The organism is Dyella caseinilytica (assembly GCF_016865235.1).
Classification (GTDB): Bacteria; Pseudomonadota; Gammaproteobacteria; order Xanthomonadales; family Rhodanobacteraceae; genus Dyella_B; species Dyella_B caseinilytica.
Map to the genome: position 1 here is coordinate 3,665,280 of NZ_CP064030.1, position 112,892 is coordinate 3,778,171.

A 112,892-nucleotide genomic window follows, 5' to 3' on the forward strand; every position below is an offset into this window, starting at 1 on the left:
ATCTCACCTATGCACAAGGCGCGTCGGCTGAACTGGTGGCGATGGCGCTGATCCAGGCGGCCGACATGTATCATTTGCCAGTCAGCACGACACACGTGCTCACCTCGGGTGTCGCCGGCACCATGGCCGCGAATGGCTCGGGCTTGCAGTGGTCCACGGTGCGCAATTTGCTGATGGCCTGGGTACTGACGCTACCCGCTTCGATTCTGCTGGCAGGCGTACTGTTTATTCTGCTGAAGCACGTCTTCTGAAATTCGCGCTTCGATCGCAGGCTGGAGTACATATGCTTCAGCCTGCGGCACGCCCCCGGGCGGTCATCCCTGACCGTACTACTTCCTGAGATGATCATTGGCCTGCAAGCGTCGTAAGACGAAGCGATGCACACGTCATGCGCATAGGGGCCGATGGCTGATTAATTAACCAGAATACGATGTCACGCTTGTGACGCGGCACGTGATTCTTTGCACAAGCCGGCGTGATGCGTGCACAGAAACATCCTTGAAACAAGCCGTTTTCAATACAGATACGTTCATGAACGAACGCAACCGCTCATAACGTTTTGCAACATTCCTTTCACATGCAACTTGTTGCCATGCACTCCGCGGATCGATTGTGATGCGCCTGCATGCGCCATGCCTTTCTCGCGCATGCAGTTCATATGCTCAAGGAGATCGCCATGCGCAACAAGTCCATTCTGTGCAAATCCATCATCGCCGGCAGCGTCATGATGGCTTTCGCCGCCGCACCCTTCTCTCTCATGGCACAGAGTGCATCCCCATCATCCAGCATGCAGCAGCAACAGCCTGCAAGCACGACGCCTTCGACGCCGTCGAGCAATGAAACGGTGCCGGGCAAGGTGGATGACACCTGGATTACGACCAAGGTCAAATCCAAGTTGGCGGCAGCCAAAGGGATCAAAGCGTCGGATATCTCCGTCAGCACCACCGACGGCGTGGTCACATTGACAGGCACCGCGACATCAACGAAGGAAAGGACTCGCGCCGAACATCTGGCTAAACAGGTGAAAGGCGTGAAGAGCGTGGATGGCAGCGGTTTGACGATCAGTGCAGCGAGCGACAGCAACAGTAGCAGCTCGACACCACCGACATCGGGTGGTTGATGCTGATGTTCTTTTCAACCAACCCGTGAGGTTGGTGTGCGGGCCGGGCCGGATGCGTCAGCGCGCATCCGGCTCGGCACGAGGCAGACAACCGCTTATTCGTTTTCCTGCGCGGCCAGCGAGTCCAGCGCTTGGCGCAAATAGGCCATGGCTGCATCGCGTGACGACTCGTCCACGTAATCGGGCGTATTGGCGATCGCCTCGCCCTCCACTTCCAGCACCAGCGAGAGCGGCAACACATGCAGCGTGGCAGCGTCACCGCCCAGCGTCTTCAGCTTTTTCTGTATCGCGCCGGCCGCCTTGGGATCACTGAATGACTTGGACAGCAAAAGCTCGTCACCGTCGGATGAGAATAGGCGGAAGCGAAAACTGCCATCCGTGTCCCGAAAACTGGCGAAGCGCGGCGACTTGACCGCCTTTGCGGTTGGCTTGGAACCGCCTGCCGGGACGCTCAGTGACGACATGGAACGCAAGCCAATGGCATCACGCAACTCTGCAACCTTCGGCCCGGCAATCGCGCGAGCTTTGCGTGCGCCTTCGCGCAGAATTTCCTCGATGGCGGCGGGGCGTGCAATCAGACTTTCGTAGCGCTCACGCATCGGCGCCACGTCGGCTTCGATGCGCTCGTACAGCACTTGCTTGGCCTCGCCCCAGCCAATGCCCTCTTCCAGCGCACGGCGGAATGCAACGCTTTCCGCGTCACTGGCAAAAGCATGGAAGATGGTAAACAGCGCGGAGCTGTCGGGATCTTTGGATTCACCTGGCGTGCGCGAGTCGGTGACGATGCGCATGATGGCTTCGCGCAGCTGCTTGCTGCCACCGGCAAACAACGGAATGGTGTTGTCGTAGCTCTTGGACATCTTGCGGCCATCCAGGCCCGGCAGCGTCGCCACCTGTTCCTCGATCAGCGCTTCGGGCAACACGAAGAACTCACGCCCATAGATGTGATTGAAGCGCTGCGCGATGTCGCGCGCCATCTCGATGTGCTGGATTTGGTCGCGCCCAACCGGCACATGCTGCGCATTGAACGCGAGGATGTCGGCAGCCATGAGCACCGGATACATGTAAAGACCGGCCGTGATACCCGCATCCGAATCCTCGCCAGCTTCGGTGTTCTTGTCGACAGACGCCTTGTAGGCATGCGCACGATTGAGCAGGCCTTTGGCGGTCACGCAGGTCAGGAACCAGGTGAGCTCGGGAATTTCCGGAATATCCGATTGCAGATAGAACGTGACCTTGTTCGGATCAAGTCCCGCGGCCAGCCACGTCGCCGCGATTTCCAGGCGCGAACGCTCGATGCGGGCCGGATCGTCGCTTTTGATCAGCGCGTGATAGTCGGCCATAAAGAAGAACGCATCGACATCGGCGCGACGGCTGGCGGCAATCGCTGGGCGGATCGCGCCAACGTAGTTGCCCAGATGCGGGGTGCCGGTCGTAGTAATGCCTGTAAGGACGCGTGTTCGCATGCGTGGCCGGCTCCTGCCGAATAAAGGTGGTGCGTCCGCGCAGCGTGGCGCGGAATGGATTCAAGCAGTTTACGGGTAAAACCCGCTTGTCGTGATCAAGCTAGCGCGACCTTCAACCCGGACCGCGCATCAGGGTCGATTTGCCGAACAGGGATTCAACCAGCTCTACCGCCAGCTTTGCCGTCTGGTTTCGTTTGTCGTAAGCGGGATTCAACTCGACGATATCCAGCGAACCAAGGCAGCCGGTGTCGGCAATCATCTCCATGCAAAGCTGTGCCTCGCGATAGGTGGGGCCACCACGCACGGTGGTGCCTACGCCCGGCGCAATCGAAGGGTCGAGGAAGTCAACATCGAAACTGACGTGCAGATGGGTATCCGCATCGAGTCCGTCCAGTGCCTCTTCCATCGTTCGCTTCATGCCCACTTCGTCGATGTGGCGCATGTCGTAGATATCCACGTTGGCTTCGCGCACCAGGCGCTTTTCCCCTTCATCAACCGAGCGGATACCAATCTGACGGAAGACGTCCGCGTTCGTCGCCGGAACGTGCTCGCCGATTTCCACCAGCTCGCGCGGCCCATTGCCACACAGGCAAGCCACCGGCATACCGTGGATATTGCCTGAGGGGGTGACCTGGGATGTGTTGAAATCCGCGTGGGCATCCAACCACAACACACGCAGCTTGCGTCCCTGTTCGCGACAGTGGCGAGCTACCGCGCTGATCGAACCGATCGCCAGGCAATGATCGCCTCCCAGCATGATCGGCAGGCGATTGGCCTGCAGTTCGTGGTGAATGGCCGCATGCACCGCGGTATTCCAGGCCACGACTTCGGGCAGATGGCGATAGCCGTTTTCCGGCGGCTGCCACGGGTTCATCGGACCATGCAGATTGCCGCGATCGACCACCTCCAGCCCACGACGACGCAACTTCTCGGCGAGCTGCGCCACGCGCAGGGCCTCCGGTCCCATCGACGCGCCACGGTGGCCGGCGCCGATATCGGTCGGTGCGCCGACCAGTGCAATCACCTGCTTACTCATACCGCTTTCTCGACATTTTCCTACGTAGGCAACGATTTTAACTGGTCGCAAGCACCGCAGGCGTGCCCCAAAAGGGCCAATCGACCCCGTTTTACCAGGGCCACAGGCAGCAAAAAGCCCGCGGTTAGCGGGCTTTCAGGGATAACTGGTGCCGACACCCGGATTCGAACTGGGGACCTACCGCTTACAAGGCGGTTGCTCTACCAACTGAGCTATGCCGGCTTAGCCGCTTAGTTTAAGCGATCTGGAAGCGTCTGTCCGCCCCCGAGGGCATCAGCGACGCCGCGGTGAGCCAATGCCTCTAAGGATCAGATCGATCCCGGCAAGAAAATCCATACGGTCGTCGTGAGCGCGCAACTGTCCGGCTACGCTGCGTGCGAACGGGTATTCATCCGGATCAAGCCGAGACCACTCAGTCGCCACCGCCTCCAGGAAATCGGATCTGTCGGTGCCTTGCGTCTGAGCGAGCTGGCCGTTGGCCGCGTTCTGCCCACCTACGCCAAGGATGTAGTTCAGCAGCGCGGATACCGTTGCCCATTGTTCTTCGTCCGGCACGCCAAGCGCGCGAACCTGCTGACCGATGCCTTCGAGAATGCGCACCATGGGCAACTGCCCCGGGGCCCGTGTGAGTGCCGAGCCAACCCACGGATGTGCGTCGATCGCATCGAACATACCCAAAGCGAGGGCGCGAATGGCTGCCTTCGGCCTCGCGTCGACCACGCGAGCCTCCATCGTGCGAGCGACGACGGCGTCGCAGGCGGCGGTCAGCAGATCGCTCTTGCTCGCGATGTGCCAATAAATAGCACCAGGACCGGTGGCGAGCCGCTCGGACAAGGTGCGGAATGTCAGACCACCCTCGCCGCTGCCGTCCAAGAGCTCGATCGACGCGTCAATGATGCTCTCCCGTGAGAGCGCTTCTTCACGCCGTTGGGTACTACGTGCTTTCTTGACCATGCCTCATCTTGACAGAAATGGAACGTCGTTCCAACATAATGGAACGACGTTCCATGCCCGTCACGCAATCCCCAGTCGTGGTCACCAACCACGAAGGAATCAGGATGAATACTCCCATCGCGATCATCGGCGCCGGGCTCGGCGGCCTGACACTTGCGCGCATCCTCCACGTCCACGGTATGGCAGCGACGGTCTACGAAGCGGAAGCCTCAGCGAATGCGCGCGCACAGGGTGGCATGCTCGATATCCACAAATACAACGGGCAACTTGCACTCAAGGCAGCAGGGCTCTTCGAAGAATTTCTTGAGATCATCCACGCTGGAGGTCAGGCAACGCGGATACTCGACAAGGAAGGCAACGTCCTGCTTGATGAGCCCGACAACGGCACAGGTGATCGACCTGAGGTCCCCCGAGGAGACCTTCGCCGGATTCTGCTTGACTCACTTCCCGCCAACGCGGTCCGCTGGGGACACAAAGTCACAGCGGTGTCTCCGCTCGGCGGTGGACGACACATGTTGACCTTTGCTGACGGCTCAACGGTGACTACCGATCTCCTCGTGGGTGCCGACGGCGCCTGGTCGAGAGTTCGTCCCCTTCTTTCCGGGGCGAAACCGGTGTATGTCGGCACATCATTCATCGAGACGTACTTGTATGACGCCGACACTCGTCACAAGGCGAGCGCGAAAGCGGTTGGTGACGGCGCAATGTTTGCGCTAGCACCGGGAAAAGGCATCGCTGCGCACCGTGAGCCCCATGGCGTGCTACACACGTACGTGCAGTTGAACAAGCCGAAAGACTGGATTGACAGCATCGACTTCTCCGACACGGTAACTGCCTTGGCGCGCGTCGCCAAAGAATTCGACGGCTGGGCTCCGGAGCTGACAGCGCTCATCACTGACGGTGAGACTGCACCTGTACCCCGTCCTATTCACGCGCTCCCGGTCGAGCACCGGTGGGATCGCGTGCCCGGGGTGACACTGCTCGGTGACGCAGCACACCTAATGTCCCCGTCTGGCGAAGGAGCCAATCTGGCCATGTTCGACGGCGCTGAACTCGGGAAGGCCATCGCCGCCAACCCCGGTGACATTGAAGCCGCGCTCATCGCGTATGAAAAGGACCTCTTTGCCCGCAGCGCGTCCGAAGCTGCGCAGGCGGAAGGGATACTCAAGTTATGTCTCGGCGACGACGCACCCCAGAGCTTGGTTGGCTTTTTCACCCGTAACCATCCCGTCAAGTAATTGCCCTGCACGCACAGCTGCTGTCGTATCCGCGTAGTAACGCTCATGTCGGCCAATAAGCGCTGCCAAGCTTTTCGCTCCTGTATTTAAGTCCAAATGACGTACATCCATGTTTTGGCACCAACGATACATTTATTTGAAGCCACCTGAGTGGTGAACTTCTCATTGGATGAATTCAAGCCCTAACTGCTGCTAAAAATTAAGCCGTTTCATCACGAAACGGCTTAGTCAAGCGAAAGCTAGTTCGGTCAGGGGAGAAGAACCAGCACAAGCGGAGATTTGAAAGCCCGACAACCCATTTATGCCACTTTCAAAAAGCGCAAACAATGAAATCTGACGTGCGAAAAATTAAATTTCTTTCATAATGTGAATAAATCGTCAAAGCAATCAGGCAATGAAAATTGCCACAACCTTATTATTTCGCGCTATTGCCGAGCCATATAAGGCGCGCTCAAAAACAGCCGGTGCTGTGCGAGCCAATGGCAGGATCATGGATGCGGCTGCGCCAGTCGAAGTGATTGCTGTCGACGGGAATCAGATCCAGCCAGTATTCCGGCACGGTTTCGGTACGCTCGCTCATCTGCGCGGGAAAACCCGCGGCGACGATTTCATCCCGCCGCTTGCGCGCGTTGGCCGGGTCCTTGAACAAACCTAGCGAAACGGTGTTCTCGTTATCGCCGGACCCGACCACGAAATAATCCTGGATGTTGTGCGCGCCGAGCTGACGCGCCTGGGCCAAAGCTGCTGTATGCGTGGCACTGGGCGGCAGGTGCACCCACCAGCCCTTGCTCTGCTGGGTCTGCTCCTGACGTGCCCGCATGCGCTGCACTTCCGAGCCGAGCGCACTGCGCGCGATGCGCAGATCTTCCTGCGTCGCAAACGGCCCCAGCGCCATGCAGGTGTAGCTGAGTGCGTTTGGCGAAGCGGGTTGCGGCGTGTTGGCGGATGCGGTTGTTGCAACCGGTGCCGCCACCGGCGATGCAGACGCTGGCGCGGCGATGGAAGCGGCGTGCGCCGTCGTCGTGGCGGGCGGCGGCAGCTCAGAGAGCAAGTGCAATTTCGGCACACCGGGATCGGTGGCGAAATGAGCGCGCGTATCGTTCTGGCCCAGCAGCAGCCATGCGCCAACAGCAATGTTGAGAGCAATCAGCAGCACGAACAGCAGGCGCAGGAACATCGGCCACAGTCACCGTTTTGGGTTGAGCGATTCTAGGACAACGCCTGCCCGGGATGTGCGTCCGCCCACACAAGCAGGCCACGCAACACGCTGTCGGCAGCCACTTCGGCAGGTACGTTGAGCAAGGGCAATAGCGCATCAGCATCACCGCCGTCCAACAACAGACGCTGCGCGCCGTTTAAGTGCTGGCTAGCGATGTTGTGTGCAAAGCGCTCGATCAATGCCGCCACGGCTTGCCAACAACCCGAAGCCACCGCATCGGCGGTGTTATCGGCCAGATCGCGAACAGTACCCGGACGTTCCGGCCTCACGCGTGCGGTCGCACCGAGCAACGATTGCTGCATCAGCAATGGACCGGGCGCGATCAAGCCACCCAGATGCCGGCCATCCGCAGCAAGCGCATCGAGGGTGAGTGCCGTCCCGATACCGGCCAGCATGCACGGCGCATGTCCGGCGGCCTGGGCAGCGACCATGGCAAGGAAGCGATCCACTCCCAAGCGCTGGGGATCTGCATAGGCATTACGCACACCACACGCTTCCGCCGGAGTACGCACCCATGCGATGTCGTGCGCAAAAACGTCCTTGATGACCTGTTCAAGCAAGGTCTCGCGCTGGGCATCCACCACCGAAGCACCGACCACGCGATGCGGACGTGGCTGTGGGGTCCAGGCTTGGCGAAGCACCGCGGCAACATCCTCGTCCCACGCCACCGCGCCGCGCGCAAACCAGCCACCGTCTGCAGCCACCGCCCATTTCAAGCGTGTATTGCCAAGATCCAGTAGCAGCTTCATGCGCGTCGCACCGTGACATCGGCGCTGTCGATGCTGTGCAGGCCGTTCTCTGTTCGCACCCGCAACGCACCGCGCTCGTCAATGCCCGCGCCAATGCCCTCGAATTCACCTGTCGCGCCGCTTATGCGCAGCGGAATATCGCGCAGTGCATCGTACTCGGCGTATTCATCGGCAAACGCTGCGAAACCTTCGCGTTCAAATTGATCCAGACCTTCGACCAGGCTGGCGATCAACGCTGCCGCCATGCGATTGCGGTCGGGCGGCGTGCCGCCAGCCAGGCTCGCAAGATCGCATATCGGCTGTCCTGCCTGTTCGCGCAAGGCCGACGTGAGACGCAAATTGAGTCCGATGCCGACTATCGCTGCACATGGCCCCTGATATTCGCCATTGAGCTCGACCAGAATGCCGGCAAGCTTGCCGCTCTCGGCGAGCACGTCATTCGGCCATTTGAGCCGCGCACCGGAGAGACCTGCCGCATGCAAGGCACGCAGCACGATCACGCCGGTTGCCAGCGACAAGCCCGACAGCGCGGCGAAACCTGCGTCGAAGCGCTTGAGGCAAGAGATATAGAGATTGAGCCCGGGTGGCGACAACCAACTGCGCCCGCGCCTGCCGCGACCCGCGGTCTGCGTTTCCGCCATCACGATGCTCAGATCCGGCGCGCTACCGCCGCGGCGCTGCAATTCGCTGGAAGTGGAGTCGATCTCCCAATAGAGATCCAGCGCACCGATTCGGCGCGCCAGGGCAGACGGCAGCGCCTCGCGGATCAGGGACTCATCCAGCATTTGAATCGGCCACGGCAAACGGTAGCCAGCGGCGCCTGCCGATTCGATCGGCACGCCGCGGTGACGCAAGGCCTCGATCTGCTTCCAGATCGCCGCGCGGGTCAAACCGGCTTCGGCGGCCAGGCGGGAGCCCGATAACGCCTCCCCATTGGCCAAGGCGGCCAGGATCTGTTGCGGCTGCATGATCTCAGTATTCCGGGAGACGCCCGCCCGGATGCGGAAAGGAATGGAAGCAGGGAGGTGTCATCCGGCGATTCTACCGGCTGAAGGCGCTTTCGCGGCGTTCCCGGACAGGGCACTGGCATCCGAACGGGGTTTCTGGGACCATCCGGTCGATAGGCGTAAAGCCTCGGGGGCTGATTGCCATGCGTGCCACTCCATTACTGCTCGGATGCTTGCTGGGTTTGGTCACCATCGCTGACGCGACGGCGGCTGGGACCACGGCTGCCAGTGGTGGTAGCGCATCATCTGGCTACAACTGCACCGACCATGCTGGCGATCGCAGCACGAGCCACGAAACCAGCGCGGCCAGCGGTGACGCTTTCAATATCCCGCGTGGCGCAAGCCATTCGACCGGATCGACCTCCCACGACCATGCTTCTTCGTCCAGTACGAGCACGGACGATGCGCCGATGCACATGGGTGGGGGGGACGCTGCCAGCGGCAGTTCCTCGCACAGCTCGGGGCTGAGCTGGCAATCCTTGCTTCCCGGCTCGATCCAGTAAGAGCCTGTCTACGTTCCCTGCGTCAGTTCGCGGGCAGCACCACGCTGAAACGCGCGCCACCAAATTCCGCCGAACGATCGACCGTCAGTTCGCCCTTATAAGCGCGCACGATGTCCTGTACGATCGACAGGCCGATACCGTGACCCTGCACGCGCTCATCACCGCGCACGCCTCGCTGTAGCACTTTTTCGATCTTGTCTTCGTCGATGCCGGGGCCGTCGTCCTCCACGCTCATCAGTAGACCAGGGCGCTGACGTGCACCTTGTGGCAGCGCCTTCACCACCAGCAACACGTGATGTCCGGCCCATTTGAAAGCGTTTTCCAACAGATTGCCCATCAATTCCAGCAAATCGCCCTGCTCGCCATAAAATGCCGCGCCGTCTTCGATATCGAATTCGCATAACACGTTCTTGGCGGCGTAGACCTTTTCGAGACTCTGCACGAGATCTTCCGCATGCCCTGCAATCGGCACCGCGCTCGCGAAGGTCTGCCCGCCGCTCGTTGCTGCACGCGCCAATTGATAAGCCACCAGCTCATCCATGCGGCGCACTTGATCGAGCACAGGCAGACGTGCCGTCACCGGAATATCGCCAGAGGATTCCAGCTGCGAACGGATCACTGCCAACGGCGTTTTCAGGCTGTGCGCCAGATCGGCCAGCGTATTGCGATAGCGCCCGCGCTGTTCTCGCTCGCTGTCGATAAAGGCGTTGATGCGTTCGGTCAGGCCGGTCAGCTCGACCGGATACTGGCTATCCAGATGATCGGTATCGCCGCGCTCGACGCGGCTCATGTCACTGGACACCTTGCGCAGCGGTGTCAGGCTCCAGTACAGCAGCATCAACTGCAGCACAATCAGCATGACGCCCAAGGTCGCCAGCCAACCGACCAGGCTGCGCCGGTACACGGCGTTGTTGCCTTCCAGTTCGTCCTCGGTCTGCGCCACCGTGAAGGTAAGGCGCACGGGCGCACGACCGGGCGAGTCCACGTCCAACGCGACGCCAAAGCTGTAGTAGTAGAGCCGCCCCAATTCGGTATCTACCGGACCGACAAACTGCGACTGCCCTGGCTCCAGCTGATGCAGAAAACTGAAATCGCGGCCCAATGCAGACGACGATTCCCATTGAAAATTGTCCCCCAGCACTACCGCATACAGGCCTGAGCCCGGACGCGAAAACATCGGGTCAGGCGGCGTGTCCGGCATCAACGGCTTGCCATCACGGCGCACGTCGGTGCCCGTGATGTAGGAGATCACATTGTCGTGCAGGTGATCCTGCAGCTTGTTGCGTTCGCTGGCGGCATAGGTGCGCGACAGCGTCCACCCGATAGCGCCCAGGAAGGCGGCCAGCACGAGGCCGGTCGTAAGCGCAGCACGCGCCGCCAGTGAGAACGGGCGGCGCTCGGCTGCATCATTCGTCTTCGCTGCGAGGGATGGCAAAGCGATACCCGCGTCCACGCACCGTTTCGATCGGCTTCATCGTGCCTTCCGCATCCAGCTTCCTGCGCAGGCGGCCAATGAACACCTCCAGCACGTTGGAATCGCGATCGAAATCCTGCTGATAAATGTGTTCGGTCAGATCAGCCTTCGAGACCAACTCGCCAGCGTGCAGCATAAGGTATTCAAGCACCTTGTACTCGTAGCTGGTGAGGTCCACCGACTTGCTTTCGACCGTCACGGTCTGCGCCGTGGTGTCGAGCTTGATCGGTCCGCAGGCCAGTACCGGCTTAGACCAGCCGCTGGCGCGGCGTACCAGCGCGTTGATGCGGGCGAGCAGCTCCTCAACGTGGAACGGCTTCACCAGGTAATCGTCGGCGCCGTGCTTGAGGCCCTCGACCTTGTCCTGCCAGCTGCCCCGCGCGGTAAGAATCAGGATCGGGTAGCGCTGACCGGCCTCACGCAAGGCCTTGACCAGATCCATGCCCGACAACTTGGGCAAGCCAAGGTCGATGATGGCCAGATCAAAGGGCACTTCGCGGCCCAGGTAAATACCCTCTTCGCCATCCTGTGCAGTGTCCACGGCAAACCCGTCGCGCTTGAGGCGGGCCGCCAATGTTTCGCGCAGCGGCGCTTCGTCTTCGACCAGGAGGATGCGCATTAGTGTTTCTCCTTCTTGCTTCCGCCATTAGGGGACTTCTTGGTGGATTGTGCCGCAGGCGGCGTGCGGGTGGCATCCGATGGAATCACGATGTTACGCACGTGACCCTCGGGTGTAAGTACCTTGATCCGATACTCCACCTTACGCCCTAGCTGGCGCGGCTCGGCCGACAGAATTTTCCCGCCGACCTGTTGTTGTACGCGCACGACTGCCTGATCCAGGGTCAGGCCGCCCTGCGGCGACGATTGGGCGGCAGCCATACCGGCTACCAGCAGAAAAACCGCCGCTATTGCCCATGTTAGACCGTGATGTAAGCCCATAGTCCCGTGAGTTGAGGGCCGGCCTATAGCCGGCTGACGCGCCATACTGCGCAACCGGGGCTGAATACTGACCTGACGGCTGCCAAGCGCTGGCCTTCCAAACACTTGCAAGGTCCGAGCTTCGGGCCATAGCACGGTATTTCCTGATCAGGCGGCGATCCGCAGCGACCCCATCGCCTGCTCAATCAGTGACCAGCCCGCGCCAGGCTGATGGGCGCCCTCGCTCAAGATGCGCCGAAACCCGCGCGCCCCCGGCTCGCCCTGGTACAGACCCAGTAGATGCCGCGTGATGTGCTTGAGGGCGGTACCGCGCGCCAACTCGGCCTCGATATACGGCCGCATATGCTGCAGCACACTTTCACGCGACGGCAGTGGCAGACCATGAAGCGCCGCCTCGACCCGGGCCAGCACATAGGGATCATGGTAGGCCGCACGTCCCAGCATTACGCCATCGACATGGACCAAATGCTCCTGCACCGCCTCCACCGTCGTGATGCCGCCGTTGATGATCACCAGCAACTGCGGAAACTCCCGCTTGAGGCGATAGACGCGGTCATAGTCGAGCGGCGGAATCTCGCGGTTTTCCTTCGGCGATAAACCCTGCAGCCACGCTTTGCGCGCATGCACCACCAGAATCTCTACGCCCGCCTCAAGCATGGTCTCGGTGAAGTGCTGCAAATCCGCGTACTCGTCCTGATCATCCACACCAATACGGCACTTCACCGTGACCGGCACCGACACCGCATCGCGCATCGCCTTCACACAATCACCCACCAGCGCCGGCTCGCGCATCAGGCACGCGCCAAAACGCCCCGATTGCACTCGATCGGAAGGACAGCCCACATTGAGGTTGATCTCGTCATAACCGGCCTCCGCGCCATAGCGCGCCGCCTCCGCCAACTCCTGCGGGTCACTACCCCCGAGCTGCAAGGCGACCGGGTGCTCCTGCTGGCTATGTTCCAGCAAACGCAACTGCTTGCCGCGCACCAGCGCGGCGCTCGTCACCATCTCGGTGTAAAGACAGGCGTGCGGGGATAGCAGGCGATGGAAATAACGGCAGTGACGGTCCGTCCAGTCCATCATAGGGGCCACGGATAGACGAAAGTCATTTCGATTGATGTTGTACATGGCCATATTTTACCTGCACAACGACGTGCCTAGGGCCTAGCGCCCCACTCGAACCTTTGCGACTACCTCATTGACATAACCGACAAGTACCGCGGGCTGGTCGTGTTGAATGAAATGACCAGAATCCTGGACCACAACACTTTTGCCGTCAGTCGACAACGAAGCAATCACATCGTGCGCGTGTTTCCATGCTGCATAGTAAAGCGCTTGTTCTTCGGCACTGAAGTCGCTCACCGGTGCAGGATGTCGCGCTGCGGTTAATACGATCACTGGCGTCGAGCCGAACTGGTTAGCTTCGAAGCTAGCTTCATGGTCGTTGACGTTTTCCCCAGACATCGCGCCGAAAGTGTTCACGAACTCGGAGACATTGGCTTCGTAATACTTGGGTTGCGCCTTTTGGCTGCTCAGAGCTGTATGAAGAACGACATCTGCTTTGTTTGTATTGTCCAGACATGCGAAGCCAGTGCTTTCCAGCTCGCGCAGCTGGCCGGCATTTGCTTTGACTAAACACGCGCGTGCGTCGGTGATATAGCGACTGTTTGCTCTAGCAAGCTCCGCAGCCTTGCTCGGCGGCAATCCATAGCGTTCGAAATGTTGCTGACCGGCGTAGCCTGGGTCGACCAGCACCATACCTGCGACTTCGCCGGGATACGTTCTTGCGTACAAACTCGCGTAGATACCTCCGTTCGAATGGCCTACCAGAACCACTGGAACAGGCAATTTGGCGCGCTCGATGAGCCGATGTAGATCATCCACGGCGTTAACAGCATCTGAGGGACGCGTTGCCGGATCGCTGAATCCATAACCTGCACGATCATAAGAACAAACCGTCGTCGTTTCCGCGATGCGGGTCTGCACGTCTTGCCAACTAGCTGTACCGCCTCCCGTTCCAGCATCGAGGATCACCACCGGCGAGCCATGCCCAAGGCAAAACAAGTTGAGCTTACGCGATCCGTCGACAGCAATGAGAAGGTGTGGATGAGTGTAGGCACTCGAGGGCACAGCTAAGTCGTTTCCACTTCCACGAACCGTTGCCAATGGCATCACTGAGGCAGCGATGAGCAACGCAATAAAATGTACATGGCGTGCTTGCATTGATAGGTTCTTCCACGTGCGGCGCAATGAAATCGAGAGGTGGCGAGCGAAGTAAATGAGAAGCTCACGGCGCCTTGAGCGAGTGTCAAACGTTAGCCCTTGGACCATTTCCAGAGCAAGCTGACTATCGGCATAGAAGACTGCCTCTTCGCACCGTGAGTTAGACACTGCATTCCCACCAGTGCGGGATGTCCGCAGTCGAAAGCGGGCGGGCCGAGCTTGCCCAGTGACAAAATACACTACAAGGCACAAATCGCATTTCAAGCAGGAGTAAGGTGCAACGAGAGTGCAACAGAGGTATACGGTGAAGCGGCGAAAACTAGCCGCGCCAGTACTTAGAAGGCCCCATCTATCCAATCCATCATCGGTGCTACGGATAACTGGAAATCGGAAAGGTTATAGCTTTGTATGGAGCACATTCCATCCGGCCCGCCCCTGCGTTGGCCGACTGGTATCAGCGAAAAATATCCGCCAAGCGCTGTTTAAAGAGCTGGTTCAACCCGCAGGCACTCATTTAACTGCCTCCGTCCCGCTTTCCACGCCTCACCTACACGAAGTATTAGGGGGCACCCGAGGACTTCTGAGTACCCCTTCGAAAATACGGCAGTGTTCAATCCAAGAATTTCCAGGTGTCCGCGCCATCGAAGCGCCTGACGACAACTAACTCCAGAAGCGCGGGTTCAAAATTCCGCAGGTTTACGCCGTGGCGAGCGCCGGGCGTAGAATCAATCGGCTCCCAATGGGTGACGATACCGCAGGTCCTGCACCGCACATTCCGCAAAGATCGATCGCCCCAAATATAGCTTTCCGTGTTCTCGGGGTGGCCTTCGATTGAGACTGAGCCGAGTTCGTAGTAGGCCCATATCCCTCCCGTGCGGCGACATAACGAGCAGTTGCAACTCGTCGCCATTTCGGGCGCCGCCGGAAGCGTAAGGCGCACTGAGCCGCAGTGGCAGGAACCGTGCAGCGATGGCGAGGCCCGTTCGTGGTTCACGGAATTCATCGTTGGTTGTCGCGCCGCCTGACTAGTGAATATACGGACAAGCCCGTTCGGTTATACATCCCCGATCGCGCAAAGAGATCCCTGTGCGACTCATTTGCTCTTGCCGCAGCTTATCTTTGCTACGCCCGGCCAACAACTGGGCGTATAACCGGACGGAGAGGTGTGATCCTGGAGCGTCCGCTTCGGGGCGAAAGCATACGCCTATAGATCGACTTACAAAAAGCCCTCTCAAATCTAGATCAATCGACATTCATTTCTTACCTGGACGCAACCAAAGGCCAAGGCCCACCACCGCAAGCACCAACACTAATATCCCCACAAATAACCCGCCCAATAAGGCCATTTGGTCGCGGGAGCGTTCGCCATGATCGAGGCGAAAAACATCATCATTGAAGTTCAGTGCCGACACTTCAGGATGATCAACTTCGTAGGCGATTGGGACCTGCTTGTTTGTACGCGCGTAAGTGATACGGGGGTCATTGGAGCGATCGCCGAGATCTGCGTAGCCATGTATGGGCTTCGATGCGCCGTTTGTTTCAGCTGACGGCGTAAACGCGTACTCGACAAAGAAGCTGCAAGATCTTCTTCCGCAGCCTCCATTATAGATGCGAATGACGTCCGCCATGGTCCGCAGGCCATTACGTTGAATCTTGGCCTCAGTGCGGGCTTCGTTGTGCATTGAGATCGCGAAACCGAAAAAAAAGACCGCAAAAATGAGCCCGAAGAATGTGGCACTATATGCAAATACGGACTTGCGGTCATCGGAATTGACCCCCGCACTCATGCGCCTCATTACACCTGCTAATGCCATCAGCGCGATAAAAATGAGTGCTACAAATTCGACGTTACTGTGCAAAAGAATGGCGGATGCTGACGACGGGTCAGCCAGCATAGGGATACCGAAAATAAGAAAGAGCGAAAAAAGAGTTCCGATGAGTATTCCGTGCTTGTTAAAAGTTGTCTCCTTCGGCTTACTCCGGTACGAAGCCCCCCCGTGCAGGCGGTTGCCTGACTCAGCGGAAGGGTTATCTGTGTAGATCACCAGCGGACTGGGCGATTCATGCGAGGTCTTCGCATACGCCTTGCCGCAAGATGGGCATTCCCAATCGGGCACCTGATCAGTCGGCTTTCTTTGATAACCACAAGCCTGACAAACTGTTTCCATGCCTAATCCCCGTATAGATTGATCTGATCGCGTAAATGATTTTGCTCGCGGGTCATAAATGTCTGCTTCGGGTCGGAAGCAGACGTTCTGAGGCTATAAAATGAGGATGACCCTTTTCTGCTCGCGTACCTATGCGATTAGTTTCCTATTGCTGCCTGCAGCCCTTTGACATCTGCTTCGGACAGATGACGTTTAAGTGGAAACGCAGGCTTTGGTGCATAGAAATATGCAGTAGCAGTGCCATCATTTGATACGAACAGGTCAAGAGAGCTCTGTTGTCCATTCGGTCCGCTCGTGGCGATTTCCATCGCTATTGGCGCGGGAGGCGTTTCCATCAACCCCTCCCAACCCTTGTCATGAGCTTTAAACCAATCTACAAGTTTCGTTAATTGCTGAGGTGTCAATAATCTGCTGGAAATGCCGCGGCCTTGCACAGTTGCGGTCGCAATATCGGGTATTGCGATAGTGTGATCCCAGACTCCGGCAAGAGTTGGAGTAACACAAAGCAGTCCAGCAACAATAAAACACCATCCACTAAAGCGCTTCATGACGTCTCCCAGTGAGTGAGCACTCTGACGGTCAGGCTAAGGCTCCCTTAGGGACACAACACCTGCCGGAAGTAACCAAACTTTGGCATGATTTCCATATGCCAACGATTTTGATTCTCGATAATAACCAGTTGAATATCCGTTTTGGGTTGCCGTCATGCCGAGCTTGCCGAGTAGCCAAGCAGGCCGTAAGGTCCAGGCAATAGGCATCAGCTAGCGACTTCCCGCGCAATGACCTCGACCAATTCAAAATGCAGCGTCACAAACTCGAAGCTGTCGTGCAAATCCAGATGCGGCAGGCAACGAATATGGCACTCACGGAATTCCTCCGCGCTGGAAAACGCTTCGCCGCGCCAGACTTCTTCTGGAATCTTGCCGAATTCGATCGTGTAGACCTTGGTTGCCCTGATAATGCAGCGAAGCCGATGCTTCAAATCGTAGACTTCAATGATGTCGCCAGGCTCATAACTTCCATCACCGTATTCGCCATACGGTTTGTAATAATCCGCGACCGTGTCGGCGGTGACAGTCTTGAGACCATCCATGACGGCGCGTGGAAGGCTGTCATCGTTCTCGTCAGCGCCCCAGAAGGTCAATCTCTTTCTGCCGCTCATCTCTTCTCTTTGTGCATTGATGCACCCTGAATCCAACATCGTAATCGTATCTACGGCCTGGAGGGCGATGACTTCTAATCTTTTCGGCACCGACTATTCGCCAGTATCCGCAGTCGAAAGCTGACATCAAATCAGTGGTCTACGGCTTGCCTAGCAGTAACTTCAGCTGCGGCCACCAAAACAACGCTCCAAACCAGAAGAAGACCCCCAACAACAGTGCTGGAAATACTGACCGCATTAGCACTGAGGCCCAAAACCACAATGGCTGATCTGATCGGGAGAACTCGTCTGGAGAGCTGGTTTTGTTACCGAGCCGTACCGAGCCTGTGCGAATGGCCTGCTGGGTCTCCTTGATTATCAAACCAAAACCAATGAGAGGAAAACCAGCGGAGCCCAAGAAAGCCAGCACTGCCAAAAGTTTTTGGTCCATCCATAAATTCTCGTAAGCCCCTACATTCCAATCTCTACTGTTCGGTGATATCGCACGAGACATCGCTAGTAGGAAAATATGAGTCTGAGATGTCTGCATGAGTGAAACCGCGGACAAGAGAAATCGCCGTGATACGTCCGTCCGGTGCCGTTTTGGTATAGATATGCCGGGCTACGCCCCAGTCACTGGTGTTACCGGGACCGTGGTCGTAAACGCCATAGACGATGTCCTTACCTCTTTTGCATAGCACGGTGTAATCGTGCGCCCAGGAACGCGGAATCGGTCGCCAACCGTCGGCCGCAAGCTGAGCATCAGTTTGCGCCTCACCATTCGCCGCGCCGATCATCCCGATAAGTACCAGCGCCAACCCCGCAATCTTTTTGACTTTCATACGCCCCCCGTGTGATCCGGACCGACTGCAGACCTTTTGACCATCCATTGAGAGTCTTTAGGCCGAGGGAGCACTTGTCAATTGGCGTTGCGATCAAGAGTGCAACAAGAGTGAAACAGACAAGATGCCGACCCCTATAAAGTCAGTCACGCCAGGACTCTGCAGGCTTTATCAATCCAGACCATCATGGGGACTACTGCAAATATCCCAGTACGAGACGTGAGGCTTCATCGACGAGCCTTCCAACCGCTTCGTCCGTAAGCATCTCGGAGTGGTGCAAAACGGCCGTATGGGTCAGCGCCTCTATCGAGGTCACGCAGATAAATGTGGCCAAATCCAGGTCGGCGACGCGAAGTTCATCGCGATGGCCTTCAAGATAGGCCCTGAATAGAGCATGGGCGTCGCGATTGTAGGCTTCTATGTTCTCAAGTTTTCCTGTCCGCGGTGTTTGCTCTGCAAGAACACGATGCAGCTTCGGGTCGACGCGATGCGCCTCGACCGCAGCCAAAACAAGTCTTGGAACCGCCTTCTCAATCGGTTGCGAGGCCACCTCGGCCAGCGTGGCATGCACGACCTGCATAAGCTCCTGATTGTGACGTTCGATAACCGCAACAACGAGCGATTCTTTGCAAGGAAAGTATTGATAAAGCGAGCCGATGCTTACACCTGCCTTTTCGGCAATCCGATTGGTACTGGCCTTGTCGAAGCCCTCTTTCACCAAAACGCGAGCGGTTGCAGCAATGAGCGCATCAACCGTCGCACGCGATCGCTCTTGAGAGGCGTATTTCCTGGGTTTGGTAAGCGGTTTACGTGCCATGCCCTGCACTCCGAATGCGAGTAGAAAATGAGAGCTATCGCTCGCATTCTATTCCCATGCGCTAACGAATGAACCAGCGCGATGAATCGCCGATCTGACGAGGCGAGCCGAATCCACACCCACGCAGGATGTAGTCATGAGCATGGGCAACATGTCACCCGTACAGCAGGTTCAAGAGAAAGCGAGAAACTCGCAGGAATTGCCATCGGCTGATGCCGAACCAAGTTGGCAGAGCCGTTGCCTCAATCGCCTGTTAAGACTTCTTCCCGCTAAAAAGCACTTGGCATCGGCTGTGGCCGTGCAAGAACAGGTGCGCAAATTAGCGCGACGGCCGGCCTCCTATAAACCAACGGGCATGGGCCGCGGCATCGAGGTGACATTGAAGCATGTGGCGGGATGGCCTGTTTACTCTACGGCGTCATCTGAAAGTCCCAACACCGGCAACTATGTATTTTTCTTGCATGGTGGCGGATTCATTAACGAGATCGTTGCTGACCATTGGCGCTTCATCGCTTATTTGACTCGCCATGCTCACGTCCGTTGCGTCGTTCCCATCTACCCGCTGGCTCCTCAAGCCACTGCAAAGGACCTTGTGCCGGCCACAGGCGATTTGTTGCGGAAACTTTTGGAGGATGCCGGACCCGCAAAAGTCACGGTGATAGGTAATTCGGCGGGCGCAGGCTTAGGAGTGGCAGCAGCGCAATGGTTGCGAGACGCCGGATATCGACAGCCAGATGGACTGGTGTTGATCTCTCCGGCGGTAAGCCTGTCGATAAGCCGTACGGAACAGATCGCGATTGCGGCGCGTGACCCGATGCAGGATATCCCTGGCATCATTGAACTCGGACGTCTCTATGCAGGTGACCTGGATGTCACGCACCCCTATGTCAGTCCGTTGTATGGCGATTTCCACGGGCTGGCGCCGATGATCGTATTCGCCGGCACGCATGATGTTCTCTATCCCGACAGCGTCGATCTGGCCGCAAAGGCGCGCGCGGCGGGTGTGCCGGTCGAGCTTCATCTGCGAGAGGGTCAGCCCCACAACTATGCGGGTATGCCAACGCCAGAAGGCCGACAAGCACGCGCCATCATCCTGCGCGCTGCCCAGGGGCTGACCTAACCGTTGTCCTAGCGAGTGGCAGCAGCCTTTTTGCTTTCAAACATCTAGCGACGTGACGCCATCAAGCCATCGTGTCGACAAACACACCGCGCAGACCGGAAACGCCACTTTCGCTGAGGTTGCGTGCCAGTGTTTGCAGGAACGTTGGCAAGCTGGGGATGGCGTCTCTCGAAACGTCCGTTGAGGTGCCAGATGACGAACCCAGTGACGCCCAAAGGTTCTGAAATACCGTTGCCAGACTGCCGGAATCGCCTGAGGTGGATGGCGTGCTGCTCGAAACAGAGCCCAATGCCTGAGCCAGGCTGGAGAATGTCGAAGCAATGTTTGTGTACTGCTGTATCTGCTGCGATCCCTTCAACTGTTGTGGCAGAGGCGCGAGCGGCGCGCTGCTCGTTACAGCAGCGTTATAGGTGCCGGCTGCCGCAGTGGCAGAGTCATTGGCGATAGACGCCGTTCTAGGCGTGGACACTAGCCCGAGTTGCGTCAGCGCTGCGGCAATAGCAGAAGCCAGCTGGCTATTGGCGGTCGAGGAACCCGCCGGGGTGGCTACAGCCGTCGCCGACGACGCATCAAGCGCGCTTTTGTGATGGGTGTGCTGGGTTGCAACGAGCCCGCTGACGGACGGCGACTGGGTACTGCTAATGCTTGAAATAGTCATTACAGGCAGCCCATTGCGGATAGTGCGCGTCGACCATATTACGCCAATCCTCCGCCACGCAGCGTCAGTTCACCGGTCGTGCCCGGATCGGCGCCGTTCGTCAGGCGCCGATCACCTGGTACCCCCTGGGCTATATCGGATGCCCGGTATCTACATGGCCGGCGATGGGGTGCCATCCGACCATTTCCCCGCCGGAATCATCAACACATTGACCGGCTCAGGCTCCCCGTGAAACTGCGGATTGAGCATCACCGGCGAACCGTTCTGGTCCGCACCCCAATTCACGTCCGTGGCGGTGTAAAACATAAGATGCGATATCCAGTGACCGAACTGGTCATCCAGATAGCCTTGCCGGGACATCATGTACGACATCGCCCCCGGCTCCAGCGGTGGAAGTTGCTTGCTGGCAAACGCCGCCTCGATGTCCTTCCTGATTTCCTCTTTGGACTGCCCGGTCAGCACCAACTCGGTTCGTTTGTAGGTGATGGGCAGGATCGATTTAGCTGCCTGTGGATTGAAGCAAATCGGGCCGCGCAGCTTGGGATTCCAGAACTGGGGCGAATCGAAGGGGGACATCCATGCCCGCTCGACGACACACACAAACCCATTCTTGCCTTCCACTGCAGTGACGTAGCCATGCGGTTTCAGCACCAGCACGGTGGCCTGGCTGGAGATCGATGCCGGCGCGGCGCTTCGGGCCAGTGCTATTTCCGCCTGGTCAGGCATCAGGTATTGGGAAAGCGGCGCCATGCTCGGGTAACTATGCGGTGGTTGCTGAGCGGCAGACGCCGCCGCAGCAAGCACCACGGCGAGCGTGCATACGACGATATGACAGCTGATCGAGACGGCATGGTTCTTCATCCGATGGCTCCCTTGTCTGTTTCGCTTCGGGGTGTTTTAGGTATGCACAAGCTGCCGGGCCTGACTGCACATCCAGCCCGTCAATGAATCGCGCTACTGAACGACGAGTGGACCGAGGGCAAATCGACATCCGTGCCTCCCCGTGACTGAACCCCACAAGGACCCTCACCACACCGCCCTTTACCTGGGGAGGCAAAGGGAAAAGCCCGGAATATCATGCTTCTACCCTCGGTGATCGGCGCCAGGCCAACGCTTGCCCACCATACCGGCGCCCCCATATGAGGAACTCCCCTAGCGCAGAAACGGGCCGAATCGCGTAATCTATGGCGCTTATCGCTGGGTTGACGCCCGGCGCTCGTACGGCAACGGCACCCCAGCCCCTCCCCGCGAGCAAGTCGCTGTGCGACACAGCGCATCCCCAACTGCACAATCCGAGACGAAAAACCATGGTGGCTTTGGCGACCGAACAAGTCATTGACGTACATCACTGGAACGACAGCCTTTTCAGCTTCCGCACCACGCGTGACCCGAGCTTCCGCTTTGACAGCGGGCAGTTTGTGATGATCGGCCTGGAAGTGGACGGCCGCCCGCTGATGCGCGCGTATTCGATCGCCAGCGCCGCGTGGGAAGAACATCTGGAGTTCTTCTCGATCAAGGTGCCGGACGGTCCGCTCACCTCGCGTCTACAACACCTCAAGCCCGGTGATCCGCTCACCGTGAGCCGCAAGCCAACCGGCACGTTGGTGCTGACCGACCTCAAGCCCGGCAAGCATTTGTATCTGCTTGGTACCGGTACGGGCCTGGCGCCGTTCATGAGCATCATCCGCGACCCGGAAACCTATGCACAGTACGACAAGATCGTGCTGGCTCACGGCGTGCGTCATATCAACGATCTGGCGTATTCGGACTATCTGCAGAACGAACTGCCGCAGCACGAATACCTCGGCGAACTGGTACGTGAGAAGTTGATCTACTACCCCACCGTCACGCGCGAGCCATTCCGCAACCGCGGTCGCATCACCGACAACATCGTCGATGGCGCCATGGCCAACACCATCGGCCTGCCGCAGCTCAACCCCGAAACCGATCGATTGATGCTGTGCGGCAGCCCCGCCATGCTGGACGACCTGTGCGCACTGCTCAACGCCCGCGGCTTCCAGGCATCGCCACGCACTCGCGAGCCGGGTGACTACGTGATCGAGCGCGCTTTCGTCGAGAAGTAAGTGGCGTCTGGCACGCTGATCTTGCGTGCTTGCCATCCTGTCACCCTCCCCTACGGCATGTCGTGGAGGGTGCAAATTCAGTCGCGCACGCGACCTTTGCCTTCGTTGTCCCAATAGCCGAATACACGCCGCGCAATCAGCTTGTACAGCCGTTTGCCAGTCGCACGCCACAGACGCGAATGCAGCGCCGGTGTTTTGAGCATGGCTTGCTGGCGTTGGCTGAGCGCGTGATCGCAATACGTGCGTTTGTGCTTGAGCAGATGGCGCAAGTCTTCGCGCGCCAGCAAACGGAACAACCTCCCGCGCCGACCGCGGGTCCAGGCGATCTGAAAATCCACCAAGCCCGGACGACCATCACTGCGCACCAGCCAGTTCGGTTCCTTCGCAAGGTCGTTGTGAACGATGCCACGCCGATGCAGTTGTGCAAGCAGGCGCAACGCCTCGCGGTAATAAGCAGGGTCACGCGGTTGCGCTTGCTGCATCGGCTGGCCGGCGATGTAGCCGCGCAGCAGTTCGCGGCCATTCCAGCCCAGCAACGCTGGCACACCGTCGATGCCGTCCAGCTTGGCCAGGGCCCGCGCTTCGCGTGCAGCGGCGCGGCGTGCGAAAGCTCGCGCCCACCAGCGCGCCGCGCGGATATCGCGCCGGATCATCCGCACACCGTCGCGTTGGATGATCTCGATGCGGCCGAGTTCGTCGGCCTTGAGCAGGATGGATTCGCTATGTGTCACGGGCCTACCGATTGACTAGTCGCGCGCAGCTTGCCCGCTGCGTGCTGGCAGTTGAGTATTGTGGCCGATTCGCGGCCATCCCGCCGCAGGACGATTACCGCCATGCTGGATGCTGCCGTCTACATACTCGCCATCGTCCTGATCCTGTTCGGCCTGATCGGCGCGGTACTGCCCAACCTGCCGGGCATACCGATGATCTTCGGCGGCATCTGGCTGGCCGCCGCGGTGGATGATTATCACCACATCAGCACCACTTGGCTGATCATTCTTGGCGTACTGGCAGCGTTCGGCATCGCCGTGGATTTCATCGCGGCGTCGCTGGGCGCCAAACGTGTCGGGGCCAGTTCGGCAGCCATCTGGGGCGCTTCGATAGGCACCATCATGGGCATGTTCTTGGGCATCCCCGGCCTCATCCTGGGCCCCTTCGTCGGCGCGCTAGCCGGCGAGCTGCTCTCCAGCCGCAGCGTGCTGCGCTCGGCGCATGTCGGCATCGGCACCTGGCTGGGCCTGCTGTTCGGCGCACTGGTGAAGCTGGTGCTGTCGATCATCATGGTCGCCGTCGCGGCCGGCGTCTGGCTGCTGCATCGATAGGCTTCAGGCCCCACTTTCGGGCCATGGCACTGGGCTCAAGCCGCCTAGTAAGCTCGGGCGACTGAATCCTGGGGATACCTTTCATGACCAAACGTCTCGCCCTCGCCGCGGCGATTGCGCTCGCTGCCGCTGGATCCACCCACGCCCAAACCACCCCCGCGCCGGCCTGGATCGCACGCAGCAATGCCGATGCACAGGTACTGCTCAATGCGCAGGCGCAGTTCAATCCCGAAAACGCGACGTCGTTGGGTCTGCCCGGCTATGACGACAAGGTGATCGACCTCAAGCCGAACGTGGAGGCACGCCAGAACGCTGCTGTCGGCGCAGCCAGAGCCAAGCTGCAAGGCATGCTGGCGACGGAAAAAGATTCTAACGTCCGCCAGGATCTGCAGATCATGATCCATGCTGCCGATCTGCAAATCGAAGGTACCGATCTCACCCGCAAATACATGCTGCCGTATATCGACATCGGCCAGCAGATCTTCAACGGCGAGTTCTACCTGCTCAAGGATCAGGTGGATGACAAGCATCGCGCCTCTGCACTGAAGCGCCTGCAATGCTACGTCGGCCAGGCGCCAGGCTGCACGCCGATCACCCAGCAGGCCGAAGCGCTGACCACCAGCCGCCTGTCGGAGAAAAACCTGCTCGGTCCGTATAAGGGCAGTGTGGATCAACAGCTTTCCAACACGCAGCAATACGTGGATGGCGTCCGCCAGCTGTTCACCAAATACAAGCTGGACGACGCACAGAGCAAGGCTGCGCTGGATGCGATGGAAGCGCAGCTCAAGCAATACGATGCATGGGTGCACAGCACCATCGTGCCGCGCCAGCGCGACGACTTCCGCCTGCCCGAACCGCTGTATGCGTTCAATCTGAAACAGGTCGGCATCGATATTCCGCCCGAAGACCTGATCAAGCAGGCACAACTGGAATTCGTGGAAGTGCGCTCTGCCATGCAGATGATGACCCCGGAAGTCGCCAGGGCGGAAGGGTTCCAGGCCACCGATTACCGCGATGTGATTAAGGCGCTGAAGAAGCAGCAGCTCGGCAAGGACGATGTGGTGCCGTGGTACCACGAAGTCATCGGCAAGATCGAAGACATCATCCGCAGTGAACACCTCGTCACGCTGCCCCAGCGCGAAATGCAGATGCGCCTGGCTTCCCAAGCCGAAACCGCCAACGTGCCGGCCCCACACATGGACCCACCGCCACTGATCAACAATCACGGCGAACGCGGTACGTTCGTGCTGACGATGGGTAACCCATCAAGCAACGGCGGCAACTCGGATACAGCCTACGATGACTTCACCTTCAAGGCCGCGGCATGGACACTCACCGCGCACGAAGGACGCCCGGGTCATGAACTGCAGTTCTCGGCCATGGTGGAACGCGGCGTATCGCTGGCGCGCAGCATCTTCGCGTTCAACAGCGTCAACGTCGAGGGCTGGGCCTTGTACTCGGAAGCGGAAATGCTGCCGTACGAACCGCCCGCTGGCCAGTTCACCACCTTGCAGTTCCGGCTGGTGCGTGCAGCCCGCGCCTTCCTCGACCCGATGCTCAATCTCGGCCTGATCAGCAAGGAACGCGCCCATGACGTGCTGCGTTACGACGTCGGCCTGTCCGAAGCCATGACCCGCGAAGAGCTGGACCGCTACACCTTCAACAGCCCGGGTCAGGCCACCGCGTATTTCTACGGTTATATGCGCCTGCAGCAGCTGCGTTTGCAGACGGAACTCGCGTTAGGCAAAGACTTCAATCACCAGGCTTTCAACGATTTCATCATTGGCCAGGGCCTGCTGCCGCCGGAGCAATTGGCCGAAGCGGTGCGTACGCAGTTCATTCCTTCGCAACAGAAGCACTGAAAGAGCGAAGGATGGTGGGTATACGGCGGCTGCGCTTGCGCAGCCGCTTTCTTTCCAGCTCATCGGCTACGGAAACAATGCAGCGTCACAGCGCGGTGTTCGGCACCACATAAAAAAACACCGCCAAAAATTGCAGCACGCTTCCAGCCAGCACAAAGACATGCCACACCGAGTGGTGATAAGGCAGCTTGCGCCATAGATAGAACGGCACGCCCAAGGTATAAGCGGCGCCGCCGGCCAGCAGCAACACCATCCCGCCAGTCTGCAGGTGCGCGAGCAGCGGCCGGAACGCGATGATGCCGACCCAGCCCATCGCCACATACAGCAACACCGCCAAACGGCGATAACGCTTGAGCAGGCCCAGTTCCAGTGCAGTGCCAAGCAAGGCCAGACTCCAGACGATGCCGAACAGGCTCCACCCCCACGTACCACGCAAGGCAATCAGCGTGAATGGCGTATAGGTGCCCGCAATCAGCAGAAAAATCGCAATGTGATCCAACGTGCGCAATACACGCCTGGCCGATTCTGTGCGGATCGAGTGATATAGCGTCGATGCTGTATAGAGCAAGATCAGCGAGATGCCATAGACCGCACTAGCCAGCACATCGCTGCCCGTACCGTGGCTGGCGGCATGCACGACGAGCGCCGCCAACCCTACGATGCTCAGCACGATGCCGATGCCGTGAATGACACTGCTGGCCAGCTCATCGCCGAAGCCGTAGCGCGGAAGCACCACCTGACCGGATGCGGACATGGATACGGCTCCTGGATGTTCAATTCATCTGAAAATTAAGCACTCACCATAACTGGCTAGTGGTGATTTGCCTACGGCTCTTCAGGCCAGGAGAGAAAGACCTAGCCTCAAACGTTTGATGCGTTTCCAGGGGTCTGAATCAGGGACAACGGTAAGGCCAGATTTTTCTCTGCATAGAACCATCAGTCACTACCAAAACCATCGCCTCCGACTTTCGTGAAAGCCTTCATCACAAGGGCTGCACGCCATCTCAAGCCACTCTTGTGCAAGATACTTGCCACGGATATCGCCTCCCCGATATCCGTTATCCTGCAACCCCGCAGCCCTTGCGGGGTTTTTTTTGCCTCCTATCGGGCCAGCCGGCAAGATGGCCGGCCAGGATCACGCCGCTGTCACGCCATTTGGACGGCTATTGCACATTTGCCCGCAACAGGCATAGGCTGAAGCCGCGCCCACCGCGATCCCCCTGTGTCCCCACACAGCGTGGCCAGGACGCATCAAAACTCACATCGTCGTCAGGAGGTCGCTTATGCCGTCCGCAAGCCTGGCTGTCGTTCGTCGTCCGCACCCGGATATGGTGCGTGTTGCCGCCTTGAGCGCGGCGATCACCCTCAACCTCGTTGCCCTGCTGTTTGCTTTGCGCCCACTGGCGCCGCAGATCGCCCAGGCCATCGACACGGTCCGTGTCGAGCCCATCCATATCATCGAACCGCCGCCGAAAGTGCCACCGCCGCCAGATATGGTGGTCAAACCGCTGACCAAACCCCTACCGGTCACGCCACCGCTGCACATTCCACTCGTCCATGTGCAGAAGGAAATGCCACCACCGACCATCACCACGCCCACCACCGAACCATCGCAGAACAGCAAACCCGTCGATGCAACACCGGCCACTATCGCGACACCACCTTCGATTGCGCCCGGCGTGACATCACTCGCCTATCGTTCGTCGCCGTTGCGCTTTCCGGCACAAGCGATACGCGCGCACATGGAAGGCACCGTGGTGTTGCTCGTGCTGGTGGATGAGAACGGCAAACCCGTCCAGGTGAAGATCGAGCAAAGCAGTGGCTATGGACTGCTGGATAAAAGCGCACGCGAACAAGTGATGTCAGGCTGGCAATTCGAGCCGGCCGTGATAGATGGCCATGCGGTGAAGGCATGGGCGCGCGTGCCGGTGAGTTTTGCGCTGCAGCAGCTGTAACGCCGGCGCATAAAGGACCGGAACCCGGTCAGCTTTCAGGCGCTGAACCGGGTTCCGTCCACGGGTAGCACGTTAGTGCGCTGCAGGTGTGGCCGAAGGATGTCGGCGCGCAGCATGCACGATCAACCAGATCAGGCCAAACAACAACAAGGCTGGCAAGAGCACCGGCAACAACGACAAAGCGATGATCGGCAGCACCAGTAGCATCACCAGCCCACCGATAAACAATCCGATGGCGCCAGCCAGCAGACTGAACACGCCGTGCACCAAGCCAAAGGCCACTTTCAGGATCAGGCCAACCACCGACCCAACCACCCACAGCCCTGCTACGACAACCCCAATCAGCATCAGTTCGATCATGTCCGTTCTCCGACATCTGCTGAACATTTCGATGCGCCTCGGCCGGAAAAGGTTTACCGCGGAGGCGTGATAAAAGCTTAGGCCGGTGCAATGCCGTTGCCATCCTTCGAAAGTCATGCTTGAAAGCATGCAATAGGCGACGAACTTACGAAAATCTCACGTACGCCGCGGTGTTCATTCAGCCCGTTGTAAACACCACGCCTTACGACCATTTAACGGCGACCATGCTCCACTGCGGATCGCCTCCGGTCCGCCCACGGAATTTATGCGCACATACCGACACAGCCTCAAGGCACTACGCGATGCTGCGCTCGCGCATACGCTGGAAAAGAATCCGGATCTCGCCTCACTGTCTCGCGAACTTGGCGGCATCATTCATCGCGATGCGCAAGCGCTTGCCGATGGATTGGCGGGTCTGCGCAAGCGCAGCCGTGGCTTCGAACGCTGGCTGCTGGGGCGCCGCGGGCGTCCCGGCGTAAGCGTGCTGGTGATGGCGTGGCCACCTGGATACAGCACGCCTTCGCACGATCATGCTGGTTTGTGGGGCATTGAATTGAGTTTGTACGGTGCGCTCGAAGTGGAATCGTGGTCGCGCGCCACGACTGCCGAACCGTGGCAGCTTCGCGGACGCAATTGGCTTGGCCCGGGCGACGCAACGTGGTTCGACGCAGACATTCCGTACATGCATCGCTGCCGTAATCTTTCGCGGCAGGAAACTGCGCTGACCCTGCACGTCTACGGTGGCGATCTCGAAGATTACGCCTCGTATGAGCAGGCCGAATCCGTAGCGCTCTGGCACAAACAACGTCAGCGTGCGCGGATTGCCGGTCCGCTTCGCGTCTGATATCTAAGGGCGGGTTGTCGGGACATGGTCGGCCGTGCATCAGGTGATGTCGCATACCTGAGCCGGCGCGGATGGATCCGGCACGGGGCAGTCCGGACTGGCACCAAGCACGACGCGTCGGGAAAGTACAGCCAAGCTGCTTCCCGATCTCAGATAAGAAACCACGTAACGAAGGAATGACATGTTTCGACGGGTCGCCATTGTTGGCGGCGGCGCCGCAGGGGCTACGTTGCTCAGCGAATTGCTGGAACGCCCTGTATCGCAGCCGCTTCATCTGGACTGGTACACCGGCACTGGCACCCCAGGCCGCGGCATTGCTTACGGCACCCGCTCGGAACGTCATCTGCTGAATGTACGTGCCGCATCGATGGGCATGTTCGCCAGCCGCCCTGGCGGCTTTCTGGAATACATGCAAAGACGCGATCCGAGTATCTCGGGCACCGATTTCCTGCCCCGCTGCTGGTATGGCGATTATCTGGAGGCTGAAACCGCCACCGCACTCGTCCGCGCCAAGGACAAGGGACATGACGTGCGCATCGTGCCGCACGACGTCGATGCCATCGTGCCGGAGAACGACGGTGTCACCCTGTTCCAGGGAGAAACCACCACACGTGTCGATGCCACCGTGCTCGCGCTCGGTGCGCTTGCGCCTCGCGCCTTGCCCGGCGTCGATGACGACGCGCTCGCCAGTGGCCGCTACGTAACCTTGCCATGGTCGTTGCTCGCCGACGCCAAGCCGGATACGCAGGCGCACAACGTGGTGGTGATCGGCCTTGGCCTCACCGCCGTCGATGTGATCGTCGAACTCTCGGCAAAATGGCCCAACGCACACTTCACTGCGATTTCCCGCCACGGCGTGCTGCCGGAAGTGCATCAGTCCAGCGCATCGCTGCCATTTGAGGACGGCGAGGAACTGGTCGAGGCGATGCGTGATGCGCCGGATATCCGCACCTGGGTGCACCTGCTGCGCGACGCCATCTCCCATACCGATGACTGGCGGCGAGTTGTCGACTGCTTGCGTCCGCACACGCCTACGCTATGGGGCCTGCTGTCGCACAACGACCGTGCCCGCTTCCTGCGCCACGCACGTTGGGCGTGGGAGCGCGCGCGTCATCGCCTGCCGCCGCAGGTCGCCAGAACTATTGCATCACTGGAAAAGCAAGGACGCCTGCAACGTCTGCGCGGCCACATGCACAAAGTGACGCTGACCAGCCAAGGCGTGCAGATGATCTTTGCACCCAAGGGCGAAGAGGCCGAACGCACGCTCGATGCCGACCTGATCGTGCAGAGCGTCGGCCTGGAAACCGATGTGCGCCGCACTCAGCATATTCTGTTGCAGCAGATGATGACCAACGGCCACATCCGCTCCGATCCTTTCGGGTTAGGCATCGACGCCAAACCCGACGGACGCGTGCTGCACGACGGCACCGTATGGCCACGACTGTTTGCAATGGGCAGCATGCTGCGCGGCACACTGTGGGAATCCACGGCGATGCCGGAGATCCGTCAACAGGCGCGGTATCTTGCCGATCAGTTGCTGGCTGATTAGGGATCGCCTGACGCAAAGCTCGTGCAAACGACGGTGTGCATGCGAGAATCGTGCGCACCATGAGCATTCCACAGCTTATTACTCTGCTGGCCATGCTGCTGCATGTGGCGGGCATCCTCGCCGCGATGCATGCGGTGATGAATACACGTACGCCGCAGGGCGCTTTTGCATGGGCGCTCGGACTGGCGCTGCTGCCCTACGTCACACTGATACCGTACCTCTATCTTGGTCGCAGCCGCTTCCATGGTTACGTCACGCTGCATCGCGCTCATCGGCAGCGGCTTTCGCAAGCCTCCTTGCGCAGCGAACTGTCTGGCGTGCCGGATGCCTGCATGCAATATGCCGCACTTACCCAGATGCTGGGCAACAGCTTCCACGCCGGTCAGCAATTGCGACTGCTGATCAATGGCGACGCCACCTTTGAAGCGATCTTCAGCGCCATCGCCCAGGCCGAGCGCTGCATCCTGATTCAGTTCTTCATCTTTCACGACGACGAACTCGGCCGCCGCATGCAGCAGGCCTTGCTGGAACGCGCCGCCGCCGGCGTCCAAGTGTTCGCACTGTTCGACGGCATCGGCAGTCATGCGCTGCCCAAGCATTATGTCGAAACCCTGCGGCAAGGCGGCGTGGCGATTTTTCCCTTTGCCACGCAACGCTACAGCAACCGTTTCCAGCTCAACTTCCGCAATCATCGCAAAGTCGTGGTGGTGGATGGATGGCTTGGCTTTGTCGGCGGCCTCAATGTCGGCAATGAATACCTGGGCCTGAAACCGCCGCTGGCGCCCTGGCGGGATACGCATCTGCAGATCGACGGACCGGCCGTGTTAGATCTGCAGCGCAGCTTCGCCGTGGACTGGCACTGGGTGACCGGCGAATTGCCGCCACTGCTTCCACCCCGCCCGGCGCAAGGTGATGCGTATACGCTGATCGCTGCCACCGGGCCCGCTGATCCGCAGGAAAGCTGCTCGCTTTACTTCACCACTGCGATCAACGCCGCATGCAAGCGGTTATGGCTGACCACACCTTATTTCGTGCCAGACCAGGCCGTCATGTCGGCATTGCGTCTGGCCGTGATGCGCGGGGTTGATGTGCGCATATTGATACCGGCACGGCCGGATCATCGCACGGTATTCCTGGCCTCCACGTTGCACGCCTACGACGCGATCAACGCCGGCATTCGCATCTACCGCTATCAGCCCGGCTTCATTCACCAGAAGGTGATCCTGGTTGACGACGACACCGCCAGCATCGGCAGCATGAACCTGGACAACCGATCATTCCGCCTCAACTTCGAGATCAGCGCGTTGAACGTGGACCGCCGTTTCGCAGAAGACGTGGAACGCATGCTGATGGATGATTTCGGGCGCGCGGTGGAAGTTACACGCGATGAGTACCGCCAGTCGCCTTACCTTCGACGGCTGGCGATGCATGTGGCGCGGTTGTTCGATCCGATTCTTTGAGGAACGGAATCGCCAACACCTTGCATCCGTCGCCCCGGCGCAGGCCGGGGCCCAGTGTCTTTGAGTCGTTGCAAGCGAAAGTCGGCAGGCCCCGGCCTGCGCCGGGGCGACGGCATCGATGGCGCACATGTGAAGCTGAAGTACTCAATCCTCGCCGCGCAACACCCGACGCCAATCACCACCCAGCATGATCCAGCCAATGCCAGCGCCCACCATCGCGCCAATCAGCTCGCAGAACACGCGCGTTCCGATATTGTCAGGATCGTGCACTTGCGCCAGCTTGGCCTTGAGCAACTGGACCGATTGCAGCTGGCCGTAGTTGAAATAGAAGAGGTCCCACATGTCGCCGCTGCCGGTCAGCAGCATGGCCAGCAGAAAGGCGATGGTGATCTTCCTAAGCGGACTCCAGCCCTGGTTGCGGCCGATGACGTGGAGGATCAGATACAGCACGATGGCCGCTACTGCGCTGATCGCGCCAGCTTCCAGGCCACCCACCATGCCGTATCCCATCCACGATTGGTCGTAATGCATGTGTTGACTGTCCCCAAGTGTGCTGAGTCGATGACTTGCATTATGCCGTCGATTGGCGGTGGAATCTTGCGACGATACACGAGCGCTCCCCATGCAAAAGCTTGCCGCCTTGATCCTTGTCGATGTACAGCCGGACTTCATGCCCGGCGGCGCCCTGGCCTGCCACGAAGGCGACGCGATCGTGCCAGGCATTGATCGCCTGTTGCGCCGCCGCGTGTTCGAGCACACGGTTGCCACCCAGGACTGGCATCCGCGCGGGCACATTTCCTTTGCCAGCACACATCCAGGCTCCAAACCGTTCCAATCGATTCCGCTGCATGGCCACCCGCAGACCCTGTGGCCAGATCATTGCGTGCAGGACACGCCGGGCGCCGCACTGCATCCGGCGATTGACTGGTCGCCAGCCGATCTGATCCTGCGCAAAGGCAGCAATCCGGATGTGGACTCCTACAGCGCCTTTCGCGAGAACCACGGGCCGGGCGATACGCGTCCGAGTACGGGGCTTGCCGGGTGGTTGCGGGAACGCGGTGTCAACGAGGTTTACGTGGCGGGGCTTGCGCGCGATGTTTGTGTGTTGTGGACGGTGCAGGATGCGCTGGCGCTGGGTTTCAAGGCGCACGTGCTGTGGGATCTGACGCGGCCGGTGACGCCGGATAGTGATGCGACGACGCGTGTGACGTTGAAAGCTGAGGGCGCTGCCGTGGTGGAAACTATCGAGCAGTTGTAACGCGCTTCGATTTACGTAAACGATCGCCAGGTTTGAGCAATACCGGAAAACTCATTCGTCGTCCCGGCGAAGGCCGGGACCCAGCGACTTTCACCTATAAAAGACACTAGGTCCCGGCCTTCGCCGGGACAACGGTGAGGTAATACAGAAGCTTGGGGCCAGATTGTGCCTCCCTCTGCTACAGAGGGGCACTGGATGGAACTACGCATCTTCACCCGTAGCACTCACATGCGCATGCTCATCCGCATCGATCCACACCTCGATGCTGATCGGCCGGCAACACACCTGACAGTCTTCGATATAGCGCTGGTCGCCCGCTGAAGCATCAACAACGATCTCAATCCGCTCGCCGCAATACGGACACTGGATAGCGCGGGCGGTGAGCATAGGATCCATCACGCGGCCCGCCCAGCCAGTTCCGCTATCGCTGCTGGAATGCCGGTGGGTGCATCGACGGTGAGCATGCGCGGCGCATCGGCCTCACTCAGGCCGTTTTCCATCTCGTGTTCCCAGGTGACGTGATAAGGCATGTGCACGCCCCAGCCACCAAGGCGGATCACCGGCTCGATATCCGAGCGCAGGGAGTTGCCCACCATCGCGAACTGTGCGGGCTCCAAGGCAAATTCGGCCAATACCCGGCGGTAGGTCGCCGCGTCTTTTTCCGACACGATTTCGATACGACGGAACAGATCGGCCATGCCCGACTGCGCCACTTTCTTTTCCTGATGAAACAGGTCGCCCTTGGTAATCAGCACCACTTCGTGATGTTCGGCGACCGCTGCCACCGCTTCGCGTACGCCCGGCAACAACTCCACCGGGTGTTGCAGCACGGTCTTGCCCACTTCCACCAACTGGTGGATATCGGCGGCGGAAATACGACCCTCGGTGATGGCAATGGCCGTTTCCACCATGGACAAGGTCATGCCCTTGGCGCCGTAACCGAACAGCTTGAGATTGCGCCGCTCGGTGGCCAGCATGCTGGCCTGCACGTGCGCATCGCCGACGTCGACATAACGTCCGATGATGGCGTTGAACTGCACGCTGGCCTCGCGGTAATAACCCTCGCTATGCCAGAGCGTGTCGTCGCCGTCGAAGCCGATGAGCTTGAGCATGAAACACTGCACCTGTTCTTTGGATGGACAAGCTTACGCCGCTTGCGGCCATGCTGCAGCGCCCGTTTCGGTGTCACGCACGGGCGCTACAATGCGCCCATAGCGCGAAAAACAAGGAGCCACCCGACATGGCCAGGAAATCCCCGCTCATTCGGCGCAAGCCACGCATTGTGCAAATTGGCGGCCGGCCGTTCGTCTCCGAAGGGCTGCCCGAGCGCATGTGGGACGACTTCTACCACCGCGCCCTCACCGTCAGCTGGCCGGTGTTCTTCGGCTTGGCCACCAGTGTATTCCTGACCTTCAACGCGATCTTCGCGATGATCTACCAGGTCGATCCGCACGGCATTGCCAACCAATTTCCCAAGGGGCTGGCCGGCGCGTTTTTCTTCAGTGTGGAAACCCTGGCCACCGTCGGCTACGGGGACATGCACCCGCAATCGATTTACACGCATGTCGTCGCCACCTCGGAAATCATTCTGGGCATGGGCAACATCGCGGTGGTCACCGGCCTGATCTTTGCGCGCTTCTCGCGTCCCCAGGCCAAGATCCTGTTCGGCAAGCACCCGATCGTGCGCACAATCGAAGGCAAGCAGACGCTGATGCTACGCGCTGCCAATATGCGTCTGAATCTGATCGCTCAGGCATCCGCGCAATTGCATCTGTTGCGGCGGTACCAAAGTCCCGAAGGCTTTCAGCTGCGCCGCATCGAAGACTTGAAGCTGGTGCGTGATCATCACCCGATCTTCGTGTTGAGCTGGAACGTCATGCACGTCATCGACGAGGACAGCCCGCTCTACGGCATCTCGCATGAAAGCCTGGAAGACTCCGAAGCGACACTGCTTCTGACCATCGAAGGCATCGACGAAACCACCTCGCAATCGATGATGGCGCGACACCAGTGGAGCATCAAGGAAGTGCGCTGGAATCACCGCTACCTCGACCTCGTGCGACGCGACGAAAACGGCTTGAACGTGATCGACTACACCATCTTCGATGACGTGCTACCCATTGATGAGGAAAGCCAGGACGCGGTGTAAAGCGCCACAACCGGCGAAACCTCTCCCCCTGCTTGGCAGGGGGAGTTAATCAAGCATCACGCCCCCACGCGCAGACGCTCCGCATCAATGTCGTGCACCGGCCGCACTTCAATGCAACCCGTCGCAGCCCACGGAAAGGTCTGCGCAATGCGCACGGCTTCGTGGATATCCGCGGCCTCGATCAGGTTGAAGCCGCCCAGGTATTCACGTGTTTCGGCAAACGGTCCGTCGACGATGGTGGTGCGGTTGTTGCGCACGCGGATCGTCTTGGTTTTCGACGGTGGCTGTAGTTGCATGGAATCGAGCAAATGGCCTTCGGCACGCAGTTCGTCGGCGTGCTTGAAACAACCGTTCATCATCGTGTCGAACTGACCAGGCGGCAAAGCGTCCAGCAGCGTGTCGTCGTTGTAGATCATGACCAGGAATTTCATAGCGTTCTCGTTTGATGGCGCAATAGCTTTCGATGGTGACAGAAGACTAGGCCAGGATCCCTGCCCGATTCCATAGACCCATGGCAGGGGACCGATTCAATGCTTCGCCGCTGTCAAGTCGTGAACCCTACCCACGCATGTCATAAAGTTCTCCCACTGATTTGCGATGCTGTCTTCAGAAACTTTCGAGTAACGCGAATGGGAATATTTAGCAATGGCTGGCTGGTATTTGGCCTGCTCGGCCAGATCATTTTTACCGCCCGCTTCCTGTTCCAGTGGCTGTATAGCGAGTACAAGCGGCACAGCGCCTTCCCGATGGCGTTCTGGTACGCCAGCGTGCTCGGCGGTCTGATTCTGCTTTGCTATGCCTGCCATAAGGAAGACCCGGTATTCATGGTCGGGCAGACCGGCGGCTTGCTGATCTACCTGCGCAACCTCCAGTTGCGTCTGCGTGAAAAGAAGGAGCATGCACGTGGCTCAGCGCCATCCGTCCCCTGACGCCCGTTGTTCGCAAGCTTCGCGTAAGCAAATGCGAAGGCTGTCCTGCCGAAGGGAAGCGTCATGTCGATAGACAGCCTTTGGATTGGCGCAGGCCTCGCAGGACAGGCGCTGTTCGGTGCCCGCTTCCTGGTGCAATGGCTGTATAGCGAGTCACGGGGTAAGAGCGTCATCCCCGGCGTGTTCTGGTATTTGAGCGTGGCGGGCGGGGTAGTCCTGCTCAGCTATGCCATCCATCGGCGCGAGCCGGTGTTCATCATCGGCGAATCGATCACGCTGCTGATCTTCCTGCGCAACCTGCAGATGCTGCACAAGCGGCCTGATCCGGGGCCTGATCCAGGCTAACGGCAAACACCCTCATCCTCTTTTGATTTCTGCTGTGGAACACCCATGTCGAACGACCGCATCCGAGAACCTTCATTGCGGCCCCAGCCTGTGCGCTCATCCCGCTGGCCCCTGTTTTGGCTGATTTGCCTCGGGCTGGTGCTGGGCTTTGCCTTTCAGGGCACCCGAGGCCTGTGGGGGCCGGATGAAGGGCGCTATGTCGATGCGGCTTTGCAGATGCTCGACACCGGCGACTACCTCACCCCGGGCTACAGCCCCGACGAGGTGAATTTCTCCAAGCCGCCGACCACCTATTGGGTGATCGCTGCAGCCGTCAAACTGGGAGGATTCAACAGCTGGGCTGCACGTGCACCTTATGCACTGGCCTTCTTGCTGACCTTGCTGACGTTGTACGGCATGGGACGGCGGCTGATTCCGGACAAGCCTTGGCTGCCGGGATTGGTTTATGCGCTGTGCGCCTTTCCATTTGTCACCAGCAATATCATCAGCACGGATGTGCTGCTCACCTTGTGCGAAGCCGTGGCGATGCTGGGTTTTGTGCACGCCGCCTTCAGCGATGACGCCCGTCCGCCCAAACGTTATGTGCTGCTGATGTGGCTGGGCTGGGGGCTGGCCTTTCTTACGAAGGGACCACCAGGCCTGCTGCCGCTGTTACCCATCATCGCTTTTATTGCCGGCCGCGACGGTTGGCGACGACTGGCACGATATCTCCCTCTCAGCGGGCTGATCCTGTTCCTGGCGATTGGCCTGTCCTGGTACGTGATTGTGATGCTGCGCAATCCCGGGCTGCTGCATTATTTCCTGCACCAGGAGGTCTATAACCGTTTGTTTACGGGTGCACAGCGCCGGCATGCCGGGCTGTTGGGCTGGGTGATGATCTACCTTCCCACGCTGCTGCTAGGCACGCTGCCCTGGTGGTTGAGCATCGTGCGCGGCGCGCCTTCCATCCTTCGCCTGGAGACCTGGAAAAGCTGGCGCAGAAGCCACTCCGTCCCGTACTTCCTGGCGTTGTGGTTCCTGCTGCCCTTTGCGGTGTTCTGCCTGGCGCAGTCGCGATTGCCGCTTTATCTGCTGCCGCTGTTCCTGCCGATCGCACTGATAGTCGCGCTCGAATTGCGCGATCATATAGACCTTCACACCACCAAGCATCGTGTTTGGGTATTGATGTGGGTGATGGCTTTGCTGCTTATGAAAGGCACCGCTTCCTATCTTATGCATTCGCCTTACGACAATCGGCTTATGGCGCAGCAGCTGAGCGAGCAGGCGTCGCCGGATCACTATGCCTCGATGATCTTCATCCAGAACACGGCTGAGGATTACACCATCGAAGAAGAAACGCCCTGGGGTCTGCGGATGTATCTGGGCAAACCCATCTACGGTATTCCTCTTCGTGCACCGAATGCAGCCGATACGTTGTGTCATGCCTTGCGCAGCTGGCCATCTTCGCTGGTGGTCATCGATTCGTACATAGCGCCCGAGGAAGTCGACCCCGCCCTGAAAGCTTGCAAGGTAAGCAGCGTTACCCGCGTGGGCAGCTGGCGCAAGCGCACTCTGGAACGGGTTACACCCTGATGTGCGGCATCAGCGGCATTTGGAACTTCGATGCAGCGGAGCCGATACTGCACGCGGAGCAAAAAACCCGCACCATGCTGCGTGCGATGTCGCATCGCGGACCGCACGGCGACGCATTCCTCACGCGCGATCAGCTCGCCATGGCCAGCAACCGCCTGGCCATCCGCGGCGTGGAACAGCACCAGCCACCATTGATCGAACACGAAGCCGGCATCATCGTCGCTTGCAACGGCGAAATCGATAACCACCGCATCCTGCGCCGTTCGCTGGCGGAAGCCGGTCATCGCATCATGCAAACCACGGATGTCGCGGTGATCGCGCCGCTCTATCTGGAAAAAGGCCTGCACTTTCTGGAACACCTGCAAGGCGTGTTCGCGCTGGCACTATGGGACAGCCGCGCGCAACGGCTGATCCTTGCGCGCGACCGCGCCGGCGAGCGCCATCTCTATTACGCCACCTCGGACCATACCATTCACTTCGCATCGGAGCTGGCTGCGCTACTGACGACGCAATCCGGTGCGCAACTCGACAAAGATGGCCTGGCTCGCTACCTGCGTTCTGGCTACTGCCCTGCACCTGGCAGCCTGGTGAAAAATCATTACAAGGTGAGCCCGGGCGAAATGATCGTGATCGATCACAGCGGCATCCATCACCGTCGCTATTGGAATTTCCCCACGAAACAGCCTGAAGTTCAGGCCGTGTCACCAGCCTCCTTTGACAAGATCTTCCGCGAAGCCGTATTTCGGCAAAGCGATATCGATGTCGACTATGGCGTTCTGCTCAGCGGTGGTATCGATTCGGCATTGATGACGGCGGTCGTGCGCGACCTGCGCCCTGAGAAAAAAATCTCCGCCTATTGCATCCGCTTCGCCGAAAGCTCGTTCGATGAAGGCGAGCACGCCGCCGCCATAGCCGAACAGCTGGGCTGCGATTTCGTGCCAGTGACCGTTTCAGCTGGCGATCTCCCAGGCATGCTGCACGAACTGATCGAGGCGACGGGCGAGCCGCTGGCTGATCCGGCGTGGATTCCGCTGTCGATGGTCACCCGTCGCGCTTCGCAAGATGTGCGCGTGCTACTCGCCGGCGAAGGGGCGGACGAACTGTTCGGCGGCTATCCCACCTACCTCGGCGCGCGCTGGTCAGATCACTACACGCGGCTCCCAAAACCGGTACGCACGCTGGCACAAAAGCTCATCGAAAAGCTGCCCACCAGCGACAAGAAAGTCACGCTGTCGTTCCTGCTCAAGCGCTTCATTCGCGGCCAGGAACTCGACGGACTGGCCCGGCACCTGCTGTGGACAGCCAGCATTCCACCACACTGGCTGCATCGTCTGGGCGTAACGCCACCCACCGACAGCACCGCACACGACCCCAGTCGACTGATCGACGCGCTGCAGCGCTACGACTTCGGCCATTCATTGCCAGATGCATTGATGGCGAAGGCAGATCGCGGCGGCATGCTGCATGGTGTAGAAATCCGTGCACCGTTCCTGGACCAGTCGGTCATTGAATTTGCGGCCACTTTGCCGCTGGACGAGCGCGTCCACGGTCTGACCACCAAGGCGTTCCTGAAACGCTACGCGCGGCAATATCTGCCAGAACCGGTAATCACACGCCGCAAGCGCGGGCTTTCCGTGCCGCTCGCGTTCTGGTTGCGCGAACCACTGTATGGCTGGGCGCAATCGCGACTTTCCAGCACACTGCTCGCCCAGGCGGGCATCAACACCGATGCGGCACTGGAACTGCTCGCTGAGCATCAGGCACGACTGAGCGACCATTCGCGCGCGATCTGGACACTGATCGTGCTGAGTGAGTGGTTGATGTGGTTCTCGCGTTTCCGCCACGAACCTGCCAGCGAAGCAGTCAAGGTATACAGTGACAGGGTCTGACATACCCGGAACATAAGATGGGCAAATCCGCGATAGGACCCTGGCTCGCTTGCCTTGGATGGCTTTGGTGGGGATCGGCAATACATGCCGCGGAAGCACCTGCATTCGATACAACGCCTGCACAAGGCGTTCTTTCCCGCCTGCTGCCGCATCAAGCACAACAATTCGAGCTGGGCACGCTCCCCGCAACAAAGGGTCACGAGCACTTCCGCATCGCCAGCGACAAGGGACACATACGAGTCGAAGGCAGTACGCCCAGCGCACTGCTCTTTGGTGTGAACTGGTACCTGAAATACGTTGCGCATGTGCAGATTTCGCCCAATGGCGATCGTATCGGCGACACGCCGTTTCCGTTGCCGACGACCACGATCGAACGCGAAACACCGTATGCTTATCGCTACGCGCTGAACGAAAACGTTGACGGCTACACCGCACCCTATTGGGATTGGCCACGCTGGCAACGGGAAATCGACGTGCTCGCGCTGTCCGGCATCAACGCGATGCTGGTGGAGCGTGGCATCGACAGCGTGCTTTACCAGACCTTTCGCGATGTCGGCTATTCCGATGCAGACATCCGCAACTGGATCACCCAGCCCGCGCACCAGAACTGGCAGTTGATGGGCAACCTCTGCTGCTTCAACGGGCCGATCAGCGGCACGTTGATGCAAAAGCGCGCAGCATCGGCGCAGAGGATCATCGCGCGCCTGCGTGAACTCGGCATCACCCCGGTGCTACCTGGTTTCTACGGAATTGTGCCGGCCGATTTTCAGCAGAAGTTTCCGCGCGCTCATGTCGTGCCGCAAGGCGAATGGGCCGGGTTCACGCGTCCTGGCTGGCTCGATCCACGTGACCCGATGTTCGCCAAGCTCGCGGCGGCATTCTACAAACACCAGCGCGAACTGTTCGGTGACAGCAGCATCTACGACATGGAAGTGTTTCAGGAAGGCGGCGACTCCGGCGACGTGCCCATACCGGAAGCGGCACGCGACGTGCAGAACGCCTTACTCGCCGCACATCCGGACGCAAGCTGGATGATGCTCGCCTGGCAGGGCAATCCTCGCCAGGACCTGCTGGCAGGCGTCAATCGCCAGCATCTGCTGATCATCGACATCGACCATGATCGCGTGCCACGCGACAATCGCCAGAAAGATTTCCAGAACGCGCCATTCCTGTTCGGAGGCATCTGGGAATTCGGCGGACGCACGACGCTTGGCGCCAACACCGACAATATCACTGAGCGATTGCAGCGCCTTGGCCGCACCAACAGCAACATGGCCGGCACCGCCGTATTCACCGAAGGCATGGACACCAATCCGTTCGCCTTCGACCTGTTCACCGAAATGGCCTGGCGCAGCGAACCGGTCGACCTCGCCACATGGACGGCCAACTACGTACAGCGGCGTTATGGCGCCGCCGATCCGCACGCCTTGGCTGCCTGGAACATTCTGCTGAAGACTGCCTACGACATTCGCATCGACAAGGTGGTGTTCAACAGCGAGCGCGATGCGGCGCAAGAGTCCTTGTTCGACGCACAGCCAAGCTTGACCGTAAACCGCGCGTCGAACTGGTCACCCGAAGCCATGCGCTACGACCCGGAAGCCTTCAAGCAAGTCCTGCCGGCCTTGCTGCAAGTCGCTCCGGCGCTGCGGGGCAGTGAAACGTATCAATACGATCTGGTCGACATCTCACGCCAAACCCTTGCCAACGAAAGCCGTCTGTTACTGCCACAGATCAAGACCGCTTATGACAGCAAGGATCGAATCACTTTCGATGCGCTGACCCAGCGCTGGTTGCAACTGATGGACCTGCAGGACGAATTGCTCGCCACCAATCGTTTTTTCCTGGTTGGCAGTTGGCTGGCGCAAATCGATGATTGGGCCTCTTCACCCGAGGAGCGCACACGCCTCGACTACGACGTGCGCTCCCTGCTCACCACCTGGGGCAATCGCAAAGCCAGCGAAGGTGCCAGCCTGCACGATTACGGCAACAAGGATTGGTCCGGACTCACCCGCGATTATTACCGTCTGCGCTGGGAAACCTATTTCCACTCGCTGGACGAAGCACTACGCACCGGCAAACCCGCCGCGCCGATCGACTGGTTCGCCGTGGGCGATGCCTGGAATCACGGCACGCAGCGCTATTCCGATCAGCCAGCAGGCGATGCGTACACCGTGGCGACACTTGTCGCGCAAATCTTGCGAATTCCTGAGCACTAAAACGGTGTCGCTTTAGACCTCATAGCGGTCATGCCAGCTTTCGCGTGGGGAAAAAAATCCCCATCACTGCTCGTTTCCACACTTTTTTTGCTCGTCATCCCAGCCAAAGCTGGGATGACGGCCATGAAAGTTACGGAGCAACATAGCCATTTCGGCGTCTTTGACGATGGCCTCTATGCGTCAGGAAATGCATCCTGACGAGCCCTAGCAGGTCCAACCAGCGAGCGAGGCGCGGACATGACTGAAGTTTTCGCCGCACCGGCCGATAGTCAAGGAGACCGGCCTGCCAAAGCGTTTCTGCAGCGCCGGGCGACGCCTTTGCTGGAGACTTGCATGATCAGCTCACGCCCGAATCTTGCCTACCTAAAAGCCGCCTGGGCGGCGCATGCCAGTATCAGCGCGGAAAACTGCCGTCAGGGCTATGACGAGGCAGGGATCACCTTCGAGCAGGTGAATCATTCGTGGATTGTGCGCAAGAACAATACGCTGGTGTCCACCATGCCGCTGCGTTACACCCGGCAGGAGTTACGCATGGGCTTTCTGGGCCGAATCGAGATGGAGGCTCGCAAAGCGGCGGCGGAGATCGAAGGCGGCCTGTTGCGTGATCTGGCGCTACCTGAGCACTACACGATGATCGTGGAAGTGGAGCGATCCATGCGGCATCTGCGTCAACGCGGCCAGCGCGCGCTGGCGATCTCGATCGGGCCGGCAACGAACAGCTCCGGGCCGATGCAGGTGCATGCAGAAATCCTGGTGTTTCTGGACGCGCCGCGTGCCTGCCTGTTTGCCTATCGCGATGGCGTCGATCTGCTTGTCGATCTGCACAAGAAACAGCGTCATCCACGTGCAGCCACCTATGCCGAATTGGCTCAACGGCTGGCTGCAACCATCAATGAAACCTTCAGCGAAATGCTGCTTTCTGAAGCAGCCTGACGTCGGCCCAAGAAACCACATCACGTCGCGATATGTGATTGTTATCCTGCCGACAGCCGGGGTCCAGCGACTGTAAGCTTGGGCAAGGCAAACGCGCTGCATCCCGACCTTCCTCGCCCCCAAAACCGGGGGACGACAACGGGACATTGCCAGAAGAGTGGCACTACTCCGCACAAAAGACGTGCTAGCCTCCACCCCATTGATCGGTGTGTGTTTCCCGTTGACAGCAACATCGCGTCACGGGAGTCATGATTAGGGCGCTCTTGAATGGAGGAACCGACAATGGCTCGATTCGTACGTGTGATTCTTTTGCTCATCGTGATAGCAGGCGTGCCGCTCACCAGCACCGCGCAAACCGGCTTGAATGAAATTGCGCGCGCGGTAAAAGTGCTGGATAAGAATTTCGATATCGCCGACAAGAACCACGATGGCCTGCTGACCAAACAGGAAGCCGAAAACGGCCCCGTATCCTTCATCGCGCGTAACTTCGACGCGATCGACACCAAGCATCGTGGCGTGGTGTCAAAGGAAGATGTGCACGCCTATATTGCAACGACGCTGATGCGCTCGTCCCAGCCTGCATCCGCAACATCGGCAGGCGCAGCACATCCCTAACGCCATGACTCCCCCTCCCGGTCTGTGCTCGGGAGGGGGAGCTCAATCAGCCTGCAGCAGCCAGCGCCGAGGTCTGTTTCAGCAGCTGCAGCGCATCCGTCATCTTCGCCACATCCTTGTACACCCGCTTGTAGATGCCACGCAGTGCAGATTTGAGATGCGGCAGCGTTGCTTCGGGCGGCAGCCCTTGCATGATCGAGAAAATGGCGTGCATATGCAGCACTTCCACGTCCGAGATATAGCCCTGGTTCTGCCAGCGCCAGCCGCTGGTCCGGCCGTCGGAGAAATAAGAGAAGCTGAAGCGCGAGTTGGCCAGGAAGATGCCGAAGCCCATGAATACCGCGGCAATGTCGGTGGCAGGCTCATGGACCTCCCAGCCGCCCGGCGGCGGCTCGGGAAAGCCTTTCATGCGGTAATGCGCCAACTCATGGGCAAAGGTCGCCACCAGCGACATCGGATCGCGCAGCTGGTTGGGATGGTAGGTAATCAGTGCCCCGCCATCTTCCAGCATGCGGAAGGTCCCGGCGGGCGACGATGGCGCACCCTGCACGTAAACGTACTGCGACACCTTGGGATCAGGATCGCCCTGATGGCATTGCAGCACACAGGGCCAGTCGGCCATGCCGGCATACGTCTTTACGTGATTGAAGAGCATCTCCGCGAAGGCATGCTCCTGCGAACCATCATGCGGAAAAAACTGCGGCGTGGGCAGGATCAAACGGCGCTGCTGGAAACCCTCCATGCCACCCGTGTACTGCAACAGCCATTCAAAACAGCCAAATTGCCAATCGGCCAACTCGGCATCCAGCAACGCGCCCCTGCGGAATAATCCAAACATTGATACCCCCCGTTCCATCGCGCCGGCCTGCCATCGCCAAGGACAGCAGGCCGCTCCTGAAGGCGCAGAGTGCCAAGCTTTGGATGACGACTCAATACTCCCGGATCAGTCGCGATCAGGCGCCCCAAGCGGAAACAGCGGGCGGTAAGGCCGGGCCTCATTCATCGCGCGAGCGAACGACGGTCGTGCCAGCAAGCGCTGGCGATAAGCGATCACGTTGGCGAATGCAGGATCGATGCGGTGCGTCCAATCGGCGTAGAACAGGAACGGCGCTGCGGCGCAGTCGGCCATGCTGAAACGGTCGCCAGCGGCCCACTCGCGGTTGACCATGGCCTTGTCGAGCCACGCATAAGACGTCTCCAGCATGGCACGCGCATCGGCGACGCCACGGGCATCACGCTCAGCTTCCGGGCGCATCGCATCGAAAACGATTTTCTGCTGCGGCGTGGATACGTAAAGGTCGAAGAAGCGATCCATAAAGCGCACCTGCAACGCGGTATCCGCATCTGCGGGCAGCAGCGACACCGGTCCCGGGTAGTGCTGCCCCAGATACTCGATGATGATCGTGGATTCCATGATCGTGCGGTCGCCATCCACCAGTACCGGCATGCGCTTTATCGGCCATAAAGCCGCAAATTCAGCCATCACCTGGCTGTCGTCGAACGACAACGTGCGCCATTCGAACGGCGTGCCGTTTTCGTAGAGCGCAGTCAATACCTTCTGGCAGTAGGAGGAAAAAGGATGGGCGTAGAGCTTCAGTGTCATCGGTCGTGTCCTTCGAACTCGGTTTGTGAGTGGCCTTTAGGTGACGACGAAGCGGCGTGCGGAAAATCGACATGTCTTCATGTAGGCACGATGCTGGCGTTATAAAGTCGGGCTTCGCGCGTCTCCTTCCCCGGTTTTTCATAAGGAACGTTTTCTATGAAATCGGTTTTCCCCGCATTCCTGCTTTTGCTCACGGCAAGCTCCGGCGCTACCGCAGCGGACCAGTCCCCCACCATCCAGCACATCAATCCCCCCACACTCAGCCCGCCACATGGTTACACCCACGTGGTGACAGCCGAGGGTGGACGCATGGTGTTTATCGCCGGGCAGGTGCCCATGGACAAGGACGGCAAACTGGTCGGCACCGGCGACTTCGCTGCCCAGGCGCGGCAGACTTTCGAGAACCTGAAGGCCGCCCTGGCGGCAAGCGGCGCGGACTTCTCCAACGTGGTCGACATGACTACCTATGTGACGGACATGTCCCAGGTCGATATCTACCGGAAAGTCCGTAACGCCTATATGACCGGCCCCCTGCCCGCCGCCAGCCTGGTGGAAGTGAAAGGGCTATTCCGCAGCGACGTGATGCTAGAAGTCAGCGCCATCGCCGTGGTCCCGGCGACCAGGCCAAATCCGCCCCCAGCCCGGCCCTGAGCCCTCCCCGGCCGGCTCCAACCCCGATCCAGGGCGCCATTTCAAAATCCGGTCCGTCAAACGTCTTAGCCCGTATCCCCGGTATTCCCCGGCCCGGCTATCACCGCAGGACGAGCCACAGTGTCATTGACCCGTAAAGAAATCGAACAAGAACTCGCCCACCTGAGCGGCCTGGTGCCCTGCTTGCTACAAGACAACCGCGGCGCCGAATTCTGGATCGAATTCCTGGAGCGCGCCAACGCCATCAAGGACCGCGCGCCCCTCGCCATGCGGGAATGGGTCACGGAAAGAATCTTCGAACTTCTGGCCAAGTACGGCATCTCCCCGCCGTGGAGCTGGATCACCGGCGGCAAGACGCAGCGCGGGCGCGTGTACGCATTCCCAAGCGGGATGCGCGTGGCCTGAGGGCAGATCAGCGGGCGCCACGCAAAACATAAAGACATGGCGCAAGGCGGAAACGATTCCGCCACATCAAGCGTCCGCCAACGTATCACCATCACCACGCGACGGGGTTGAACTGAATTTTACAGGGGTGTGCAGCGCCACGATACGCACAAGGCAGGGGGAGCGCCATGATCAAATGGAAGTTTCTGGGTTTTTATCTCGTGTACTTCTCATTCGCCTGCTGGTGCCTGCTACTGGCCTACGCCTTCATCATCGGCCCCATGTCCGTGTTGAACCTGGGTATCTATGCCTGGGCGCTCGCATTTATTGGGGTGGTGCTCCAGCTTCTTATCTTCACTCTTGAGCGATTTCAGCGCTTGCTGCGGTAAGGCCAACATGCTTTCGCCATGTGCATGCTTTTTCCTGTGGAATATCTAACGACGACATGATCAGGCCCGCCACCCGAGGCTCTTCGGCGGAGCATGAGACACATCCGACGCAAGAGAACTAACGCCACTTATTTCCTGTTGGAAGCGACGCCAACCATGCCGCCATCAAAAGAATGAAGTGGCGCCATTTTTAAGCTGCATCGTACATCTCGTGTTTGGCCTTCGAGTCAGCAAATCAAACAATAACTTCATACTCACTCTGCACGAGTCCACTGGCGTAATGCCTTGTCGCGATGTGCTTCAGCGGGATATCTCGTGTAGTGGGACCAAACAATGGAATACCTGTGCCAATCAATACAGGCACCCTGGTTACGATCAAGTATTGAATAAGTCCGGCATTCAAGAATCCCTGAATGGTGACGCCGCCATCCACATAAACATGGTGGATACCCCGCTTCTCAAGCGCTGATAAAATATCCGCTGGCGAGCCTTTCACATGCTCCACGATGGCATTCGGCGGGCATGGCGCCAACTCTCGCGTACTCATCACGAACACCGGTTTGTTGCCGTAGGCCCACTCATCAAAGCCCAACACGGTTTCATAAGTTTTCCGCCCGATCAGCAGCGCATCGACGGATGCCATGAATTCGGTGTACCCGTGCGGCTCCCCGCCACCGGCTGGAAGAAAATCCAGCCCGCCATCCAGACGAGCCATAAAGCCATCAACGCTGACGCCGACAAAGACGGATGCTTTCATCGCGCTCTCCACGTTCGGGAAAACCTGGAACCGCCTTGTAATAGCTCAACCTGATACCGTTATCAATAAGCCCAAATAAAAAGGGCGGCTAAAGAGCCGCCCTTTCTTATCTCACATAGTAGTGGCGCCCTACGCCATCGAACTTGCCGGTACTTAGGCAGCAGTTCTTGAAACAACCTCGCGGAACCGCAGGGGCATGGATCATTACGTCCAAGCTTCTCGAAACAATTCCTTATTGCCATGGACGACACGAGTGCCTTTCTTTACCTGCTGCTCGGAAGGGAATCCTTTACGGCGTTTGCTGCTGCGCTCAAAAGCAGAAATTGTTAGTTGACACGACACTTCTCCTCAGCACGCTCCTAATAGAGCGGCGCGATCATATCAGCACGGCAATTCGAATAGTTTTAAGAAAAAGAAGTCGGATTCGTTTCCTCAAAAAAGCATTTTTATCCGCCTACGCTTTAAGAGCATGTTCCGAAAGTTTTTTAGTCGGTTTCTGACAGCTCCCCGTCTCCCAACAGAACTACCCTCCTGAAAAATCCTTGAGGAGACGGTCACCCACAAGGCCACATGGCCATCTTTGACGGAACCATTTGGGTTTCTGATTTCGAACAGCGCCCTGGCCCTCAAGGCTTCTATCCAGGCCCCGAGTACAGAAATGCTCAACCGCCCTACAAAATTCACCGTCACGATTGAGAAGTCACATGACTAAGAAACTTTCTCTTGTTGTGGTGTCATTACTGGTCTTTATCTGCACGTTTGTCGCCCAAGCCGCATCGGCACAAAATGAATCGACTCCTGAGTCCGACATTAGAGCTTTTTATTCGTGGTACATACAGCTCGAGTCTCAACTGAAATATCCTCTACTCGACAACAACATCTACACGTATGTCGAAAAGCGAACGGTCGACGCACTAAGAAATGACTATCGCCGCAGCAAGTTGCCAGGCAACGCGGATTACTTCACAAAAGTTCAAGATTTTGACGAAAAAGATTGGGCAAGCAACATTGCGCCCCACCCGGCAATCATGCTGAAAGATGTTGCCGTTGTACCCGTCACCTTCGGCTCTTCAGACAAAGTGAGCATCCTTGTCTTTTTACGCAAGCAAGGCGAAAACTGGAAAATCATGAAAGTAGAGGACACCCAGGACTATTTCTAACCTTGGTTTTTCCAAACGCAGAGGTCCCATTTCGCCGTCCATCAGATTACTAAGTAAAACAACGCTACAAACGCCGCGCCAACCAAAGCGGGAACAAGCAGCACCACTAACTCTAGGATTCGACGTTTTGGCCTCGGTCTCTTTAGAGAACGAAAGGATATGGAGCCGAACACGCCAGCAAGAGCTGATAAAAAAGCCATCATGATGGCGCTAAAGAATATGATTCCCATAGCTACAAGACCACAAGCAGCGGCATGCGCAGCACGTTGCGCCTCGACATCTCGTTCAAGCGCCCAATTGGCATAAGCCGGAACGCCAATGCAAGCTAACGCGAAGAAAAACCATGAAAGCTTACGCATCATAGGCTGACGTCCTAGCTACATCTCAGTTTAAGGTACGGGTTTAGGGCCCATTCCTATAAGAAGCCTAGAAGAAAAGCGATCCGAGCGATTTCTCGTAGACGATAGGAGACTTCATGGCATGTTCGGAGGCGTGATGCCATCGGGCGCAGGCGGCCCACCGATGCGACTGCCACAAGGCGGATATGTCGTCGTGCCGTCCGGGTGATCGATGTAGGGCAGGTAAGCAAGATGGCCATCTGATAGACGCATGACACAGAATGCTCCGACGTAATTCCTGCTAACTCGCTCGTTAAGACGATCGCTTCGTTCAAGTACAAAGACGTAGGTCTTACCCTCTTCAAGCAGCTTTAGTCCGTCACGCTGCCCATAGCCCCGAATGGGCGTGCCAAAAGCAACACAGTCGCCAGGACGCAATGTCAATGGCATTGCACCTGGGATCAGCTCGATGATCCATTGATGCTCAACCTTGCCTCCCCACAACGAGTTCTCCATCACGTATGCGCGCTTCATTTCAATGCTTTTACCATCAACTTCCGGCAAACAGGCGGCTGGAACAGCCGAAATTTGCCTAATATGCAATGGATTCGGAAAAAATGATGTAGCGTTTGCGTTATTGCCACAACTCATAGCGAGTAGTAAGAAGGGGATAGTGGCGCAGTGCTTCATGTCAGATATCTCGCCTATCTGGAAAGATGGTTCTTGTCGCGTGGATTGGCGATAAAAGGCTCCATCACTTTGCGCAACAACTCCGGATTGTTACCGGGATTGAATGCCTTCGCTGGATTTTGAAGGACGCAAATCATGTAGTAATCGGACATGATGTTGCCCTGCTGCTCCATATTGAAATCGCATAAATGGCTGTCAGGCGTCAAGCGATATGCATATGCAGATTCGCCGCGGCTGGTGACGGTAAGGCCATGCCGCTTCACGGCGTAGCCCATCTGGTATTGCCAGACATGTACCATCTCATGCATGAACAGGGCTCTGTTTCGTGGATCGATTTGGGGCGATGAAAAGTCATACTGGTAAATCGCATTGGGGTAATACATTTCCCCATTGGGCGTAACCGCCGTGTTCGGATCCTGCCTGCCCATAAAAAGCCACCAGCCGCCGTGGTGCACCCAGACCTTGTCGTAGTCCACGCCCCTGCCGAACACCGTGCGCGCCATAGTGATTTCGCCTGAGGTAACGCGGCGTTTGCGTCCCTCTGGCAGTTCCACCTTGGCGACAGAAGCGCCCACTTCGGTGTCGTTGGTGGTCGCGATAGTGTGGGTTTCAGACTTGATGTAGATGCGCTCCCTGGCCATATCCGCCTCCGTCGCGGCACAACACACCACCTCCTTGGCAGATGGTGGTGGAGTCAGGGTGATTGACATGACGCTGCTTGGTCGCTGGGTACCGAGGCGCTTGGTACGACCATCAACGTCCGTCGCTCCTGATAGCTTGTCGTCAGAGCCTAGCGAGATCGTGTAGGGGAGATTACACGCCGGCTTGTTATCGCGACTCGCTAGGCGTAACTGTTCGTCGTAAGGCCAAGTAGGTGTGGGCTCCTGAAGCATCGACTCAGGCTGTGAGTAGCACACCGGGCAATTGCGGTTGCCGCACGTGGACATGAGGTTCTCCTTTCCTCAGATCACTGGTCACCCATTGAAGCCAAATGCGCTCACCCGTGAAGTCAGGTAAATCCGAAAGATATGGTCAACGATGACCGATATCGGAGCCAACTACGCAACATCAATGCCGTTCCAACCGGTGCGCTGGTCAAAACCAAGTCAGAATCGACTTTCTCAAAAGTGCACTCTGCCCCGCGTTTTACCGTCCGGCGAGGTGTTTTAACAGCCTGCTAGCCTCTACGTGTCTTAAGCAGATTCCCTCTCGCTATCGAAGTCGTCGCGAGCCGCTGTAACCGCATCGTGATTATCTTCCGCCCACTGCAGCAGCACATGTAGCGCTTCAAACATCGAACGACCGAGGTCGGTCAGGCTGTATTCCACGCCTGGCGGTTTGGTTGGGAAGACCTCTCGATGCACATAGCCGTCGCGCTGTAACGCTTGAAGCGTCTGCGTGAGCATTCGCTGCGATATGTCTGGCACGAGCCGACGAAGTTCTCCGAATCGGTAGGGTTGCTCAGCCAGTGCAGTCATCAGCAACGAACTCCACCTGCCACTGATGACGTCAATGACGTCGCGCACGGGGCAATTTGTAGACACGCCGTATTTTGCCCTGGCTCCCTCGAGCTTCGTTTTGAGAGCACTCGTCGTCGCTTTGGTAGTTCCCATTTGGTAACTAACTCCTCAAAAACTGCCTTCTTTACGCGTACCTGCGAACGCCTGATTATTGAGGCACTCTCAGTTTGAGAGTAACACTCGGAATGAGCCTAATACATGAACGACAAAATTTTTGTGACCGGTGCGGCCGGTCAACTCGGGCGGCTGGTTATTAAGCAGTTGCTTGCACGCGGCGTAGCGCCCCATCGCATCATCGCTGGCACCCGAAGCCCTGAGAAGCTGGCTGACCTCGCTGCGGCAGGCATCGAGGTGCGCCGGGCAGACTTCGAAGACTCGCGTGGCTTGGCTGAGGCTTTCAACGGAGCCGGCACCGTCCTCATTATTTCGACGGATGCATTGGACGGAACAGATACACGCCTGAAGCAGCATCGCAATGCGGTCTCGGCGGCCGTCGCCGCAGACGTAAAGCGTCTCGCCTATACGTCTCAGCCCAATCCGGACAGTTCGCTTCTGACCTTCGCGCCCGACCATCTGGGAACCGAGCAGGCCATCAAGGCCACCGGCCTGCCCTATGTGATTTTTCGAAACGGCTGGTATCAGGAGAACCTGCTTCGCGCGCTCCCCAATGCCCTAAAGAGCGGGCAGTGGCACTCGGCAGCCGAAGGCGGGAGAACCTCGTATGTCGGACGTGAGGACATTGCTGAAGCCATGGCTGCAGCGCTCACGACTTCAGCTTCGGAAAGCAGGACGTATACGCTTACAGGCTCTGAGGCACTGTCTACCGAAGACATTGCTCGCCTCGCTAGCCAAGCGACAGGCAGGATCCTTTCCGTCGCTCACGTGACCGATGGGCAATTCGCTGCAGGACTGAAAGCCGCTGGCGTTCCTGAGATATTTGTATCTGTTCTGGTGTCGGCGGAAGCGGAGACGCGCGCGGGCAATCTCTCCATCGTGACGGACCATGTCGAATCGCTTATCGGCCACGCTCCGAGACGTCTCGCCGAGTATCTCAGAGAAGCAAAATCCGCTTTCGGGGCTTGAGAACTTTAATCCGGCAGGTAGAAATCTCAGTCCTGTGGCTTTGTGAGAAAAGAAAAAAAGTCAGAGTACTTTGTCTACTGAAAAAGTACTCTGACTCCTTTATTTTGTACGTTCCCCTGGAATCGACGAACGCTCAATCGAAGTTTGTTGTAACAAGTGAAGCTGCTACCGTTTTTTATCATTTATTGCTTCAATTCATCGATCTTGCTTCTATCGATGTACTTCGACAACCCGGACATACCTTTCATAACATCCGGATTGATGAACAGCTCTCTTCCTGCAAGCTCACCCAACTGGTTGAAGCCGTGTTGCAGTGCCATATCGCCTTCATTCTTCAGTGCCAATTTTGCTTCATCTCGACAGGTCACCGTCAACATTCGCATGAACAAGCTCGCCGCTTGCTCGTTGATCCTGTCCAAGTCGGCATCGGAAATCTTAGCCATGGGTGCAATTGCTGGATGCCGCGACATCGCGGCAAACATCCACTGTACAAGGACCATATGATCATCCATGGTGCTCTTCCCCACCATGCATTTTGACAATTCATCGGAGTACGGGCCTGCCTGCACGGCACTGGACACCAGCAAGCCCGCCGCCAATGCGATCTTTCGGAATTTCATAAAGTTCCCTCGTTTTGAAATCCACTATTTGCCAGCAAAAAGGGCGACAAAATGCCGCCCCGCTGCTAACACTTGCACACTTTCGTCGATCTTAGCCGCACTTGGAATAACCACAATTCAAACAAGTCTGGCATCCGTCCATCAACACCAGGGCCTTGGTGTTGCACTTGGCACACAACGTCGCGCCCGGCGGAAAGCCTGCCGAATCATTGGTATCAGCGTCAGTGGGGCTCAGCTCAGTTTTTTTTTGAGCAGCGTTTTCGTAAGCGGCGCGCTTTTCAGCGATCAACGCACGCTGGGCATCGCTCATCTCGGGATCGTGGATGAGGCCGATGTTCTTCATGTGTTGTTCGATCACCGCGCCGATTTCGGCGACGATGCTGGGCATGTAGACGCCGCCGGCCTTGAAGTAGCCGCCGCGGGGGTCGAAGACGGCCTTGAGCTCTTCGACGATGAAGGTGACGTCGCCGCCTTTGCGGAAGACGGCGGAGAGGATGCGGGTGAGCGCGACGATCCACTGGAAGTGGTCCATGTTCTTCGAGTTGATGAAGATCTCGAAGGGACGGCGCTGCTCGTAGGGAGTGCCGGCGTTGAGCACGATGTCGTTGATGGTGACGTAGAGCGCGTGCTCGAACAGCGGTGACTTGATCTTGAAGGTGGAGCCGATCAGCGCCTCGGGGCGCTCCAGGCTCTCGTGCATCTGGATGACTTCCGCGATGGCGGCCTCTTTGGGCTCGACGGCGGATGCGGCGGCAGCGGGCGCGAGTTTGTCCTCGGGTGTGACGACCTGGTAGCCCTTGATCTTCTTTTCGATCTTGATCGTCATGGATGGAACTCCTGAGGTGTCGCGGTGCGTTGCCTGGGTTGCGATGGGGTTTGGCGTGGATAAGTGCTGAGGCGAGATTGGCCCCTCACCCCAACCCTCTCCCCGAAGGGGAGAGGGAGAAAAGCATGCCTCACCCGAACATGTGCTTATATGAAGGGAGAGGGAGAAAAAGAAATCCGGCCCGACTTACGCCGGGCCGGATCCGTATTGCTTACTTCTTGCGGGCAGCCTTCTTGGCGACGCGTTTGGTCACCTTACGGCCTGCCTTCTTGCTGGCAGTGGACCTCTTCACCGCTTTCTTGGCGGTTTTCTTGCTGGCGGCCTTTTTGGCCGTCTTCTTACCTGCGACCTTACGGGCCGTCTTTTTGCTGCTGACCTTCTTTGCAGCTTTACGAGCCGTCTTCTTCACGGCCTTGCTGGCTTTCTTTGCGGCCTTCTTGGCGACTTTACGGACAGCCTTCTTCGCTGCCTTCTTGGTCGCTTTCTTGGCGGTTTTCTTCGTTGCCTTCTTGGCAGCGCCCTTCTTGGCGGCCTTCTTCACTGCCTTCTTGGCAGCTTTCTTGGCCGGGGCGGCAGCCTTCTTGGCAGCGCGCTTGCGGCGGGCCTTCTTCGGAGCGGCAGCGGCTTCTTCGCTCGCCGGCGCAGCCGGTACAAGCAGATCTTCCTGGTGAACTTCGAACTCGGTCTCGATAGACATGCGGGTATTCCCCTCCGGACGTTTGTTATGGAACTTGCCGTAAGTCTATTACGGTGTGAGCAAAAACGTAGCGCGAATTTGCGTTACATGCCACAACTAAAATTTTCCGTAATAGCCTTCCTTCAAGGCATCGAACAGATTGGCAGCGGTGTGCATCTCTCCGTCGTACTCCACTTCTTCGTTGCCTTTCAGCTCCACAACGCTACCGTCTTCCAATTCGAAGCGGTAGAGGGTGTTCTCCAGATCGGCTTCTTTTACCAGCACGCCCTGGAATGCAGCGGGGTTGAAGCGGAACGTGGTGCAGCCCTTGAGGCCCTGTTTATAGGCGTAGAAGTAGATGTCTTTGAAGTCTTCGTATGGGTAATCGGTAGGCACGTTAGCGGTTTTGGAGATGGAAGAATCCACCCACAACTGCGACGCAGCCTGAATGTCGACGTGCTCCTTGGGCGAGATGTCGTCGGCGGAAACGAAGTAATCCGGCAGCTTGGTCTTGATGTCTTCGCTGAACGGCATGGCCTCGGCGTTGATCAGGGCGCGGTAGGCGAGCAGCTCGAAGCTGTACACCGGCACCTTCTCCTTGGTCTTGCGGCCTTCACGGATCACGTTGCGCGAGTAGTGATGCGCAAAGCTGGGCTCAATGCCGTTGCTGGCGTTGTTGGCCAGCGACAACGAGATGGTGCCGGTGGGCGCGATGGAGGTGTGATGAGTGAAGCGCGCGCCGGTTTCGGCCAACTCCTTAACAAGATTGGGCGCCACGGTCGCCACGCGCTGCATGTAGCGGCTGTATTTGGCGTGCAGCACGCGGCCGGGGATCAAGTCACCGACTTTGTAGCCGTCTTCGACCATTTCCGGGCGCTTGCGCAGCATGTCGCCGGTGACGGTGTAGTTTTTGGCGAGCACCGGTGCGGGGCCTTTCTCTTTGGCCAGATCCAGCGCCACTTCCCAGCCAGCCACGGCCATCTCGCGCGAGACATCTTCGGTGAAGGCCACAGCCTCGGCGGCGCCGTAGCGCATCTTCAGCATGGTGATGGTGCTGCCCAGGCCGAGGAAACCCATGCCGTGGCGGCGCTTGCCGAGGATCTCGTTGCGCTGCTGCTCCAGCGGCAGGCCGTTGATCTCCACCACGTTGTCGAGCATGCGGGTGAAGATCTTCACCACTTCGCGGTATTCGTCCCAATCGAAGCGGGCCTTCGGACCGAACGGATCGCGCACGAAGGTGGTGAGGTTGACCGAACCGAGCAGGCAGGAGCCGTAAGGGGGCAATGGCTGCTCGCCGCACGGATTGGTGGCGCGGATGTGCTCGCACCACCAGTTATTGTTCATCTCGTTCACCTTGTCGATGAGGATGAACCCAGGCTCGGCGTAGTCGTACGTCGAGACCATGATCATGTCCCACAGGTGACGTGCGCGGATGTGGCCGTAGATCTTGCAGGCGACCAAGCCGTCTTCGCGCTCGACGTAGTTTTCGTGGGTGGGCCACTCGCGCCAGACGATCTTGCTGGCGTCGTCGAGATCGAGCTCGTCCTTTTCCTTGACGTGCACGGGGAAGACCAGCGGCCAGTCCTGATCGTGCTCCACCGCCTGCATGAAGCCGTCGGTGATCAGCAACGAGAGGTTGAACTGGCGCAGGCGTCCGTCTTCGCGCTTGGCGCGGATGAATTCCTTCACGTCTGGATGACTGACATCAAACGTGCCCATCTGTGCGCCGCGACGGCCGCCGGCGGACGACACGGTGAAGCACATCTTGTCGTAGATATCCATGAACGACAGCGGGCCGCTGGTGTAAGCACCCGCACCGGATACATACGCGCCGCGCGGACGCAGCGTGCTGAACTCGTAGCCGATACCGCAGCCGGCCTTTAGCGTGAGACCGGCTTCGTGCACCTTTTCGAGGATGTCGTCCATCGAGTCGCGGATCGTGCCGGACACGGTGCAGTTGATCGTGGAGGTCGCCGGCTTGTGGGCCAGCGCGCCAGCATTGGATGTGATGCGGCCAGCGGGAATCGCCCCGCGGCGCAACGCCCACAGGAAACGCTCGAACCAGTGCTCGCGCAATTCGGGCGTCGCTTCCACCTCGGACAAGGCGCGCGCGACGCGCTGCCAAGTGTCGTCGATGGTGTCGTCCACCGGTTCACCCGACTTGGTGCGCAGGCGGTATTTCTTGTCCCAAATGTCCTGCGACGCGGGCTGCAGTGGAATGGCAGCGGCATCGCGGCCTATGGTTGTTGCACGCAAGGTGCTCATCGGCTTCCTGACCTCCCGGTGTGGCCTCACGGCCCCGTTGGTTTCTTTCTTATAGATCGAAATGACTGCGTCAGTTGACCGGTACCGACCCGATCACGCCTGACTCATGCTCCGTGCATGAATCGGGCCTGGCGTTACGCTCTGAACAGCATCAGCCCCCTTGCCGACGTTGCTCGCCAGATACCAGTATTGGGTCATCAGCCGGTATCTGCACACAAGATGTTGTGGTTGCGAACGTAGGCGAACGTTACCCCCGCGACAGGTGGATGTAAAGTGCTAACCCGGTCTCATTTGTTGGGAACCGCCTACGCGGCATTCAGTCGAACAAGCCAGACTATCGATCCTCGACCTGGAGACTTCATGCGTTACCGTTTCCTTCGCAGTATTGCTTCTGCCTTTGCCATCGCCTCGATCGCTGCGCTGCCACTGGCCGCACAAGCCCACGCGCTACCGCCCATCGTCGATGGCCAACCCCTGCCCTCACTTGCACCGATGCTGCAAAAGGTGACGCCGGCAGTGGTGAATATCTCCACCAAGACGCGGGTGCGGGTGCGCAATCCGTTCTTCGACGATCCGGTGTTCCGGCAGTTTTTCGGCCTGAATGGCTTGCCGCGTGAACAGACGGAACAGAGCTTGGGCTCGGGCGTGATCGTGGATGCGGACAAGGGATACATCCTCACCAACAATCACGTGGTGGGCGGCGCCGACGACATCACGGTGACGCTGCAGGATGGCCGCAATTTCAAAGGCACACTGGTCGGCACCGATCCGGCCACTGACGTGGCGGTGGTGAAAATCACTGCGGATCATCTGCAGGCGTTGCCGATTGCCGACTCGTCCACCTTGCGCGTGGGCGATTTCGTGGTGGCCGTGGGTGAACCATTTGGTTTGGGCCAGACGGTGACATCGGGCATCGTGTCGGCGCTTGGGCGCTCGGGACTGGGTGGATCGAGCTTCCAGAATTTCATCCAGACCGATGCGTCGATCAATCCGGGCAACTCCGGCGGTCCGCTGGTGAACCTGCGCGGCGAGCTGATAGGCATCAACACGATGATCTTGTCGCCGTCGGGCGGCAACGTCGGCATTGGTTTTGCGATTCCCAGCAAGATCGCCAGCACGGTCATGCAACAGCTGATCGCGAACGGTAAGGTAAGTCGCGGCAACCTCGGTGTGCAGACCCAGGACATCACACCGAACATTGCCAAGCTGCTTGGACTGAAAGACAACAACGGTGCGGTGGTGACGCGCGTGCTGCCCGGCTCGCCGGCGGATCGCGCCGGCCTGCAAACCGGTGACGTGATCACCTCGATCAATGGCACTGCGCTGCACAGCGCCGATGAGCTCAACAATACCGAAGGTCTGCTGCCAGCCAACAGCACGGTCAACCTGAGTGTGCTGCGCAATGGCAACACACGGCAGATTACGGCTCAGCTCGCACCAGAGAAGGTCGCCACGCTCGATGGCGGCCGGCTCGATCCGCGCCTTGCGGGCGTCACGTTCAGCGACCTGAGCGATGAACAGGCCAGCCAGGGGCTCTCCGGCGTCACGATCGCCAACGTGGCGTCGAACAGCCGCGCTGCCCAGGCTGGGCTGTCGAAGGATGATGTGATCGTCGGTATCGGCAATCGCCGCATCACGAATCTGCGGGATTTGCAGGGACTTGCTGCCGCCCGTCCGCGCCAGTTGGTACTGCTGGTGGCGACCGATGACGGGCTCAATTACGTGGTGATTCAGTAGCAACTTGGTACGGAACGTGTCGGAGATCACCTTCCGACCGTTCCGTCTCAATCAGGTCTTTGACGCAACTACATGAACACACTTGATGTTTTCGCTTGATGTTTTGCCTCCGGGCCGCTGAAATACCACTATCCCGCCGCCGCAGTACCTTGCAGCGGACGGCACCAGAGCACCATTCCCCTCTATGTAGGTCGCGCATCCCTATGCCACTTCGTATTACCCGCCTGCTTTCCGTCGCACTGATCAGCGCCGGTCTTTCCACTGTGGTGCTTGCTGCGGCCACGCAATCGCTGACATGGCGCGGCGACGTCGTGACCGGCAACGGTGTAGTCAAAGGCATGGCGAAGGCGTGGCAGGTGGCAGGTCACGGCACCCTGCAAATGCAGCCCTTCAACACTGCCTCCGGCCTGGATGCAGTGGCCAGTGGCGCCGCCGATATCGCTGGCAGCGCACGCCCGAGTTCCGGCAGCGCGGTCGATAGCGGCCTGACCTTTACACCGGTGGCGTGGGATGGCCTGGTGCTGGTCACCAGCCCGTCCAATCCGGTCAGCAATCTGACCTTGCAGCAAGTGCACGACATCTACTTCGGCAAGATCACCAACTGGAACCAAGTGGGCGGCAATGACTCGCCGATGGACGTATTCGCCGTGGCCAGCCCGGGCGATGGCGTGGAGTTCAGCCTGCGCAAGCTGCTGTTCGGTCGCGGCAGCCAGCCGGTCGCCGCGCCGCGTCTGTATGTGAACACCACGCAGCTGGAAGCCTCGGTAGAACTCGATCCGCGCGCGTTCGGCGTGACCACGCTCTCCAGCGTGGCAGGCAACCCCAAGATCAAGATGCTGCATATCGATGGTGTAGCACCCAGCACGTCCAGCGTTGCCAGCGGCACCTATCCGCTCTTCACGGAACTCTATCTGGTGACCAATCCGAGCAGCCCGAATGCAGCGGCTGCGAAGGATTTTGTCGATTTCACGCAGAGCCCGAAGGGTGTCGCCGTACTGCGCGCACATGACCTGTTGCCCTACGCCGATGGCAACGCCCTGGTCGCTATGGACAGCTCGCGCCGCAGCCGCATCCTTGCCGCTGTCGGTGCGCATGCCAGCGCCGAGCCGACCCAGGTGGCTTCGGCCGCGCCGGTTCGCCCGGTGACGCCGGCTGCGGTTGCGGCCGCTTCGCGCACGGCCGTGGCAGCTACGCCGGATCTGAAGAACGTTTCCGGCTCGGTAGTTGCCGCGCCCGAGCTGAGTAGCATCAAAGGTGTGCACGGTGATGCCTTCACCGTGGCCGATGCCAGCAGCCATGGCGCCAGCTTCGCCAAGGTCACTGCCGATGCCTACGTAAGCTTTGGCAAGGTGAATATCGCCAAGGCCTCGGCCAAGGCAACCAAGACCGCCACCGTCGTCGAAAAGAAAGCCGATGCGAAGAAGCTCGCCAGCGCTGCCACCAAGGCAGCTCCGGCGCGCAGCTATCGTGTCGGTGCGGGTGAAACCCTGTATTCGATCGCCCGCAAGCACGGTGTGGAAGTCGCGCAAATCCGTAGCTGGAATCATCTGAAAGACAACACGGTGCGCACCGGTCAAGTGCTGCGCATCGAATCACGCTGATCCGCGAGCAACCCTAAAGGCGTGAGAAGCGGAGAAGCATGACCATGCACATGCGCGCTTCTCACACCTGATCACTCACTTCTCCTATGCGTATCCTCGCCATCACCATTGATCTCGACGATACGCTGTGGCCGGTCATGCCGGCCCTTGAACGCGCCGACCGCGATCTGGACAACTACCTGCGCCAGCACTACCCGCAGGTGGCGCGTACCTGGCCCATTCCCGTCATGCGCGAGCTGCGCGCCCGCGTCGCTGCCGAGCGCACCGATCTGGCGCACGACTTCACGGCGCAGCGCTACATCACCATGCAGAGAGCGTTCGATGCCTGCGGCATCGCCGAAGCGCCGCTGGATGCCCTGTGGGAGATCTACGCCAGCGCACGCAACAGCGTGGAACTCTACCCCGACGCCCTGCCCGCACTGGAACGCCTGCGCGCCCAATGGCCGGTCGCGAGTCTGACCAACGGCAATGCCGACCTCGAACGCATCGGCCTGCATCTGCACTTCGCACATCAGATCGCGGCGCGCGATATTGGCTTGGCCAAGCCCGATGCACGCATCTTCCTCGCCGCGGCGGAGCGCCTGGGCGTGGCGCCGGAAAACATCCTGCATGTGGGCGATGATCCGGAGCTGGATGTCGTGGGTGCGCGCGAGGCTGGCTTGCGCACCGCCTGGATCAATCGTGACGGACATCCATGGCCTGGTGCATTGGGTGCCGCGCCGGATCTGAATCTGCCCGATCTCGCCATGTTGGTGGAGTGGCTCGACCAGCACCACGCGTAGGGCGGGTTACGTTGCACCCACCCACGCTTCCCGCATGGGTTGCCTTTGATCAGCCTCCCAAAAACGCGCATCATGTGCAGTCATCGCCTCTGACACGCGCATGTAGCGACATGCGCAAGGAATCGCATGTCTGCCCTGATCGAACTCCGCGCCAGCCGCCACCTCCCGACCCCGATCGAAGCCACCGATGCCAACCAGCTCGCCGCTACGCGCAAGCGACTGAGCGCAGCACAACGCAGCTGGCTCGATGAAAACGGCTTCGACGGGTCACCCGGCAGCGTGTGCCTGCTGGCGGATGCGCAGGGTAAGCTGGCACGTGTGCTTGTCGGCGTGGATCGCAAAGAGTCGCTGGCTGCGCTAGCTGCCCTGCCCATAAGCTTGCCGGCGGGCGAATACGCGCTGGCCAACGAAAGCGTCGCACTCGACCCGCAGCTCGCGGCACTTGGCTGGGCGCTGGGTGCGTATCAGTTCACCCGTTATCGCAAGGCCAAGCGCGCATCGGCCATGCTGGCCGTGGATGCCAAGACGCTCGCCGTACTTGCGCCGCTGATCGAAGCCACCAGCCTGGTGCGCGATCTGGTTAACACGCCCACCGAAGACATGGGCCCGAAGCAGCTTGCCGACACCGTGAAGCAGCTTGGCAAAGCGCACAAAGGGAAGGTACGCGAATGGGTCGGTGATGAATTACTGGAAGACAACTTTCCCACGATTCACGCTGTGGGCCGCGCGAGCCATCGTCCGCCACGCCTGATCGAATTGAGCTGGGGCAAAGCCACCGATCCCAAGCTGGTGCTGGTCGGCAAGGGCGTTTGCTTCGACACCGGCGGCCTGGATCTGAAACCTTCCGACGGCATGCGCTGGATGAAGAAGGATATGGGCGGCGCAGCACATGCTATCGCACTGGCCGGCTTGGTGATGCAGGCGAAACTGCCCGTGCGCCTGACCCTGCTGATTCCCGCGGTGGAGAACGCCGTTTCCGGCAACGCCTTGCGACCGGGCGATGTGGTGGTGACGCGCGCCGGACACAGTGTCGAAATCGACAACACCGATGCAGAAGGCCGCCTGGTGCTTTGCGATGCACTGGCCTACGGCGCAGAGCAGAAACCGGATTTGATCCTCGATTTCGCCACACTCACTGGCGCCGCACGCGTTGCACTCGGCCCGGATCTGCCGGCGCTGTTCGCCAACGACGATGCGGTGGCTGAAGAAGCGCTGGCTTGCGGCCGCACTGTTGCCGATCCGGTGTGGCGCCTGCCGCTGTGGCGTCCGTACCGCAAGATGCTGGAATCCTATCTCGCTGACTTTGCCAACGCCGGGCCATCGCGCCATGCGGGTGCGATTACGGCAGCGCTGTATATGGAACGCTTTATTCCGGAAGGCCTGCCGTGGGTGCATCTGGATACATATGCCTGGAACGATGCTGATCGTCCGGGCCGTCCGCGTGGCGGCGAAGCGATGGGTTTGCGTGCGATTTTTGCGTTGTTGCAGAAGCGCTATCGCGCACGTTGATTAGCTGGACTAACGCCGTAAACGCTATATCGCCCCATCGTCATCTCGGCGAAGGCCGGGATCCAGTGCCTTTTGCACATCAAGTCGCTGGATCCCGGCCTTCGCCGGGATGACGGTGAGGCAAGGTCAAAATTCGACGCTAAAGATTGGGTGTTCGGGTTGTCCCGGATAACCAAGCACCCGCGCTACGCAAACGCTGCATCAACACCCGCAATCCCCGCACGATCTTCGGCAACAGCCAACACAACAGCAGCAGAAACAGCGCGAGCAGGATCAGCAGTACCAGCGGGTGCGCAAACATCAGATAGAAGATGCCCAGTAGCGAGACATCCTCGCCCGCGCTCGCACCCCAATTGCTGAAAGGTTCCGGCGAGGTGTTGATCAATGCCCGCCCACCTGACTTGGCCAGATGCGTACCAGTCACCACCGCGCCACCGAGCAGCGCCGCGATGATCTGCTGATCCGCACCCGCATTCTTGAACACACCCCACGCCAGCAAGGTGCCGACCGGAATACGAATAAAGGTCTGGATGGAATCCCACACGCTGTCGAAGACTGGGATCTTGTCGGCGAGGAATTCGCCCACCATCAACACGCCCGACACGATCAGTACCCAGTTGTGGCTGAGCACCGCCAGTCCGGGAGGCAGATCCACATAACCCAGCCTACCCAGCAGGCCGGCGAGAAAAAGCGTGGCGTAAAGGCGGATGCCGCTGGCCCAGGCCAGGCCACCGGCAAGGGCGAGGTTGGATAACTCGTTCATGGGCAGAGTCTCCGTTTTTCCCCTGCATGCAGCCCAGGGTTCTTCGCAAGACTGTACAACCCCAGCCCAGCTCTCCCCTACTTTGACCCGAAGGGAGTCTGCTGTGGCCGACTTTCCCTCTATGCCGGGCGCATAAAAAAAGCAGCGCCGAGGCGCTGCTTTTTTCCATCATCGGATGGTGTGCAAACTCAGTGGCCGCCACTCGAACTCGGTGCCGCCGGCGCTGCAGGTGCATTCTTGGCGGCATCCTGCGCTGGCGTAGCGGCTGCGCTGGAAGGGCCGGGTGACGCCGGCAGAGGCGAGGACGCGGCGCTCGCCGCTACCGCCATGTTGGCGTTCTCCTTACCACCGTAGGGCAACACTTGCGCCGCCAGCTTCGGATTCGCGTTGATCAGGCCAATCGCGTCGAACAGGATGTGCGCGGTTTCCTGCAGCTGCGGATCGGGTGCCTTCTTGGCGTCTTCCTGTTCCTTCAGCTCACTCTTCAGGCTGCGCTCGCTCGGGTTCAGACCGTCGTCGAGCTGGCTGTCTTCATCGGCCTCTGCGGAATCGCTGCCGTCGATGGCCTTGTGACGTGCGCGGAATTCCGCCTGGATCGCATCCAGTTGCTTGCGCTCCGTCTGCCGCTGGTCGTAGTTGAGCGAGATGGTGGTGCGATCGGAAAGTTTCTTGTACTGCGCGATTTCATCCAGCATCAACTGCCACGCCGGTGACTTGGCGTCGCGTTCGTCATGCAACTGTTGAAGCTGCGGCAGATAAGCCTTCATGTCGGCCACCGGCTTGTAGTCAGCAGGCGGGATCTGCGTCCACGGCAACGCGTTGTCGTAGGTCGATTCGCCGAATTCCTTCTCGTCACCGTTGTTCGGATACAGGATGTCCGGGGTCACGCCCCTCAACTGCGTGGAACCGCCGTTGATGCGGAAGAATTCCTGCACGGTCATCTTCAGCTGGCCGAACGAATTGCCGGAGGGATCGGAAGACAGCTTGTTGAGATCGATCAGCGTCTGCACCGTGCCCTTGCCGAAGGTGGGGTTGCCGATAACCAGGCCGCGGCCGTAGTCCTGGATCGCCGCGGAGAAGATCTCCGACGCCGAGGCCGTACCACGGTTGACCAGCACTGCCAGCGGACCGCTCCAGGTCATCGCTGACGGATCGTCCTTACCCAGGGGCTGCACTTGGCCGCGCGCGTCGCGCACCTGCACGTCCGGCCCCTGGTCGATGAACAGGCCGGTGAGCTCATTGGCTTCGTACAGCGAGCCGCCACCATTGTTGCGCAGATCGATCACCACACCCTGCACACCGTCGGCTTTCAGTTCGCCCAGCAACTTGGCCACGTCACGAGTGGCGCTCTTGAAGTTCTTGTCGCCTTCGCTGCGTGCACCGAAATCGGAATAGAACATCGGCAGCTCGATCACGCCGATCTTGCGGGTGACACCGCCATCGGTGATCTCGACGACTTTCTTCTTGGCGGCCTGTTCTTCGATGGTCACCTTCTGGCGCACCAGCGTGATCATCTCATGCTTGCCATCCTGCCCCTGGTCAGCGGGCACGATTTCAAGGCGCACCGTGGTGTCCTTCTTGCCGCGGATCAGGTTGACCACGTCGTCCAGGCGCCAGCCCACCACATCGGTGATGGCGCCGGTTGCGCCCTGACCGACGCCCAATACCAGATCACCGACATGAATCTTGCCGGACTTCACCGCCGGACCGCCAGGCACGAGTTCACGGATCTGGGTGTAGTCGTCGCGTGCCTGCAGCACGGCGCCGATGCCCTCCAGCGAGAGCTTCATCGTGATATCGAAGTTCTCGGCCTGGCGCGGGCCCATGTAATCGGTGTGCGGATCGGTGGAGTTGGCGTACGCGGTCATGAAGGTCTGGAAGGCGTCTTCGCCATCCAGCTGCTTCACGCGGTCAATGTAGTTGCTGTAGCGCTTGTCGAGCGTCTTGCGGATTTCGTCATCGGTCTTGCCGGCGAGCTTCAGACGCAACCAGTCGTTCATGGTGCGCTTGCGCCACAAGTCGTCCAACTCGGCCTTGTCCTTCGGCCAGTCGGCGTTCTTGCGGTCGATGTTGTAAGTGTCGTTGGTGGTGAAGTCAAAACCCTGCTTCAACAGGTTGCGCGCGTAGGTCATGCGGTCGATCGCGCGCATGACGTACTGGTTGAAGATGTTGAACGGGCCGGACAGATCCCTGTTCCAGATCTCGTTACCGAACTGCGTCTTGTATTGGGCGAACTTCGCCATGTCCTCCTGCGTGAAGAACACCTTTTCGCCATCCAGCAACTTGAAATACAAGCTGTAGATCTTCTGCGACATCGCGTCGTCGAGCGGCTGCGCGTCGTAGTGGTAGCGGGTGAGCAAGTGCGCCGACATCAGCGCCGCGTTGGTTTCGGTGTCAGTCGGCTTAAGCGGCAGCTCCGACACCTTGCGCGACGTGGAAGCGCCCATGTCGGCGGCCGACTGGGCCAATGCCGCGCCGGAGGCGGTAACGCTGAATGCGATCAGCAGTGCAAGCAGGGGACGAAAACGAAAGGTCATAGAGCCTGACTTCATATTCCAAGTACCTCGCACCGAGAGCTGTTTGCCCGCAGGGCAAGGAAGAATGAGGGAGTGTATGTCGATACACGACTGAATGATGATGCGGCCATGAGGGCAAACAGACCCGGCCCTTCGGGTTGCGCCTGAGTACCCGCCATGCGGCAGCGCGCGGCTGGACCTGACAGCCAGTCAGGCGCTGCGCCACGCACTGCCACCTGACGGGTACTCAGGCGCAATGCGAGGTACTTGGAATATGAAGTCAGGCTCATTTCTCTTCAGGCTTGCTCGGTGACGCCAGCTGCATGGGCCTGCAGGTCGGCATGGTAGGAGGAGCGCACAAGCGGACCGGAGGCGACGTGATGGAAACCCATCGCCTCACCGGCCACACGCAGCGCTTCGAATTCGTCAGGCGTCCAGTAACGCACCACCGGATGATGATGCGGCGTGGGTTGCAGGTACTGGCCGATGGTGATCATGTCGACGTCATGCGCGCGCAGGTCGCGCATGGTCTCGATCACCTGCTCGTAGGTTTCACCCAGGCCAAGCATGATGCCCGACTTGGTGGGCACGTCCGGATGCTGGGCCTTGAAGCGCTTGAGCAGGTCCAGCGACCACTGGTAATCGGCGCCCGGACGTACTTCACGATACAGATGCGGCACGGTTTCCAGGTTGTGATTGAACACATCCGGCGGAAAATCCTTCAGCACTTCCAGCGCGCGCTCCATGCGGCCCTTGCCGCGGAAATCCGGTGTGAGGATTTCGATGCGGATGTTCGGGGCGGCATGGCGTACTGCGCGAATGCAGGAGGCGAAATGTTCGGCACCGCCATCGCGCAGGTCGTCGCGATCCACCGAGGTGATCACCACGTACTTCAGACGCATGTCGCGGATGGTTTCGGCCAGGCGTGCCGGCTCCAGCGGATCGGGCGGCGCGGGGCGGCCATGCGCCACATCGCAGAACGAGCAGCGGCGTGTGCACACTTCGCCAAGGATCATGAAGGTGGCGGTGCCCTTGCTGAAGCACTCGTGGATGTTCGGGCACGAGGCTTCCTCGCACACCGTCACCAATGCGTTCTCGCGCAGGCGCGCCTTCAACTGCTGCACGGCGTTGCCTTGCGGCAGGCGCACGCGGATCCAGCTCGGCTTGCGCAGAGTCGGCACAGCGGCGTCGAAGCCCGCGCGATTGAGCGCGATCTTGTCATTGCCGAGCTGCTTTTCGACAACCGGCGTACCGCTGACGACGCTGATCGGAATAGTCTTCGTGGATGAAGCGGACGTATCGCTCATGAAGTAGGTCAGACCGCCGCGCGAGCGGGGAGTTCGGGAATAAGGGGGGCAGCCGGTTCAGCATCGAAGCCGAACTGTCGGCAAAATTCGCCGATCAGCGCCTCTTCGACATCCGCCAGCCGCGACGGACCGCCCAAGTCTAGCACCTGCGTGACCGCCAGACCCTTGTAACCGCAAGGATTAATGCGGTGAAAAGGTTCCAGGTTCATGTTCACATTGAAGGCCAGCCCGTGGAAGCTGCAACCCCGCCGGACCCGCAGCCCCAAGGCGGCGACCTTGGCGTCGGCCACATAGACGCCGGGGGCGCCCTCGCGGCGCACGGCCTCGATATTCCAATGCGCCAACGTATCGATAAGGGCCTGCTCGATCTTGTTGACCAGTTCGCGCACCCCCACCCCGGCCCGACGCAGGTCGATCAGCGGGTAAGCCACGATCTGGCCGGGGCCGTGATAGGTGACCTGACCACCTCGGTCCACCGGCACCACGGGAATCTCGCCCGGGGCCAAGACATGCTCCATCTTGCCGGCCTGGCCCAGGGTGAAGACGGGATCGTGCTCCAGCACCCAGAGTTCGTCGACGGTCTCAGCCGTGCGGTTGTCGGTGAAGGCGCTCATCGCCTGCCAGACCGACTCGTAGGGTTGGCGACCCAGGCGGCGGATTTTCAGCGGGAGGGACATGGATCAGGCCTGCATGGGGATGGGGCCAATCTGTGGCCGGCCAGCAAGGCTTGCAAGTGACAGTTGTACTAGCGCCATTTTATTCACCCCTCTGCGCAGCGAGGGCGGGCGAGGTGAACTTGTACAAACTTGCCGCATGATGGGGGTTTACCGCGAGATTGCCTTGCCCCCTCGCCGACTTGTGCAGGGAGGGAGTCGCATGGCGCGTTAATCCGCTCGTCCCGGAGAAAGAGCATTCCCGCGCCAGGGTCACAGCGTAAAACGGATATCCGGATCTGCACGCAACGCGCTGTGCGCCAGGTCGTATTGCTCCCGCGTATCGCAGCGGAAGCTGACCGTCACCGAGAGAAAGTTACCTTCGCGTGAATGCTTGTGCCGCACGGTTTCGTGCAGCACGTGCAGGCCGATGCCTTCCAGAATCTCTGGCACACGGGCTTTCAGATCCGAGCTGGCATTGCCCATCGCGGTGATTTCAAACTCGCCGGGAAACTGGAAACCCTGACCTTCTTGTTGAGCCTTGATGTCGCCCAGGTCTTTCATCGGCGCTCTCCTGCTTTCAGATGATCTCGAACACATGATCTCAACGCCCCCTCTCGGCACAGAGAGGGGGCTTGTTGCTTACTTCTTGTCGCTGCCGTGGAACCACAGCAGGATGCTGTCCCACAAGCGCTTGAAGAAGCCGCCTTGCGGCGCATCGTTCATCGCGACCAACGGCACGTCCAGGATCGACTGGCCGTCTTCGGTGACGTGCAAGGTGCCAACCTGCTGGCCCTTCTTGAACGGCGCGATCAGGGTGGACGGGATATCCATCGTCGCCTTGAGCTTGTCGTAGTCGCCGGTCTTCACGGTCACCAGCACATCCTGCTCGACGCCCAGCGGCAGTTGGTCTTCTTCACCCTTCCACAGGCGCGGCGTGGTCAGCGGCTTGCCGGCTTCATACAGCTTGTGCGTTTCGAAGAAGCGGAATCCGTAGTTGAGCAACGCCATCGCCGAATCCGCGCGCGCCTTTTCGCTGCTGGCGCCCATCACGATCGCGATCATGCGCTGGTCGCCGCGCTTGGCCGAGGCATCGAGGCAGAAGCCTGCTTCAGCGGTATGGCCGGTCTTCACGCCATCCACGCTGGGATCGCGCCACAACAGTGTGTTGCGGTTACCCTGCTTGATGCCGTTCCACTCGAATTCCTTGATCGCGGAGATGGCGTAGTCTTCCGGATAGTCGTGGATCAGCGCACGGGTGAGGATCGCGACGTCATGCGCGGTGGTGTAGTGGTCGTCGACCGGATAACCCGACGCATTCGCAAAGTGCGTGTTCACCATGCCGAGCTGCTTGGCATAGCCGTTCATGAGATTGGCGAAGGTGTCTTCGGAACCAGCGGTGTGTTCGGCCAGCGCGATAGCGGAATCGTTACCCGACTGGATGATCATGCCGTAAAGCAGATCTTTCAAAGGTACCTGGCTATTGAGCTTGAGGAAGCTGGTGGATCCATCCGTGCCCGCACCACCCGAGCGCCATGCGTGCTCGCTGATGGTGACTTGGTCGGTGAGGTGAATTTTGCCCGAGGCGATCTGCGCAGAGATTACGTAATCCGTCATCACCTTGGTGATCGATGCCGGCACCACGCGCACATCCGCATCCTTGGACGCGAGGATCTGGCCGGTGGCGTAATCCATCAGCACCCAGGTCTTGGCGTCGACATCCGGCGGCGGCGGCACCGGTACCTGCACCGCGACGGGCGCTGGCACGTTGGGTGTCGGCTTGGGGGGCAGCGGGTTGGGAGTCGGCGTTTGCTGGGCGATGGCACTGGCGCCAAACACCAACGCGGCGGCGGCAAGGACGTACAGGGGGCGGCGGAACAGATTCATCGTGGGCTTACATCCGTTTTTCTTCAATCATCGGCGCGCCAGGCGCCGCTACAAGGGGGAAACGCTCAGTCTACCGCGACCTGCGGGTGAGGCAGACCCATTTGATCGATCTGGGCCGTTACCCGGTCGGCGGCATCCACGTCAGCCAGCGGCCCAACGCGCACGCGGTGCACGAGCCGGCCGCCAATGGTCGCATCCACCACCTGCACCGGAGCGAAATTCGCCACGCGCAGCTGGTCCGCGACTTTCTGGGCATTGGCCGGATCGGCAAAGGCGCCAACCTGTAAATAGATGCCGGGCGGCGGCGCGGAGGGCGCTACCACCGGCGGCGGTGGGGCTTCATCCTGCGGCGGCGCGGAAGGATCGATGCCCTGCACTTCCACCAGACCAGTGCCCTTGGGCCACACGCCGATCTTCACCGCAGCGGCGTAGGACAGGTCGATCACGCGGTCTTCATGGAACGGGCCGCGATCGTTGATGCGCACGATCACGCTCTTGCCGTTTTGCAGATTGGTCACCCGTGCGTAGCTCGGCAGCGGCAGCACCGTGCTGGCAGCGGTGAATTTGTACATGTCGTAGTCCTCAAGATTCGAGGTCTTGTAGCCGTGGAACTTGCTGCCGTAGAACGAAGCGATGCCGCGCTCATCGTAGCCACGTGCTGTGGGCAGCACGCTATAAGTGCGGCCGAGCACCGTGTATGGCGACTTGTTGCCGTACAACGAACGCGGCTCGACTTTCGGCACCGGCTCGGGCAACTGGCTCACATCCGGTGGCGGACCATCCGGAATGCTGTCGGCGCCGTCGCGATAACGACTGCTCTGCGAGCGGCTGGTATCGTCATAAACGCCGCCCGACGTATAGGCTCCCGCGCTGCCGCTTCGCGACGACGAAGACGTGGACGGCCGCGTGTTGCTATGCCCGCTGCAGCCGGCCAGCACCAGCAACGTCGCGAGCAGCCAGGGCAGGCGCCAGGCCGCCCTCATTGCGTGGCAGGCTCCGTTGCGTTGACGCCTTCGGCAATCGCCTGCGCCAGCTGATTCACGGCCATCGCGTACATCGGGCTGCGGTTGTAGCGCGTGATCACATAGAAATTCTGGAAGGTGAACCAGTATTCCGGACCGTTGAGTCCCTGAAATTTCTGCACCGAGCTGTTGGCGCCGGGATCGAGATGCTGGATGGGCGCGTAGCCCCAGGCTTCCAGTTGTTCGATGGTCCACTGCGGTGTGGAGTCTTTCACTTCCAATACTTTCGCAGCACCGTCAGGCTGCGCACGTGCCGCTACCGCACCGCCGGTAACCCAGCCGTGCTTGGCGAAATAGTTGGCGACGCTGGCGAGGATATCGGGCAGCGAATTCTGCAGGTCGATGTGGCCGTCGCCGTCTTCGTCCACGGCAAAGTCGCGAATGCTGCTCGGCATGAACTGGCCCCAGCCCTGTGCACCGGCATACGAGCCGGTTAAGGTGTCGACGGGGCCGGCGAGATGGTTGTCCGGCAACTCCAGCAGGGTCTTCAGTTCATTGCGGAAGAACGTGGCGCGCGGCGGGTAGTACAGACCCAGCGTCACCAGCGCATCGAGCACTTTGTACTTACCGGTGTTGCGTCCATAGAAGGTTTCCACGCCGAGGATCGCGACGATGTATTCCGGCGCCACGCCATACTGCGCACCGATCTTTTCCAGCAAGTCGCGGTGTTGGCGATAGAAATCGATGCCGGCATCGATGCGGTCCGGCGTCAGGAAGATTTCCCGGTATTCACTCCAGGGCTTCGCTTCCGCTGGGCGGCTGATCGCATTAAGGATGCTCTGCTGCTTTTTCGCGCCATCAAGCAAGGCGTTGAGCTGTGCCGGATCCTTGCCGGTGTCCTTCACCACTTCTTGCACGAGTTGGTTTTGGCCAGGGTGATCGGCCCATGCTGGCGCCGCGACAATCATTGGCAAAGTAAGCAGCATCCACCAGGGACGAAAACGGCGTGGCCGCGTGGCCCGTTGAGATTCGAATGTCGCTGTCGTGATCGGCATTGCGCAGAGCGTAGCATGCAACGCGGCGCAATCTCTGGCATGTCGCTGGCTTCGTGCGGACGGCCGTTCAGTCGTGCACCTTGCGATTGGCGTGGATCGACATCAGCACGCCAAAACCCACCAGCAACGATACTGCCGACGTACCGCCGTAACTGACCATCGGCATCGGCACACCCACCACCGGCAGCAAGCCCGACACCATGCCGCCATTGACGAACACGTAGACGAAAAAGCTCATGCCGATCGCACCAGCAAGCAGGCGCGAATAAGTATCGCGCGCTTCCATCGCGATCCACAGGCAGCGTCCAATGATGAAGGCGTACAGCACAAGGATCGCGCAGACACCGATCAGCCCGAATTCTTCGGAAAACACTGCAAAGATGAAGTCGGTGGTGTGCTCGGGCAGGAAGTCCAAGCGTGATTGCGTACCCTGCTCGAAGCCCTTGCCAAACACGCCGCCCGAACCCACCGCAATCTGCGACTGGATGATGTGCCAGCCGTTACCGAGCGGATCGGATTCCGGATTCAACATGGTAAGCACGCGATCGCGCTGGTACTGATGCATGAAATGCCAGGCCACCGGCACCATACCACCCGCCGCGGCCAGCAGCAGGCCGATGCGCCACCACGCCATGCCGGACAGGAACAACGCGAACGCGCCCGCGGCCGACACCAGCAAAGCCGTGCCCAGGTCAGGCTGCTTGGCAATCAATCCTGCCGGAATCGCAATCAGCGCTCCGACCACGATGATGTCTTTCCATCCCGGCGGCAGCTGACGCGGATGCAGATACCAGGCCACCATCATCGGCATGGTCAACTTCATCAGCTCCGACGGCTGGAAGCGCATGACGCCAAGATTGAGCCAGCGATCCGCGCCACGACCTTCACCCAGCACCGCCACGACCACCAGCAACACCGTACTGCCAGCATAGAGCCAAGGTGTCCATTTGCGCAGCGTCGACGGCGGAATGCGCGACATCAGCATGATGAATATGCCGCCCAGTACAAAGCGTGCAGCCTGCCCACCGACCAACGACAGATTGCTGCCGCCCGCGCTATACAACGTGACCAGACCCACGCAGCACAGAACCACCAAGGCGAAAGCCAGCGGCAGATCGATGCGCGGACGCGTCCAGATACGCCGCAGGAATCGGTTGAGACGCGTGCGCCAGGTGTCGATCATTGGGAGTCGTCTCCTGCACTGGAGCTGTCCGGCGCGGGCATGTCGCCCTGCGGCGTGTCTTCCGGCATCGCATCTGCCGGCAGGGATGCACTTGCGCCGGAAGCGGGAGCAGAAGCTATACCCGATTCCGACAGCGGCTTGTTCGGCGGGACCGCGCCACCTTGGGTCGCAAGCCACGCGTCGAGAATCTTGCGCGCGATCGGACCGGCATCATCGGCGCCCCAGACACCCGCCTCCAGCACCACGGCGACCGCGATGCGCGGATTTTCAGCGGGCGTGAAGGCTTCGAACCAGGCGCGATGGCGCGCGGCAAGGTAGGCCGAGTTGCGGTTCTCATTGTAGGCATCGCTGGTGCGCGAGAAACGCTCGGCGGTACCGCTCTTGCCCGCGATGCGATAGGGAAAACCTTCGCCCAGCTTGATTCGGTAACCGGTGGATAGCGGATCGTTGCTGTAGATCACGTCCTGCATGCCCTCGTTTACCGCATCCCAATCCTTCATGTTCTTGATCAAGGAAGGTCCCGTGGGCGGATTGGGCAACGGCGAAGGCGCCTTGCTGACATCCGCCGCTGACATCACCACCCGTGGCGCATAGGGCAGGCCCCTATCGGCAAATGTCGCCAAGGCATGCGCAAGTTGCATCGTGGTGACTAGCCAATAACCCTGGCCGATGCCCGTGATCACGGTTTCGCCGGGATACCACCCCGGCTGTTTGGGTGAGTGTTTGGCCTTCCATTCTCGCGACGGCAAGATGCCGGATACTTCGCCCGGCAGATCTACGCCACTGGGCCGACCGAATCCATAAGAGCCCATGAATTCGCTGATGCGGTCGATGCCCATGTCCAACGCGAGTTTGTAGAAGTACGTATTGACCGAGGCGTAAATCGCTTTGTAGAGATTCACCGTGCCTGCGCCATAGCGCTGGTCGTCGCGATAGCCGCGCGATTGTCCGGGAATGTAGAACACGCCGCTGGAAAACACCGTGTCCTGCGGCGTGCGTAACCCGTATTCCAGGCCAGCGAGCCCCAAAAACGGCTTCACGGTCGAGCCGGGCGGATACGCGCCTCGCAAGGCACGATTGATCAGCGGTTTGTCGGGCGCGGTAATCAGCGATTTGTAATCGGCCGTGCTGATGCCGTTGACGAACAGATTGGGGTCGTAGGTCGGCACGCTGACCATCGCCAGCACCTGACCGTTACGCGGGTCGATTGCAACGGCTGAACCTGGGCGACCCTCAAACGCATCCTGCGCTGCTTTCTGGACCCGCGCATCGATGCTCAGGTAGAGGTTCTTGCCGGGTATCGGCGGGTGCGTTTCCAGCACCTGCTGAATACGGCCATCGGCATTCACCTCGTCGAGTTCGTAACCGGGCGTCCCGTGCAGCATGTCCTCGTACGAACGCTCCAGACCGGTTCGTCCGATGTGTGTGGTGCCCTTGTAGCGATCAGGATCGAGGTTCGCCATGTCGTCCGCATCGATGCGGCTGACATAGCCCACGACATGCCCAAATAACGGACCCAATGGGTAATAGCGCGTCAGATATGGCACCACGTCCACGCCGGGGAATCGCCAGCGATTCACGGCGAAACGGGCGATATCGTCCTCGGTCAGCCGCATCTTCAACGGCACGCTGTCAAAGCGGCGCGATTGCTTGAGCTGCTTGCGAAATGCGTCCAGATCATCCTGATCCAGTGGCACAACCGTGCCCAGCTGAGCCAGCAGCTCGCTCATGTTCTGCACTTGATCCGGGCGTACCTCGAGCCGAAACGCCGGTATGTTGTCAGCCAGCAGCACGCCATTGCGATCGTAGATCAGACCACGTGCCGGCGGGATGGCGCGCGGCTTCACGCTGTTGTTGACCGAGCGCAGGGCAAATTCGTCGTGATGCTGAACCTGCAGGAACACGTAACGGCTGACCAGTGCACACAGCCCCAGCAAGATCAGCAGGAAGCCGGCGATCGCACGCCGCCGGAACAGTTCGGCTTCGCCGCGGGTGTCCTTGAAGCGGCGCCGGATCAGCTTGGGCATGACAACGCCCTCGCCTCGCCTCGCTGCAAGCTGTCGATCGCGCGTGTCATTGCAGCCTCAGGCGCATCCGCAGATCGTCGAGCAGCAGGAACAGGAACGGCCACAGTAAGGCGCTCACGAAGGGCGACGCCCACCACAAGGTCGGTGGTGTCGATTCGCCGGCAAAGGCCCGCACGATCAGCAACAGAAAGCGGTCGTTGAGCAGCAGAGCCAGCACGGCAAGCGTTTGCTGCCACATCGGAAAGAAGCGCAGGCGTGACCGAAAACGCAAGGCGATGAATGCCAGCACGCACAAACGCAGCGCCTGCTCACCGAGCAGCACGCCGTTGAACATGTCCGCGCACACGCCCACCACAAAAGCGAGCCCCAGCGTGACGCGCTGATCACCCGATTCGAGCGCCCAGTACAGCAACACCAGCGCAGGCCAGTACGGCTTGAACGGATCAAGCACGCGCGGCAGCGGGATCAGCATCAAAAGCAACGCCCCAACGAGCGTGCCGACGAACCACCAGAACGAGAGTCGCTGACGGCTCATGTTGCTGGCACTCCTGCCGCAGGTGTCGTTGCCGTCTGCGCCGAGGCAGGCTTGAGCGTCACGCTGTGAGGCACAGCAGCGCTGGTGGCTGGCGCAGGCGGTGGCGGCGCTTCATCTGCCGGTGGACCCGCTGGCGAAGGCGGTGGCGGCGGCCCCGAGGGCTCGGCCAGATCGTGCAGCACCAACACTTCATCGCTGCGATCCAGATCCGCGCTGGGATTGGCTCGCGCTTCCAGGAACATGCCACTGGCTGCCGGCGCCACGCTGACAACTTCACCGGCCGGAAAACCTTCGGGGAAACGTCCGCCGAGACCCGAGGTGAGCAATTTGTCGCCAGGGCGTATATCCGCCGCCATCGGCACGGTCGGCAGGGTGAGCTGCTCGCCAGTGCGTGAACCATAGGCAATGGTGCGCAGACCCGTGCGTTCGACAACCACCGGCAGCGCGTGATCAGGATCGGTGACCAGCATGACTGTGGCCGAATTCGGCAGCACGTCGATGATCTGGCCCATGATGCCGTGCGCATCAATGACCGGCTGGCCGGTCTTGATGCCGTCGCGTGCGCCGAGGTTGATCATCATGCGGTGACGATAAGCGCCCAGGTCGATGCCGATCACACGCGCCAACTGCACATGCAATTCCAGGCTGTGCTGGGTGTCGAGCAATTCCTTCAGACGCTCATTCTGCTGAGCGACGGCTGCCATGCGGTTGAGCTTGGCATTGGCCAGCAGCAGATCCTCGCGCAAGCGCTGATTCTGCTCGGTCAGCAGCCGTCGATCGGCAAACGCGACACTCAATGTACGCATGCCTTCAGCGGGCATGCTGGCCAGCCGGTAAACCGGTTCGACGACGATCGCGGTCGCATAGCGCATGCGCCACAGCCAGCCGTTACGATGATCCAGCACCATCAGCACCATGGCGATGGCGAGGTAGAAGATCAGCCGCAGCGTGCCGGCTGCGGTGCCAGCGAACAGGGGCGAGGATTCTTCGCGCGTCAGCGCCATGCAAACACCTCAACGGTGCCGCAATCCAACGCCCGCTCCCCTTTGGAGAGCAGATTGGGGCGATAGGCAAACCTCGCGGAAGACGTCACTGCGAGTGCCTTTTTAGATGCGCTTCGAATCGACATGGACGCAAGCCTTGGCCCCTCACCCTGCCCTCTCCTCCGTAAACAAGTTTGGTAAACGGGGAGAGGGGATAATGAGTCCTCGCAAACGAGGACAGTTATTCAGGTGCGAAGAAGTCGCTGCCGTGCTGGTCGATCAGCTCCAGCGCCTTGCCGCCACCGCGGGCCACGCAGGTGAGCGGATCGTCCGCCACCTGCACGTGCAGGCCGGTTTCCTCGGACAGCAGGCGATCCAGATCGCGCAACAGTGCGCCACCGCCGGTAAGCACGATGCCGCGCTCGGCCACGTCGGAGCACAGTTCCGGTGGGGTCTGTTCCAGCGCCGCCTTCACAGCCGCGACGATGCCGGCGAGCGGCTCATGCAGGGCTTCCAGGATTTCGTTGGAGTTGATCGTGAACATGCGCGGCACACCCTCAGCCAGGTTACGGCCGGAGATCTCGATCTCCCTGACCTGGCTCTGCGGGAAGGCGCAGCCGATTTCCAGCTTGATGCGCTCGGCAGTCGACTCACCGATCAGGGTGCCGTGGTTACGGCGCACGTAGTTGATGATGGCTTCGTCAAAACGATCGCCGCCCACGCGCACCGACTGCGAGTAGACGATGCCGTTCAGCGAGATCACTGCTACTTCGGACGTACCGCCACCGATATCAAGCACCATGGAGCCGCGCGCTTCGTGAACCGGGATGCCGGCACCGATCGCAGCGGCCATCGGCTCTTCGATCAGGAACACGTCGCGGGCGCCGGCGCCTTCGGCCGATTCCTTGATGGCACGGCGTTCCACCTGGGTGGAACCGCAGGGCACGCAAACCAGCACGCGCGGACTGGGGCGCAGCAGGCGCGAGCGGTGCACCTGGCGGATAAAGTGCTGCAGCATCGCTTCGGTCATGGTGAAGTCGGCGATTACGCCGTCCTTCATCGGACGCACGGTGGCGATATTGCCTGGCGTACGGCCCAGCATGCGCTTGGCGTCACCGCCTACGGCTGCAACCGTGCGGGGGCCGCCCGGTCCACGATCCTGGCGAATCGCTACGACGGAAGGTTCGTTCAGGACGATCCCCTGGCCCCGCACATAAATAAGCGTATTGGCCGTGCCAAGGTCGATGGAAACATCGTTCGAAAACATCCCGCGAAACTTCTTGAACATGGGTCCGCCGCGTGTTGACTCTGGCTAAAAAGTAAGCGCGCCAGTCTAGTAAGCAAACCCCTTGTCCGCAAGGATATTTTCGTTAAAAAAGGGCTGGAAAAGGGCAAAAGGGAGCACAGAATGCGGCGATTGTGTGAACAACTGCTCCTTACTCGCCACCCTGCTTGTCGCCGCCTTGAGAGGAGCGAGCAGGCCACCGCTACCACGCCCAAGCACCCGCAGCAGGTTCCCCGTTTCCCACTCTCACGCTACGATAATGTGTTTGCCGCCATGCGGCTGCATCACATTAGCTAACTTTCGGGGATCGCCACGTCCATGTCTGCCGTCATCTGCGGATCGTTTGCCTACGACACCATCATGGTGTTCCAGGACCAGTTCAAGAAGCACATCATTCCCGATCAGGTGCATATCCTGAACGTGTCGTTCCTGGTGCCGCAGATGCGCCGCGAATTCGGCGGCTGCGCCGGCAACATCGCCTACAACCTGAAGCTGCTGGGCGGCGATCCGCTGCCAGTGGCGGCGGTTGGCCAGGACTTCGCCCCCTATCGCGAACACCTGGAAAAGTACGGCATCCGTATGGACGGCATCCGCGTGTTCGACGACCAGTTCACGCCGCAGTGCTTTATCACCACCGACCTGGATAATAACCAGATCACGGCCTTCCATCCGGGCGCCATGTCCAGCGCGCACGCCAATCATGTGCGCAACATCCCCGACATCAGCTTCGGCATCGTCGCGCCGGATGGCCGCGAAGCGATGCTGCAGCACGTGGATGAATTTGCCGCGCGCGGTGTGCCGTTCGTGTTCGATCCCGGCCAGGCGATGCCGTTGTTCAACGGCGATGAATTCCGCGCCATGATCGAAAAAGCCACCTACGTGATCGTCAATGACTACGAATCCCAACTGCTGCAGCAGCGTACCGGCTGGAGCGCGGCAGATATTGCTTCGCGCGTGAAGGCCTACATCGTGACGCTTGGCCCGCGCGGTTCGCTGATCCACGCCGACGGCACCACACATGAGATTCCGCCGGCGCGCGAGCGCCAGGTGATCGACCCCACCGGCTGCGGCGACGCTTATCGCGCCGGACTGATCTTCGGCATCATGAAGGGTCTGGATTGGGCGACCATCGGCCGCATGGCTTCGCTGATGGGCGCACTGAAGGTGGAACACCCCGGTACGCAGAACCAGCACTTTACCTACGATCAGTTCGCCGCGCAGTTCAAGGAACAGTTCGGCTACGCGCTGGCCTGATCAGGCCGGACGCCGGAGAGCAGCATGTCGATTCTTGCCAGCATCGTGGTCGCAATCATCGCGTTGATGCACGTATGGTTCCTGATCCTGGAAATGTTCCTGTGGGACAAGCCCACGGGCCGGCGCGCTTTCGGCCTGACCGCTGAATTCGCCGAGCAGAGCAAGGTACTGGCCGCCAATCAGGGGCTCTACAACGGCTTTCTGGCCGCCGGCCTCTTGTGGGGTCTGCTGCTGGGTGGTGTCGAAGGCATGCATGTGAAGCTGTTTTTCCTGGCTTGCGTGCTCGTCGCCGGTCTCTATGGCGGCTTCACCGCCACGCGCAAGGTGCTGTGGATCCAGGGTCTGCCCGCAGCGATCGGCCTTGCGCTGGTGTTGTTGAGCTGATTTTGGCGATAAGAAGGATGACGGCCCCATGACGCATCACGATCGCGAAGCTGTCGGCCCCGCCTACGATCCGCTGCGCATGCAGCACGCGCGGCGTCAGAGCTGGGCAGCGCTACAAGGCATCCGCGAACGCATGCGGCCCGGCATCAGCGAAGACGAGGCCAGGGCCGAGGCCGGGCAGGTTTTTGCGGCCTTGGGGATGGATCGGCTGTGGCACCCGGTGATCATCCGCATCGGACCGAACACGACCAAGACCTACCGGGAGCCGTCCACGTCAGGCGTCCGGCTGGGCGAGAACGACATCTACTTCATCGACCTGGGCCTGGTATTCGACGGCCACGAGGGCGATGTGGGCGATACCTTCACGGTCGGCGAGGCGCCCAGGCAGCAAGCCTGTGCCCAGGCGGCACGCGATCTGTTCCAGGACGTGGCCGGCGTCTGGCGCAATCGCGGCCTGAACGGCCCTAGCCTGTATAATTATGCCCATGAGCGTGCCGAGACCATGGGATGGCGCTTCAACCACGCCATTAAGGGGCATCGCGTCAGCGATTTCCCGCACGCCGTACACAAGGGTGGCGACCTGGGTGATTTCGAGCACAAGCCTGCCGAAGGCCTGTGGATCCTCGAAATCCAGATCAGCCATCCAACCGAGCCCTTCGGTGCTTTCTACGAGGATCTGCTGACCCACGCAGCATCCTGATCGCGCCGAACCGGACCGGACACGCTGGATACACATTGAAAAAGTACGCTGCGGACAGGATGTCGCGTCCGCTCTCCACCGACTAACGAACTCTACTCACGGAACCAAGACAGTGGCCCGCCAAAAACCCCTCAACCTGTACCGCAACATCGGCATCATTGCCCACATCGACGCCGGCAAGACCACCACGACCGAGCGCATTCTTTACTACACGGGCAAGAAGCATCAGATCGTTGACGTGCACGACACCAAGGATGGTAAGGGTTCGACCACCACCGACTACCTCGAGCAGGAACGCAAGCGCGGCATCACCATTCAGTCCGCAGCTGTGTCCACCGAGTGGAAGGGTCACCAGATCAACGTGATCGACACCCCAGGGCACGTGGACTTCACCATCGAAGTGAACCGCAGCCTGCGCGTGCTCGACGGCGCCGTGGTGGTGTTCGACGGCGTGGCCGGCGTGGAACCGCAGACCGAGACCAACTGGCGCCTGGCTGACCAGTACAACGTGCCGCGTATGTGCTACGTCAACAAGATGGACCGCATCGGCGCGAACTTCAAACACGCCGTGGACGGCATCAAGAATCGCCTGGGCGCCAATATCGTGCTTTGCCAGATCCCGCTGGGCAGCCACGACGATTTCGTCGGCATGGCCGACCTGATCGCCGGCGTGGGCTACATCTGGGAAGGCAGCGACAAGGACAGTAAGTGGGAGACGATCCCGCTCGACCAGATCGCCAATCACCCCAAGGTGCAGGCTTTCACCACCGCTGCCGACAAGGAATGGGTGAGCAAGCTCGCCGACCTGCGCGCGGAAAGCATCGAAGCCGCAGTGGAAATGGACGACGACGCCATGCATGCCTACCTCGAAGGCAACGAGCCGTCGCTGGAAACGCTGAAGCAGTGCATCCGCAAGGGCTGCGTCGCTGGCAAGCTCGTGCCGGTGTTCTGCGGTTCCTCCTACCGCAACAAGGGCGTGCAGCAGATGCTCGACGGCGTGATCGATTACATGCCGTACCCGGGTGAGAACGGCGGCATCTCGATGGTGGACGAAGATGGCAACATCATCGGCGAACAGGCCGTGACCGACGAAGCGCCGGTTCGCGCGCTGGCGTTCAAGGTCATCAACGATCCGTTCGGTACGCTGACCTTCACGCGCATTTACTCGGGCGTGATCAAGAAAGGCGACACCCTGCAGAACGTCACGCGTGGCAAGAAAGAGCGCATCGGCCGCATCGTGGAAGTCCAGGCCAACGCCACCCGCGAAATCGACGAAGTGCGCGCCGGCGACATCTGCGCCTTTGTCTCGCTGAAGGAAACCGAGACCGGTGACTCGCTGTGCGATCCGGCCCACCCCGTGTTGCTGGAGCGCATGCGCTTCCCCGACCCGGTGATCAGCGTGTCGGTTGAGCCCAAGACCCGCGGCGACGTCGACAAGATGTCCACCGCGCTCTACAAGATGGTCAAGGCCGATCCGTCGCTGCGCATGGAAGTCGACCAGGAAACCGGCCAGACCGTGCTCAAGGGCATGGGTGAGTTGCACCTGGAAATCACCATCGACCGTATGCGCACCGAGCTGGGCGTGGACGCGAACATGGGCAAGCCCAAGGTCAGCTTCCGTGAGGCGTTCGGCGGTACCGTCGAGCACACCTACACCCACAAGAAGCAGACCGGCGGTACGGGTCAGTTCGCCGAAGTGAAGATCATCTTCGAGCCGGGTGAACCGGGTAGCGGCGTGGTGTTCTCCGACGAAGTCGTCGGCGGTCGCGTGCCGCGCGAGTACATCCCGGCTGTGGAGCAGGCCATCACCAAGGAGTCGCGCCAGGGTCAAGTCGCTGGCTACCAGGTGCTGGACTTCAAGGCACGCCTGATTGACGGCAAATTCCACGACGTCGACTCCTCGGCGCTCGCCTTCGAAATTGCCACCCGCGCCTGCTTCCGTGAAGCTCAGCGCATGTCCAAGCCGAAGCTGCTCGAGCCGGTGATGAAGCTGGAAGTGGTCACCGAAGCCGACTACCTCGGCGACGTGATCGGCGACATGAACCGTCGTCGCGGCCAGATCACCGAACAGGGCCAGAAGGGTCCGAACGCCTTCGTGCAGGGCTTCGTGCCGCTGGCGGAAATGTTCGGCTACATCAACTTCCTGCGCTCAGCCACCAGCGGCCGCGGCAACTTCACGATGATCTTCGATCATTACGAAGAAGTGCCGGCGAACATGGTCGCCGCGTTGATGGAGAAGGAAGCGAAGTAAGACCTTCGCCTTCTTTGGAAATGCAAAAAGCCCGGGGCCTCAACCCCGGGCTTTTTGCTTACCGTTGCACCCACCCGAAGTGATACTTTAGTATCACTTCCATGCGCACCGAATTAGTCACCACGCTCAAACGCCAAGCCACCGAGCTGCTTGCGGAATTGGAACGCGATCGCGAACCGATCCTCATCACGCAGCACGGTCTGCCGACTGCCTACTTGGTGGATGTCGATTCGTTCGAGGCGATGCAGCAACGTGTACGGCTGCTGGAAGGCATTGCGCGCGGTGAACGTGCTGTGGACGAAGAACGTACGCTTACGCACGATCAGGCAAGGACTCGCTTGAAACGATGGCTGAAATAATCTGGACCGAGCCAGCGCTCAGCGAACTGGATGAAATTGCCGATTACATAGCGCTGGACAACCCTCAAGCAGCTCGTGATCTCGTCCACCGCGTTTTCCAGCACGTGGAGCAACTTGCCGAGCATCCTGAAAGCGGCTCAAGGCCATCGGAGTTGAAAAAATCACGCTATCGGCAAATCGTCGAGCCGCCTTGCCGGATCTTTTATCGCTTCGACGGCAAGGCCCTGATCATTCTGTACGTCATGCGGAGCGAGCGCTCCTTGCGGCGAAGCCGCCTGGCCGACAGAGGCTGACCCTGGATCCCTACCCAAGACAGCCGCTTTCGCCACCTCGGGTTATCATAGGCGGTTAACGCCATTTGCCAGCCCACTATGTCCAGCCACCTCCAAGAAACCCACCGCCGCCGCACCTTCGCCATCGTCAGCCACCCTGACGCGGGCAAGACCACGCTGACGGAAAAGCTGCTGCTGTTCGGTGGCGCGATCCAGATGGCCGGCTCGGTGAAAGGCCGCAAGGCAGCGCGGCATGCCACCTCGGACTGGATGGCGCTGGAAAAGGAGCGCGGTATTTCGGTGACCTCGTCGGTGATGCAGTTCCCGTACGAGGACAAGATCGTCAACCTGCTCGACACGCCGGGCCACGCGGACTTTTCCGAAGACACCTATCGCGTGCTGACCGCGGTGGACTCGGCGCTGATGGTGATCGACTGCGCCAAGGGCGTGGAGGAACGCACCATCAAGTTGATGGAAGTGTGCCGCCTGCGCGATACGCCGATCATGACCTTCATCAACAAGCTCGACCGCGAAGGCCGTTCGCCGGTCGAATTGCTGGACGAAGTGGAATCGGTGCTGGGCATCGCCTGCGCGCCGCTGACCTGGCCGATCGGCATGGGCAAGCGCCTGAAGGGTGTGTACCACATGCTGTTGGACGAAGTGCATATCTTCGAACCGGGCAAGAATTTCACACGGCAAGATTCAACTATCTTCAAGGGCCTGGATGCGCCTGGACTGGAAGAAGCGATTGGCACGGAAGCACTGAACGAACTGCGCGAAGAACTGGAACTGGTGCAAGGCGCATCGCATCCGTTCGAGCTCGATAAATATCTTGCCGGCAAACTTACGCCGGTGTTTTTCGGTTCGGCGGTGAACAACTTCGGCGTGCAGCTGCTGCTGGATTTCTTCGTCGAACACGCGCCTGCGCCCCGTTCGCGCAACACGCTGGGCCGCGAAGTAAAACCGGAAGAGGAAAAGCTCACCGGCTTCGTGTTCAAGATCCAGGCCAACATGGATCCCGCCCATCGCGATCGCGTCGCTTTCATGCGCGTGTGTTCGGGCACCTACACGGCCGGCATGAAGATGCTGCAGACGCGTACCAACAAAGAAGTACGTATCGCCAATGCGCTGACCTTCATGGCCAGCGATCGTGAAATCGTGGAAAGCGCCTATCCCGGCGATGTGATCGGCCTGCACAACCACGGCACCATCAGCATCGGCGACACCTTCACCGAAGGCGAAGCCATCAGCTTCACCGGCATTCCCAACTTCGCACCGGAACTGTTCCGCCGCGCCCGCCTGCGTGATCCGCTGAAAATGAAAGCGCTACAGAAAGGACTGGCCCAGCTCTCCGAGGAAGGCGCCACGCAGTTCTTCCGTCCGCTGATGAGCAACGATCTGATCCTCGGTGCGGTGGGTGTACTGCAGTTCGATGTCGTGGCTTATCGCCTCAAAGACGAGTACGGCGTTGACGCCACCTTCGAACCGGTTGGTGTGGTGACAGCGCGCTGGATACATTGCGACGATGCCAAGAAGCTGGAGGAATTTCGCGAGAAAAACGCGATGAACCTCGGCATCGATGCAGCGGGCGAACTGGTCTACCTCGCCCCTACCCGCGTGAACCTTCAGCTGGCGCAGGAGCGCTCGCCAGCCGTGCGTTTCTCGGCCACTCGCGAGCACGCAGCATCGGTGGAGATGTAGCCGATTTACCCCCTATGGCGTCAGTCACGATGACGGCCGCATGACATCTCGCTAGGCTGGCTCCATCGACTTAGGTGGAGCCTGTTCGCATGACCGACACGTCGCTCGCCTTCATCACGCCCTCAGGCGCGCCCGCATGGAAGCGCTGGCTGGTGTACTCGCCGCTGGCGCGCATCCTGATTTTCGCCATCACGTACTGGCTTTTGACCTGGGTTATCGGCCATTTTGTCCACGGCGTCGTGCTGCGCGGCGCGGCCAAGACACCCTGGAACGATGCATCAGGCTATCTCTCCATCTATGTGGTGCCGGCGTTCCTGGTCTACTTGGCGCTGGTGAAGTGGATCGAACGGCGCCGCATGATCGAGTTTGCGCCACAGGATTGGCCTCGTGCGTGGGTGGGCGTCATCGCCGGAGTGCTGCTTTTCACCGTCACAGCCGGTGCGCTATGGCTGTTTGGCAGTTACCACGTGACCGGTACCCATCCGCATGTCGCTTGGCTGCTGGCCCTGCTGACGCTTGGAATAGGCCCAGGTCTGTGCGAGGAGATCGTGTTCCGCGGCGTGCTGTTTCGTATCGTCGAGGAAGGCCTGGGTACGTGGGGCGCGTTGCTGATTTCGGCGATCTTCTTTGGCGGCGCGCACATGCTCAATCCCGATGCCACGGTATGGACTTGTACTGCCATCACCATCGAGGCCGGTTTGCTGATCGGCATGCTTTATCACGTGACGCGTTCACTGTGGCTGTGCATGGGCCTGCATGCGGCGTGGAATTTCACCGAAGGCACCGTATATGGCATTCCCGTTTCCGGCATCGATACCGACGGCTGGCTGATCTCTCATCGCACCGGACCCGAATGGCTCAGCGGCGGCGCGTTCGGTGCCGAAGCGTCGGTCGTATTGGTGGGAATCTGCTCGATCTGCACGCTGGCATTGATCGCCGTCGCGCTGCGCCGTGGTTCGATCGTTGCGCCCAGCTGGCGCAGGAAAAAACCTGAGGCCGTCAGTGCCGACTACGCGGTGAAAGCCACATCGTGATCCGCGCCCGGAAAACCTCGGTGCCGGCAGGATCGCTGACGTGGACCACCACCGGCCACTCATAACCCTCGGCCGATTCGACCGCTGGGGCATCCGGTGCAGCGACCGCACTCATGGTGCCGACCGCTTTCGCCACATATTCGACCGTCATGCCTTTGGGAATCCAGCGCATGCCAGGCGGAATCGTTACCTCCGCCATCACGCCCGCGCTCAGTTCCGCCAGATTGCACAGCGCGATCGCGTGTACCGTGCCAATATGGTTGTGCACACGCCGGCGGTCACGAATGCGCACTTCACAGCGCCCTGGTTCCAGCGTGACAAAGCGCGGAGCGATCGTCGCGAAGTAAGGCGCCCGAAAACAGACAGCGCGCGAAAACAGCCAATGTCCAGCAGGCCAGCGCGTTATACGTTGATACAAGGACAACAATGATCCGCTCATCGCACAAGCCTCCCCGGGACGGCGACATCAAGTCGCCGTCCATACCGTGAACCGTTTGCTTACGCCTGACCTTACGCCGCGTCCGCCAGCTTCTTCGAATCCTTGCGCGTCACCGCTGCGCGCAGTTCGGAGGGATCGAAATCGTCCACCGAAATAAATTCGAAGACGCCCTCACGCACACGCTTCAACAGAGCCGCTTCGCTGGCATCGAGTACACCCGCCTTCACCGCCTCGTCCAACTGACTGAGATAGTCATGCGACGTGAACTGGCCAGCCTTGAGTGCCTTGCCGAACTTGCGCTCAACAGGCTCGGCGGCGATCACATCCGGCAACAGCTCGTTCATGCGCCCCACCGTGTTGTTCGGCGTCGGCGTGAGGTACGCCCATTCGGTCAGGCGATCACGTGCTTCGCCCGGCGCCGTGATGATGGCGGCGACACGACGACCCAGACGGTCCGAAGGCGGCACTTCGCGGCGGCCGAACGGAAACACCAGCACGTGCAGCAGCCACGCCACCGGACGCACCGGGAAGTTGCGAATCGCACCATCCAACGCCATCTGCGTACGCCACATGCATTCGTGGAAAGCCCAGGCCAGCAACGGACGATCCGCTTCCGGACGGCCCGTGTCCTCGTAGCGCTTCAACATCGCACTGGCGATATACAGATAACTCAGCACATCACCCAGACGCGCGGAAAGCTTTTCCTTGAACTTCAGCTTGCCACCAAGCACGCCCATGAAGGTGTCGGCACACAATGCCAAGGCAGCGGAATAACGGTTGAGCTTGCGGTAATAACGACGTGTATACGCATCGCCCGCCGCATCGCCAATGCGTGCAGCCGTCACACCGAGCACGAAGCTGCGCACTGCGTTGGAAATGCCAAAGCCGATGTGGCCGAACAACGCGCGGTCGAACGTTTTCAGGCGCTCGCTGCAGTCGGGAATCGATAGCGCCTGCATTTCCTTCAGCACGTAAGGATGGCAGCGGATCGCACCCTGACCGAAGATCATCAGGCTGCGCGTCATGATGTTCGCGCCCTCCACTGTGATGGCAATCGGCACACCTTGCCAGGCGCGGCCGGCGTAGTTCTTCGGCCCCAACTGCACACCTTTGCCACCATGGACATCCAGTGCATCACCGGCAATGGCACGCCCCCATTCGGTAGCGTGGTATTTGGCGATCGCCGAAGGCACGGCAGGCTTCTCGCCGCGATCGACCGCCGCTGCCGTAGCGCGCGACAACGCCGCAGTGGCATAGGTAAGACCACCAATGCGCGCCAAGGCTTCTTCCACGCCCTCAAAGCGCGCCACCGCCAGACCGAACTGCTTGCGCATGCGCGCATAAGCGCCGGTTGAAGCGACGGCCATACGCACGCCGCCTGTGGCATTCGACGGCAGCGAGATCGCACGTCCCACCGACAGGCATTCCACCAGCATGCGCCAGCCATGACCGGCCATATGCGGACCACCAATCAAGGTGGACAGCGGCGCGAAGATATCCTTGCCGCGTACCGGACCATTCTGGAACGGGATATTCAGCGGAAAGTGACGACGGCCGATTTCCAGGCCGGGCGTGCTACGCGGTAGCAACGCCAGCGTGATGCCCAGGTCTTCCTTGTCGCCAAGCAGATGTTCGGGGTCGTACAGGCGGAAGGCCAAGCCCACCACTGTCGCGATCGGCGCCAGCGTGATGTAGCGCTTGTCGAAATTGAGCTTCATGCCGATGGTTTCGACGCCGTCGACAACCTGCTTGCACACGATGCCGTAATCAGGAATCGAAGTAGCATCCGAACCCGCGTACGGACCCGTCAGTGCGAAGCAGGGAATCTCCTCGCCAACCGCCAGACGCGGCAGATAAAAGTTCTTCTGCTCATCGCTACCGTAGTGCAGCAACAGTTCGGCCGGGCCTAACGAGTTAGGCACCGCCACTGTGGAAGCGACCGTCGCCGACATAGTGGCCAGCTTCTGCAGCACCGCCGAATGCGCCAGCGCGGAGAAACCGAGGCCGCCGTATTGCTTCGGGATGATCATGCCGAAGAATTTGTTCTTCTTGATGAAATCCCACACTTCCGGCGGCAGATCGGCCAGCTCGTGCGTGATCTCCCAATCGTCGATCATGCCGCACACCTGTTCCACCGGGCCGTCGAGGAACGCTTTTTCTTCCACGCTCAGCTCAGGCTTGGGCTGCTTGATCAGCTCGTGCCAATCAGGCTTGCCGGAAAACAGCTCGCCTTCGAAACCGACCGTGCCGGCTTCGAGTGCCGTCTGTTCGGTATCCGAAAGCTTCGGCGTGACCTTGGCGAACATCTTGAGCAGCGGCGCGCTGATGTTCTTGCGTCGGAAGTCGATCATCAGCAACGGCACTGCGACCAGCAGCTCGATGACCAGCAGGATCACCATGGTCACCGGCGCCGACACCAGCAAGCCGACCACCAGCGTGACTGCAATCGTGGTTATCGCCCATGTGCGCAAGCTGCTGCGGTGGTAAGCGCAGGCACCGGTCGCAAACAGCGCTACCAAGACAGTTAGAAGTACGGACATCTCAACACCTCGTTGCAAGTTGCTTAACCGCCGGCGCCCACTGGGACACTGACGGGTTCCAGGCGAGAGCCTGCCCAAAGCCTCCACATGGCCCGCGTTGCGTTTGAGCGGCTGTCAGACGGTAGTGTGCGATGCAGGCCTGACTGGTCAGGTCAAATCGCACGTTATCGTATGGCGGCCGCTCAGACGCAACCCTTCGGGCCGGATCTGTTTGCCCACATGACTGCGTCATCACTCGGTTGTGTATCGACATACACGCCCTCGTTCTTCCTTGTCCTGCGCGCAAGCAGCTTCCGGCGCGGGCCATGTGGAGGCTTTGGGCAAGCTCGTAATAAAGCCTGCTATCTGGGCCGTGAATGCATCGTTCGCATCGCCGGCCAGCATATGGGTAGCGCCTGGCACTTCGGCATGCCGTGCATGCGGTACCAGGGCCAGAAATTCATCGACCGTGTGGTGAGAAACCACATCGCTGCGTTCGCCGGAAAGCAGCAGCACCGGCACCTCGACCTTGGCGGCAGCGCTCAGCAAACGCGGTTGATAACGCTCGCTCTCGCTTACCAGTCCACCGGCCAGCAAAGCCGGATCCCAGTGCCAGCGCAGACGCCCATCGGCGCCTTCGCGCAGCAGCGGACGCAATTGCTGTTCGCTCTTCCGTTCGCGCCGTTGTGGCAAGTACGCCGCAATCTGCTCGGCCGCTTCGGCATAACTGGCGAATCCGTCGGGATGCGCTTGCATGAACGCAAGAATGCGCTCCACACCCGAGGTTTCCCAGCGTGGCGTGATATCCACCAGCACAAGCGCGCGGAACGGCGTGGGCCGAATTTCACCGGCCGCCACCAGACCAAGCAAGCCGCCCATCGACGCCCCCACCAGGATCGGCGGCTCAGGTTGGGCATGTGCCAGGCTCAGCAGATCGTCCACAAATTGCTGCATGTGGTACTCGCCACCTGGCACGCGGTCGCTTTCACCGTGGCCACGGCTATCGAAGCTCACACAGCGGCAGCCGTGGGCGGCCATCGTAGCCGCCACCGCATTCCAGGCCCCGCGGGTCTGGCCAAAACCATGCGCAAACAGCAACGTCGGCTGGCCCGTTGCGTTGCGCACATCCACGGCCAGGGCGAGGCCGTTGGCCGTGTCGTGGGAGGTTCGGGTAGGCGAATGCTTATCCATACGCATGAGTATGGATTGCTCAGCAGGCTGGCGTCAACCGGCCCAGCTCTCCCGCTTCAGGGCCTGCGAAAAGGCCAACGTGGCCACAGTTTCTCGCCGGTCTGGGCTACCATACGGGTATGAATGTCCGTCAAAAACCCGAACGCGCGCGCCTTTCCGCTGAAGATTGGGAAGATGCCGCCCTCAGTCTGATTGCCGAGCAAGGCGTCGGCGCGCTGGCCGTGGAGGCTCTCGCCCGCCAGCTCGGCGTCACCAAAGGCAGCTTTTATTGGCATTTCCGCACGCGCGAAGCCCTGCTTCAGGCTGCCCTGGAGCGCTGGGAGCAGTATGGCGAGCGCGAAGTCATCAGTCAGATCGAAGCTATTCCCGACCCGCGTGAACGCCTGCCGGAACTTTTCCGCCGCGTTGCTCACGAGCTGCAGCCGCACCGGGTTTATGCCGCGTTGCTGAAAGCGCTGGATCACCCGCTGGTCGTGCCGGTGATGGCGCGAGTCTCCAAGCGGCGTACGGAATTTCTTCACACGGCGTACACCGAGGCCGGGCTGGAAGTGGGTGAAGCGCTCAATCGCGCTCGCCTGACCTACGCCGCCTATGTCGGCTTCCTGCAGCTGAATTTCACACTCGGTCTGCCAAGGTTGAGCCATGAAGAGTTCGACACTTACGTCGAGCACATGATCGCGACCCTGATCCCGGCCTAAGCGCCGGGAATCGAAAATAGAGCGTCGGGAATCGCAAAAGCAGGGTATCCCCTGCTTTTAGTCATTCCCTATTTACGCTTGTCCATCTCAGGCATTGCTGCACGTAACCTTGCAATGCCAGTTTCCGTAACTTACCGTCTTATCTCCTTTTTGTGGGTAGACCAAGGCGAGGGAAACATGACGAGCATGCTCGATTCGCTCGAACGATGGGTTCATGACGTGGCGGCTATGACCCGCCCCGCGACGATCCATTGGTGTGACGGTTCCGATACCGAATATCGGACGCTGGTGCAGCAGATGCTGCAGAGCGGAGATCTGATCGAACTCAACCAGCAGACCCATCCGGGCTGCTATCTGCATCGATCCAGCCCGTCCGACGTGGCGCGCGTGGAGCACCTGACTTTCGTTTGTACCAAGGACGAAGCCGACGCAGGCCCCAACAATCACTGGATGGCCCCGGCCGATGCGCACGCCAAGATGGATGCGCTGTTCGAAGGTTGCATGGAAGGTCGCACCATGTACGTGATTCCGTACTGCATGGGACCTATCGATTCACCGCTGTCACGTTGCGGTGTCGAAATCACCGACAGCCCCTACGTGGTGGCAAACATGCGCACCATGACGCGCATGGGCGCGGCCGCGCTGGCTCGCATCGAGCGCGAAGGCCACTTCGTGAAGGGACTGCACTCCACCGGCGAACTCGATCCAGAACGCCGCTTCATCATGCATTTCCCGGAAGAGCTGTCGATCCAGTCGTACGGTTCCGGCTATGGTGGCAATGCTCTGCTCGGCAAGAAGTGTCATGCGCTGCGCATCGCCAGCCACCAGGCACGTAGCGAAGGCTGGTTGGCCGAGCACATGCTGATCGTCGGTATCGAAAATCCGCAAGGCCAGACGCATTACATTGCGGCAGCCTTCCCCTCGGCGTGCGGCAAAACCAATCTGGCGATGCTGATTCCGCCGGAGGGTTATCGCAAAGCTGGCTGGCGCGTGTGGACAGTTGGCGACGATATCTGCTGGATGCGCCCTGGCGCCGATGGACGCTTGTACGCGATCAATCCGGAAGCCGGCTTCTTCGGCGTGGCGCCCGGCACCAGCGACAGCAGCAACCCGAACGCGCTGACAACCATCGCGCGCGACACCATCTTCACCAACGTAGCCGTCACAGCTGACAACCAGCCATGGTGGGAAGGTCTGCCGGGCACGCCGGTCACTGACTGGCAAGGCCGTCCGTATGACTCCGCCAACGGTCCGGCTGCGCATCCGAACTCACGCTTCACCGTCAGCGCCAAGCAGTGCCCCACGTGGTCACCGAAGGCCGAGGATGCGCAAGGCGTGCCGATCAGCGCGATCGTGTTCGGTGGCCGCCGTCCCTCGCTGCTGCCGTTGGTCATGGAAGCACGCGACTGGACTCACGGCGTGCTGATGGGCGCGGCAATGGGTTCGGAAACCACGGCCGCTGCTACCGGCGCCGTCGGTGTGCTACGCCGCGACTCCATGGCGATGAAACCGTTCTGCGGTTATCACTACGGCGACTACTTCTCGCACTGGCTCTCGTTCGACAAACCGAGCGCCAAGCTGCCGAAGATCTTCCACGTGAACTGGTTCCGCAAAGGCAAAGATGGCAAGTTCCTGTGGCCCGGCTTCGGTGAAAACCTGCGTGTACTGGAATGGATGATCGCCCGTGTGGAAAACAAGGTCAGCGGCGCTGAAACGCCGATCGGCACCCTGCCCGCGCACGGCGAACTCAAACTCGAAGGTTTGAACCTGCCGCGCGAGACGCTGGCTGAACTGCTTGAAGTCGATCAGGCCGGCTGGCAAGCCGAGCTGCATGCCATTGGCGAATACCTCAACAGTTTTGCCCCACGTCTGCCGGCGCGCCTGCGACAGGAACAGCAACGCGTCGCCCAGGCGCTGGAAACCTCTCCGGCGCGCAAGGCGGCCAACGCCTGATGCTCTGCGTCCTCTCCCCACCGGGGGAGAGGACTGCGGTGAGGGGCCGCTCTTGCGACGATGGTTACCATTTCGCAAAATTGCCCCCTCATCCCATCCTTCTCCCTGATGGGGAAAGGGTTAATCCTCTAAACCCCAGAGCCCTCACCTGCATCCAAGCTAGCAAGATGATTGCTGCTTGCATCGCCAACGGAAGCGCCATGCCGCCTGCGCTCGCTGCGGGACACAACGATACAGATGACGTGCGCGCGGCCGCCGCAGGCGACCGACAGGCGTTCCAGCGCCTGTATCGCCTGCATGTCGGCCGTATCCATGGCGCCATGTTGCGGTTGTCCGGCTACGATCACGCGCGGGCCGAAGATCTGACGCAAGATGCCTTCGTGCGCGCTTGGCAGAAACTGGACAGCTTCCGCGAGCAGAGCGCATTTGGCACCTGGCTTTACCGGTTGGCGGTGAACGTGGCACTGATGGACATCCGGGCGCGGGGCGCCGATCCGGTCGGCTATGTCGACGAGGACAGCGTTCCCGAGCATGGCGAGACCCCGTTCTGCGCTGCCGAACGCCAGGAGCTGGAACGTGCGATCGGCAAGCTCCCGCCGCGGGCTCGCGCAGTACTGGTTTTGCACGACGTGGAAGGCTGGCGCCACGAGGAAATCGCCGGCGAACTGGAGATGGCAGTAGGGTCGTCCAAGGCGCAACTGCATCGAGCACGTGGCTTGTTGCGCAAAGCGTTGGGAGAAGTGTGATGAACGAATTCGAATGGCTGCGCCAGATGCGCGACCTCAATCAGCCGGCCACCCCGCGCAACGATCTATGGGCGCGTATCGATGCCGAACTCGACGGCACGAGTCAAACCAAGCATGTGGTCGTCACACCGATCAGGCCGCCACGCCGCCACCACGCCTGGGCCGTGGCCGCCAGCCTCGCTGCCATGTTCGTACTGGCCTGCGGCATCGTGTGGCATGCGCAAACGATCCAACCCGCCGTCTCCCCCACTCTTACCGCGATGACCGCCAGCAATACCTTGCCGTGGAAACCCAGCGATCCGCGCCTGGCTGGCGCCGCCGTCGAACTGGATGCCGCGCGCATGGAATTGCAACAGGCCATCCAGCAAGCTCCCGACTCGCCCGCCCTGCAGCGCCTGCTGCAGCGGACCGATGCGCAGCAGGCCACGCTGCGCGAACTTGAAAAACATGCCGGCTGAAGCATCCAGGAAACAATAACGATGAAAAACGTCCGCTATCTGCCGCTGCTGTGCTGCCTGTGCTGGGGAGGACAGGCGCTCGCCGAAAGCCAGCTCGATCTGAGCCACCCTGCCGCGCCCACCGTGCACGTGGAAATCACCAACGTCAAAGGCGAAGTGACGATCACCGCATGGGATCGCAACGAGGTCCATGTCGGCGGTGAGCTTGGCAGCGGCGCGCAACCGCTGACCATCGATGGTAGCGAGAACAATCTGTCGATCAAGGTGCAGGCGCAAGGCCATAACGGCTGGCTCAACTGGGGTGGCGACAATGCCATGTCCGATTCAACGCTGGACGTGAATGTGCCGCGCGGCGCCTCCGTAAAGGTCAATGTGGTCAGCGCACCACTGAGCGTCGATGGCATTGATGGCGGCGACATCGCGGTGAATTCGGTGAGTGGTCGCGTGCGCATCCATGCGCAGACACCAGCGCTCAACGTGGTGACAGTGAGCGGCAACGTCGCTTTCTCCGGTCATGCGCAGCGCGCCAAATTGCAGACCGTGAGTGGCGACATTCTTGCCCCGTCACTTGGCCAGTCCGTCGATCTGCAAACAGTGTCCGGTCGCATCCAGGCTAACGGAGGCCCATGGCAACAGCTGAGCCTGAGCACAGTCTCCGGCGATGTGCAGCTCACCGGTGGACTCGCTACCGGCGGCAGCATGAGTGTCGACAGCATGAGCGGCGATGTGCAATTGCAATTCCCTGCCTCACTTTCCAGCAGCATCCACGCCAGCACCTTCAGCGGCGATCTGCGCAGCGATTTCGGTACGCCCACGCAGCCCGAGCATGGACCGGGCAGTCACCTCGAAACCGTGGCCGGTAGCGGCGACGGCAAGATCAGCATCGAAACGTTCAGCGGCGATCTGAGGATCAGGAAATCCGGAAGCGGCGAATAAGACCAAGGAAACGGCCTCCGGATGATGGCTGGAGCAGAAACGAAAACGTGACGATGAATGATCACGTTTTCCATTGCCACCACTGCAAACGCAAACGCCCCCGGCATAACCGGGGGCGTTTGCGTTTGTAATGTCAGCGAATCAGAGATCCTGGTGATACTGCACGTAAGGGGTACGTGACTGATCCGGTTCCGGCGGCCCAACCGGTGTATTCGTGTTGTTGCCCGATGACCACAGATTCTGCGCACCAAAGCTCAACGAACCCTGCCACGGCAGACGCCAGGTGACACCCAGGTCGATGCTGTTCCAGCGACGATCCGCGGTGTACGCGCCAGGCAACCCAATACCGGGTTCCGGTTGCATGGTGCGGCCGATAATGCTGCCGCTGATCGGGCCGTGATCGATACCGAAGCTCAGCGCCTTCTGGTCGAGCGTGGTCAGTCCCATCAAGTTGCCCGGCAGCAGGCGAATACGGCCCATGCTTGCACCAAGCAACACGCCACTGTTGTTGTTGAACGCGAAGCGACCGTTCGCATTGACTTGCGTGCTGCTGTCGAAATCCTGCAAACCATTCACGCCAGTGACGGCACCCGGCAACACGCGTGGCAGCGCCGTGGTGTTGGGCACCTGATCCTGCGCAACACTCACACCAAGACTGTAGCGTCCGGCGTTATAGGTAGCGCCCACTTCACTGCCGATAATGCGCGGCTGGTTGACCCAGGAGCGCTGCGTAACGCCAGCCTGCGCGGTGACATTCGGCGTGATGCTGTATTGCAGGCTGCTCGCATTGACCGTGCCGCCCGAAAGTGGATTGAGCGACAAACCGGCATTGCCTTGCGCTTGTGCGCTGGCCGTCGACGTGCTCTGTGACTGCACCAGCAGGGAACCCTGCGCAGGCTGACCGGTTTGCGAGAGCGCCTGTTGTTGCTGCAGCCACGCCATGTTGCTGGCCTGATCACCGCTCAGCGTCTGCCCTGCCGCAAGAAGCGGCACGCAGAGCAGCGGCAATGTCAGCAACAGTCGGCGCATGAGATTGGCGATTGGCATTACAGACCCGACCACCCCTCTCGGAGGGGCGGACTCCCGAGAATCAGTGTACCCCATTTTACTTTTTACTAACACCCTAAAAAGGGCATTTTTCTGTGCGGCAACGCGCCAAAACCGGCCTCCGGACAAGCACTTGCTGGCACGGTGGATGCATGGACCGCCCTTAGAGCCTGTCCAGGATCCCGGCACAGCCGGAATCTTGGACGGGTGTTAGCTCAGCATGCTTTCCCTAGGCGATAGCGACATGACACGATCATCACGCGATATAGTCATTCCTTATACAGCGCATGGACCCGCTCACTGACCATGAGTTCACTGCCTGACAGCCCCCATTTCACGTCTTCTTCACCGGAAGCCATTCCGGCCGGGCTGCGTGAGACCATGGAGCGTCTGTTCCGGGCCGTTGACGCCGGCAACGTGCTGGACATCTGCCAGGGCGCCCTGCGCCACCTGGGCCTTCAGGGCGAGCTTCGCTGGCTGCCCGCGGAATCCGGCGAGCAGCCTCCGCCCGGCCAGCTGAACCTGGCCAGAGATCCGCAAAGCCTGCAGACCCTCGCCTTCATCGGCGATCCGGCCAGCCTGAACGAGGCTGTCAGCGCCGACCTGGGCTGGTTGGGACGGCTCGCCGGCACGCGCCTGCGTCAGCTGAGCGAAACAGGGCGGCTCTATGAAGCCATCTCCCGCTTGGCCATGGCCGAACGCCTGCAGCGCGCTTTATATGCCATCGCCGAACTGGCCGGCACCGCCCACAACATGACCGAGATGATGCAGTCCCTGCACGCCATCGTCGGGATGCTGATGTATGCGGAGAACTTCTACATTTTCCTGTACGACCCGGCCACGGACAGCGTGCGCTTTCCGTACTACGTGGACACAGTCGACCAGAAACCGCCGCTCCCGGACCAAAACTATCCCTTGCAGGACATGCGGCACAGCCTGACCTGGAACCTGCTGCAGAACGGCCAGCCGCTCATGGGCTCGGTCGAGGAACTCTCGCGGCAACTGGAAGGCCGCTTCATCCTGGTCGGGCCGCCCTGCGAACACTGGCTGGGCGTGCCGCTGCTGCGCGGCAGCCAGGTGGTCGGCGGCATCGTCGTGCAGACCTATCGCACAGATACGCGCTACACCCGTCATGACCGCGACCTGCTGAACTACGTCGCCCAGCACATGCAGACCGCGCTGGAACGCCGCGAAGCGCATGCCGAGCTGGAACGCCGCGTAGCCGACCGCACTGCCGCGCTACGCGCCACCAACCGCGTGCTGCGCCAGCAAGTGTTGCAGCGCCAGCGTGGCGAGCGCTTGCAGTCGGCCTTGTTCCGCATCGCCGAACTGGCCAGCGCGCCGGAAAGCCAGCAGAACTTCTACGCCGCCGTGCATCGTGTGGTGGGCGGATTGCTCTACGCTCGCAACTTCTACATTGCGCTGCTCGACGAAAGCGGTGAGAACATCACCTTCCCCTACTTCGTCGACGAGATCGAAACCACGCGCGCGTCCCGCCAGATCGCCAATGGTGCGACCGAATACGTACTCAAGCACGGCAAGCCGCTGCTGGCCGATCGCGAAACCTTCGACCGCCTCGTCAAAAGCGGGGAATGCGAGCAAGTCGGTGCCAAGTCGGTGTGCTGGCTGGGTGTGCCGCTGGTGTTGGATGACAAGGTCATGGGCGTACTGGTGGTGCAGAGCTATTCGCCCAAGCACATCTATGACACGCGCGACCAGGAATTGCTCACGTTCGTGAGCTATCACATTGCCAACGCGCTGCAGCGTAAGCAGACCAGCGAATCGCTGAAACAGGCCTACGTGAACCTGGAACGCCGCGTCACCGAACGCACGCGCGCGCTCGCGCTGGCCAATCGCGACCTGCGCGAACAGATTGCTGAGCGCGAACGCGTCGAGCGCCGGCTGATGTACGAAACCTTGCACGATTCGCTGACCGGCCTACCCAATCGCACCCTGCTGCTGCAACGGCTCGGACAGGCCTTGCAGGCCTATCATGCTGATCCGAACAAGCTGTTCGCGGTGCTGTTTATCGATCTGGACCGTTTCAAAGTGATCAACGATTCGGTTGGCCACCTGATCGGCGATGATCTGCTGTTCCAGGCCGGCAGTCGCATCCGCGCCTGCTTGAAAACGCGCGATCTGGTAGCGCGATTGGGCGGTGACGAATTCGCCGTGCTGCTGGAAGGCATTAGCGATGTGAGCAAGGCCAGCGTGGTTGCCGAGCGCATCATCGCGGAATTGCACGTACCGTTCCGACTCGGCATCAAGGAAATCTTCACCTCTGCCTCGATCGGCATTGCGCTGCCCGGCCCGCATTACCAGCAGCCGGAAGAGTTGCTGCGTGACGCTGACGCGGCGATGTACCGTGCCAAGGATGAAGGCCGTCATCGCGCCGCCGTGTTTGACGACCGACTGCGCCGTGAAGTGCTGTCGCTGCTGGAAATGGAAGGCGATTTGCGCCGCGCTCTGAGCCGCAACGAATTCGTGCCGTTCTACCAGCCGATTGTCAGTCTTGATGACGGACGCACCGTGGGCTACGAAGCGCTGCTGCGCTGGCGTCACCCCGATCGTGGGCTGCTCTGTCCTGGTGATTTTCTCGCGGTGGCCGAAGAAAACGGCAGTGCGGAAACGATCGATTGGCAGATCTTCGAGCAGGTCGCCTCGCAAGCGAGCAGGCTCGCCGGCCAGGACGGTTTTGTGAGCCTCAATGTTTCAGGCCGCCATTTCCGCCAATCCGATCTGGACGACCGCCTGCTTGACCTGTTGCGCGCGCATCGCGTCAATCCGCATTCGTTGCGCATTGAAGTGACCGAACGCACGCTGCTGGAAAACCCGGCGCAGGTCAAACGCATCCTCGACAATCTGCGCCAGCACGGCGTAGGCATTGCACTGGACGATTTCGGCACCGGCTACTCATCGCTCAGTTATCTGCACCAGTATCCGATCGAAACGCTGAAGATCGATCGCACCTTCATCACCGAACTTGCCAACGCCGGCAGCCACAGCCTGCCTGTCGTGCGCGCCATCCAGGTGCTCGCCGATTCATTGCAGATGCAGGTAATTGCCGAAGGTATCGAAGATGAAGCGCAGCGGCAGGCACTGCGCAACATCGGTTGCCGTTACGGCCAGGGCTTTCTATTTGCCCGGCCTCAGGCGGTGGAAGTGTGGGTGGGGCAAGCTAGCACCGTGGGCTGAGGCGGCGTGCAGGATCGATGGGATTGAACCCATCGATGCATTTACTGGACGGTAGAACTGCTGGTGGTGCTTCCGCTCAGCAGATGTTGCGCATCCACCCGATCGAACGTGTAGGTGCGTGCGCAGAACTCGCAAGTCACTTCGATGGTGCCCTGCTGCGCTTCGAGGGTCGCTTCGATTTCATCCTGCCCGAGCGAGCGCAGCATGGATTCCACGCGTTCCCGCGAGCAGCTGCAACCGAACGCCAACGGTCGCGGTTGGAACAGCCTTACCGTCTCTTCGTGATAAAGACGATAGAGCAATTCTTCGGGTGGCGTGGTGAGCAACTCCTCGCGGCCCAAGGTCGCAGTGAGATGCTCGATACGCGGCCATGCATCCTCGTCGTGCACCGCATCGCGGCCGCCTTCGCCCGGCAGCTTCTGCAGCATCAGTCCCACTGCGTGTTGACCATCGGCGGCCAGCACAATACGCGCCGGCAACTGTTCGGACTGCCGGAAGTAGTTTTCGAGCGCGCCCGCCAATTCAGCGTGGCCGAGGTCGACCAAGCCCTGATAACGCTGCCCGCGCTCGGCATGGCCAATGGTGATCGCCATGATGGCGTCAGGCAGATCGTTCAGCGGCAGGGGCGTCGGCAAGTCGCCATTCCAGCGCGCCAGGCCGCGCAGACGCCCCGTGTCGGAGCACTCCGCGAACAGCAGCCGCAGTGCACCCGCACTCTTCAATTCGATCGACAGTGCGCCTTCGAGCTTGATATTGCCGGTCAGCAGCGCGCTGGCAGCCAGCGATTGGCCCAGCAGTTCGCGCAGAGGCGCCGGATAGTCCGCACGGCCCGCCACTTCGCGCCAGGCCGCCCCCAGCCGAACGATCACGCCCCGAACGCCGGCGCGTTCGAGCAGAAAACGATGGAGCACATCCTCGACAAGCACGGTTTCCACGTGGATTTACCTCTCAAAAGCTCAAGCGACAGTAAATGGGGATTCGCCTGGGACCCGACAATAGCCCATTAAGAATCGCCGCTTATAATCCGGCGGGTTTTTCTACATGCTGGGCCATGGCTCATTTTCCTCCATTCCGCCGTCTGCTGCGTTACGTGGGCATCCTGATCCTGTCATGGGTGGCATTGAGCTGGTTCGTGGTGCTGGTGCTGCGCTTCGTGCCGCCCTGGACGTCTGCGGTGATGATGGAGCGCCAGTTGGACGCGCTGACCCATGGCGAGAAGGATTTCCACCTGCAGCACCACTGGGTGCCCTGGTCGCGCATTTCGCCCTGGGTGCCTATCGCGATGGTGGCCGGGGAAGACCAGAAATTCCCGTTCCACCACGGTTTCGATTTCGATTCCATCCAGAACGCGATCGATGCCGCCGATGACGGCAGGCGCCTGCGCGGCGCCAGCACGATCAGCCAGCAGACCGCCAAGAACCTCTTCCTGTGGAATGGCCGCAGCTTCGTACGCAAGGGACTGGAGGCGTATTTCACGGTGCTCTTGGAGCTGACCTGGCCGAAGCAGCGCATTCTGGAGGTGTATATGAACATCGCCCAGCTAGGCGATGGCATTTACGGGGTGGGTGCGGCCAGCGATGTGTTCTTCCACGCGTCGCCAGCACAACTTGGTCCGGCGCAAGCGGCGCGGCTGGCTGCCGTTCTGCCCAACCCGGATCGCTTTCTGGTCGATCGCCCCAGCGCTTATGTGATGGAGCGCAGCCGCTGGATCGAGCAGCAGATGAATCAGCTTGGCGGCCCGGCCTATCTGCGAGGCCGACAACCCCCACGTGACACCGAGCGGACGCGGCGACACTGACGCTAAATCGCCGAGTCTCGCCGCGGCACGCGCACTTCGCTAGCATTCCCGCCCTACCCTTTGGATCTTCGGCATGCCGCGACTTACCGTTGTCGTACCCGCCTACAACGAATCGGCCGTCCTGGCGGCATTCCATGAGCGGCTGTCCAAGGTGCTGGATCAGTTGCCGCTGCAGAGCGATGTGCTGTACGTCGATGACGGCAGCCGGGACGACACCTGGCAGATCATGCAATCCCTTGCCACGGCCGATCCACGCGTCGGCACGCTCAAGCTGTCCCGCAACTTCGGTAAAGAATCGGCGCTCACCGCCGGACTCGACCACGTGGACGCCGACGCTGCCGTGGTGATCGATGCCGACTTGCAAGACCCACCCGAGCTGATCCCGCAACTGGTCGAGCAATGGCAGGCCGGTTATGACGTGGTCTACGCCACGCGCAGCGCGCGCGCCGGCGAAACCGGTTTGAAGCGTTTCACCGCGGCCGCGTTCTACCGGACCATGGAGATGTTGTCGGACGTCGCAGTACCACGGGATACCGGCGATTTCCGACTGCTCTCGCGCCGCGCACTGGCCGCGCTGTCGCAGCTGCGCGAGCGACAGCGTTTCATGAAGGGACTGTTCGCCTGGATCGGCTACCGCCAGACCTCGATTAAATACATGCGCGATCCGCGCCTGGCGGGCATCACGAAATGGAATTACTGGCGCTTGATCCAACTGGCGATCGAAGGCATTACCTCGTTTTCCAGTGCGCCGCTGAAGCTTGCCACCTGGACCGGCCTGGCCGCGTCGGTGCTGGCCTTTCTGCTTGGACTGAAAGTGCTGATCAAGGCGCTGCTGGACGGCGACCCCGTGCCCGGCTACCCGAGCCTGATGGTCGTGGTGCTGTTCCTCGGCGGCATTCAGTTGCTCGCCATCGGCGTGATTGGCGAATACATCGGGCGCAATTACGCTGAATCCAAGCAGCGGCCGTTGTATTTCATTGAGGAAGAACATCTTCCCGCTGCCCGCGACCCACTTCACACCGGTGCCACGCCGGAGCGCTAGACTGTCCCTCACGCGGTCATGCTGCGGCCGCTCGGGAGGTTTGGCATGCGTCAGGTCAAGCACTTGCTGGTTACGAAAGGCAACGAAATTTTCGCTGTTGCGCCAGAAGCACCCGTACTGGAAGCGATCAAACACATGGCCGAACGGGGTGTCGGCGCATTGCTGGTCATGCGGGGCGAGCAACTGGTCGGTATCGTTTCCGAACGCGACTATGCACGGAAGGTGATCTTGCAAGGACGTTCGTCCGCGCAGACCGCGGTATCGGAAATCATGAGCAGTCCCGTGCTCACCGTGGAGCCGGAAACAGACGTGTTCGACTGCATGCGCATGTGTACCGACAGCCGCGTGCGCCACCTGCCGGTGGTGCAAGGCAACCGTGTGCTCGGCGTGATTTCGATCGGCGATCTGGTCAAGGAAGTGATCAGCGCGCAGGCCGAGCAGATCGACCAGCTGCAACGCTATATCACTTCGTGAAGCCGTAAATCGGGAATCGTAACCCGTTAAAAGCGGTTGCCTGCAAGCTTGGCGCCGTCGCTCTTGCGATTCCCGATTTCCGATTCCCGATTGCCGCCTTCCGGCGCCAGATCCGGCGAGGTAGCGGCTTTGCGCGCGATCCAGGCGGCCAGGCTCGATGCCACCACGCCGATCAACGCAATGCTACCCAGACTCGCGCCCCATTTGGCCAGACTACTGACGCCGCTGGTGATAATGAGATCGCCGAATCGCCACACAGCGGTTTCCACAAAGTTCTTGCCTTTGTAGCGTGTCTCGCGCGGCACGCGGGTATAGAGCGCATCGCTGGCCGGCTTGGTCATGCCGTACATGAAACCGCGCGTGCCCACCATCATCAGCGCCAGCAAAGGCACGCTGTAACCCAGCACACTGAGTTGCGCGTGACCGCCAATCATCACCATCACCAGCAAGGCAAGATTGATCAACTGCGGCACAACCACCGCCCATACCACGCCACGATGCACCAGCAACCAGCGTGACCAGGTCAACTGCAGGAACGCACCCAGCAAATTCACCGCCAGATCGATGTCCGCATAAAACGCCGTACGCACCGGCGCCGAAATCAGATGCGCTTTGGCATAGTCCGCCACCAGTGCATACGCAAGGGTGCCAATGCCATCGCCTAGCAACATCAGAATCGCCATGTAGCGCAGAAATGGCCGCGACCACAGTTCACGAATGCCGGCCCACAGCGAACCGCCGATCGCCTGCTCTGCCGTATCACCCTGCGCCTGCCGGGACGACATCTGCAGCAGAAGCAACAACGCCACACCCAACGTGACCGCCGACACCAGCAGCAGCGGCGCCACACCGATCAGGCCGACCAGCAGACGAGTCAAGGCCGGACCACATATCGCACCCGCCATGCCGCCCAACGCGATCAATGGAAACACTTCACGTGCACGTCGGCTGTCGAACACGTCCGCCATGAAACTCCAGAACAGCGACACCACGAACAAGTTGAATACGCTGACCCAGATGAAAAACACTGCACCAAGCACGCGTGCGCCGAGGCGATCCTGTGCAAGGAACGCAGGAATGAACCCGAGCAGGCACACGATGAAGAAGCTGTAGCTCCAGCCAAGCAAAGGCCTCCGGGGAAAACGCGCCACCAGCCAGCCAAATATCGGCGTCAACAACAGCATCGCCAAAAAGGTCGCGCCGTAGAACAGCGGAAGCTCGGTAGAACCCACGGCCCCGACAAGCTGATCCCGCACGGGTCGCACGATGTAGTACGAGGTCAGCAGAAAGAAGAACGCCAGCGTAGCGATAAGCGGGGCGGCGTCTTTGCGTACAGTGGCAGAGGTTGGCAAGCTCACTGGCAGCTTCCAGCGGAGGGCGGCGCAAGACTAGCACGCACAGTTTGCAGTGCAGCAAACATTCCATCGTTCGGTTAAGGAGCGGAAATGGAGTACGACTATGTGATTGTCGGTGCCGGTTCCGCCGGCTGCGTACTTGCCCATCGCCTCAGCACCGATCCAACCAGGCGCGTGCTGTTGCTTGAAGCAGGCGGCAGCGATTGGCATCCATTGCTGCACATGCCCGCTGGCATTGCACGGCTTCCCAACAACCGCCACGTCAATTGGAACTACGAGACCGAGCCCGAACCTGCCTTGCAGGGACGTCGCCTGTGGTGGCCGCGCGGCAAGACGCTGGGCGGCTCCAGCTCGATCAATGCGATGTGCTACGTGCGCGGCGTGCCGGCGGACTATGACGCATGGGCCGCGGCAACCGGCGACCCGCGCTGGTCATGGACGCAGGTGCTGCCATGGTTTCTACGCAGCGAAGATAACGCGCGCGGCGCAAGCGCGTGGCACGCAAACGGTGGCCCGCTCGGCGTGTCCGATCTGCGTTACCACAATCCACTTTCCGCGGTGCTGATTGAGGCCGCCGTCAGCGCTGGATTCAGCCGCAACACCGATTTCAACGGACCCGAGCAGGCTGGCTTTGGCCTCTATCAGGTCACGCAACGCGACGGCGCACGTTGCTCGGCGGCCACAGCTTTCCTGCGTCCCGCGCGTGCGCGCGCCAACCTGCATGTGCGCACTCATGCGCAGGTGGAGCGCGTGTGCATGGAGCACGGTCGCGCCACGGGCGTCCAACTGCGTCATGGGCGTGAGCACGAAATCATTCGCGCAGGGGAAGTCATTCTGGCCGCCGGGGCGATCAATTCACCGCAGCTCCTGATGCTTTCAGGCATCGGCCCGGCCGATCATCTGCGCGAACACAGCATCACACCCGTGATGGATCTGCCTGGCGTCGGTAGCGGACTGCAGGATCACCTGGACATCTGCACGCTGGTGGGTTGCACGCAGAACATCACCTACGACCACCTCAACGAACTTGCCGCGGGCTGGCGCTATTTACGTCATCACGATGGCCCGGCCAGTTCCAATGTCGCCGAATGCGGTGGCTTTGTACGCAGTCATCTGGCCGATGACGCGCGCTGCGATTTGCAGTTCCATTTCGTACCGGCACTGCTCGATGATCACGGCCGACATCGCTTGCCCGGTATGGGTTACACCCTTCACGCCTGCTACCTGCATCCGCGCAGTCGCGGCCGACTGCGCTTACGCTCGGCCAACCCGAGGGAGCCGGTGGCGATCCACGCCGGTTACCTGAGTGATGCGGAAGACCATGATCTGGCTCGCATGATCGAGGCAGCGAAACTCTCGCGCGACATCCTCGCGCAGCCCGCGTTCGATCCGTACCGCGGCGCACCGGTTTTTCCGGAAGCAGAACCCCGCTCGGACCATGAATGGGAGGATTTCATCCGGCGCAAGGCCGAAACCATTTATCACCCCGTCGGCACCTGTCGCATGGGCCGGGATGAATTAGCTGTCGTGGACAGTACTTTGCGCGTGCACGGCGTGGAGCGGCTGCGGGTGGTGGATGCCTCGGTCATGCCGACGCTTCCCAGCGGCAATACCAATGCGCCCACCATCATGATTGCTGAACAGGCCGCCGCCCTGCTGCTAGCGCAGGGCGAACCATCCGCAGGAACATTCGCCCAGACCGCCGGTCCATGAAAGCCCGGTTCACGCCCACGAGCGGCGGCCGTCCACAGAGCGTGAAAACAGCGTTGTAGCTGCGTCCGAAGTACAGGACAATCGACTGCTAACTCCCATGGACGGTTGGACCCATGACCCAAGGCGCCCTGTGGCGCCTGTAGTACCTCGGAGTCGCATGCAGTTTCGTAAGCTTCCCCTGTTGATCGCCGGTCTGTTCGGCATCACGCTTTCGCTGGCTGCGGGAGCAGCGGCATGCGCCACGCCGGCCTCTGTCGGCTCCAGCCCCGATGTCCATCCGGCCCAGCACGATGCGACCGATGTGAATGCCAACACCAGCATTCCTCCCGATCGGGTGAAAGCTGCGCTGGACGCTTACTCGCAATGGCTGGACGTGGTCGCACAGCGCAATGAAGTGGCCGGACTCGCCACGGCCGTGGTGGTCAACGACAAGGTCGCCTTCGAGCGAGAGATCGGCTATGCCGATGCGTCCACTCAGGAGCCGATCACGGCCGACACCGTATTCCGCCTGGCATCACTCTCCAAAGCCTTCGCTACCGCCGTCACCGGCTTGCTGATCGACGACGGACACTTCAGCTGGGATACCAAACTGGCCGACGTGCTGCCGTTCTTTCAGTTAAAGAACGTGGATGCCTCCAACCAGGCCACGGTGAAAGACATCCTGGGACAGCGGCTTGGTTTGCCTCACAACACCTATGACGCCTTGCTTGAGGACAACGTTCCTTATGAGGAACTGGTCCGCAAGCTCGACGAAGTGACCCTTACCTGCAATGTCGGCCAGTGCTACGGCTACCAGAACGTCGCCTTCAGTCTGATCGGCGATCTGATCTACGCCGAGACTGGCGACTTCTTCTACCACGAAGTGGACAAGCGCCTGTTCTTTCCCTTGGACATGACTTCGGCCAGCTATGGCCGTGATGCGTTGGAGAGCAGCAAAAGCTGGGCACGACCGCATCGTCCGAACGGTGCACATGGCTGGATTCCCTTCGATCCAAAGGAAGCCTATTACCGCGTCGCACCTGCCGCAGGCGTCAACGCCAGTCTTCACGACATGGAGCACTGGCTGATCGCGCAGATGGGCGGCCGCCCGGATGTGCTGCCACAACCGCTGTTGGATTATCTGCACACGCCCGGCGTGCCAACCCCGAGTGAAATGCGCGCCACACCCTGGCGCCGCGCTCGCCTCAGCTCGGCGAGTTATGCGCTGGGCTGGCGCGTCTTCACCTATGGGGGCGAAACGATGATCTTCCACGCCGGTGAGGTGGAGGGTTATCGCACCATGATCGCGTTCTTCCCGAAGTATCAGCTCGGCATGGTGTCGATGTGGAACTCCCCCGGCGCGATCGGCACCGATCTGATGCCAATGGTGTTCGACAGTATGCTGGGACTGCCGCACGTCGACTGGGCGGGCGTGGAAAGCGATCCGCCGGCCAACAAGAACATACCCGCCAAAACACACCACAAGCATCGCCATCAAAACTAAGCGCCGCTAACAAAGCATAGCGAGCGGTGTGAGACGAGTGCGAATGGGGTACAGGAATCTGTCTACGATCTTCGCGTAGCCCCAAAAGCAAAGAGGCGGAGCCATGATGGCTCCGCCTCTTTGGTGAAGAGCGCAGGACGGTTATTGCGAGTTGTTGATCTTGAACTCGATCCGCTTTTCCTGCTGGAACACCACGGCGGTACCGTCGCGCATCGCCGGCGAGAACTTGGCGCGGCGCAGCGCATCAATGGCGGCACTGTCGAAGATGTGCCGTGGTTCAGCGCTTACCACGCTGATATTGGTGACGCTGCCATCGGGATTGACGGTGTACTGCACATCTACCCAGCCCTCCTGACCATTGCGTAGCGCCGTTGGGGGATAGCGTGGACGGATCACAGAAATCGGAATGGGTTCGCGCGTTTCCGCGCTGGTGGAGCCAGCGGCCGCCGTCGTGTTCTCGCTGGTCGTCTGCGCCGCCACAGCCTTCGCCTTGGCAGCCTCTTCGTCCTTGACCTTCTCTTGCTGTGCCGCCAGCGCCGCCTGCGCTGCAGCAGCCTTGTCGGACGCAGCCTTCTGCACCGCGGCCTGCTCTGCCGCGGCCTTGTCCGCTACAGCCTTCTGCGCGGCGAGATCCGCCTGACGCTGCTGATCGAGCTGCTTCTGCTGCTCTTCGTCCAGCGTCTTGCGCTGCGCATCCAGCTTGGAGCGCAGAATGGTCAGGGTGTAATTGGTGGGATCCACCTTCGCCAGCAGATCGATCTCGCGCTCGGCCTCATTGAAGTCGCGCTGGTTGATCACCTGCTCCACGTTGCTGGCAGCAAAGGGGAAGGTTTCGCGAAGTGCATCGGCAGCAGTCTGGTTGCCGGGCTGCTTCTGCAGCACTTTCAGGTAGAACTCAAACGCGTTGTTGCCTGCCGGCGAAATCACGCGTTGCTGGTTCATCGCCTTGCGCGCCTCGGCCAGCAGATCATTAAGACTCAATGCTTCCACATTCACCGGCGGCGCGGCCTGCGGCCCCTGCGTGACCGGCGTGGAAGGATGCGCCCCGTTATCCGTTCCCACGATGTCTTCGTGAGGCTTGATGACGAAGATCCAGGACAGGACAGCCAGGCCCAGGACGATGGCCACAATGGCGATGGTGATGGGCTTGACAGCCCCGCGCGCACGCGAGCGTGCATAACGACTATTTCGGGTATCCATGATCTCTCACTGACTGCGTGGCATCAGATACCCGCGCTTCCCCCCTGTTATCCAGGAGCGGCTACCCCAAACTTGCCGCGGCGCGGATGGGGAAAAGGTATCGCGATTGTGGCGGCACGGCAAATGGGCGTTGGTTCACGGCTGGCAAAGGAAATAGTTGGTAGCCGTTCTTGGCCCCCTATGCCGCCAGAAGCCTGAAAGGCTGATCCGGGATAGCGAGCATTTTCGCCAGTGCGGAGATCTCTCAATGCTTTCGTTCGTTTTCGGAAACCAGAAACGAAGCGTCCCGGCCTGATAGCCGGGACGAAACGCTTTCGAGGCACCTCCCCGCGCTGGGCGTCGCAGGGAGACAAATCGATAGAGCTACTTTCTTGTTGTACTTACTTCTTGACCTTGGGGGCCTTGGGGGCCTTGGAGGTCTTGGTAACCTTCACAACCTTGGCGGCAGCCGCGGTCTTGCGGGTAGCGCGCTTTGCGACGCGCTTGCGGGCAACCTTCTTGGCGGTCTTCTTGGCAGTCTTCTTAGCAACGCGCTTGGCAGTTGCCTTCTTCGCGCCTACGCGCTTGGCAGCCTTCTTGGCGGTCTTGCGCACGGTGCGCTTCTTGGCGGTTGCCTTCTTGGCGACCGGCCGCTTCTTGGCGGCAACTTTGCGGGTGGTCTTCTTGGCGGCTTTCTTAGCCGATTTCCTAGCAGTTTTCTTGGCAGTGGCCATAGTTCGTCTCAGCTCCTCATCAGTTGGCAGTGGTTGCCCAGTAAAAGCGTGAAGGAACGCCTCAACCAGCAAATCGCTGTTCGTGGCGTGCCTCAAATTGTTGACCTGTCGGTACGTACGCAGATCCGACAGCAGTCGCAATACATGCATTGGAATCGAAACAGTGATCTTCCTCACCGCGCTGGCTTTTTCGCCGTGTTCTACGTATGGCTTGATGAATTTCGATGCCACCATTGGTGCGGTTCCCCGTTATATGGTGCGAAAGCTATTCCTGAACATTTCAACTGTCAATAAATTTTCATCATGAAATCAATCCCTTCGATCCGGCAACCTGCCGATTGCACCCACCTTGAAGGGTTAATTCCGATCACGAAAATCGATTTGAACACGCGCTAAAACGTTTCAGAAAACAACTTTGCACATTGCCAAAGAAAGCCAAAAACAAGCTGAAAATGTGATTTTTCTCATTCACGCTGATACATCCAACGCAGCCGTCACAAGCGGATTGCCGTACAACGCGCGATGCCTTTTTTGACCGCCCGAAGGTAGTCGTTCGGAGCATGAACGGATTCAGACTGAAATGCGCCCGGATGATCCCGGAAGTGTCGCGACACACCCCCGAACACCCTCATCGCGTACCCGGAATGCGTCACCGAACATATCGGTGACGGGTCACCTCATCGGCGCGATGAGTACCTTCAGGGATGCGTTCTTCATCCCGATCATGGAGCAAAGATGCTCGCTTTCCTGGGTGAACGCTTTGCGAAAAAGGCAACGGCCGCCTGAGCGGCCGTCACCGGAACCAACCGATCGAACGATCAGTCGTCTTCGTGCTCGATCAGCTCGGCGTAGTCATCGGCGCTGAGCAGTTCGTCGAGTTCGGCGCGATCGCTGGCCTTGACCACGAACAGCCAACCTTCACCGTAGGCGTCTTCGTTGATCGTCTCGGGCTTGTCGCTGAGGATCTCGTTGACCTCGACCACCTCACCCGATACCGGGGAATAGATGTCCGAGGCGGCCTTCACCGATTCGACCGTGGCTGCGCCCACGCCTGTTTTCACGCTCGCGCCGACTTCCGGCAGCTCCACGTACACCAGGTCGCCAAGTTGTTCTTGCGCATGGTCGGAGATACCCACGCGGATCAGGCCATTGTCTTCGACACGGGCCCACTCGTGGGACTTGAGAAATTTCAGATCGCCGGGAATCTCGCTCATGGTCAGGTCCAGTCGTCGTTGGTTTCGATCAGGGGTGGAGGCGTGGATTCTAACCGCTTCCGCGGCGGCTCCATACCCACGCCAGTACAGACGTCTTTACGTTGCGTCGCTCCCCCCGCGATGCGGACAGCGCGGAGGGGACGGACAAAGGTTCAAATACCTTCGCAGGGTTTGCCATCACGCACGAACGGAAACTTGACCAGGCGCACCGGCACTTCGCGCCCGCGAATATCCACGCGCAGGTCACCGGATGCAGCCGCGGGAATCCGCGCAAAGGCGACCGACTTGTTCAACGTCGGTGCGAAACTACCCGAAAGAATTTCGCCATCACCGTGGTTGGTCAGCACTTTCTGGCCATGGCGCAGCACGCCTTTCTCATCCATCACCAGGCCGACCATCGTGCGCGGCACGCCGGCCGCCTTCTGGGCTTCAAGCGCTTTGCGGCCGATGAAATCACGCCCTTCGTCCAGCGAGATGGTCCAGGTCAGAGCGGCCTCCCACGGCGTCACGGTTTCGTCCATGTCCTGGCCGTAAAGATTCATGCCGGCTTCGAGGCGCAGCGTGTCGCGCGCGCCAAGTCCACACGGCGCAACGCCCGCGGCAGCAAGCTCCTTCCACAAGGTGACCGCCTGCTCCTGCGGCACGATGATCTCGAAGCCGTCTTCGCCGGTGTAACCGGTGCGGGCGACGAACAGCGGCACACCGTGCGGACCCTGCGCTGCGGCGGCGGCAAAGCGGCCAAGCTTTTCGATGCGGACGCGATCCACTTCATGCAGCAGACCGATCACCTTGGCACGCGCATTCGGCCCCTGCACGGCGATCATCGCGAAATCGGGACGCTCCTGCACAGCGACGTTGAACGCCTTGGCCTGCTGCTCGATCCAGGCCAGATCCTTGACGCGAGTGGCCGCGTTCACCACCAGCCGGAAAAATTCATCACCCAGGAAGTACACGATCAGATCGTCGATCACGCCACCCTGCTCGTTCAGCATGCACGAATACAGCGCCTTGCCCTGCACCTTGAGCTTGTCGACGCTATTGGCCAGCAGATGGCGCAGAAAATCCCGCACGCGGGCACCATGCAGATCGACCACGGTCATATGGGAGACGTCAAACATGCCGGCGTCGCGGCGCACGGCGTGATGCTCTTCGATCTGCGAACCGTAGCTGATCGGCATATCCCAGCCACCGAAATCGACCATGCGAGCACCCAGCTCGCGATGCGTGGCGTTAAGTACGGTCTTATCGGTCATTGCAAAGCCTGCCAGGGGTTAGTGAGGGGAAAGGAGCCCCGCATTATCGCTACCGCTCCCCGTCAATCCAAGCTGCAGGGCGTCATGGGCGGCTTTACGGCCGCGCGTGGATGAAGCGGAACGTGAGATTGATCCGCGCACCCAACACGCCGGCAACCCTAGGCAAATCATGCTGGTAATGGCGCTGGGTATCACCCGCCATGCACAGCAAGCTACCGTGTGCGAGCGGCAATCCAAGCGGCGTGACACGTTCGTCATGCCGCGCCTTTCGTCGCAGACGAAAGCGGCGCTCGGCGCCAAGACTCAGCGATGCGATCACCGGATGCGGCCCTAATTCGGGTTCGTCGTCACTATGCCAGCCCATCGAATCCTGACCATCGCGGTAGAGATTGGCCAGTACGCTGTTGAAGTGTGCCCCGCAGAATGTCTGGACGCGCTCGCGCAAAGGAAGCAGCGATGCTGTCCATGGATTCGGTTCAAAACGGCTCCGCGAATAGGTGTAGGCCGTGCCCGGATCGCCAATCCAGCAACTTAGCCGCGGCGAGTCGACCTCGCGGCCAAACATGTACAGTCGGTGGCGTTCCCAGGGAATCTCATGCTGCAGACGTTCAAACAGCGCATCAGCCTCGTCCCCATCTAGCCAAGAGGCTGCGTAACGAACCTCTGCACCGGCCAGCGGCAAAGACTGCCAGCCATCCGCCTCATTGATCGTCGCGAGCATAGACGTACACATGCGCCGGCGGCAGATTGCGCCATACCATGCCAACCCGGGTGCAGCGCAGCCCCAATTGCTCCTGCACTTGCTTATCCAGCGGACTGCGCCAACCGTAGGTGTATTGCACGAACACGCCGCCTGGACGCAGCACCGCAAAGGCTGCGGCGACGATATCGTGCTGCAGCGATGGCGGCATCGCCAGCAACCCCAGGCTGCTGAGAATCGCATCGGCGCCTTCCGGCGCGAGCACGCCGGTACGCTGGGCCAGTTCATTCACGTGACGCGCATCGGCACAGAGCACCTGCGCCTGGGGAAAGCGGCGGCGCAGGATGCCATGCAAGGTGGCATTCATTTCCAGCACCAGCAATTGGGCCGGCGAAACACCATGACGCAACAGCGCTTCGGTGATCACGCCGGTACCAGCGCCAAGCTCAATCACACAGCTGGCCTGGGCCGGCATGGCGGACACCATCATGCGCGCCAGCGGGCGCCCGGAGGGCAGTATGGATGCCATCTGCAGCGGATGCTTGATCCACTCGCGAAAAAACGTGAGTTGTTGTGCATTGGCTGGCATGGGGATAGAGCCTGGCTGTTTCCGCTCACTTTAACGGCTGGGGTGTAACAAAACGTTGTCAGAACCGCCTCAGGTCTTCGGGATCACAGTCTGAGTGGGTCATTCGAGGCAGCGTCGGGACTTCCCAACCATACGACGATCCATTTTCAGGAGCGAGGATCCTAGCCCACCCGCCCAAGCACGCGGCCCCGGGTGGTGTCAGCCCCAGCCAAAATGATCGCTGTCGGGCCGCCAGCCAGAGTGGTGAAGTGGGTCAGATCGGCCTGGCAGTCATGCACTGGCCTGCGCATGATCAACACGCAGACTTGCGCAGACAGCCGAAGCATCTTGCGCGCCGCACGTCAGCGCAGGATGCCGCGAACGGCGTGGATGACACGCTCCACGTCCTCATCCGATAACGCCGGAGACAGCGGAAGACTCACCGTCTCACGCCCAAGCTTCATGGCATTGGGCCACTG

Annotated in this window: 113 protein-coding genes and 1 tRNA gene (2 of these 114 cut by a window edge); 49 read left to right on the top strand and 65 right to left on the bottom strand. The window is 60.1% G+C overall.

What is annotated here, in order from left to right; translation table 11 throughout:
* Positions 1-251, top strand: the 3' end of a protein-coding gene (locus ISN74_RS16180; RefSeq protein WP_188800195.1) for an inorganic phosphate transporter. The gene continues 1,333 nt to the left of window position 1, outside the view; only the last 251 of its 1,584 coding nucleotides appear in the window; its start codon lies beyond the left edge, outside the window; its stop codon occupies positions 249-251.
* Positions 252-676: 425 nt separating this feature from the next.
* On the top strand, positions 677-1,120 hold the full coding sequence (locus tag ISN74_RS16185; protein WP_188800196.1) for a BON domain-containing protein: 444 nt from the start codon (positions 677-679) through the stop codon (positions 1,118-1,120).
* A 95-nt stretch (positions 1,121-1,215) separates the two neighbouring features.
* On the opposite strand, the gene ISN74_RS16190 is transcribed toward ISN74_RS16185, so the two are convergent.
* The 4 genes from ISN74_RS16190 to ISN74_RS16205 form a co-directional block, all read right to left on the bottom strand.
* Positions 1,216-2,586, bottom strand: a complete 1,371-nt coding sequence (locus ISN74_RS16190) for a tryptophan--tRNA ligase (protein ID WP_188800197.1) — start codon at positions 2,584-2,586, stop codon at positions 1,216-1,218.
* A gap of 112 nt (positions 2,587-2,698) precedes the next feature.
* The gene (gene rocF / locus ISN74_RS16195; protein WP_188800198.1) at positions 2,699-3,622 is read right to left on the bottom strand and encodes an arginase; all 924 of its coding nucleotides are present in this window, start codon (positions 3,620-3,622) and stop codon (positions 2,699-2,701) included.
* A gap of 146 nt (positions 3,623-3,768) precedes the next feature.
* Positions 3,769-3,844 (bottom strand) — tRNA-Thr (locus tag ISN74_RS16200).
* 51 nt (positions 3,845-3,895) lie between these two features.
* Positions 3,896-4,576 (bottom strand): TetR/AcrR family transcriptional regulator, encoded by a 681-nt coding sequence (locus tag ISN74_RS16205; RefSeq protein WP_188800199.1) that lies wholly within the window; start codon positions 4,574-4,576, stop codon positions 3,896-3,898.
* Positions 4,577-4,680: 104 nt separating this feature from the next.
* Between ISN74_RS16205 and ISN74_RS16210 the strand changes: the two genes are divergently transcribed.
* Positions 4,681-5,814, top strand: a complete 1,134-nt coding sequence (locus ISN74_RS16210) for an FAD-dependent oxidoreductase (RefSeq protein WP_188800200.1) — start codon at positions 4,681-4,683, stop codon at positions 5,812-5,814.
* A 451-nt stretch (positions 5,815-6,265) separates the two neighbouring features.
* Here ISN74_RS16210 and ISN74_RS16215 read toward each other — a convergent pair whose 3' ends face one another.
* Genes ISN74_RS16215 through ISN74_RS16225 form a run of 3 tightly spaced genes read right to left on the bottom strand, consistent with a single transcriptional unit; the run spans position 6,266 to position 8,750 of the window.
* Positions 6,266-6,991, bottom strand: coding sequence for an SPOR domain-containing protein (locus tag ISN74_RS16215; protein WP_188800201.1), 726 nt, complete (start codon positions 6,989-6,991; stop codon positions 6,266-6,268).
* A gap of 32 nt (positions 6,992-7,023) precedes the next feature.
* On the bottom strand, positions 7,024-7,782 hold the full coding sequence (locus tag ISN74_RS16220; protein WP_188800202.1) for a type III pantothenate kinase: 759 nt from the start codon (positions 7,780-7,782) through the stop codon (positions 7,024-7,026).
* Positions 7,779-8,750 carry a biotin--[acetyl-CoA-carboxylase] ligase gene (locus tag ISN74_RS16225; RefSeq protein WP_188800203.1) on the bottom strand — a complete coding sequence of 324 codons (972 nt, stop codon included), beginning with the start codon at positions 8,748-8,750 and terminating at the stop codon, positions 7,779-7,781. Before ISN74_RS16225 ends, ISN74_RS16220 begins: the two co-directional genes overlap by 4 nt.
* A 182-nt stretch (positions 8,751-8,932) precedes the next feature.
* Between ISN74_RS16225 and ISN74_RS16230 the strand changes: the two genes are divergently transcribed.
* A complete protein-coding gene (locus tag ISN74_RS16230) occupies positions 8,933-9,292 on the top strand; it encodes a hypothetical protein (RefSeq protein ID WP_188800204.1) in 360 nt (119 codons plus the stop codon).
* Between the two features lie 22 nt (positions 9,293-9,314).
* Here the strand turns inward: ISN74_RS16230 and ISN74_RS16235 are convergent, their stop codons facing one another.
* The 11 genes from ISN74_RS16235 to ISN74_RS16280 form a co-directional block, all read right to left on the bottom strand.
* Positions 9,315-10,745: an ATP-binding protein gene (locus tag ISN74_RS16235; protein WP_229679326.1), complete on the bottom strand. Its 1,431-nt coding sequence runs from the start codon at positions 10,743-10,745 to the stop codon at positions 9,315-9,317.
* On the bottom strand, positions 10,699-11,385 hold the full coding sequence (locus tag ISN74_RS16240) for a response regulator transcription factor (RefSeq protein ID WP_188800205.1): 687 nt from the start codon (positions 11,383-11,385) through the stop codon (positions 10,699-10,701). The genes ISN74_RS16235 and ISN74_RS16240 overlap by 47 nt, the downstream gene beginning before the upstream one ends.
* Complete coding sequence (locus ISN74_RS16245; RefSeq protein ID WP_229679327.1) at positions 11,385-11,645, bottom strand: hypothetical protein; 261 nt, start codon at positions 11,643-11,645, stop codon at positions 11,385-11,387. The genes ISN74_RS16240 and ISN74_RS16245 overlap by 1 nt, the downstream gene beginning before the upstream one ends.
* A 207-nt stretch (positions 11,646-11,852) precedes the next feature.
* Entirely contained in the window at positions 11,853-12,833 is a 981-nt protein-coding gene (gene dusA, locus ISN74_RS16250) for a tRNA dihydrouridine(20/20a) synthase DusA (protein WP_188800207.1), read from the bottom strand.
* A 36-nt stretch (positions 12,834-12,869) separates the two neighbouring features.
* Complete coding sequence (locus ISN74_RS16255) at positions 12,870-13,928, bottom strand: alpha/beta hydrolase (RefSeq protein WP_188800208.1); 1,059 nt, start codon at positions 13,926-13,928, stop codon at positions 12,870-12,872.
* Positions 13,929-14,538: 610 nt separating this feature from the next.
* Positions 14,539-14,931: a GFA family protein gene (locus tag ISN74_RS21370; RefSeq protein ID WP_484482090.1), complete on the bottom strand. Its 393-nt coding sequence runs from the start codon at positions 14,929-14,931 to the stop codon at positions 14,539-14,541.
* Between the two features lie 250 nt (positions 14,932-15,181).
* Positions 15,182-16,096: a DUF3592 domain-containing protein gene (locus ISN74_RS16260; protein ID WP_188800209.1), complete on the bottom strand. Its 915-nt coding sequence runs from the start codon at positions 16,094-16,096 to the stop codon at positions 15,182-15,184.
* A gap of 137 nt (positions 16,097-16,233) precedes the next feature.
* Positions 16,234-16,644: a hypothetical protein gene (locus ISN74_RS16265; protein ID WP_188800210.1), complete on the bottom strand. Its 411-nt coding sequence runs from the start codon at positions 16,642-16,644 to the stop codon at positions 16,234-16,236.
* Positions 16,645-16,853: 209 nt separating this feature from the next.
* A complete protein-coding gene (locus ISN74_RS16270) occupies positions 16,854-17,258 on the bottom strand; it encodes an ASCH domain-containing protein (RefSeq protein ID WP_203546632.1) in 405 nt (134 codons plus the stop codon).
* Between the two features lie 464 nt (positions 17,259-17,722).
* A complete protein-coding gene (locus tag ISN74_RS16275) occupies positions 17,723-18,079 on the bottom strand; it encodes a hypothetical protein (RefSeq protein WP_188800211.1) in 357 nt (118 codons plus the stop codon).
* Positions 18,080-18,272: 193 nt separating this feature from the next.
* Positions 18,273-18,896 (bottom strand): TetR/AcrR family transcriptional regulator, encoded by a 624-nt coding sequence (locus ISN74_RS16280; RefSeq protein WP_188800212.1) that lies wholly within the window; start codon positions 18,894-18,896, stop codon positions 18,273-18,275.
* Positions 18,897-19,032: 136 nt separating this feature from the next.
* Here ISN74_RS16280 and ISN74_RS16285 point away from each other — a divergent pair, with 136 nt between their 5' ends.
* Positions 19,033-20,016: an alpha/beta fold hydrolase gene (locus ISN74_RS16285; RefSeq protein ID WP_203546633.1), complete on the top strand. Its 984-nt coding sequence runs from the start codon at positions 19,033-19,035 to the stop codon at positions 20,014-20,016.
* 61 nt (positions 20,017-20,077) lie between these two features.
* Here ISN74_RS16285 and ISN74_RS16290 read toward each other — a convergent pair whose 3' ends face one another.
* Both ISN74_RS16290 and ISN74_RS16295 read right to left on the bottom strand, forming a co-directional pair.
* The gene (locus ISN74_RS16290) at positions 20,078-20,674 is read right to left on the bottom strand and encodes a hypothetical protein (protein ID WP_188800213.1); all 597 of its coding nucleotides are present in this window, start codon (positions 20,672-20,674) and stop codon (positions 20,078-20,080) included.
* A 150-nt stretch (positions 20,675-20,824) separates the two neighbouring features.
* Entirely contained in the window at positions 20,825-21,535 is a 711-nt protein-coding gene (locus ISN74_RS16295; protein ID WP_188800214.1) for a hypothetical protein, read from the bottom strand.
* Positions 21,536-21,981: 446 nt separating this feature from the next.
* Here ISN74_RS16295 and ISN74_RS16300 point away from each other — a divergent pair, with 446 nt between their 5' ends.
* Positions 21,982-22,758 (top strand): ferredoxin--NADP reductase, encoded by a 777-nt coding sequence (locus ISN74_RS16300; RefSeq protein ID WP_188800215.1) that lies wholly within the window; start codon positions 21,982-21,984, stop codon positions 22,756-22,758.
* A 77-nt stretch (positions 22,759-22,835) separates the two neighbouring features.
* Here ISN74_RS16300 and ISN74_RS16305 read toward each other — a convergent pair whose 3' ends face one another.
* On the bottom strand, positions 22,836-23,501 hold the full coding sequence (locus ISN74_RS16305; RefSeq protein ID WP_229679381.1) for a protein kinase family protein: 666 nt from the start codon (positions 23,499-23,501) through the stop codon (positions 22,836-22,838).
* A gap of 93 nt (positions 23,502-23,594) precedes the next feature.
* Between ISN74_RS16305 and ISN74_RS16310 the strand changes: the two genes are divergently transcribed.
* Entirely contained in the window at positions 23,595-24,080 is a 486-nt protein-coding gene (locus ISN74_RS16310; protein ID WP_188800718.1) for a DUF456 domain-containing protein, read from the top strand.
* Positions 24,081-24,163: 83 nt separating this feature from the next.
* On the top strand, positions 24,164-25,942 hold the full coding sequence (locus tag ISN74_RS16315; protein ID WP_188800216.1) for a DUF885 domain-containing protein: 1,779 nt from the start codon (positions 24,164-24,166) through the stop codon (positions 25,940-25,942).
* 85 nt (positions 25,943-26,027) lie between these two features.
* On the opposite strand, the gene trhA is transcribed toward ISN74_RS16315, so the two are convergent.
* A complete protein-coding gene (gene trhA / locus ISN74_RS16320) occupies positions 26,028-26,696 on the bottom strand; it encodes a PAQR family membrane homeostasis protein TrhA (RefSeq protein ID WP_188800217.1) in 669 nt (222 codons plus the stop codon).
* Between the two features lie 529 nt (positions 26,697-27,225).
* Between trhA and ISN74_RS16325 the strand changes: the two genes are divergently transcribed.
* Positions 27,226-27,897, top strand: a complete 672-nt coding sequence (locus ISN74_RS16325) for an energy transducer TonB (RefSeq protein WP_188800218.1) — start codon at positions 27,226-27,228, stop codon at positions 27,895-27,897.
* Between the two features lie 72 nt (positions 27,898-27,969).
* On the opposite strand, the gene ISN74_RS16330 is transcribed toward ISN74_RS16325, so the two are convergent.
* Positions 27,970-28,257: a hypothetical protein gene (locus tag ISN74_RS16330; RefSeq protein ID WP_188800219.1), complete on the bottom strand. Its 288-nt coding sequence runs from the start codon at positions 28,255-28,257 to the stop codon at positions 27,970-27,972.
* Positions 28,258-28,522: 265 nt separating this feature from the next.
* Here ISN74_RS16330 and ISN74_RS16335 point away from each other — a divergent pair, with 265 nt between their 5' ends.
* From ISN74_RS16335 to cls, 3 genes are all read left to right on the top strand, one after another.
* Positions 28,523-29,101: a cysteine dioxygenase gene (locus ISN74_RS16335; RefSeq protein ID WP_188800220.1), complete on the top strand. Its 579-nt coding sequence runs from the start codon at positions 28,523-28,525 to the stop codon at positions 29,099-29,101.
* 181 nt (positions 29,102-29,282) lie between these two features.
* Positions 29,283-30,650: an FAD/NAD(P)-binding protein gene (locus tag ISN74_RS16340; protein WP_188800221.1), complete on the top strand. Its 1,368-nt coding sequence runs from the start codon at positions 29,283-29,285 to the stop codon at positions 30,648-30,650.
* A 59-nt stretch (positions 30,651-30,709) separates the two neighbouring features.
* On the top strand, positions 30,710-32,110 hold the full coding sequence (gene cls / locus ISN74_RS16345) for a cardiolipin synthase (RefSeq protein WP_188800222.1): 1,401 nt from the start codon (positions 30,710-30,712) through the stop codon (positions 32,108-32,110).
* A gap of 144 nt (positions 32,111-32,254) precedes the next feature.
* On the opposite strand, the gene ISN74_RS16350 is transcribed toward cls, so the two are convergent.
* Entirely contained in the window at positions 32,255-32,641 is a 387-nt protein-coding gene (locus tag ISN74_RS16350) for a hypothetical protein (RefSeq protein WP_188800223.1), read from the bottom strand.
* 91 nt (positions 32,642-32,732) lie between these two features.
* Here ISN74_RS16350 and pncA point away from each other — a divergent pair, with 91 nt between their 5' ends.
* Positions 32,733-33,368 (top strand): bifunctional nicotinamidase/pyrazinamidase, encoded by a 636-nt coding sequence (gene pncA, locus ISN74_RS16355; RefSeq protein WP_188800224.1) that lies wholly within the window; start codon positions 32,733-32,735, stop codon positions 33,366-33,368.
* A 201-nt stretch (positions 33,369-33,569) separates the two neighbouring features.
* Here the strand turns inward: pncA and ISN74_RS16360 are convergent, their stop codons facing one another.
* A complete protein-coding gene (locus tag ISN74_RS16360; RefSeq protein WP_188800225.1) occupies positions 33,570-33,755 on the bottom strand; it encodes a CPXCG motif-containing cysteine-rich protein in 186 nt (61 codons plus the stop codon).
* A gap of 8 nt (positions 33,756-33,763) precedes the next feature.
* Positions 33,764-34,480 (bottom strand): HAD family hydrolase, encoded by a 717-nt coding sequence (locus ISN74_RS16365; RefSeq protein ID WP_188800226.1) that lies wholly within the window; start codon positions 34,478-34,480, stop codon positions 33,764-33,766.
* 128 nt (positions 34,481-34,608) lie between these two features.
* On the opposite strand from ISN74_RS16365, the gene ISN74_RS16370 reads away from it, so the two are divergent.
* Positions 34,609-35,517, top strand: coding sequence for an ion channel (locus tag ISN74_RS16370; RefSeq protein ID WP_188800227.1), 909 nt, complete (start codon positions 34,609-34,611; stop codon positions 35,515-35,517).
* A 56-nt stretch (positions 35,518-35,573) separates the two neighbouring features.
* Here ISN74_RS16370 and ISN74_RS16375 read toward each other — a convergent pair whose 3' ends face one another.
* Positions 35,574-35,948 (bottom strand): YciI family protein, encoded by a 375-nt coding sequence (locus tag ISN74_RS16375; protein ID WP_188800228.1) that lies wholly within the window; start codon positions 35,946-35,948, stop codon positions 35,574-35,576.
* 198 nt (positions 35,949-36,146) lie between these two features.
* On the opposite strand from ISN74_RS16375, the gene ISN74_RS16380 reads away from it, so the two are divergent.
* The 7 genes from ISN74_RS16380 to ISN74_RS16410 all read left to right on the top strand — a co-directional run bounded on the left by ISN74_RS16380 (position 36,147) and on the right by ISN74_RS16410 (position 44,016).
* Entirely contained in the window at positions 36,147-36,446 is a 300-nt protein-coding gene (locus tag ISN74_RS16380; RefSeq protein WP_188800229.1) for a lipid-A-disaccharide synthase N-terminal domain-containing protein, read from the top strand.
* A gap of 63 nt (positions 36,447-36,509) precedes the next feature.
* Positions 36,510-36,791 carry a lipid-A-disaccharide synthase N-terminal domain-containing protein gene (locus ISN74_RS16385; RefSeq protein WP_188800230.1) on the top strand — a complete coding sequence of 94 codons (282 nt, stop codon included), beginning with the start codon at positions 36,510-36,512 and terminating at the stop codon, positions 36,789-36,791.
* A 45-nt stretch (positions 36,792-36,836) separates the two neighbouring features.
* Complete coding sequence (locus tag ISN74_RS16390; RefSeq protein ID WP_188800231.1) at positions 36,837-38,363, top strand: ArnT family glycosyltransferase; 1,527 nt, start codon at positions 36,837-36,839, stop codon at positions 38,361-38,363.
* Positions 38,294-40,252 carry an asparagine synthase (glutamine-hydrolyzing) gene (gene asnB / locus ISN74_RS16395; protein ID WP_188800232.1) on the top strand — a complete coding sequence of 653 codons (1,959 nt, stop codon included), beginning with the start codon at positions 38,294-38,296 and terminating at the stop codon, positions 40,250-40,252. The genes ISN74_RS16390 and asnB overlap by 70 nt, the downstream gene beginning before the upstream one ends.
* 17 nt (positions 40,253-40,269) lie before the next feature.
* A complete protein-coding gene (locus ISN74_RS16400; RefSeq protein ID WP_188800233.1) occupies positions 40,270-42,468 on the top strand; it encodes an alpha-N-acetylglucosaminidase in 2,199 nt (732 codons plus the stop codon).
* 333 nt (positions 42,469-42,801) lie between these two features.
* Positions 42,802-43,401, top strand: coding sequence for a hypothetical protein (locus ISN74_RS16405; RefSeq protein WP_188800234.1), 600 nt, complete (start codon positions 42,802-42,804; stop codon positions 43,399-43,401).
* Between the two features lie 282 nt (positions 43,402-43,683).
* Positions 43,684-44,016, top strand: coding sequence for an EF-hand domain-containing protein (locus ISN74_RS16410; protein WP_188800235.1), 333 nt, complete (start codon positions 43,684-43,686; stop codon positions 44,014-44,016).
* 46 nt (positions 44,017-44,062) lie between these two features.
* Here the strand turns inward: ISN74_RS16410 and ISN74_RS16415 are convergent, their stop codons facing one another.
* Both ISN74_RS16415 and ISN74_RS16420 read right to left on the bottom strand, forming a co-directional pair.
* Positions 44,063-44,854, bottom strand: a complete 792-nt coding sequence (locus ISN74_RS16415; RefSeq protein ID WP_188800236.1) for a hypothetical protein — start codon at positions 44,852-44,854, stop codon at positions 44,063-44,065.
* Between the two features lie 105 nt (positions 44,855-44,959).
* Positions 44,960-45,619 carry a glutathione S-transferase family protein gene (locus ISN74_RS16420; protein ID WP_188800237.1) on the bottom strand — a complete coding sequence of 220 codons (660 nt, stop codon included), beginning with the start codon at positions 45,617-45,619 and terminating at the stop codon, positions 44,960-44,962.
* Positions 45,620-45,775: 156 nt separating this feature from the next.
* Between ISN74_RS16420 and ISN74_RS16425 the strand changes: the two genes are divergently transcribed.
* The 3 genes from ISN74_RS16425 (at position 45,776) to ISN74_RS16435 (ending at position 47,043) form a co-directional block, all read left to right on the top strand.
* A complete protein-coding gene (locus ISN74_RS16425) occupies positions 45,776-46,270 on the top strand; it encodes a RidA family protein (RefSeq protein ID WP_188800238.1) in 495 nt (164 codons plus the stop codon).
* Between the two features lie 126 nt (positions 46,271-46,396).
* Positions 46,397-46,675 (top strand): hypothetical protein, encoded by a 279-nt coding sequence (locus ISN74_RS16430; protein ID WP_188800239.1) that lies wholly within the window; start codon positions 46,397-46,399, stop codon positions 46,673-46,675.
* A gap of 167 nt (positions 46,676-46,842) precedes the next feature.
* On the top strand, positions 46,843-47,043 hold the full coding sequence (locus ISN74_RS16435) for a hypothetical protein (RefSeq protein WP_188800240.1): 201 nt from the start codon (positions 46,843-46,845) through the stop codon (positions 47,041-47,043).
* 235 nt (positions 47,044-47,278) lie between these two features.
* On the opposite strand, the gene ISN74_RS16440 is transcribed toward ISN74_RS16435, so the two are convergent.
* Entirely contained in the window at positions 47,279-47,800 is a 522-nt protein-coding gene (locus ISN74_RS16440) for a dihydrofolate reductase family protein (RefSeq protein ID WP_188800241.1), read from the bottom strand.
* Positions 47,801-47,862: 62 nt separating this feature from the next.
* On the bottom strand, positions 47,863-48,042 hold the full coding sequence (locus ISN74_RS21350; RefSeq protein ID WP_203546634.1) for an SEC-C metal-binding domain-containing protein: 180 nt from the start codon (positions 48,040-48,042) through the stop codon (positions 47,863-47,865).
* Positions 48,043-48,504: 462 nt separating this feature from the next.
* Between ISN74_RS21350 and ISN74_RS16450 the strand changes: the two genes are divergently transcribed.
* A complete protein-coding gene (locus tag ISN74_RS16450; RefSeq protein WP_188800242.1) occupies positions 48,505-48,960 on the top strand; it encodes a DUF3828 domain-containing protein in 456 nt (151 codons plus the stop codon).
* 41 nt (positions 48,961-49,001) lie between these two features.
* Here the strand turns inward: ISN74_RS16450 and ISN74_RS16455 are convergent, their stop codons facing one another.
* The 4 genes from ISN74_RS16455 to ISN74_RS16470 all read right to left on the bottom strand — a co-directional run bounded on the left by ISN74_RS16455 (position 49,002) and on the right by ISN74_RS16470 (position 51,601).
* Positions 49,002-49,322: a hypothetical protein gene (locus ISN74_RS16455; RefSeq protein WP_188800243.1), complete on the bottom strand. Its 321-nt coding sequence runs from the start codon at positions 49,320-49,322 to the stop codon at positions 49,002-49,004.
* Between the two features lie 111 nt (positions 49,323-49,433).
* Positions 49,434-49,988, bottom strand: coding sequence for a hypothetical protein (locus ISN74_RS16460; RefSeq protein WP_188800244.1), 555 nt, complete (start codon positions 49,986-49,988; stop codon positions 49,434-49,436).
* A 14-nt stretch (positions 49,989-50,002) separates the two neighbouring features.
* Positions 50,003-50,698 (bottom strand): hypothetical protein, encoded by a 696-nt coding sequence (locus ISN74_RS16465; RefSeq protein WP_188800245.1) that lies wholly within the window; start codon positions 50,696-50,698, stop codon positions 50,003-50,005.
* A gap of 483 nt (positions 50,699-51,181) precedes the next feature.
* Positions 51,182-51,601 (bottom strand): winged helix-turn-helix transcriptional regulator, encoded by a 420-nt coding sequence (locus ISN74_RS16470; protein WP_188800246.1) that lies wholly within the window; start codon positions 51,599-51,601, stop codon positions 51,182-51,184.
* Between the two features lie 105 nt (positions 51,602-51,706).
* Here ISN74_RS16470 and ISN74_RS16475 point away from each other — a divergent pair, with 105 nt between their 5' ends.
* Positions 51,707-52,591: an SDR family oxidoreductase gene (locus ISN74_RS16475; RefSeq protein ID WP_188800247.1), complete on the top strand. Its 885-nt coding sequence runs from the start codon at positions 51,707-51,709 to the stop codon at positions 52,589-52,591.
* 182 nt (positions 52,592-52,773) lie between these two features.
* Here the strand turns inward: ISN74_RS16475 and ISN74_RS16480 are convergent, their stop codons facing one another.
* The 4 genes from ISN74_RS16480 to ISN74_RS16495 all read right to left on the bottom strand — a co-directional run bounded on the left by ISN74_RS16480 (position 52,774) and on the right by ISN74_RS16495 (position 56,978).
* On the bottom strand, positions 52,774-53,211 hold the full coding sequence (locus ISN74_RS16480) for a hypothetical protein (RefSeq protein ID WP_188800248.1): 438 nt from the start codon (positions 53,209-53,211) through the stop codon (positions 52,774-52,776).
* Positions 53,212-53,302: 91 nt separating this feature from the next.
* Positions 53,303-54,037 carry a TSCPD domain-containing protein gene (locus ISN74_RS16485; protein WP_188800249.1) on the bottom strand — a complete coding sequence of 245 codons (735 nt, stop codon included), beginning with the start codon at positions 54,035-54,037 and terminating at the stop codon, positions 53,303-53,305.
* A gap of 211 nt (positions 54,038-54,248) precedes the next feature.
* Entirely contained in the window at positions 54,249-54,734 is a 486-nt protein-coding gene (locus ISN74_RS21280; RefSeq protein ID WP_188800250.1) for a hypothetical protein, read from the bottom strand.
* A 96-nt stretch (positions 54,735-54,830) separates the two neighbouring features.
* Positions 54,831-56,978: an adenosylcobalamin-dependent ribonucleoside-diphosphate reductase gene (locus tag ISN74_RS16495; protein ID WP_188800251.1), complete on the bottom strand. Its 2,148-nt coding sequence runs from the start codon at positions 56,976-56,978 to the stop codon at positions 54,831-54,833.
* Positions 56,979-57,338: 360 nt separating this feature from the next.
* Between ISN74_RS16495 and ISN74_RS16500 the strand changes: the two genes are divergently transcribed.
* From ISN74_RS16500 to ISN74_RS16515, 4 genes are all read left to right on the top strand, one after another.
* Positions 57,339-58,715, top strand: a complete 1,377-nt coding sequence (locus ISN74_RS16500; protein WP_188800252.1) for a DegQ family serine endoprotease — start codon at positions 57,339-57,341, stop codon at positions 58,713-58,715.
* Positions 58,716-58,918: 203 nt separating this feature from the next.
* A complete protein-coding gene (locus ISN74_RS16505; protein WP_188800253.1) occupies positions 58,919-60,316 on the top strand; it encodes a LysM peptidoglycan-binding domain-containing protein in 1,398 nt (465 codons plus the stop codon).
* 86 nt (positions 60,317-60,402) lie between these two features.
* Positions 60,403-61,098, top strand: a complete 696-nt coding sequence (locus ISN74_RS16510; protein WP_188800254.1) for an HAD family hydrolase — start codon at positions 60,403-60,405, stop codon at positions 61,096-61,098.
* 126 nt (positions 61,099-61,224) lie between these two features.
* Positions 61,225-62,607, top strand: a complete 1,383-nt coding sequence (locus ISN74_RS16515; protein WP_188800255.1) for a leucyl aminopeptidase family protein — start codon at positions 61,225-61,227, stop codon at positions 62,605-62,607.
* 139 nt (positions 62,608-62,746) lie between these two features.
* On the opposite strand, the gene ISN74_RS16520 is transcribed toward ISN74_RS16515, so the two are convergent.
* The 13 genes from ISN74_RS16520 to ISN74_RS16580 form a co-directional block, all read right to left on the bottom strand.
* Entirely contained in the window at positions 62,747-63,370 is a 624-nt protein-coding gene (locus tag ISN74_RS16520) for a DUF4126 domain-containing protein (RefSeq protein WP_188800256.1), read from the bottom strand.
* 188 nt (positions 63,371-63,558) lie between these two features.
* Positions 63,559-65,907, bottom strand: a complete 2,349-nt coding sequence (locus tag ISN74_RS16525) for a carboxy terminal-processing peptidase (protein ID WP_188800257.1) — start codon at positions 65,905-65,907, stop codon at positions 63,559-63,561.
* Between the two features lie 275 nt (positions 65,908-66,182).
* Positions 66,183-67,193, bottom strand: a complete 1,011-nt coding sequence (gene lipA, locus ISN74_RS16530; RefSeq protein ID WP_188800258.1) for a lipoyl synthase — start codon at positions 67,191-67,193, stop codon at positions 66,183-66,185.
* Positions 67,194-67,201: 8 nt separating this feature from the next.
* Positions 67,202-67,870: a lipoyl(octanoyl) transferase LipB gene (gene lipB / locus ISN74_RS16535; RefSeq protein ID WP_188800259.1), complete on the bottom strand. Its 669-nt coding sequence runs from the start codon at positions 67,868-67,870 to the stop codon at positions 67,202-67,204.
* A gap of 249 nt (positions 67,871-68,119) precedes the next feature.
* Positions 68,120-68,410: a DUF493 family protein gene (locus ISN74_RS16540; RefSeq protein ID WP_188800260.1), complete on the bottom strand. Its 291-nt coding sequence runs from the start codon at positions 68,408-68,410 to the stop codon at positions 68,120-68,122.
* 78 nt (positions 68,411-68,488) lie between these two features.
* Positions 68,489-69,733, bottom strand: coding sequence for a D-alanyl-D-alanine carboxypeptidase family protein (locus ISN74_RS16545; RefSeq protein ID WP_188800261.1), 1,245 nt, complete (start codon positions 69,731-69,733; stop codon positions 68,489-68,491).
* A 65-nt stretch (positions 69,734-69,798) separates the two neighbouring features.
* Positions 69,799-70,716, bottom strand: coding sequence for a septal ring lytic transglycosylase RlpA family protein (locus tag ISN74_RS16550; RefSeq protein ID WP_188800262.1), 918 nt, complete (start codon positions 70,714-70,716; stop codon positions 69,799-69,801).
* Complete coding sequence (gene mltB, locus ISN74_RS16555; RefSeq protein ID WP_229679384.1) at positions 70,713-71,663, bottom strand: lytic murein transglycosylase B; 951 nt, start codon at positions 71,661-71,663, stop codon at positions 70,713-70,715. Before mltB ends, ISN74_RS16550 begins: the two co-directional genes overlap by 4 nt.
* A gap of 154 nt (positions 71,664-71,817) precedes the next feature.
* Positions 71,818-72,933 carry a rod shape-determining protein RodA gene (gene rodA, locus ISN74_RS16560; protein WP_188800263.1) on the bottom strand — a complete coding sequence of 372 codons (1,116 nt, stop codon included), beginning with the start codon at positions 72,931-72,933 and terminating at the stop codon, positions 71,818-71,820.
* Entirely contained in the window at positions 72,930-74,960 is a 2,031-nt protein-coding gene (gene mrdA / locus ISN74_RS16565; protein WP_188800264.1) for a penicillin-binding protein 2, read from the bottom strand. The genes rodA and mrdA overlap by 4 nt, the downstream gene beginning before the upstream one ends.
* Before the next feature lie 46 nt (positions 74,961-75,006).
* Positions 75,007-75,495 (bottom strand): rod shape-determining protein MreD, encoded by a 489-nt coding sequence (gene mreD, locus ISN74_RS16570; RefSeq protein ID WP_188800265.1) that lies wholly within the window; start codon positions 75,493-75,495, stop codon positions 75,007-75,009.
* Positions 75,492-76,499, bottom strand: coding sequence for a rod shape-determining protein MreC (gene mreC, locus ISN74_RS16575; protein ID WP_188800266.1), 1,008 nt, complete (start codon positions 76,497-76,499; stop codon positions 75,492-75,494). Before mreC ends, mreD begins: the two co-directional genes overlap by 4 nt.
* A 220-nt stretch (positions 76,500-76,719) precedes the next feature.
* Positions 76,720-77,766, bottom strand: coding sequence for a rod shape-determining protein (locus ISN74_RS16580; RefSeq protein ID WP_188800267.1), 1,047 nt, complete (start codon positions 77,764-77,766; stop codon positions 76,720-76,722).
* A 315-nt stretch (positions 77,767-78,081) separates the two neighbouring features.
* Here ISN74_RS16580 and ISN74_RS16585 point away from each other — a divergent pair, with 315 nt between their 5' ends.
* The 8 genes from ISN74_RS16585 (at position 78,082) to ISN74_RS16620 (ending at position 85,718) form a co-directional block, all read left to right on the top strand.
* Complete coding sequence (locus tag ISN74_RS16585) at positions 78,082-79,017, top strand: carbohydrate kinase family protein (protein WP_188800268.1); 936 nt, start codon at positions 78,082-78,084, stop codon at positions 79,015-79,017.
* 24 nt (positions 79,018-79,041) lie between these two features.
* Entirely contained in the window at positions 79,042-79,401 is a 360-nt protein-coding gene (locus ISN74_RS16590; RefSeq protein WP_188800269.1) for a DUF1304 domain-containing protein, read from the top strand.
* Between the two features lie 28 nt (positions 79,402-79,429).
* The gene (locus ISN74_RS16595; RefSeq protein WP_188800270.1) at positions 79,430-80,101 is read left to right on the top strand and encodes a M24 family metallopeptidase; all 672 of its coding nucleotides are present in this window, start codon (positions 79,430-79,432) and stop codon (positions 80,099-80,101) included.
* 112 nt (positions 80,102-80,213) lie between these two features.
* The gene (fusA, locus tag ISN74_RS16600) at positions 80,214-82,352 is read left to right on the top strand and encodes an elongation factor G (RefSeq protein ID WP_188800271.1); all 2,139 of its coding nucleotides are present in this window, start codon (positions 80,214-80,216) and stop codon (positions 82,350-82,352) included.
* Positions 82,353-82,453: 101 nt separating this feature from the next.
* A complete protein-coding gene (locus ISN74_RS16605; protein ID WP_188800272.1) occupies positions 82,454-82,711 on the top strand; it encodes a type II toxin-antitoxin system prevent-host-death family antitoxin in 258 nt (85 codons plus the stop codon).
* Positions 82,699-83,004: a type II toxin-antitoxin system RelE/ParE family toxin gene (locus tag ISN74_RS16610; protein ID WP_188800273.1), complete on the top strand. Its 306-nt coding sequence runs from the start codon at positions 82,699-82,701 to the stop codon at positions 83,002-83,004. The genes ISN74_RS16605 and ISN74_RS16610 overlap by 13 nt, the downstream gene beginning before the upstream one ends.
* Positions 83,005-83,082: 78 nt before the next feature.
* Entirely contained in the window at positions 83,083-84,684 is a 1,602-nt protein-coding gene (locus ISN74_RS16615; protein ID WP_188800274.1) for a peptide chain release factor 3, read from the top strand.
* A gap of 89 nt (positions 84,685-84,773) precedes the next feature.
* Positions 84,774-85,718, top strand: a complete 945-nt coding sequence (locus ISN74_RS16620; protein ID WP_188800275.1) for a CPBP family intramembrane glutamic endopeptidase — start codon at positions 84,774-84,776, stop codon at positions 85,716-85,718.
* Here the strand turns inward: ISN74_RS16620 and ISN74_RS16625 are convergent.
* From ISN74_RS16625 to ISN74_RS16635, 3 genes are all read right to left on the bottom strand, one after another.
* The gene (locus tag ISN74_RS16625; RefSeq protein WP_188800276.1) at positions 85,684-86,157 is read right to left on the bottom strand and encodes a hotdog fold domain-containing protein; all 474 of its coding nucleotides are present in this window, start codon (positions 86,155-86,157) and stop codon (positions 85,684-85,686) included. The genes ISN74_RS16620 and ISN74_RS16625 overlap by 35 nt on opposite strands.
* A gap of 71 nt (positions 86,158-86,228) precedes the next feature.
* Entirely contained in the window at positions 86,229-88,697 is a 2,469-nt protein-coding gene (locus ISN74_RS16630; RefSeq protein WP_188800277.1) for an acyl-CoA dehydrogenase, read from the bottom strand.
* 231 nt (positions 88,698-88,928) lie between these two features.
* Complete coding sequence (locus tag ISN74_RS16635) at positions 88,929-89,873, bottom strand: alpha/beta fold hydrolase (RefSeq protein ID WP_188800278.1); 945 nt, start codon at positions 89,871-89,873, stop codon at positions 88,929-88,931.
* 113 nt (positions 89,874-89,986) lie between these two features.
* Here ISN74_RS16635 and ISN74_RS16640 point away from each other — a divergent pair, with 113 nt between their 5' ends.
* The 5 genes from ISN74_RS16640 (at position 89,987) to ISN74_RS16660 (ending at position 94,658) form a co-directional block, all read left to right on the top strand.
* Positions 89,987-90,565, top strand: a complete 579-nt coding sequence (locus ISN74_RS16640; protein ID WP_188800279.1) for a TetR/AcrR family transcriptional regulator — start codon at positions 89,987-89,989, stop codon at positions 90,563-90,565.
* 177 nt (positions 90,566-90,742) lie between these two features.
* Entirely contained in the window at positions 90,743-92,518 is a 1,776-nt protein-coding gene (locus tag ISN74_RS16645; protein WP_188800280.1) for a phosphoenolpyruvate carboxykinase (GTP), read from the top strand.
* A 200-nt stretch (positions 92,519-92,718) separates the two neighbouring features.
* Positions 92,719-93,264 carry an RNA polymerase sigma factor gene (locus ISN74_RS16650; RefSeq protein ID WP_188800281.1) on the top strand — a complete coding sequence of 182 codons (546 nt, stop codon included), beginning with the start codon at positions 92,719-92,721 and terminating at the stop codon, positions 93,262-93,264.
* Entirely contained in the window at positions 93,264-93,722 is a 459-nt protein-coding gene (locus tag ISN74_RS16655; RefSeq protein WP_188800282.1) for a hypothetical protein, read from the top strand. Before ISN74_RS16650 ends, ISN74_RS16655 begins: the two co-directional genes overlap by 1 nt.
* 21 nt (positions 93,723-93,743) lie before the next feature.
* Positions 93,744-94,658: a DUF4097 family beta strand repeat-containing protein gene (locus tag ISN74_RS16660; protein WP_188800283.1), complete on the top strand. Its 915-nt coding sequence runs from the start codon at positions 93,744-93,746 to the stop codon at positions 94,656-94,658.
* Between the two features lie 141 nt (positions 94,659-94,799).
* On the opposite strand, the gene ISN74_RS16665 is transcribed toward ISN74_RS16660, so the two are convergent.
* Positions 94,800-95,705, bottom strand: coding sequence for a hypothetical protein (locus ISN74_RS16665; RefSeq protein WP_229679330.1), 906 nt, complete (start codon positions 95,703-95,705; stop codon positions 94,800-94,802).
* Positions 95,706-96,011: 306 nt separating this feature from the next.
* Here ISN74_RS16665 and ISN74_RS16670 point away from each other — a divergent pair, with 306 nt between their 5' ends.
* Positions 96,012-98,900 (top strand): bifunctional diguanylate cyclase/phosphodiesterase, encoded by a 2,889-nt coding sequence (locus ISN74_RS16670; RefSeq protein WP_188800284.1) that lies wholly within the window; start codon positions 96,012-96,014, stop codon positions 98,898-98,900.
* A 41-nt stretch (positions 98,901-98,941) separates the two neighbouring features.
* On the opposite strand, the gene hslO is transcribed toward ISN74_RS16670, so the two are convergent.
* Positions 98,942-99,835 carry an Hsp33 family molecular chaperone HslO gene (gene hslO, locus ISN74_RS16675; RefSeq protein WP_188800285.1) on the bottom strand — a complete coding sequence of 298 codons (894 nt, stop codon included), beginning with the start codon at positions 99,833-99,835 and terminating at the stop codon, positions 98,942-98,944.
* 116 nt (positions 99,836-99,951) lie between these two features.
* Here hslO and mtgA point away from each other — a divergent pair, with 116 nt between their 5' ends.
* The 3 genes from mtgA (at position 99,952) to ISN74_RS16690 (ending at position 102,214) form a co-directional block, all read left to right on the top strand.
* Positions 99,952-100,698 (top strand): monofunctional biosynthetic peptidoglycan transglycosylase, encoded by a 747-nt coding sequence (gene mtgA / locus ISN74_RS16680; RefSeq protein WP_188800286.1) that lies wholly within the window; start codon positions 99,952-99,954, stop codon positions 100,696-100,698.
* 73 nt (positions 100,699-100,771) lie between these two features.
* The gene (locus ISN74_RS16685; protein ID WP_188800287.1) at positions 100,772-101,740 is read left to right on the top strand and encodes a glycosyltransferase family 2 protein; all 969 of its coding nucleotides are present in this window, start codon (positions 100,772-100,774) and stop codon (positions 101,738-101,740) included.
* Positions 101,741-101,785: 45 nt separating this feature from the next.
* Positions 101,786-102,214: a CBS domain-containing protein gene (locus tag ISN74_RS16690; protein WP_188800288.1), complete on the top strand. Its 429-nt coding sequence runs from the start codon at positions 101,786-101,788 to the stop codon at positions 102,212-102,214.
* 26 nt (positions 102,215-102,240) lie between these two features.
* Here the strand turns inward: ISN74_RS16690 and ISN74_RS16695 are convergent, their stop codons facing one another.
* On the bottom strand, positions 102,241-103,572 hold the full coding sequence (locus ISN74_RS16695; RefSeq protein ID WP_188800289.1) for an NTP/NDP exchange transporter: 1,332 nt from the start codon (positions 103,570-103,572) through the stop codon (positions 102,241-102,243).
* A gap of 87 nt (positions 103,573-103,659) precedes the next feature.
* On the opposite strand from ISN74_RS16695, the gene ISN74_RS16700 reads away from it, so the two are divergent.
* Complete coding sequence (locus ISN74_RS16700) at positions 103,660-105,282, top strand: GMC family oxidoreductase (RefSeq protein ID WP_188800290.1); 1,623 nt, start codon at positions 103,660-103,662, stop codon at positions 105,280-105,282.
* Between the two features lie 157 nt (positions 105,283-105,439).
* Positions 105,440-106,765 carry a serine hydrolase domain-containing protein gene (locus tag ISN74_RS16705; RefSeq protein WP_188800291.1) on the top strand — a complete coding sequence of 442 codons (1,326 nt, stop codon included), beginning with the start codon at positions 105,440-105,442 and terminating at the stop codon, positions 106,763-106,765.
* Between the two features lie 141 nt (positions 106,766-106,906).
* On the opposite strand, the gene ISN74_RS16710 is transcribed toward ISN74_RS16705, so the two are convergent.
* The 7 genes from ISN74_RS16710 to ISN74_RS16740 form a co-directional block, all read right to left on the bottom strand.
* Positions 106,907-107,965, bottom strand: a complete 1,059-nt coding sequence (locus tag ISN74_RS16710) for an energy transducer TonB (RefSeq protein WP_188800292.1) — start codon at positions 107,963-107,965, stop codon at positions 106,907-106,909.
* A gap of 380 nt (positions 107,966-108,345) precedes the next feature.
* Positions 108,346-108,912: a met regulon transcriptional regulator MetJ gene (gene metJ / locus ISN74_RS21355; protein ID WP_188800293.1), complete on the bottom strand. Its 567-nt coding sequence runs from the start codon at positions 108,910-108,912 to the stop codon at positions 108,346-108,348.
* A gap of 584 nt (positions 108,913-109,496) precedes the next feature.
* A complete protein-coding gene (gene gcvH, locus ISN74_RS16720; protein ID WP_188800294.1) occupies positions 109,497-109,892 on the bottom strand; it encodes a glycine cleavage system protein GcvH in 396 nt (131 codons plus the stop codon).
* Positions 109,893-110,044: 152 nt separating this feature from the next.
* Positions 110,045-111,145 (bottom strand): glycine cleavage system aminomethyltransferase GcvT, encoded by a 1,101-nt coding sequence (gene gcvT / locus ISN74_RS16725; protein WP_188800295.1) that lies wholly within the window; start codon positions 111,143-111,145, stop codon positions 110,045-110,047.
* Positions 111,146-111,239: 94 nt separating this feature from the next.
* Entirely contained in the window at positions 111,240-111,866 is a 627-nt protein-coding gene (locus tag ISN74_RS16730) for an alpha-ketoglutarate-dependent dioxygenase AlkB family protein (protein ID WP_188800296.1), read from the bottom strand.
* On the bottom strand, positions 111,847-112,434 hold the full coding sequence (locus tag ISN74_RS16735; protein ID WP_188800297.1) for a class I SAM-dependent methyltransferase: 588 nt from the start codon (positions 112,432-112,434) through the stop codon (positions 111,847-111,849). Before ISN74_RS16735 ends, ISN74_RS16730 begins: the two co-directional genes overlap by 20 nt.
* Positions 112,435-112,775: 341 nt before the next feature.
* Positions 112,776-112,892 carry the 3' portion of a DegT/DnrJ/EryC1/StrS family aminotransferase gene (locus ISN74_RS16740; RefSeq protein ID WP_188800298.1) on the bottom strand. It continues 1,047 nt past the right edge of the window, so the window shows 117 of its 1,164 coding nt (coding positions 1,048-1,164); the start codon falls outside the window, past its right edge; its stop codon occupies positions 112,776-112,778.

What these genes read in the sequence shown, in the direction of transcription:
- ISN74_RS16185 (WP_188800196.1), top strand. Translation starts at nt 677, where the DNA reads ATGCGCAACAAGTCCATTCTGTGCAAATCCATCATCGCCGGCAGCGTC.
- ISN74_RS16190 (WP_188800197.1), bottom strand. Translation starts at nt 2,586, where the DNA reads ATGCGAACACGCGTCCTTACAGGCATTACTACGACCGGCACCCCGCAT.
- rocF (WP_188800198.1), bottom strand. Translation starts at nt 3,622, where the DNA reads ATGAGTAAGCAGGTGATTGCACTGGTCGGCGCACCGACCGATATCGGC.
- ISN74_RS16205 (WP_188800199.1), bottom strand. Translation starts at nt 4,576, where the DNA reads ATGGTCAAGAAAGCACGTAGTACCCAACGGCGTGAAGAAGCGCTCTCA.
- ISN74_RS16210 (WP_188800200.1), top strand. Translation starts at nt 4,681, where the DNA reads ATGAATACTCCCATCGCGATCATCGGCGCCGGGCTCGGCGGCCTGACA.
- ISN74_RS16215 (WP_188800201.1), bottom strand. Translation starts at nt 6,991, where the DNA reads ATGTTCCTGCGCCTGCTGTTCGTGCTGCTGATTGCTCTCAACATTGCT.
- ISN74_RS16220 (WP_188800202.1), bottom strand. Translation starts at nt 7,782, where the DNA reads ATGAAGCTGCTACTGGATCTTGGCAATACACGCTTGAAATGGGCGGTG.
- ISN74_RS16225 (WP_188800203.1), bottom strand. Translation starts at nt 8,750, where the DNA reads ATGCAGCCGCAACAGATCCTGGCCGCCTTGGCCAATGGGGAGGCGTTA.
- ISN74_RS16230 (WP_188800204.1), top strand. Translation starts at nt 8,933, where the DNA reads ATGCGTGCCACTCCATTACTGCTCGGATGCTTGCTGGGTTTGGTCACC.
- ISN74_RS16240 (WP_188800205.1), bottom strand. Translation starts at nt 11,385, where the DNA reads ATGCGCATCCTCCTGGTCGAAGACGAAGCGCCGCTGCGCGAAACATTG.
- ISN74_RS16245 (WP_229679327.1), bottom strand. Translation starts at nt 11,645, where the DNA reads ATGGCTGCCGCCCAATCGTCGCCGCAGGGCGGCCTGACCCTGGATCAG.
- dusA (WP_188800207.1), bottom strand. Translation starts at nt 12,833, where the DNA reads ATGTACAACATCAATCGAAATGACTTTCGTCTATCCGTGGCCCCTATG.
- ISN74_RS16255 (WP_188800208.1), bottom strand. Translation starts at nt 13,928, where the DNA reads ATGCAAGCACGCCATGTACATTTTATTGCGTTGCTCATCGCTGCCTCA.
- ISN74_RS21370 (WP_484482090.1), bottom strand. Translation starts at nt 14,931, where the DNA reads ATGAATTCCGTGAACCACGAACGGGCCTCGCCATCGCTGCACGGTTCC.
- ISN74_RS16260 (WP_188800209.1), bottom strand. Translation starts at nt 16,096, where the DNA reads ATGGAAACAGTTTGTCAGGCTTGTGGTTATCAAAGAAAGCCGACTGAT.
- ISN74_RS16265 (WP_188800210.1), bottom strand. Translation starts at nt 16,644, where the DNA reads ATGAAGCGCTTTAGTGGATGGTGTTTTATTGTTGCTGGACTGCTTTGT.
- ISN74_RS16270 (WP_203546632.1), bottom strand. Translation starts at nt 17,258, where the DNA reads ATGAGCGGCAGAAAGAGATTGACCTTCTGGGGCGCTGACGAGAACGAT.
- ISN74_RS16275 (WP_188800211.1), bottom strand. Translation starts at nt 18,079, where the DNA reads ATGAAAGTCAAAAAGATTGCGGGGTTGGCGCTGGTACTTATCGGGATG.
- ISN74_RS16280 (WP_188800212.1), bottom strand. Translation starts at nt 18,896, where the DNA reads ATGGCACGTAAACCGCTTACCAAACCCAGGAAATACGCCTCTCAAGAG.
- ISN74_RS16285 (WP_203546633.1), top strand. Translation starts at nt 19,033, where the DNA reads ATGAGCATGGGCAACATGTCACCCGTACAGCAGGTTCAAGAGAAAGCG.
- ISN74_RS16290 (WP_188800213.1), bottom strand. Translation starts at nt 20,674, where the DNA reads ATGACTATTTCAAGCATTAGCAGTACCCAGTCGCCGTCCGTCAGCGGG.
- ISN74_RS16295 (WP_188800214.1), bottom strand. Translation starts at nt 21,535, where the DNA reads ATGAAGAACCATGCCGTCTCGATCAGCTGTCATATCGTCGTATGCACG.
- ISN74_RS16300 (WP_188800215.1), top strand. Translation starts at nt 21,982, where the DNA reads ATGGTGGCTTTGGCGACCGAACAAGTCATTGACGTACATCACTGGAAC.
- ISN74_RS16315 (WP_188800216.1), top strand. Translation starts at nt 24,164, where the DNA reads ATGACCAAACGTCTCGCCCTCGCCGCGGCGATTGCGCTCGCTGCCGCT.
- trhA (WP_188800217.1), bottom strand. Translation starts at nt 26,696, where the DNA reads ATGTCCGCATCCGGTCAGGTGGTGCTTCCGCGCTACGGCTTCGGCGAT.
- ISN74_RS16325 (WP_188800218.1), top strand. Translation starts at nt 27,226, where the DNA reads ATGCCGTCCGCAAGCCTGGCTGTCGTTCGTCGTCCGCACCCGGATATG.
- ISN74_RS16330 (WP_188800219.1), bottom strand. Translation starts at nt 28,257, where the DNA reads ATGATCGAACTGATGCTGATTGGGGTTGTCGTAGCAGGGCTGTGGGTG.
- ISN74_RS16335 (WP_188800220.1), top strand. Translation starts at nt 28,523, where the DNA reads ATGCGCACATACCGACACAGCCTCAAGGCACTACGCGATGCTGCGCTC.
- ISN74_RS16340 (WP_188800221.1), top strand. Translation starts at nt 29,283, where the DNA reads ATGTTTCGACGGGTCGCCATTGTTGGCGGCGGCGCCGCAGGGGCTACG.
- cls (WP_188800222.1), top strand. Translation starts at nt 30,710, where the DNA reads ATGAGCATTCCACAGCTTATTACTCTGCTGGCCATGCTGCTGCATGTG.
- ISN74_RS16350 (WP_188800223.1), bottom strand. Translation starts at nt 32,641, where the DNA reads ATGCATTACGACCAATCGTGGATGGGATACGGCATGGTGGGTGGCCTG.
- pncA (WP_188800224.1), top strand. Translation starts at nt 32,733, where the DNA reads ATGCAAAAGCTTGCCGCCTTGATCCTTGTCGATGTACAGCCGGACTTC.
- ISN74_RS16360 (WP_188800225.1), bottom strand. Translation starts at nt 33,755, where the DNA reads ATGCTCACCGCCCGCGCTATCCAGTGTCCGTATTGCGGCGAGCGGATT.
- ISN74_RS16365 (WP_188800226.1), bottom strand. Translation starts at nt 34,480, where the DNA reads ATGCTCAAGCTCATCGGCTTCGACGGCGACGACACGCTCTGGCATAGC.
- ISN74_RS16370 (WP_188800227.1), top strand. Translation starts at nt 34,609, where the DNA reads ATGGCCAGGAAATCCCCGCTCATTCGGCGCAAGCCACGCATTGTGCAA.
- ISN74_RS16375 (WP_188800228.1), bottom strand. Translation starts at nt 35,948, where the DNA reads ATGAAATTCCTGGTCATGATCTACAACGACGACACGCTGCTGGACGCT.
- ISN74_RS16380 (WP_188800229.1), top strand. Translation starts at nt 36,147, where the DNA reads ATGGGAATATTTAGCAATGGCTGGCTGGTATTTGGCCTGCTCGGCCAG.
- ISN74_RS16385 (WP_188800230.1), top strand. Translation starts at nt 36,510, where the DNA reads ATGTCGATAGACAGCCTTTGGATTGGCGCAGGCCTCGCAGGACAGGCG.
- ISN74_RS16390 (WP_188800231.1), top strand. Translation starts at nt 36,837, where the DNA reads ATGTCGAACGACCGCATCCGAGAACCTTCATTGCGGCCCCAGCCTGTG.
- ISN74_RS16400 (WP_188800233.1), top strand. Translation starts at nt 40,270, where the DNA reads ATGGGCAAATCCGCGATAGGACCCTGGCTCGCTTGCCTTGGATGGCTT.
- ISN74_RS16405 (WP_188800234.1), top strand. Translation starts at nt 42,802, where the DNA reads ATGATCAGCTCACGCCCGAATCTTGCCTACCTAAAAGCCGCCTGGGCG.
- ISN74_RS16410 (WP_188800235.1), top strand. Translation starts at nt 43,684, where the DNA reads ATGGCTCGATTCGTACGTGTGATTCTTTTGCTCATCGTGATAGCAGGC.
- ISN74_RS16415 (WP_188800236.1), bottom strand. Translation starts at nt 44,854, where the DNA reads ATGTTTGGATTATTCCGCAGGGGCGCGTTGCTGGATGCCGAGTTGGCC.
- ISN74_RS16420 (WP_188800237.1), bottom strand. Translation starts at nt 45,619, where the DNA reads ATGACACTGAAGCTCTACGCCCATCCTTTTTCCTCCTACTGCCAGAAG.
- ISN74_RS16425 (WP_188800238.1), top strand. Translation starts at nt 45,776, where the DNA reads ATGAAATCGGTTTTCCCCGCATTCCTGCTTTTGCTCACGGCAAGCTCC.
- ISN74_RS16435 (WP_188800240.1), top strand. Translation starts at nt 46,843, where the DNA reads ATGATCAAATGGAAGTTTCTGGGTTTTTATCTCGTGTACTTCTCATTC.
- ISN74_RS16440 (WP_188800241.1), bottom strand. Translation starts at nt 47,800, where the DNA reads ATGAAAGCATCCGTCTTTGTCGGCGTCAGCGTTGATGGCTTTATGGCT.
- ISN74_RS21350 (WP_203546634.1), bottom strand. Translation starts at nt 48,042, where the DNA reads ATGGCAATAAGGAATTGTTTCGAGAAGCTTGGACGTAATGATCCATGC.
- ISN74_RS16450 (WP_188800242.1), top strand. Translation starts at nt 48,505, where the DNA reads ATGACTAAGAAACTTTCTCTTGTTGTGGTGTCATTACTGGTCTTTATC.
- ISN74_RS16455 (WP_188800243.1), bottom strand. Translation starts at nt 49,322, where the DNA reads ATGATGCGTAAGCTTTCATGGTTTTTCTTCGCGTTAGCTTGCATTGGC.
- ISN74_RS16460 (WP_188800244.1), bottom strand. Translation starts at nt 49,988, where the DNA reads ATGAAGCACTGCGCCACTATCCCCTTCTTACTACTCGCTATGAGTTGT.
- ISN74_RS16465 (WP_188800245.1), bottom strand. Translation starts at nt 50,698, where the DNA reads ATGTCAATCACCCTGACTCCACCACCATCTGCCAAGGAGGTGGTGTGT.
- ISN74_RS16470 (WP_188800246.1), bottom strand. Translation starts at nt 51,601, where the DNA reads ATGGGAACTACCAAAGCGACGACGAGTGCTCTCAAAACGAAGCTCGAG.
- ISN74_RS16475 (WP_188800247.1), top strand. Translation starts at nt 51,707, where the DNA reads ATGAACGACAAAATTTTTGTGACCGGTGCGGCCGGTCAACTCGGGCGG.
- ISN74_RS16480 (WP_188800248.1), bottom strand. Translation starts at nt 53,211, where the DNA reads ATGAAATTCCGAAAGATCGCATTGGCGGCGGGCTTGCTGGTGTCCAGT.
- ISN74_RS16485 (WP_188800249.1), bottom strand. Translation starts at nt 54,037, where the DNA reads ATGACGATCAAGATCGAAAAGAAGATCAAGGGCTACCAGGTCGTCACA.
- ISN74_RS21280 (WP_188800250.1), bottom strand. Translation starts at nt 54,734, where the DNA reads ATGTCTATCGAGACCGAGTTCGAAGTTCACCAGGAAGATCTGCTTGTA.
- ISN74_RS16495 (WP_188800251.1), bottom strand. Translation starts at nt 56,978, where the DNA reads ATGAGCACCTTGCGTGCAACAACCATAGGCCGCGATGCCGCTGCCATT.
- ISN74_RS16500 (WP_188800252.1), top strand. Translation starts at nt 57,339, where the DNA reads ATGCGTTACCGTTTCCTTCGCAGTATTGCTTCTGCCTTTGCCATCGCC.
- ISN74_RS16505 (WP_188800253.1), top strand. Translation starts at nt 58,919, where the DNA reads ATGCCACTTCGTATTACCCGCCTGCTTTCCGTCGCACTGATCAGCGCC.
- ISN74_RS16510 (WP_188800254.1), top strand. Translation starts at nt 60,403, where the DNA reads ATGCGTATCCTCGCCATCACCATTGATCTCGACGATACGCTGTGGCCG.
- ISN74_RS16515 (WP_188800255.1), top strand. Translation starts at nt 61,225, where the DNA reads ATGTCTGCCCTGATCGAACTCCGCGCCAGCCGCCACCTCCCGACCCCG.
- ISN74_RS16520 (WP_188800256.1), bottom strand. Translation starts at nt 63,370, where the DNA reads ATGAACGAGTTATCCAACCTCGCCCTTGCCGGTGGCCTGGCCTGGGCC.
- ISN74_RS16525 (WP_188800257.1), bottom strand. Translation starts at nt 65,907, where the DNA reads ATGACCTTTCGTTTTCGTCCCCTGCTTGCACTGCTGATCGCATTCAGC.
- lipA (WP_188800258.1), bottom strand. Translation starts at nt 67,193, where the DNA reads ATGAGCGATACGTCCGCTTCATCCACGAAGACTATTCCGATCAGCGTC.
- lipB (WP_188800259.1), bottom strand. Translation starts at nt 67,870, where the DNA reads ATGTCCCTCCCGCTGAAAATCCGCCGCCTGGGTCGCCAACCCTACGAG.
- ISN74_RS16540 (WP_188800260.1), bottom strand. Translation starts at nt 68,410, where the DNA reads ATGAAAGACCTGGGCGACATCAAGGCTCAACAAGAAGGTCAGGGTTTC.
- ISN74_RS16545 (WP_188800261.1), bottom strand. Translation starts at nt 69,733, where the DNA reads ATGAATCTGTTCCGCCGCCCCCTGTACGTCCTTGCCGCCGCCGCGTTG.
- ISN74_RS16550 (WP_188800262.1), bottom strand. Translation starts at nt 70,716, where the DNA reads ATGAGGGCGGCCTGGCGCCTGCCCTGGCTGCTCGCGACGTTGCTGGTG.
- mltB (WP_229679384.1), bottom strand. Translation starts at nt 71,663, where the DNA reads ATGATTGTCGCGGCGCCAGCATGGGCCGATCACCCTGGCCAAAACCAA.
- rodA (WP_188800263.1), bottom strand. Translation starts at nt 72,933, where the DNA reads ATGATCGACACCTGGCGCACGCGTCTCAACCGATTCCTGCGGCGTATC.
- mrdA (WP_188800264.1), bottom strand. Translation starts at nt 74,960, where the DNA reads ATGCCCAAGCTGATCCGGCGCCGCTTCAAGGACACCCGCGGCGAAGCC.
- mreD (WP_188800265.1), bottom strand. Translation starts at nt 75,495, where the DNA reads ATGAGCCGTCAGCGACTCTCGTTCTGGTGGTTCGTCGGCACGCTCGTT.
- mreC (WP_188800266.1), bottom strand. Translation starts at nt 76,499, where the DNA reads ATGGCGCTGACGCGCGAAGAATCCTCGCCCCTGTTCGCTGGCACCGCA.
- ISN74_RS16580 (WP_188800267.1), bottom strand. Translation starts at nt 77,766, where the DNA reads ATGTTCAAGAAGTTTCGCGGGATGTTTTCGAACGATGTTTCCATCGAC.
- ISN74_RS16585 (WP_188800268.1), top strand. Translation starts at nt 78,082, where the DNA reads ATGTCTGCCGTCATCTGCGGATCGTTTGCCTACGACACCATCATGGTG.
- ISN74_RS16590 (WP_188800269.1), top strand. Translation starts at nt 79,042, where the DNA reads ATGTCGATTCTTGCCAGCATCGTGGTCGCAATCATCGCGTTGATGCAC.
- ISN74_RS16595 (WP_188800270.1), top strand. Translation starts at nt 79,430, where the DNA reads ATGACGCATCACGATCGCGAAGCTGTCGGCCCCGCCTACGATCCGCTG.
- ISN74_RS16605 (WP_188800272.1), top strand. Translation starts at nt 82,454, where the DNA reads ATGCGCACCGAATTAGTCACCACGCTCAAACGCCAAGCCACCGAGCTG.
- ISN74_RS16610 (WP_188800273.1), top strand. Translation starts at nt 82,699, where the DNA reads ATGGCTGAAATAATCTGGACCGAGCCAGCGCTCAGCGAACTGGATGAA.
- ISN74_RS16615 (WP_188800274.1), top strand. Translation starts at nt 83,083, where the DNA reads ATGTCCAGCCACCTCCAAGAAACCCACCGCCGCCGCACCTTCGCCATC.
- ISN74_RS16620 (WP_188800275.1), top strand. Translation starts at nt 84,774, where the DNA reads ATGACCGACACGTCGCTCGCCTTCATCACGCCCTCAGGCGCGCCCGCA.
- ISN74_RS16625 (WP_188800276.1), bottom strand. Translation starts at nt 86,157, where the DNA reads ATGAGCGGATCATTGTTGTCCTTGTATCAACGTATAACGCGCTGGCCT.
- ISN74_RS16630 (WP_188800277.1), bottom strand. Translation starts at nt 88,697, where the DNA reads ATGTCCGTACTTCTAACTGTCTTGGTAGCGCTGTTTGCGACCGGTGCC.
- ISN74_RS16635 (WP_188800278.1), bottom strand. Translation starts at nt 89,873, where the DNA reads ATGCGTATGGATAAGCATTCGCCTACCCGAACCTCCCACGACACGGCC.
- ISN74_RS16640 (WP_188800279.1), top strand. Translation starts at nt 89,987, where the DNA reads ATGAATGTCCGTCAAAAACCCGAACGCGCGCGCCTTTCCGCTGAAGAT.
- ISN74_RS16645 (WP_188800280.1), top strand. Translation starts at nt 90,743, where the DNA reads ATGACGAGCATGCTCGATTCGCTCGAACGATGGGTTCATGACGTGGCG.
- ISN74_RS16650 (WP_188800281.1), top strand. Translation starts at nt 92,719, where the DNA reads ATGCCGCCTGCGCTCGCTGCGGGACACAACGATACAGATGACGTGCGC.
- ISN74_RS16655 (WP_188800282.1), top strand. Translation starts at nt 93,264, where the DNA reads ATGAACGAATTCGAATGGCTGCGCCAGATGCGCGACCTCAATCAGCCG.
- ISN74_RS16660 (WP_188800283.1), top strand. Translation starts at nt 93,744, where the DNA reads ATGAAAAACGTCCGCTATCTGCCGCTGCTGTGCTGCCTGTGCTGGGGA.
- ISN74_RS16665 (WP_229679330.1), bottom strand. Translation starts at nt 95,705, where the DNA reads ATGCCAATCGCCAATCTCATGCGCCGACTGTTGCTGACATTGCCGCTG.
- ISN74_RS16670 (WP_188800284.1), top strand. Translation starts at nt 96,012, where the DNA reads ATGAGTTCACTGCCTGACAGCCCCCATTTCACGTCTTCTTCACCGGAA.
- mtgA (WP_188800286.1), top strand. Translation starts at nt 99,952, where the DNA reads ATGGCTCATTTTCCTCCATTCCGCCGTCTGCTGCGTTACGTGGGCATC.
- ISN74_RS16685 (WP_188800287.1), top strand. Translation starts at nt 100,772, where the DNA reads ATGCCGCGACTTACCGTTGTCGTACCCGCCTACAACGAATCGGCCGTC.
- ISN74_RS16690 (WP_188800288.1), top strand. Translation starts at nt 101,786, where the DNA reads ATGCGTCAGGTCAAGCACTTGCTGGTTACGAAAGGCAACGAAATTTTC.
- ISN74_RS16700 (WP_188800290.1), top strand. Translation starts at nt 103,660, where the DNA reads ATGGAGTACGACTATGTGATTGTCGGTGCCGGTTCCGCCGGCTGCGTA.
- ISN74_RS16705 (WP_188800291.1), top strand. Translation starts at nt 105,440, where the DNA reads ATGCAGTTTCGTAAGCTTCCCCTGTTGATCGCCGGTCTGTTCGGCATC.
- ISN74_RS16710 (WP_188800292.1), bottom strand. Translation starts at nt 107,965, where the DNA reads ATGGATACCCGAAATAGTCGTTATGCACGCTCGCGTGCGCGCGGGGCT.
- metJ (WP_188800293.1), bottom strand. Translation starts at nt 108,912, where the DNA reads ATGGTGGCATCGAAATTCATCAAGCCATACGTAGAACACGGCGAAAAA.
- gcvH (WP_188800294.1), bottom strand. Translation starts at nt 109,892, where the DNA reads ATGAGCGAGATTCCCGGCGATCTGAAATTTCTCAAGTCCCACGAGTGG.
- gcvT (WP_188800295.1), bottom strand. Translation starts at nt 111,145, where the DNA reads ATGACCGATAAGACCGTACTTAACGCCACGCATCGCGAGCTGGGTGCT.
- ISN74_RS16730 (WP_188800296.1), bottom strand. Translation starts at nt 111,866, where the DNA reads ATGCTCGCGACGATCAATGAGGCGGATGGCTGGCAGTCTTTGCCGCTG.
- ISN74_RS16735 (WP_188800297.1), bottom strand. Translation starts at nt 112,434, where the DNA reads ATGCCAGCCAATGCACAACAACTCACGTTTTTTCGCGAGTGGATCAAG.